The organism is Streptosporangium sp. NPDC049046 (genome assembly GCF_040649155.1).
Classification (GTDB): Bacteria; Actinomycetota; Actinomycetes; order Streptosporangiales; family Streptosporangiaceae; genus Streptosporangium.
This window is the reverse complement of sequence record NZ_JBEZEZ010000036.1, coordinates 1-81,660: the sequence shown is the minus strand read 5'-3', so window position 1 is coordinate 81,660 and position 81,660 is coordinate 1. Positions and strand designations below refer to the sequence as shown.

The 81,660-nt window shown below is 69.6% G+C and carries 73 protein-coding genes, 1 tRNA gene and 1 pseudogene; 45 read left to right on the top strand and 30 right to left on the bottom strand.

The genetic code is table 11. The annotated features are described in order from the left end of the window. Window positions 1-282: 282 nt before the first annotated feature. The 5 genes from AB0B96_RS35280 to AB0B96_RS35260 all read right to left on the bottom strand — a co-directional run bounded on the left by AB0B96_RS35280 (window position 283) and on the right by AB0B96_RS35260 (window position 4,727). Complete coding sequence (locus tag AB0B96_RS35280; RefSeq protein ID WP_362905849.1) at window positions 283-915, bottom strand: response regulator transcription factor; 633 nt, start codon at window positions 913-915, stop codon at window positions 283-285. Beyond that, window positions 900-2,162: a sensor domain-containing protein gene (locus AB0B96_RS35275; RefSeq protein ID WP_362905847.1), complete on the bottom strand. Its 1,263-nt coding sequence runs from the start codon at window positions 2,160-2,162 to the stop codon at window positions 900-902. The genes AB0B96_RS35280 and AB0B96_RS35275 overlap by 16 nt, the downstream gene beginning before the upstream one ends. A gap of 66 nt (window positions 2,163-2,228) precedes the next feature. Then, a complete protein-coding gene (locus AB0B96_RS35270) occupies window positions 2,229-3,614 on the bottom strand; it encodes an ABC transporter permease (protein WP_362905845.1) in 1,386 nt (461 codons plus the stop codon). A 1-nt stretch (window position 3,615) separates the two neighbouring features. Then, window positions 3,616-4,401, bottom strand: coding sequence for an ABC transporter ATP-binding protein (locus AB0B96_RS35265; protein WP_362905843.1), 786 nt, complete (start codon window positions 4,399-4,401; stop codon window positions 3,616-3,618). An 89-nt stretch (window positions 4,402-4,490) separates the two neighbouring features. After that, window positions 4,491-4,727 (bottom strand): hypothetical protein, encoded by a 237-nt coding sequence (locus tag AB0B96_RS35260; RefSeq protein ID WP_362905841.1) that lies wholly within the window; start codon window positions 4,725-4,727, stop codon window positions 4,491-4,493. Between the two features lie 159 nt (window positions 4,728-4,886). On the opposite strand from AB0B96_RS35260, the gene AB0B96_RS35255 reads away from it, so the two are divergent. The 5 genes from AB0B96_RS35255 to AB0B96_RS35235 all read left to right on the top strand — a co-directional run bounded on the left by AB0B96_RS35255 (window position 4,887) and on the right by AB0B96_RS35235 (window position 9,809). Then, window positions 4,887-5,330 (top strand): PASTA domain-containing protein, encoded by a 444-nt coding sequence (locus tag AB0B96_RS35255; protein ID WP_362905839.1) that lies wholly within the window; start codon window positions 4,887-4,889, stop codon window positions 5,328-5,330. A 235-nt stretch (window positions 5,331-5,565) separates the two neighbouring features. Beyond that, the gene (locus AB0B96_RS35250; protein ID WP_362905837.1) at window positions 5,566-5,931 is read left to right on the top strand and encodes a hypothetical protein; all 366 of its coding nucleotides are present in this window, start codon (window positions 5,566-5,568) and stop codon (window positions 5,929-5,931) included. 517 nt (window positions 5,932-6,448) lie between these two features. After that, complete coding sequence (locus AB0B96_RS35245) at window positions 6,449-6,790, top strand: TraR/DksA C4-type zinc finger protein (RefSeq protein ID WP_362905835.1); 342 nt, start codon at window positions 6,449-6,451, stop codon at window positions 6,788-6,790. A gap of 55 nt (window positions 6,791-6,845) precedes the next feature. Beyond that, window positions 6,846-8,414: a helix-turn-helix domain-containing protein gene (locus tag AB0B96_RS35240; RefSeq protein WP_362905833.1), complete on the top strand. Its 1,569-nt coding sequence runs from the start codon at window positions 6,846-6,848 to the stop codon at window positions 8,412-8,414. 150 nt (window positions 8,415-8,564) lie between these two features. Next, window positions 8,565-9,809, top strand: a complete 1,245-nt coding sequence (locus AB0B96_RS35235; RefSeq protein ID WP_362905831.1) for an FAD-dependent oxidoreductase — start codon at window positions 8,565-8,567, stop codon at window positions 9,807-9,809. 117 nt (window positions 9,810-9,926) lie between these two features. Here the strand turns inward: AB0B96_RS35235 and AB0B96_RS35230 are convergent, their stop codons facing one another. The 4 genes from AB0B96_RS35230 to AB0B96_RS35215 all read right to left on the bottom strand — a co-directional run bounded on the left by AB0B96_RS35230 (window position 9,927) and on the right by AB0B96_RS35215 (window position 13,836). Beyond that, window positions 9,927-11,093, bottom strand: coding sequence for an SGNH/GDSL hydrolase family protein (locus AB0B96_RS35230; protein ID WP_362905829.1), 1,167 nt, complete (start codon window positions 11,091-11,093; stop codon window positions 9,927-9,929). Between the two features lie 137 nt (window positions 11,094-11,230). After that, window positions 11,231-12,013: a MerR family transcriptional regulator gene (locus AB0B96_RS35225; RefSeq protein ID WP_362905827.1), complete on the bottom strand. Its 783-nt coding sequence runs from the start codon at window positions 12,011-12,013 to the stop codon at window positions 11,231-11,233. 72 nt (window positions 12,014-12,085) lie between these two features. Continuing rightward, window positions 12,086-12,913: a CPBP family intramembrane glutamic endopeptidase gene (locus tag AB0B96_RS35220; protein WP_362905825.1), complete on the bottom strand. Its 828-nt coding sequence runs from the start codon at window positions 12,911-12,913 to the stop codon at window positions 12,086-12,088. Window positions 12,914-13,563: 650 nt separating this feature from the next. Then, window positions 13,564-13,836 carry a hypothetical protein gene (locus AB0B96_RS35215; protein ID WP_362905823.1) on the bottom strand — a complete coding sequence of 91 codons (273 nt, stop codon included), beginning with the start codon at window positions 13,834-13,836 and terminating at the stop codon, window positions 13,564-13,566. Between the two features lie 720 nt (window positions 13,837-14,556). Here AB0B96_RS35215 and AB0B96_RS35210 point away from each other — a divergent pair. From AB0B96_RS35210 to AB0B96_RS35200, 3 genes are read left to right on the top strand one after another with little or no spacing between them, the layout of a single operon-like run. After that, complete coding sequence (locus tag AB0B96_RS35210; protein WP_362905821.1) at window positions 14,557-15,675, top strand: acyl-CoA dehydrogenase family protein; 1,119 nt, start codon at window positions 14,557-14,559, stop codon at window positions 15,673-15,675. A gap of 14 nt (window positions 15,676-15,689) precedes the next feature. After that, on the top strand, window positions 15,690-16,529 hold the full coding sequence (locus AB0B96_RS35205; protein ID WP_362905819.1) for a PhnD/SsuA/transferrin family substrate-binding protein: 840 nt from the start codon (window positions 15,690-15,692) through the stop codon (window positions 16,527-16,529). Next, window positions 16,526-17,728: a ferritin-like domain-containing protein gene (locus tag AB0B96_RS35200; RefSeq protein ID WP_362905817.1), complete on the top strand. Its 1,203-nt coding sequence runs from the start codon at window positions 16,526-16,528 to the stop codon at window positions 17,726-17,728. The genes AB0B96_RS35205 and AB0B96_RS35200 overlap by 4 nt, the downstream gene beginning before the upstream one ends. On the opposite strand, the gene AB0B96_RS35195 is transcribed toward AB0B96_RS35200, so the two are convergent. The 5 genes from AB0B96_RS35195 to AB0B96_RS35175 form a co-directional block, all read right to left on the bottom strand. Further along, window positions 17,721-18,176, bottom strand: a complete 456-nt coding sequence (locus AB0B96_RS35195; RefSeq protein WP_362905815.1) for a molecular chaperone TorD family protein — start codon at window positions 18,174-18,176, stop codon at window positions 17,721-17,723. The two genes, AB0B96_RS35200 and AB0B96_RS35195, sit on opposite strands and share 8 nt — an antisense overlap. Continuing rightward, window positions 18,173-20,668 (bottom strand): molybdopterin-dependent oxidoreductase, encoded by a 2,496-nt coding sequence (locus tag AB0B96_RS35190; RefSeq protein WP_362905813.1) that lies wholly within the window; start codon window positions 20,666-20,668, stop codon window positions 18,173-18,175. Before AB0B96_RS35190 ends, AB0B96_RS35195 begins: the two co-directional genes overlap by 4 nt. A 20-nt stretch (window positions 20,669-20,688) precedes the next feature. Next, window positions 20,689-21,492 carry an NrfD/PsrC family molybdoenzyme membrane anchor subunit gene (gene nrfD / locus AB0B96_RS35185; RefSeq protein ID WP_362905811.1) on the bottom strand — a complete coding sequence of 268 codons (804 nt, stop codon included), beginning with the start codon at window positions 21,490-21,492 and terminating at the stop codon, window positions 20,689-20,691. After that, the gene (locus AB0B96_RS35180; RefSeq protein WP_362905809.1) at window positions 21,489-22,106 is read right to left on the bottom strand and encodes a 4Fe-4S dicluster domain-containing protein; all 618 of its coding nucleotides are present in this window, start codon (window positions 22,104-22,106) and stop codon (window positions 21,489-21,491) included. The genes nrfD and AB0B96_RS35180 overlap by 4 nt, the downstream gene beginning before the upstream one ends. A 98-nt stretch (window positions 22,107-22,204) precedes the next feature. Continuing rightward, complete coding sequence (locus tag AB0B96_RS35175) at window positions 22,205-22,888, bottom strand: metalloregulator ArsR/SmtB family transcription factor (protein WP_362905807.1); 684 nt, start codon at window positions 22,886-22,888, stop codon at window positions 22,205-22,207. A gap of 156 nt (window positions 22,889-23,044) precedes the next feature. Here AB0B96_RS35175 and AB0B96_RS35170 point away from each other — a divergent pair, with 156 nt between their 5' ends. The 12 genes from AB0B96_RS35170 (at window position 23,045) to AB0B96_RS35115 (ending at window position 37,732) form a co-directional block, all read left to right on the top strand. Then, a complete protein-coding gene (locus AB0B96_RS35170; RefSeq protein WP_362905805.1) occupies window positions 23,045-24,184 on the top strand; it encodes an FAD/NAD(P)-binding oxidoreductase in 1,140 nt (379 codons plus the stop codon). Between the two features lie 42 nt (window positions 24,185-24,226). After that, window positions 24,227-24,958 (top strand): metalloregulator ArsR/SmtB family transcription factor, encoded by a 732-nt coding sequence (locus AB0B96_RS35165; protein WP_362905802.1) that lies wholly within the window; start codon window positions 24,227-24,229, stop codon window positions 24,956-24,958. A gap of 86 nt (window positions 24,959-25,044) precedes the next feature. Continuing rightward, window positions 25,045-25,380: a metalloregulator ArsR/SmtB family transcription factor gene (locus tag AB0B96_RS35160; RefSeq protein ID WP_362905800.1), complete on the top strand. Its 336-nt coding sequence runs from the start codon at window positions 25,045-25,047 to the stop codon at window positions 25,378-25,380. A gap of 51 nt (window positions 25,381-25,431) precedes the next feature. Continuing rightward, window positions 25,432-25,893 carry an SRPBCC domain-containing protein gene (locus tag AB0B96_RS35155; protein ID WP_362905798.1) on the top strand — a complete coding sequence of 154 codons (462 nt, stop codon included), beginning with the start codon at window positions 25,432-25,434 and terminating at the stop codon, window positions 25,891-25,893. Window positions 25,894-26,049: 156 nt separating this feature from the next. After that, a complete protein-coding gene (locus AB0B96_RS35150; RefSeq protein WP_362905796.1) occupies window positions 26,050-26,994 on the top strand; it encodes a DUF1702 family protein in 945 nt (314 codons plus the stop codon). Continuing rightward, a complete protein-coding gene (locus AB0B96_RS35145) occupies window positions 26,991-28,856 on the top strand; it encodes a VCBS repeat-containing protein (protein ID WP_362905794.1) in 1,866 nt (621 codons plus the stop codon). The genes AB0B96_RS35150 and AB0B96_RS35145 overlap by 4 nt, the downstream gene beginning before the upstream one ends. Continuing rightward, window positions 28,853-29,767: an enediyne biosynthesis protein UnbU gene (locus tag AB0B96_RS35140; RefSeq protein WP_362905792.1), complete on the top strand. Its 915-nt coding sequence runs from the start codon at window positions 28,853-28,855 to the stop codon at window positions 29,765-29,767. The genes AB0B96_RS35145 and AB0B96_RS35140 overlap by 4 nt, the downstream gene beginning before the upstream one ends. Window positions 29,768-29,771: 4 nt before the next feature. After that, entirely contained in the window at window positions 29,772-35,165 is a 5,394-nt protein-coding gene (locus AB0B96_RS35135; protein WP_362905790.1) for an SDR family NAD(P)-dependent oxidoreductase, read from the top strand. After that, a complete protein-coding gene (locus AB0B96_RS35130; RefSeq protein WP_362905788.1) occupies window positions 35,162-35,602 on the top strand; it encodes an acyl-CoA thioesterase in 441 nt (146 codons plus the stop codon). Before AB0B96_RS35135 ends, AB0B96_RS35130 begins: the two co-directional genes overlap by 4 nt. Then, window positions 35,599-36,246 carry an NAD(P)-binding domain-containing protein gene (locus AB0B96_RS35125; RefSeq protein WP_362905786.1) on the top strand — a complete coding sequence of 216 codons (648 nt, stop codon included), beginning with the start codon at window positions 35,599-35,601 and terminating at the stop codon, window positions 36,244-36,246. The genes AB0B96_RS35130 and AB0B96_RS35125 overlap by 4 nt, the downstream gene beginning before the upstream one ends. Continuing rightward, on the top strand, window positions 36,243-37,181 hold the full coding sequence (locus tag AB0B96_RS35120) for a hypothetical protein (protein WP_362905784.1): 939 nt from the start codon (window positions 36,243-36,245) through the stop codon (window positions 37,179-37,181). Before AB0B96_RS35125 ends, AB0B96_RS35120 begins: the two co-directional genes overlap by 4 nt. Before the next feature lie 11 nt (window positions 37,182-37,192). Beyond that, complete coding sequence (locus AB0B96_RS35115; RefSeq protein WP_362905782.1) at window positions 37,193-37,732, top strand: hypothetical protein; 540 nt, start codon at window positions 37,193-37,195, stop codon at window positions 37,730-37,732. Window positions 37,733-37,737: 5 nt separating this feature from the next. Here AB0B96_RS35115 and AB0B96_RS35110 read toward each other — a convergent pair whose 3' ends face one another. Beyond that, window positions 37,738-39,132, bottom strand: coding sequence for a hypothetical protein (locus tag AB0B96_RS35110; RefSeq protein WP_362905780.1), 1,395 nt, complete (start codon window positions 39,130-39,132; stop codon window positions 37,738-37,740). 280 nt (window positions 39,133-39,412) lie between these two features. Between AB0B96_RS35110 and AB0B96_RS35105 the strand changes: the two genes are divergently transcribed. The 4 genes and pseudogenes from AB0B96_RS35105 to AB0B96_RS35090 all read left to right on the top strand — a co-directional run bounded on the left by AB0B96_RS35105 (window position 39,413) and on the right by AB0B96_RS35090 (window position 43,840). Continuing rightward, window positions 39,413-40,840, top strand: a complete 1,428-nt coding sequence (locus AB0B96_RS35105; RefSeq protein ID WP_362905778.1) for a DHA2 family efflux MFS transporter permease subunit — start codon at window positions 39,413-39,415, stop codon at window positions 40,838-40,840. Window positions 40,841-40,858: 18 nt separating this feature from the next. Further along, the gene (locus tag AB0B96_RS35100; RefSeq protein ID WP_362905776.1) at window positions 40,859-41,206 is read left to right on the top strand and encodes a VOC family protein; all 348 of its coding nucleotides are present in this window, start codon (window positions 40,859-40,861) and stop codon (window positions 41,204-41,206) included. 7 nt (window positions 41,207-41,213) lie between these two features. Further along, window positions 41,214-41,468: pseudogene (locus AB0B96_RS35095) on the top strand (metalloregulator ArsR/SmtB family transcription factor); the annotation flags it as partial. Window positions 41,469-41,596: 128 nt separating this feature from the next. After that, complete coding sequence (locus tag AB0B96_RS35090) at window positions 41,597-43,840, top strand: ATP-dependent Clp protease ATP-binding subunit (protein WP_362905774.1); 2,244 nt, start codon at window positions 41,597-41,599, stop codon at window positions 43,838-43,840. Here the strand turns inward: AB0B96_RS35090 and AB0B96_RS35085 are convergent. Next, on the bottom strand, window positions 43,827-44,420 hold the full coding sequence (locus tag AB0B96_RS35085) for a peroxidase-related enzyme (RefSeq protein ID WP_362905772.1): 594 nt from the start codon (window positions 44,418-44,420) through the stop codon (window positions 43,827-43,829). The genes AB0B96_RS35090 and AB0B96_RS35085 overlap by 14 nt on opposite strands. A gap of 79 nt (window positions 44,421-44,499) precedes the next feature. Between AB0B96_RS35085 and AB0B96_RS35080 the strand changes: the two genes are divergently transcribed. The 4 genes from AB0B96_RS35080 (at window position 44,500) to selA (ending at window position 48,456) form a co-directional block, all read left to right on the top strand. Then, the gene (locus AB0B96_RS35080; protein WP_362905770.1) at window positions 44,500-45,156 is read left to right on the top strand and encodes a winged helix-turn-helix transcriptional regulator; all 657 of its coding nucleotides are present in this window, start codon (window positions 44,500-44,502) and stop codon (window positions 45,154-45,156) included. Window positions 45,157-45,320: 164 nt separating this feature from the next. Next, window positions 45,321-45,872, top strand: a complete 552-nt coding sequence (locus AB0B96_RS35075) for a peroxidase-related enzyme (protein WP_362905768.1) — start codon at window positions 45,321-45,323, stop codon at window positions 45,870-45,872. 92 nt (window positions 45,873-45,964) lie between these two features. Then, entirely contained in the window at window positions 45,965-47,032 is a 1,068-nt protein-coding gene (gene selD, locus AB0B96_RS35070) for a selenide, water dikinase SelD (RefSeq protein ID WP_362905766.1), read from the top strand. Between the two features lie 11 nt (window positions 47,033-47,043). Beyond that, window positions 47,044-48,456 (top strand): L-seryl-tRNA(Sec) selenium transferase, encoded by a 1,413-nt coding sequence (gene selA, locus AB0B96_RS35065; protein ID WP_362905764.1) that lies wholly within the window; start codon window positions 47,044-47,046, stop codon window positions 48,454-48,456. Window positions 48,457-48,564: 108 nt separating this feature from the next. On the opposite strand, the gene selB is transcribed toward selA, so the two are convergent. Continuing rightward, window positions 48,565-50,322, bottom strand: coding sequence for a selenocysteine-specific translation elongation factor (gene selB / locus AB0B96_RS35060; protein ID WP_362905762.1), 1,758 nt, complete (start codon window positions 50,320-50,322; stop codon window positions 48,565-48,567). Window positions 50,323-50,365: 43 nt separating this feature from the next. Further along, window positions 50,366-50,459: transfer RNA gene (locus tag AB0B96_RS35055), tRNA-OTHER, on the bottom strand. A 201-nt stretch (window positions 50,460-50,660) separates the two neighbouring features. Between AB0B96_RS35055 and AB0B96_RS35050 the strand changes: the two genes are divergently transcribed. The 10 genes from AB0B96_RS35050 to AB0B96_RS35005 all read left to right on the top strand — a co-directional run bounded on the left by AB0B96_RS35050 (window position 50,661) and on the right by AB0B96_RS35005 (window position 59,441). Beyond that, window positions 50,661-51,104, top strand: a complete 444-nt coding sequence (locus AB0B96_RS35050) for a hypothetical protein (RefSeq protein ID WP_362905760.1) — start codon at window positions 50,661-50,663, stop codon at window positions 51,102-51,104. Window positions 51,105-51,142: 38 nt separating this feature from the next. Then, window positions 51,143-51,874: a DUF6073 family protein gene (locus AB0B96_RS35045; protein WP_362905758.1), complete on the top strand. Its 732-nt coding sequence runs from the start codon at window positions 51,143-51,145 to the stop codon at window positions 51,872-51,874. Window positions 51,875-51,895: 21 nt separating this feature from the next. Continuing rightward, on the top strand, window positions 51,896-52,600 hold the full coding sequence (locus AB0B96_RS35040; protein WP_362905756.1) for a hypothetical protein: 705 nt from the start codon (window positions 51,896-51,898) through the stop codon (window positions 52,598-52,600). Further along, window positions 52,597-53,865, top strand: coding sequence for an AarF/ABC1/UbiB kinase family protein (locus AB0B96_RS35035; protein WP_362905754.1), 1,269 nt, complete (start codon window positions 52,597-52,599; stop codon window positions 53,863-53,865). Before AB0B96_RS35040 ends, AB0B96_RS35035 begins: the two co-directional genes overlap by 4 nt. A gap of 63 nt (window positions 53,866-53,928) precedes the next feature. Next, a complete protein-coding gene (locus tag AB0B96_RS35030) occupies window positions 53,929-55,278 on the top strand; it encodes an MFS transporter (RefSeq protein WP_362905753.1) in 1,350 nt (449 codons plus the stop codon). Window positions 55,279-55,341: 63 nt separating this feature from the next. Further along, window positions 55,342-56,553: an acyl-CoA dehydrogenase family protein gene (locus AB0B96_RS35025; RefSeq protein ID WP_362905751.1), complete on the top strand. Its 1,212-nt coding sequence runs from the start codon at window positions 55,342-55,344 to the stop codon at window positions 56,551-56,553. After that, a complete protein-coding gene (phnD, locus tag AB0B96_RS35020) occupies window positions 56,550-57,467 on the top strand; it encodes a phosphate/phosphite/phosphonate ABC transporter substrate-binding protein (protein WP_362905749.1) in 918 nt (305 codons plus the stop codon). The genes AB0B96_RS35025 and phnD overlap by 4 nt, the downstream gene beginning before the upstream one ends. Beyond that, window positions 57,464-58,216: an ATP-binding cassette domain-containing protein gene (locus AB0B96_RS35015; protein WP_362905748.1), complete on the top strand. Its 753-nt coding sequence runs from the start codon at window positions 57,464-57,466 to the stop codon at window positions 58,214-58,216. Before phnD ends, AB0B96_RS35015 begins: the two co-directional genes overlap by 4 nt. After that, window positions 58,213-59,094 (top strand): phosphonate ABC transporter, permease protein PhnE, encoded by an 882-nt coding sequence (gene phnE / locus AB0B96_RS35010; RefSeq protein WP_362905746.1) that lies wholly within the window; start codon window positions 58,213-58,215, stop codon window positions 59,092-59,094. Before AB0B96_RS35015 ends, phnE begins: the two co-directional genes overlap by 4 nt. After that, window positions 59,091-59,441: a DsrE family protein gene (locus tag AB0B96_RS35005; protein ID WP_362905744.1), complete on the top strand. Its 351-nt coding sequence runs from the start codon at window positions 59,091-59,093 to the stop codon at window positions 59,439-59,441. The genes phnE and AB0B96_RS35005 overlap by 4 nt, the downstream gene beginning before the upstream one ends. Window positions 59,442-59,519: 78 nt before the next feature. Here AB0B96_RS35005 and AB0B96_RS35000 read toward each other — a convergent pair whose 3' ends face one another. From AB0B96_RS35000 to AB0B96_RS34990, 3 genes are all read right to left on the bottom strand, one after another. Next, window positions 59,520-60,872, bottom strand: coding sequence for an aminotransferase class V-fold PLP-dependent enzyme (locus tag AB0B96_RS35000; RefSeq protein WP_362905742.1), 1,353 nt, complete (start codon window positions 60,870-60,872; stop codon window positions 59,520-59,522). A 77-nt stretch (window positions 60,873-60,949) separates the two neighbouring features. Then, entirely contained in the window at window positions 60,950-62,176 is a 1,227-nt protein-coding gene (locus tag AB0B96_RS34995) for an MFS transporter (protein ID WP_362905740.1), read from the bottom strand. Then, window positions 62,176-63,498, bottom strand: coding sequence for an MBL fold metallo-hydrolase (locus AB0B96_RS34990; protein ID WP_362905738.1), 1,323 nt, complete (start codon window positions 63,496-63,498; stop codon window positions 62,176-62,178). The genes AB0B96_RS34995 and AB0B96_RS34990 overlap by 1 nt, the downstream gene beginning before the upstream one ends. A 56-nt stretch (window positions 63,499-63,554) precedes the next feature. Between AB0B96_RS34990 and AB0B96_RS34985 the strand changes: the two genes are divergently transcribed. From AB0B96_RS34985 to AB0B96_RS34975, 3 genes are all read left to right on the top strand, one after another. Beyond that, window positions 63,555-64,217, top strand: coding sequence for a metalloregulator ArsR/SmtB family transcription factor (locus tag AB0B96_RS34985; RefSeq protein ID WP_362905736.1), 663 nt, complete (start codon window positions 63,555-63,557; stop codon window positions 64,215-64,217). Further along, window positions 64,214-65,377, top strand: coding sequence for a cysteine desulfurase family protein (locus AB0B96_RS34980; RefSeq protein WP_362905734.1), 1,164 nt, complete (start codon window positions 64,214-64,216; stop codon window positions 65,375-65,377). The genes AB0B96_RS34985 and AB0B96_RS34980 overlap by 4 nt, the downstream gene beginning before the upstream one ends. 188 nt (window positions 65,378-65,565) lie before the next feature. Then, a complete protein-coding gene (locus AB0B96_RS34975) occupies window positions 65,566-65,904 on the top strand; it encodes a hypothetical protein (RefSeq protein WP_362905732.1) in 339 nt (112 codons plus the stop codon). Window positions 65,905-66,069: 165 nt separating this feature from the next. Here the strand turns inward: AB0B96_RS34975 and AB0B96_RS34970 are convergent, their stop codons facing one another. From AB0B96_RS34970 to AB0B96_RS34960, 3 genes are read right to left on the bottom strand one after another with little or no spacing between them, the layout of a single operon-like run. Further along, a complete protein-coding gene (locus AB0B96_RS34970) occupies window positions 66,070-66,843 on the bottom strand; it encodes an ABC transporter permease (protein ID WP_362905730.1) in 774 nt (257 codons plus the stop codon). Beyond that, entirely contained in the window at window positions 66,840-67,601 is a 762-nt protein-coding gene (locus AB0B96_RS34965; protein ID WP_362905728.1) for an ABC transporter permease, read from the bottom strand. The genes AB0B96_RS34970 and AB0B96_RS34965 overlap by 4 nt, the downstream gene beginning before the upstream one ends. After that, on the bottom strand, window positions 67,601-68,326 hold the full coding sequence (locus AB0B96_RS34960; protein ID WP_350947084.1) for an ATP-binding cassette domain-containing protein: 726 nt from the start codon (window positions 68,324-68,326) through the stop codon (window positions 67,601-67,603). The genes AB0B96_RS34965 and AB0B96_RS34960 overlap by 1 nt, the downstream gene beginning before the upstream one ends. A 210-nt stretch (window positions 68,327-68,536) precedes the next feature. Here AB0B96_RS34960 and AB0B96_RS34955 point away from each other — a divergent pair, with 210 nt between their 5' ends. Next, on the top strand, window positions 68,537-69,424 hold the full coding sequence (locus tag AB0B96_RS34955) for a histidine kinase (RefSeq protein WP_362905725.1): 888 nt from the start codon (window positions 68,537-68,539) through the stop codon (window positions 69,422-69,424). Further along, window positions 69,421-70,113 (top strand): response regulator transcription factor, encoded by a 693-nt coding sequence (locus AB0B96_RS34950; protein ID WP_350947086.1) that lies wholly within the window; start codon window positions 69,421-69,423, stop codon window positions 70,111-70,113. Before AB0B96_RS34955 ends, AB0B96_RS34950 begins: the two co-directional genes overlap by 4 nt. Before the next feature lie 106 nt (window positions 70,114-70,219). Here AB0B96_RS34950 and AB0B96_RS34945 read toward each other — a convergent pair whose 3' ends face one another. From AB0B96_RS34945 to AB0B96_RS34920, 6 genes are all read right to left on the bottom strand, one after another. Beyond that, window positions 70,220-72,049, bottom strand: coding sequence for an RICIN domain-containing protein (locus AB0B96_RS34945; protein WP_362905723.1), 1,830 nt, complete (start codon window positions 72,047-72,049; stop codon window positions 70,220-70,222). Between the two features lie 45 nt (window positions 72,050-72,094). Next, entirely contained in the window at window positions 72,095-73,684 is a 1,590-nt protein-coding gene (locus AB0B96_RS34940; protein WP_362905721.1) for an arabinofuranosidase catalytic domain-containing protein, read from the bottom strand. A 120-nt stretch (window positions 73,685-73,804) separates the two neighbouring features. Then, a complete protein-coding gene (locus tag AB0B96_RS34935) occupies window positions 73,805-75,259 on the bottom strand; it encodes a hypothetical protein (RefSeq protein ID WP_362905719.1) in 1,455 nt (484 codons plus the stop codon). A 452-nt stretch (window positions 75,260-75,711) separates the two neighbouring features. Continuing rightward, window positions 75,712-77,400, bottom strand: coding sequence for a PQQ-dependent sugar dehydrogenase (locus AB0B96_RS34930; protein ID WP_362905717.1), 1,689 nt, complete (start codon window positions 77,398-77,400; stop codon window positions 75,712-75,714). A 146-nt stretch (window positions 77,401-77,546) separates the two neighbouring features. Then, on the bottom strand, window positions 77,547-79,376 hold the full coding sequence (locus AB0B96_RS34925; RefSeq protein WP_362905715.1) for an ABC transporter ATP-binding protein: 1,830 nt from the start codon (window positions 79,374-79,376) through the stop codon (window positions 77,547-77,549). Between the two features lie 259 nt (window positions 79,377-79,635). Then, window positions 79,636-80,280, bottom strand: a complete 645-nt coding sequence (locus AB0B96_RS34920; RefSeq protein WP_362905713.1) for a hypothetical protein — start codon at window positions 80,278-80,280, stop codon at window positions 79,636-79,638. 267 nt (window positions 80,281-80,547) lie between these two features. Between AB0B96_RS34920 and AB0B96_RS34915 the strand changes: the two genes are divergently transcribed. Further along, window positions 80,548-80,688, top strand: a complete 141-nt coding sequence (locus AB0B96_RS34915) for a hypothetical protein (protein ID WP_350947093.1) — start codon at window positions 80,548-80,550, stop codon at window positions 80,686-80,688. A 195-nt stretch (window positions 80,689-80,883) separates the two neighbouring features. Then, window positions 80,884-81,432 (top strand): Hsp20/alpha crystallin family protein, encoded by a 549-nt coding sequence (locus tag AB0B96_RS34910; RefSeq protein ID WP_350947094.1) that lies wholly within the window; start codon window positions 80,884-80,886, stop codon window positions 81,430-81,432. The last annotated feature ends 228 nt before the right edge of the window (window positions 81,433-81,660 follow it).

Below are 81,660 nucleotides of genomic sequence, written 5' to 3'. Positions count from 1 at the left end.
CGGCCAATCCCAGCAACGACCAGTAACAATCAAGTACACGACAGGGGTCAGCTTTCAGACGCCGATAAGGGGTCACGGTTCGAACGACGTCGACAGCGCGGAGAGCGGCGTAACGGTCAGCGATCCGGCGAGCGGCTGCCGCCGGGTTGTCCGCCGTGTGAGCGGCGTACTTCCTGCGGCCCGTCCGCGCGGAGTGCTCGCCGTTCCACCACATGAAGCGAAAGCCAAAGGTGTTGGTGCTGAGCAGGACGACATCGCCGACCTCGGGAGTCGGTGCCTCTGCTACTGCCGGAGGTAGGTGAGGACAGCCTGTACTCGCTTGTGGGCGCTGCCGTCGCCGAGGTCGAGCTTGGCGAAGATGCGATTGATGTGCTTGGCCACGGCCGCATCGGTTATGACGAGTTCGCTGGCGATGGCGGTGTTGGTCTTGCCTTCTGCCATGAGCGCAAGCACTTCCGACTCGCGTGGAGTGAGCTCATCCAGATTGGATCGGCGGCGGAGCAGCTTGCGGATGACTTCGGGGTCGATCACTTCGCCTCCGGCTGCGATGGTGTCGAGGGCTCGAAGGAGCTCGTCCAGATCGCCGACACGATCTTTGAGCAGGTACCCGATGCCGCCATCGCCGGTCGTAAGGAGGTCGGCGGCAGCACGTCCTGAGACGATCTGCGAGAGCACGAGGATGGGTTCCGCGGGGTTGAGCAGCCGGAGTGCTTGTGCGGCTTTGATGCCTTCGTCGGTATGGGTGGGCGGCATCCGCACGTCGATGATCGTGAGGTCCGGGTGATGCGCACGCACGGCTTCCAGGAGCGAGTCACCGTCGGAAACGGCACCGACGACCTCGTGACCAGCAGTGGTGAGCAGACGTGCGAGTCCTTCGCGCAGGAGTGCGGCGTCCTCGGCTATGACGATGCGCATGGGACCTCCAAGGTGATGCGGGTGGGGCCTCCGGCGGGGCTGCTGATCTTGACGCGCCCGCCAAGGGTTTCGATTCGGTCGATGACTCCGAGAAGGCCCGTGCCATCCGGCAGCGCGCCGCCCGATCCATCGTCCTCGACGGTCAGGAAAACAGTCCCGTCCGGCGTGTGATGCGCGAGCAGCGTGACCATCGTGGCGTTGGCGTGCTTGGTGACGTTGGTGAACAGTTCACTGGCGGCGAAGTAGAGACCCACCTCGACTTCGGTGAGCAGGTCTGCCGGCAGGTCGATGAACGCAGAGGCGGCGAGTCCATGGGTGTCGGTGCGAGCGACGAGCTCATCGAGGGCGTCGGCGAGGTCGTGGTCACGGAGCGCGGCGGGATAGATGCCGTGCACGATGTCGCGGAGCTCGGTGACGGCCTGCTGCGCGTCGACGCGCGCCTGCTCGATGAGCTGAGTGATGTCGCTTCCGCGGTCGTGCTGGTATCGCATCGCACCGAGTGTCATGACGAGTGCAGTGAGGCGTTGCTGGGCGCCGTCGTGCAGATCACGTTCGATGCGCCGCCGCTCGTCATCGAACGCTGTGGTGATCCGAGCACGGGATCGGGTCAGGTCGTGCACTTGCTCGGCAAGCTCGGCGCCATGCTCGCTGATGAGCGTCCGAGTGAGATACCTCTGTCCTTCGGCCGCGAGCGTCACGAGGTACATGCCGGCTGCGAGCAGAAGCAGACCGAGCAGGAAGACCCCGACCTGGGCGATGGGGTTCTCATGAATCGCTTCCGAGGTCGGATCGACAGTCCCGGGGTCGATCCCGAGTACGAGCAGGGTGATCAGGAGCCCACTGGCTCCGGCAAGCGCAGCAGGCAACAGCAGGGCAATGGTCATGACGGCGAAGCCCACTAGCGACAGTGGGATCAGGACGACCCCGTATAGCAGCTCGGTCCAGGTGATCCGCTCGCCGAGCCGATGCCGGGCCCAGAGCCGGAACCCGCTGGAAGGTGTGGACGTGTGCGGGTCGGGGATGGGATGGAGGTCGGTCCAGCGCAGCCGCCATCGTTCCACTCGCCCGAGCGGTAACCCGGCGAGTGGAAGCAACGGCCAGCAGGTGAGCAGCCAGGCGAGAGCGACCAACGGCGTGGTCAGCAGATAAGCCAGTGACCGCCAGGGCCAGGATGTGAACAGCAGCGAGAGCCGGTGTTGGCGCAGCGCGAGGCCAGGGGTGGCGGCCATCCGCTGTTCTTCTCCCATACGCCCCATTGTTCCGGGCGCTCCTGGGGCTTGTTCGTGTGTCATCTCAGCGCGCATACCAAGCCTTTACGCCGTCCGTAGACCCACGGCGATGTCGGCGCGCAGGGAAGGTCTGGCCGGGCACCACTGGACGAGGAAGAGCATGAGCCAGCTAAGGACGAAGCCGAGGGTCAGGGTTGCCCACGGTATGACGACGATCGGCTCTCCCACGTAGGCCGTGGAACTGATGGCCGTCGTCGCCACGGTGATAACGATTGGCATGAGCGCGAGGACGGTGCCAGTCAGAGCGAGCAGGAAGGCCTGCCATACATACCAAATAGAGATGCGCCGACTCGACATGCCCGCCACCCGCAGCAGCGAGTGCTCACGCTCAACGTCCCGAGCAGCCAGTGAGACCACGGCTGCGGAGGTGACCAGGAGGACGAAAGAGATCAGGGCGGTCATGACGAGAGTGTCGACGAGACTCGTCTCGGCCGAGTTGTCGAGGGTATGGACGACCACTGCGGTGGACTCGACGGAGGTGAGCATGACCCCGACTCCGCCGATGCCCGCGGCCAGGGGAGCGACGGTGTTCGCGCTCGTGCCTGCCCTTTCGATGGCGGCATTGGCGGCCAACCTCCCGGTGACGCTGCCAAATGCGCCAGCTAGGCGACCAGCCACGGCGAGGATTGCCGGGGTGATCAGTGGGCCGATGATGTAGACGAATATGACCGCAGCCATGCCTCCATTCAGGGCAAGGTTGAACATCACCGCCACACCGGCCTCATGGGCACCGAGAGCTGCTGAGGCGGCAAGGAGGCCGAGGGAGGACAGTAGCAGGAGCCCTGCCACCGGAGCCCGCCACCACCAGCCCTTGCGGCGGGTGCGGGAGATGGCGCGGAAAACCTCGATCGCCTGAGTCCGCGAGGCCGTGTAGGCAGGCCCAAAGGCCCCGAGCAGGCAGGTGATGACGCCGAGAACAAGGGAGAAGACCCAGGCGAGGATCGGCGGGGGCAAGACTGGTGCGTCAAAGCCCGGTGCTGCCATCTGATTGAAGGTCGGAACGACGAGGTAGCTCAGGCCGATAGCGGTGAGCGAACCGGGCACCGCACCAATGAGCGCGGCCGTGGCGACCAGAGACCAGATACTGCGACGGACGTCACTGGGACTCGCCCCGACGAGCCGCCACTGAGAGAAGGTGCGCCGTGTGGACTCGACCGTCGCGGTGCCGACAACGGTGAGCGAGAACAGCGCGAGGGCGGCGACGAGTATGTAGATCGTCTCGGAGACGATGGTGAACTCGGTGATCGAATGACCCTGCGATTCAGCAGCGGCAACGAAACGCTGGTCGTGGGTCCAGGCGAACTGTGTCGCGCATAGGCCGACCAATGCAGTCACAGCAGCGATCGTGGTAATCGCCGGCCACCAACTGCCAAGGTCGGCGAATAGGATACGGCGGGCGTACTTGCGCATTTCACCTGCCTCCGAGGCGGGCCATGGTGTGGAGGATTTCGTCGGCACTGAGCCTGCCGGCGACATGAACGATGAGCCCGTCGCGCATGAACACGATCCGGTCCGCCAGAGCCGCGGACTCGACATCATGGGTGACCATGACGACCGAGCAGTCCTGGGTGGCGAGGTCTCGCAGAACCTTCAGGACGATGCCGGTGTTGGCGGTGTCGAGTGCGCCGGTGGGTTCGTCGGCGAAGATCACCGATGGCCTCATGAGGATCGCCCGACACAGGGCCGCCCGCTGCTGCTCGCCGCCGGAGAGGGTGCTTACCTTCGCCGCTCTCTTCTCGAAGAGGCCGAACCGGGAGAGTATGTCCTTAACAGCGGCGGTATCGACCGGCTGCCGGGCCAGGGCGTGAGGAAGGCGGACATTCTCTTCAAGGGTGAGGTAGCCGATGAGGTTGTACTGCTGGAAGACAAAGCTCGCGGTCTGTCGGAGGAACAGGGTGCGCTTCTCGTCGCTGAGAGCGTAGAGGTCGGTCCCGTTGATCGAGACCTGTCCCTGATCGGGGCGATCGAGGCCACCAAGGCAGTAGAGCAAGGACGTCTTGCCGGCGCCGCTGGCGCCGACGACGGCGGTGAGACCGCCACCGCGCAGTTCGAGGGAGCAGCCTCGAAGGATCGGAACCTGCTGTCCGCCGCCACTGGGAAGTTTGACGATCTGATTGGCCTGGATCGTGGGCGCTGTATTCATATGCGCTTGTCCGATCGAGGCTCCGACATGCGGCTGAGAAGGACGTGCAGTCATACATCCATCTCACGCCGTGAACCGAGACCAGTCGATGATGCTGTCGCCCCAATCGGAGGTAACGCCAGCGTTACCTCCATCCGGCAGCCTCAGCTCCGCGGCAGACCGGTGTGCGTGATGATGTAAGGCCGGAGCCCTAGCCCGCATTTTGGTAGCGGCTGCATCGACTCCAGGCCGGAGACGCCGTAGACCTCCTCGACCGCGTTCGCGAGCAGGTGGCAGGTACGGAAGCGGTCGAGCGGGGTCAGGCCGAGCCTCGTCAGGTGCAGGTAGGTGTATTCCCTACGCCCGATCTTGAAGGCGAATTGGTGGTGCTCAGGGATCATCAGCACGTCACCGCTCAGGACGTGGCCTGTGCCCCTGCCCTTTCACGGTGAGTGGAGCATCGCATCCTGGCACCCCAACAGAACGGCGTTCACCGGTCAACCAGCAGGCCGCCCGAACCGTCCTCACCTATCCGTTCACTACAACGCAGGAGTGCCCGCATGAGAATCGCCGGCTCGATCGTGATCGCCGCAGTCGTCGCCGCTCTCGCTGGATGCGGGGCGGGTGCGGACACCGCGGCGCCTGTCGTGACCGTCACCGCGCCGGCGCCTGTCGTGACCGTCACCGCGCCGGCACCTGTGGAGAAGAGCCCTGAGCCGACCGAGCAGGACGACAAGGAGCCCCCTCCCGCCCCGACCGAGGAGAAGGAAGAGGCGGCTGAGAAGAAGGTCCTGCCGGATGTTGTCGGGATGAACCTGCAGGAGGGGCAGGACACCATGCAGGCCGCAGGCTTCTACATCCTGAACGACAAGGACGCCACCGGGCAAAACCGCTTCCAGGTGTATGACCGAAACTGGGTGGTGACCAGGCAGACGCCCGCCGCCGGCCGGAAGGTGACGGTCGACACGTTGATCACCTTGTATGCGAAGAAGATCGGCGAGTAAGACGAGTAGTGAAGGGGGCCCTTCCTTCGGGGGCGCCGCCGTGTTCGATCGCGGTCAGCTGCCCAAGGCATGCGGGGAATCGCCGGACGTCGTGCCACGCTTTGATGGCGGGGAGACGCGGGCCCCCGGCGGATGACCCCCGCCCCGGCTCACCAGGCATTGTCGGCCTGCTCGCGGATCTTGTGGCTGATGCCGTGAAATGTCTTTTCCGGTGGGGTGGGCTATGGTCGGCCATATGACGGGACCGTGGAGAACTCCACAGGGGTCCATCGCGCTCGTCGGCGTGATGGGCCTGGTTCTGTTGTCCCTGGTGCTGGCCGGCGCTTCGTGCAAGGCGAGCTGCGGCGCCTCGACGGTTACCCAGAGTTCGGCCTCCGGCCCGGTGTGGGAGCCCGGCGGATGGGACGTCGACCTGTCCAGCCTGCCGCCGCAGGCGGGTGACGCCCGCGCGCACCACGTGCTGTCCCTGCGGCCGCTCACGCGCGGCGAACTCGCACATCTGGTGCTGTTGCCGTCGCCGAGCTCGGACGCGGATACGCTGCGCGAGCCTCAGCAACTGGCTCACCGCATCACGGGATCGCGCAGCCCGCCGCTGATCTAGCCGATGTCTTCCCGTCGGGCTCCGCGGCCACGTGCTGCGGAGTCCGACAACAGCGCATCCGGTGCACCCTCTCTGCCCATACCGGGCTTTCCCTGTCGCGGGTCCTGGCGTGCCGCTGCGCGTCCTGAAGACATCTTGTGACGTCTCCTTGGCAGGAGAAGCGGTAGGCGATCTTCGTCTGAAGCGACCCCTTCGGATTCGGGGAGTTTTCGCCGTGCCGCCTTTTCTGCCGACGTCCGCCTCCGTCGGCGTCCGCCAGGAGCCGATCATCGCCATGGTCGTTGTCGCGTCGGTTCACGGAGCCTCCGCGCCGGCCACGCGCTCCTGAGGCTTCCGGTCGGCGCGGAGCAGGCTCAGCACGCGGCCGTTCGCGGCCTGATACGGCTGCGCCCGCGGCCGCCCCTGGCGGCCGACCTCGCCCTGTCCGCCCGCTGACGTGCCGCGACGCGAAAGAGATCTCGCCGAGGCTCCCTTCTCCAACACCTTCCCGACCCATCATGGAAAGGATCACATGATCATGACCGACAGCCACACGACATCGCATCTCAGCAGCGTGCAGCTCCAGTCACTGCGCCAGGACCTGCTGGAGCAGCTGGAACAGCGCAGAGGGCACCTGCACGGCCTGCGGGTCCAGGAGCAGGAGAGCAGCGGTGCCGACGGCACCTGGCAGGAACTGGTCGTCTCGATCACCGCTGCCGAGCGCGCCGTCGCGGAGCTGTCCCTTGCCTGTGAGCGGCTGGCGGCCGACGCCTACGGGCGCTGCACCCACTGCCAGGCCCCCATCCCGTTCGAACGGCTCAAGGTCCGGCCGCTGGCACGCACCTGCATCGACTGCCAACGGCGGCACGAGGCCGCCTGACATCACGAAAGAGGGTGGAGCGATCCGCCCTCTTTCCGATCACCCGGAGCTGAACATGATCACATTGGACCGTCTGGTGAACGTGCTCGGCGGGTACGGAGTGCGGCTGTACGGCCGTCCCGAGGCGCGCTCGGCGTGGCTGCGCAGCGTGGCGATACCGGACTCCACCGACCACCACGTCGCGGGCGACCTGCTCCTCGCCGTCGGAGCCTCCTCACTCGCCGAGGCGGTGCGGTGGGCGGCCGCGGACAGGGCCACGGCGGTCCTGGTACGCCCCCCTCGAACCGGCGACGAGAGCGAAAGCGGCGCGGACGTCGAGCGGGAGGCCGCCGCGATCGCCGACCAGTACGGAGTGGCCGTGTTGCTGGCCGACCCCGCCGTCTCCTGGAGTCAGCTGGCCGGCGTGGTGTACGGGTTGGTGCTGGAGAGCCGCGAGACCGCCTCGGGACGCGGCCCCACCGACCTGTTCGCCCTCGCCGACAACCTGGCCGACGTCATCGGCGGCGCGGTGACCATCGAGGACCGGCACTCGCAGGTCCTGGCCTACTCCCGCTCCCAGCAGGCGGGAGATCCGGCCCGGCTGGAGACCATCCTCGGGCGGCGGGTCCCGGAACGGCTGCGCGAGCTGTTCCGGCGACAGGAGGTGTTCACCCGCCTGGCGGCGACGAACGAGCCGGTGTTCGTCCCCGCCGACGCCGGGCACGGCCTGACCGGGCGGATGGCGGTGGCAGTGCGGGCCGGCCGCGAGTTGCTCGGTTCGGTGTGGGTGAGCTGCGCCGACCCGCTGACGGGCGACCGCCGCCGGGCTCTGGTCGACGGCGCGCGCACCGTCGCCCTGCATCTGCTGCGCTCCCGGGCCAGCGCCGACCTGGAGCGGCAGGTGGAGTCCGACCTGGTCATCCGACTGCTGGAGGGCAGCGCCGACGCCGCGACGGTGATCAGCCGGTTGGGCCTGGCCCCGCGGGCGATCCGCGTCATCGCGGTCCGCGCGTACACCCCTGACGATCGTCACGCCGCGCTGCTGCTCGCCCTTGAGCAGGCCACCACCGGCTTCGGCTGGTCCAGGCCCGGGCGCAGCGCGCTGCTCGGCGACACCCTCTACACCATCCTGCCGGCCGAGCGGGCCGAGGCGGCCAGGCAGTGGATCACGGCCCTGCGCTCCGAACTGCCCGCCCAGGTGCGCGTCATGGCCGGGATCGGCGCACCCGCCGAGGCGGCGGACCTGGCCGCGGGCCGCCAGGAGGCCGACGAGTGCCTGGCGCTGCACGAGAGCGCCGAGCCCGGGACCGTGCCGCCCGCCTACGACGAGTCCTGGGACGACATCCTGCTGCGGCGGCTGCGCGCGGCCGCGCGGACCGGCCGGGCACCGGCCCGCGGGCCACTGGGCGCGCTGCTGCGGCACGACACCCGGCACGGCACGTGCTTCGTCGCCACGCTGCGGGCCTGGCTGGAGAGCCAGGGCGACCTCACCCTGGCCGCCGAGCGGCTCGGGGTGCATCCCAACACCGTCCGCAACCGGCTCCGCAAAATGGACGAGCTGAGTCCGCTGGACCTGTACGACGCCCGTCGGCGCCTGGCCATGACCATCATGCTGGCCGCGTTGGAGGACGAACCTCGCCGATGACCTGATCAGGACCCGTCACCGTTCCCGGTGCCGGCGTTGTGCGGGATCCACAACGGCGGCGCCGCGATTGTCGCCCGCTCACAACGCCGCCGGTCACCGCCCGCGCCATCCTGGCCAGGACATCGACGTTCGTACCTGTTGGAGGTTGGCATGGTCGGCAACTGGCCGCGATCGGTGATCGTGGTTGGCGCGGGCATCGTGGGTCTGTCGACCGCGTGGTTCCTGCAGGAGCGTGGCGTCCAGGTCGACGTGGTCGACCGCGGCGGCGTGGCGGCCGGCGCGTCCTGGGGCAACGCCGGCTGGATCGCGCCTGGCCTGGCCATCCCGCTCAACGAACCCGCCGTCCTGCGCTACGGCCTGCGCTCGCTGCTCAACCCGGCCGCGCCGCTGCATGTGCCCGCGACTCTCGATCCGGGCCTGTGGAGTTTCCTGGCCCGCTTCGCCGCCAACAGCCACTGGCGGTCGTGGACCCGCGCCGCGCGCGCCAACCTGCCGCTCAACGACGAATGCGTCGAGGCCTACGAGGTGCTCGCCGCCAACGGTGTGTCCGCACCCGTCGTCGCGGCGCCGATCACCGCGGCGTTCCGTACGCCACGTCAGGCCGAGAGCCTCCTGCGCGAGCTGCGCAGGCTGGGGGCGGCCGGGCAGACGGTCGAGCACACCGTGCTGGACGGCGCTGGGCTGGCCGAGCGGGTCCCGCTCGCCGGTGAGGCGCTGAAGACGGGGGTGCGGATCGACGGTCAGCGCTACGTCGACCCGGGCGCCTTCGTGCACGCCCTGGGAAAGGCCGTCATGCGACGCGGCGCGACCGTGTACGCCGTCGAGGTCGACGAGGTGCGCACCGACGACAGGAAGGTGATCGTCCGCTCGGCCAAGGGCACCGTGCTGTCCGCCGATGCGGTGGTGCTGGCCACCGGCGCCTGGCTGCCCCGCCTGGCCCGGCAGTGGGGCGTGCGTGTCCCGGTGCGGGCCGGTCGCGGCTACTCCTTCACCGTGCCGGTCGACCATCCTGTCCCCGGCCCCATTTACCTGCCCGAGGAGCGGGTGGCGTGCACGCCGTACCGCGACGGGCTGCGGGTGGCGGGGACCATGGAGTTCCGCGACCCGGACGCCCCGCAGGTGCCCGCCCGGCTGGAGGCCCTCGTCGCCTCCGTCCGGCCGCTTCTGCGGGGTGTGCGCTGGGAGGAGCGCACCGACGTCTGGGTGGGGCCCCGCCCCGTCACCCCGGACGGACGGCCGCTCGTCGGCGCGACGGTGGCCCCCACCGTCTACGTGGCGGGTGGTCACGGCATGTGGGGCCTGGCCCACGGTCCGATCACGGGCAGGCTGCTGGCCGAGCAGATCACCACCGGCAAGCAGCCCGCCGCCCTGGCCGACCTCGACCCCCTCCGCTGACGCGGGCCGCGCGCCAACCGTCCGGCCCGCCGTGCCGGCACAACGAGCGGACGGGCAGCGCTGCCCCCCTGCGCAGCCAAGTCACTGTCCCGGTGACCGTGGCTTTGAGTGCCGCGGTCATGCGGGGAGGTCCGAGAGTACCCGCGCGAACCGCTCGCCGATCATCTGATGTGTCGCGGCATCGGGGTGAAGCGCATCGGGGAGAGGGTGGGTCGCCGCGTCGGCCTGGTCGTAGAGGCTGAGCCCGTCCAGGTAATGCAGGTGCGAGTCCGTGCGCCGCCGATCGCGGACGATACGTGCGAGTTCCCCGCGGATCGCCGTCAGGGTGAGCTTGCCGACCGACCGCTCGGCGGGGTCTCCGGTGGCCTGGAAGCGCACCGCGCCGTGAGCGAGGGCGTCCGGGTCGAAGGCGCCCGGCCCGGGAGTGTCTTCATGGATCCCGCAGTAGATGGGGGAGACGACCAGCAGCGGGGTCGTGGGGTGTCCGTCGCGGATCGTGTCGAGGAAGCCGTGCACAGCCGGTCCGAAGGCACGCATCCGCATCAGATCGGTGTTCACGAGGTTGATCCCGAGCTTCAGGCTGATCACGTCCGCGGCGGCGTCGCGGATCGTCCGGGCGACGAAGGGATCGAGCAGCGCGCTGCCGCCCAGTCCGAGATTGATCAACTCGACGGAGGCGCGGCGCGCCGCGACCACGGGCCACGTCCCGGTCGGCCGCACGGCGTTGGAGCCCTGGCTGATCGAACTGCCGTGATGGATCCACCTCTTCCGGCCCCGATCGGGCGCCGGTTCGACGGGAGCGTCCGCACGCAAGTCGATCAACTCGACCGCCTCGTTGTGAGGGAGCCAGATCTCGACATCCTTGGGGGCATCGGGCAGCCCTGTGAAGCGAGCGGTGCTTGAGGGGCCTTCCTCGACGAATCGGGCCCCCGTCGACATGTCGATCGTGACGGTGATCCCTCCCGACGTCGTCGCGCTCGCAACGGGAGCGTCGCCGACCACGATTTCGATCATGCCGTCCGGCCGGGGTGGGATCCCGGTGTACGTCGTCCGAGACCGGAGCACCTCAAGCTCGATCGTGGACGCCGCCGTCCGGAGCGCGAGGTGCACGCCGGATGGCTGGGCCTCGACCATCGCGAGCTGCGGATCGGTGCTCTGCGCGCGTGCCCGGCTCGGAAGCCGGTGAACGGTTACCCCGTGTCCGGTCGTCTCGATCTCGGCCGCGCCGCGGAACAGCGCCGCTGTGAGCGGCACCGAGATCAGATCGCGGGATGAGGTCGTCATGCGTCTCCTTGTGAGGGCCGTTGCCGCCGGTCGGCTTCCGACCGTACTTCCTTTGACGGTCGTGCTGCCCGACGCGAAGGAGCCAGGTGGCGCGAGTCCCCGTCAGGCCCGGAGCACCTCAAGGCTGGGCCGGATACCTACGCCGTGCTGCCGTCTCCGGGAGATTCCTTCGACTCGTCGCGCGACACCGAGCGTGCGTCGCCGTTGGCTGTGCTGATCATGTGTGCCCGACGCAGCACGTCGAGCTGAGCGTGGTTGTAGAGGGCTTCGAGGGCATGGCCGACGGCGCTTTGGGCCGCTCGCACCTGCCGCGGGGTGGAGGACCTGGGCTCCAACGTGACCGAGTGATCGGTGGTCGCGCCGTTGACGAACGGTGCGATCTTCTCGGCCAGGGCCTGTCGAGCGGCCTCGTCGGCGTCCTCGGGAAGGTCACGGAACTCCTCGTCGAGTGCGACGTTGGGGCGTGCCTCAAGGGTTCGCCGTACGGACTCCATCGACTCGTCGGAGAAGAGCTGGGCGTAGATCATGAGGAGCGCTCGATCGTTGTCGCGCAGCTGCTCCGCGACGCCGCTGAACCCGGTCGGCACGTCCGCCGAGGCGCCCGGCTCCGACAGTGTGGCCAGTTCCTGCCGGATGTTCTGGAGCCGTTCCACCGTCGCCTTGAGTTCGGCGTCGATGGTCCGGAAGACCGAGGCATGACCGTCGGTGTCCGTTCCCATCGCGGCCACCTGTGTGAGCGACACGCCCAGCCCGGTCAGTCGCCTGATCTGCAGAAGCCGGGTGAGGTGGTGGATCTCGTATCGCTTGTAGCCGTTGGGCTCGCGGTCAGGCTCATCGAGCAGGCCGATCTCGTGGTAGTAGCGCACCGTCTTCACCGTGGTTCCCGCGAGCTCGGCTATCTCGTGAGTGCTCCAGGGCATGGATCGCTCGCCTCCTCATGCGATATCGCGCGTCCGGCGATCTCTCTTCGTGGATGTGACATCGACGCAGGATCAATCGGGCTCGTCCGCTGCTCGCCGCTCGCGCAGCCGGACGAGGACGACCATGCCGATGTTGACGGCGACAAGGATCAGCAGGGATGCGTCGCCGGTATCGGTGGAGCGGTCGAGGGGGAACGCCTCGCCGTCCGCCATCAGTGTATTGACGGTCGTCGCCAGGACGTTGTTGGCGATGTGGAACGCGACCGGTGCCTCGATCCCCCTGCTGATGATCGCCATCAGCCCGGTGCAGATGCCGATCACGACGTAGTAGCCGAACAACCAGGGGTCGGTCGACCCGTGGAGCACCGCGAAGGCCAGGCTGGAGACCACGATTCCCAGGACCAGGGCCGGGCGAACCGCACGCACCCAGGATGCGGCGGCGGGCAGCACGACGCTTCGGAACATCAACTCCTCTCCGGCGGCCTGTATCGGAGTGGTCAGGAGGATGATCACCAGCATGATGATCGTCGTGGTGCTCACGCCGAAGGCCGTCCAGCCGGGAGCGTCGGGAGCGACCAGCGCCACGACGCCGATCCCGGCGCCCACCAGCAGCGCCGCGCCGAGAAGGTACTGCGTCAGGCGGCGCGCGTCGAACGCTCGTGGTGAGCTGATCAGGCTGCGCCACGGTACCTTCGCCGTCCACACCAGGAGCAGGATCGCCAGCGCACCCGTCGCGCCCACGCTCAGGTTGACGGCCAGGAACTTCAACGGCGTGAAGGTGGCTGACATGGGGTCGTCGCTGCCCTCGATGACGCCGACGATCTGGTAGAGCAGAATCTGCAGGACCACCAGCACCAGTGCCGGCACGATGATGACCACGAGCGACTTCCACCGGCTCATGCGGAGATGCGCGCCGAACGGCCGGGAGTCGTCGACGGCCGGCCCGAAGCGCCCTTGCGTCAAAGGACTCGGGGCCGCGGGGTTCGGGTGATTCGTCGTGTTTCGGGGATCGCCGGATCCTGGTCCATCCATCGGGGGTTCCTCTCGGGCTCGAACCGGTCGTTGCGCTCACGAGCGAACACCATGCCCTGGGGGCAGACTCAAGTCGCCCAGGTGAACGTGTCCGGGGTGGAGCACGACGATCTAGAGGACCTCGGCGGCGAGCGCGCGACGACGCGCCGCGAATCGGCACCCCCTGTTTTCCGGACCGGGTCAAGCGAGGGGCCGCCGTCCGGTTTTGGAAACCTCAGGCCACGGGCGGCGAACCGCACCTCGTGTCAGTGATCGTGGAGAGTCTCCCGCTGTCGGCCCGGATGGCCGTAAACCCGCTTCGTGAACGATGAATCGGTAGTCGCTCCCCTTCCCTGCGGATGCGGGAGAGCGGCTCTGAACACGACAATGCCCCGCCGAGTGTCTCGACGGGGCATCTCCCGAGATGCCGTCACCGCACAATCCTCCGGAGGGCCGCCTCGAACGCCTCGGCCTGCTGCGGAGTCACTCCTTCGAGACCCGCGCCTCGGGTATTTCAAGGGCTCGGGCTCGACTGAAGCTCAAGGGATGTAGACCTCGTAGTAGTAGCCCGACGGATAAGCGCTACCCCCGAGGAGCCAGCGACAGCCGACGAGCCCGCTGTACAGACCGCTCTGCGCGTCGATGTCGTAGTAGCTATCGCATTCGGCCAGGGTGGGGAAGGGGCCCACCTTGTACCAGTCTCGTGTCGGCCAGTCCCCGCTGGCCGCGCCGGTCTGGGTGGCGGTACCGACCAGGATGCCGGCGCCCAGCGCCACGGCGAGGACGGCGGAACGCAGTCGGCGGATCTTCATCGTGGGTGACTCCTCACGTCCGGGAAGGAGAACACCTTCAGATGAGCATCCGCTGTCGGGCCTGAGAAGATACCGGTTATCCATATTTCGGATTGATGGTGCGTTTGCCGAGGCGATTTCGCCTGACCTGAACACGTGAGCGCCACGGCGGACCGATCGGGCAAGAGCGGAGCGGTGAGCGCGCCGGTGGTCTGGCGTGTCGGTCACCCTGAGTGTGGCTGGAGACGTCGTTTTAGTCATCCAGCTCTTGAGACACCGACGTGGATCGGTGGGACCCGTGCGGCCGTCGTTCCGCAAAAGATCGGCAGGGGAGGGACGGTCCAGCAGTGGCCCGCCGGTCGCGGTCGGGTCGTCCGGATTCCGTGCGCCGTGTCCGCTTCGAGGGCTTCGCGAACGCCGCCCTAGACGAGGTTCTGGCCGGCGGTCACGGCGAATGAGCCGGACGTTCGCTCGGATGGGGAAGGGCTCGTCAGCCTTGGTGCGCTCAACCGTTCCCGCGCTCCGGATTCGAGCCGTTAAATCTAAAGAACGTTTGAATTGCAGCCGTTTTTCAGGCATCGAAACAAAGGTGAAGATTATTCATCCTGTCGCTCCTGCCTGGGAATACACTTCTGACAGTTGACGCTAACAGTTGCTTTGCGTAGGCTCGCAACGTCGATCTCGCTATTTGGTGCGAGAATAAACGACGCATTCCAATCTTGCTGAAAGTGGTGAATGGTCATGCCCGTCGATCACGCCGCCCTGGACTCCGCCATCGAGTCAACCATCGCCCCCCAAGCCGCGGAGACGGACCGTTCCGGAACCTTCCCCCGTGCCGGCATCGACGCTCTCGGGAAAGCCGGAATGCTGGGACTGATCAGCGCCGAGGACGTCGGCGGACGTGGCGCGGACATGGCCGCGGCTGCCCAGGTGATCGAACGTATCGCCGGCGTGTGCGGGTCGACGGCCATGGTGCTGCTGATGCACTACTCCGCCACCGCTCTCATCGAAGCCCACGGCGACCGGGCCACCCGCGAGGCGATCGCCGGAAACAGGCACCTGACCACCCTCGCCTTCTCCGAGGCCGGATCCCGCAGCCACTTCTGGGCACCCCTCGGCACGGCCGAGCCCGACGGTGACGACGTGCGACTCAACTCCGACAAGAGCTGGGTGACCGCCGCCGGGGAGGCCGACAGCTACGTCTGGTCGAGTCGGCCGCTGACCGGCGACGGGCCGATGACCATCTGGCTCGTGCCCAGCGACGCCGCCGGGCTCGACGTGGGAGGTCCGTTCGACGGGTTCGGGCTACGAGGCAACGCCTCCAACCCGATCAAGAGCAAGGGGGTCTCGGTCGCGGGTTCGGCGATGCTGGGCGCCGACGGCGCGGGACTCGACCTGGCGTTGGCCTCGGCGCTGCCGTACTTCCTGGTGCTGAACGCCTCGTTCTCGCTGGGGCTGATGGAGGCGCTGGTGACCAAGGCGCGCGACCATCTCGTCGATGTGCGGCTCGACCACCTCGGCCAGTCGCTCGCCGAGCAGCCGTTGCAGCGGGCCCGATTCGCTCGGCTCCGCACCCGCACCGACACGGTGCGGACCTTCCGCGACGACACCCTGGCAGCACTCGGGGCAGGGCGTGAGGACGCCACGTTACGGGTGCTCCAGGTCAAGGCCGTGGCGGGGGAGGCCGCGGCGGAGGTCGCCGATGGGGTGATGCGCCTGTGCGGCGGGTCGGCGTTCCGCAAGGCGACCGGAGTCGAGCGGCTGTTCCGCGACTCCCTGGCCGCCCGCGTGATGGCGCCCACCACCGAGGCCCTGCACGACTTCGTCGGACGGGCCACGCTCGGCCTGCCGCTGTTCTAGAGAGGATCGGGCGAATGGCTCTTCTCATGGGTGCGGTGGCCTACGACCCCAAGGTCGTCACCATCTGGGGCGGGTTTCGGTCATGGCTGACCGAGCACGGCCTGCCCTTCGACTTCGTCCTCTACTCTCACTACGAACGCCAGGCAGAAGACCTCGCCGACGGCCGGATCGACGCGGCCTGGAACTCGCCGCTTTCGTGGATCCGCAGCCACCGCCTGGCGCGGGCGCGCGGGCGCGCCCTCACCCCGCTCGTCATGCGGGACACCGACCGAGGGCTGACCTCGCTGATCGTCGTCCGGGCCGACTCGCCCTTCAAGGACGTGGCCGACCTCAAGGGGGAGACCGTCGCTGTCGGGGCGGTCGACTCACCGCAGGCGACCCTGCTGCCCCTGTCCTTCCTCGGCTCCCAGGGCGTGCGGGTGAACGTACGCCGCTTCGACGTCGGCGTCGGCCTGCACGGCGATCACATCGGCGGAGAACGTGACGCGGCCCGCGCGCTCGTCTCGGGTTCGGTCGCCGCCGCCTGCATGATCGACTCCAACCACCTGCTGTTCGGCAGGGAGGGCACGCTGCCTCCTGGCTCGACGCGGGTCATCGGTCAGACCATGCCCTACGACCACTGCAACCTGACGGTCGGGGAGACGGTCCCCGACGAGACCAAGGTTGCCTTCGCCGAACTGCTTCTGTCGATGTCGTACACCGATCCCCAGGTCAGGCCGCTGTTCGACCTGGAGGGCCTGACCTGCTGGGAACCGGGCCGCGTCAGCGGTTACCCCCTGCTGGAGAAGGCCGTCGACGAGACCGGTTTCTACGACGCGGCGGGTGCGGTCACCGCCGTGGAGTACCGGCCATGACGCTGGACCTGGGCGACCTGGGCTTCGAACAGGGCGCCCACATCCTGCTGCAACGGGCACTGGACCCGTTGCGGCCAGGCGACGAGATCGGGGTCGCGGGCCTCGACCCCGCGCTGGTCGTGCACGTGGAGGCGTGGTGCCGGTCCAAGGGCCACGCCACCCGCCGCGCCGAGGACGGTGTCGAGGGCGGTGACGAGGACATCCGGGTCTGGGTGACGCGCGGCCGGGCCGACCTCGACCGATGGTCGCACGCCGAACGTGCCGGAGGGCCGACTCCTGCGGGCATCGTGACCCGGCCCCCGGCCCACTGGGGCCTGGCCGCCAGAGGTGCGCTGATCGAGCCCGGCGGACCACCCATCGCCGTCGACCTGGCCTCCCGCGAACTCGTCTGGGCCGACCTGGCTCCCGCGCTGTACGCCAACGCCGCCGCCTCCCAATGGGATCCGAACACCGCCATCGCCTGGGACGCCGAGGTCGACCTCGCCCCCGAGATCGAGCGGGCGGTGGTGCAGGTGATGACTTTTCTCGTGGAGAACGAGCAGGCGGCATTGGTGGTCCCAGCCCGGTTGCTGGCCCGGATCCATCCGCATTTCCGTGAGGTCCTGCAGCTCCTGGCCGTGCAGGCCGCCGATGAGGCCCGCCACGTCGAGGTCTTCACCCGTCGCGCGTTGCTCACGGGTGGCGAGATGGGCACCTCGTCGGTGAGCGGCAGGGAGTCTTTGGCGACGCTGCTGCGGGAACCCGACTTCTCAATGGCCTCGTTCCTGCTGTCGGTCCTTGGGGAGGGCAGTTTCCTCAACCTGCTGACGTTCATCGACCGCAACGCGCCCGATCCGGTGACCCGTCAGGTGGCCAGGATGGCGCGTCAGGACGAGGCCCGTCACGTCGCCTTCGGCGTCGCGCATCTGCAGCACCAGGGCACGCTCGACCGCACACTGCTGGGGCGGTTGCGCGGCGCGGTCGAGCAACGCCACGAAACCCTGATCTCCAGTGCCGGGCTGAACCAGGACGTCTTCGACGCCCTGGTCGTGCTGGCGGCGGGGGAGTGGACCCCCGCGGGTATCAGGCGGGGCTACGCCGCCGTGCAGCGACTCCAGGCGGAGATGGACGAAGGCCGCCGGCACCGGCTGGTACGCCTGGGCTTCCCGCACGACGAGGCCGCCGAGTTGTCGGCCCTGCACACGAGGAACTTCATGTGAGCTCCTCCCTGCACCACCGCGCGACCGACACGTAGGGCTCCAGGCACGCCGACTCCTCCAGCAGCCGGAGGTAGCCGGGCGCCCAGGGCCGCAGATGATCCTCCAGCAACTCCTCGGCCACCGGCCCCTCCCCAAGGTGGTGGAGGAGGGCCAGTTCCACCCCGAGGTGGTCGAGTGAGAGCACGGCGTAACCCGGTGGGACCGTCACGTCGAGCCCGTGCCGGGCGACGAACTCCTTCAGTCGCCGCTCGGCACGTCCACCCATCATCGGCTCGCCACGCTGCACCGACGCGTACGGCGGGCACATCGGTCGCGGCCCCACGAACAGGCGGCAGAACTCGGCCGACAGCTCCTCCAGGGGTTCGGCGCAGCCGAGTGCCTCCCGCAGTGGGGCGTCGATCTCCGAGCTGATCAGGCGTGAGGCGAGCAGGATCACGTCTCCGTTCACGCGGAGCCCTCGATCCTGCGGACCGTGACGATCGTGTCGTGGTACGCCTGCTGCCCCGACACCGGGTCGGGATAGATCGGCAGGATGTCGTTCTGCGCCACGCTCAGCGTGCCCGCCCACCAGACCTTTCCATGGTCCGGCGGCTCATGGCCGGGCAGCACGGCCCGATCGCGGCCGTTGGAGGCGACCGGCCCGCCCGTGGTGCGCCCGGCGTTGTGTGCGATCGCGATGACCTGCGGATGCACACCCTCGGTGAGGTGAACACGGGTGCGCAGCGATCCCAATCGTGAGCCGTCGCCCCGGGGCACCTCCGGATCGAGGGGCCGGTAGCTCGTCACCTCGATCCAGTCGCCGTGGGCCAGGCCGAGCCCGGCGGCGGTGGCGGGGTTCAACCACGCCGGGTTGGTGTGTGAGATCTCCTGGAGCCATTTCGACTGCATCGTCCGGTGGGCGTTGTGCACGTTCCATTTGAAGCTGATCATGATGAGTCTGCCCTGGGCGAGTTGTTCGCGGTGCCCCGGGATGGGCTCGTACACCGGAAGGGGGGAGATGGCGCGGTCGGCCTCGCGGCCCCGGTCGGCGACGAACCGGCTGTGCACCTCGACCTTGCGTGACGGGGTGCCGAATCCACGTCGGGCGACTCCGTCGACCATGACCCCGATCGCGCCTTCGGCGTTGTAGACGACTCCGTCCTCGGTGCGGGTGCCCTTGAGTTCCTGCTCGGTCAGTTCCTTCTCATAGGGGAGGTAGTTGGGCTTCTTCGCGGGGTCGACGTAGACGCCGGTCGACCGCATGCGGCCGAAGCCGCCAGGCACCGGGGCGAAGTACTGCTCGAAGTACTCCTCTTGAGTGGACCATGGGAAGTACTCCTCCATGCCGCCACCGATCCGGCGGGCCAGTTCGGGGAAGATCTCTCGCAGGTCCTTCGACTCGCCCAGCGGCGCCACCACCGGCTGCCGCAGTCCGACGTAGTCGACCAGCCCCTGCGGCGGCCGGGAGTCGATGTCCCAGCGCTCCAGATACGTCGTCCACGGCAACACGATGTCGGCCAGGTTCGACGTCTCCGACGCCATCACGTCGAGGCAGACATGGAACGGCACGAGTTCTTCGTCGGCCAGCACCTCGCGCACCAGGTTCGCCTCCGGCCATGCCCACGCCTGGTCGCAGTTGTAGGTCATCAGCGCCGAGATCCGCTGCCGCCGCTCCTTGATCCACAGATAGACGATCTCGCCGACCCGCATCTTGTTGCCCTCCCAGGCGTTGGCCAGCGGCCAGTCCTTGGCTTCGGCGATGAGGCTGCGCGCGGTCGGCTTGGGAACGGTCGGACCCGGTTCCGGCAGTGCTTTCTTGTCCCAGGCGCTCATCGGATGCCAGCACCAGCCGCCCTCCTTGCCCATGTTGCCGACCAGGGCGTTGAGTACCGTGATGGCGCGGTCGTTGTGGAAGCCGTTACGGTGGGCGGCCGAACCCCGGTTGCAGATCGTGGTGCAGCGCGGGGCCGCCCCGGCGAACTCGCGGGCGATGCGCCGGATCGCCTCGGCGGGCACCCCGCTCTCCGCCTCCGCCATCTCCGGTGTGTACTCGCTGACGTGCTCGGCGTACTCCTCGGCGGTGGAGTTCGTCCAGCGGTCGAACCACTCCCGGTCCCACAGGCGTTCGGTGCAGATGACATTGGAGATCGCCAGGGCGATGAGGCCGTCGGTGCCGGGGCGGACGGCGTACCACTCGTCGGAGAGGGCGGCGGTGTTGGACAGGCGGGCGTCGAAGGTGACGATCTTGGCGCCGCGTTCGCGGGCCCGCATCATGCGGATCGCGACCGGGATGTGGCCCTGGTGGGCCTCGGCCCAGTTGCTGCCGAAGTTGAGAATGTAGCGGCTGTTCTCGAAGTCGCCGAGGTCCCAGTCGGAGTCACCGATGGTGCTCAGGATCGCGGCCCGCCGGTTGAGCGAGCAGAGCGCGCGGTGGTTGAAGGCCGAGGGGGTGCCGAAGGAGTTCAGGAAGCGGGCCACGATGTCGGTGGAGCGGTTGCGGCCCTGCTGGAAGGCGAACTCCTCGGGGCGTCCGCTCTCGCGGATCGCCCGCAGGCGGTCGGCGATCTCCGTGTACGCCTCCTCCCAGGTGATCCGCCTCCACTTGCCCTCGCCCCTGCGGCCGACCCGTTTGAGGGGGTAGAGCAGGCGGTTGGGGTCGTACAGGACCGAGGGGCCGGCCACGCCCTTCGCGCACACCGAGCCCTGGCTGTTCGGGTCGGCGGGGTTGCCCTCGATCGTGAGCAGCCGTCCGTCCTTGACGTTGGCGATGATGCCGCACGCCGTCGTGCACATCTGACACATCGACGCGACCCTGCGCAGCGCGCCCGCGGTCTTCCCGGCCACGCCGGGCGCGCTCGTCATCCGGTGCACGACCTCGATGCCTCCCAGCCCGGCCGCGCCCACTCCCGCCACCACGGCGGCCCTCAGCAGGTCACGCCGGGTCAGCGTCCACGTTGACATGGGCACTCCTTCTACGAGTTCTACGAGCCGACCGCGAACAGCAGGTAGCGGGTGGCCGCCGCACCCACGAGCACGGCGACCGCGCAGAGCCCCGTCACCAGGCGGGTGCGCGGCAGCGCCAGCAGTCCGGCGGCGGGCAGCACCAGTCCCGTGCCCACGGCCAGTCCCCAGAACAGGAGGGCGAAGTCACCGCTCACGAGTTCGGCCAGCAGAGCCCGGTCCGTCGGCCGCCCGGCCAGCGCGAGCGCCTCCATGGCCAGCGCCACCACCGAGGCGGCCAGCAGGCCGAGTAGCGCGGTCCGCCCGTCGGCCCCGGCGAGCACGATCACGGCCGCGCCCATGAGGAGCGCCGTGAGCAGGAACAGCACCCCGGAGCTTCCGGCGAGCGGAGACGCCCACGAGCGGGCCAGCAACGCGGCGGGATACAGCGCGAGCGCGAGGCTGACGGCCAGGAGCAGTCCCGCGACGACGCTGGTGACGCGCGGCAGCGGCCGGTGTTCGGGCAGCCGACGACGCTCGATGGCGTACAGGACGAGAAGAAGCAGGAGGATCTTCAGGGCGATCAGCTTGGCACCCCACGAGATGGGGGAGGCGAGGTTGTCGAACCGGACCAGCATGAGGTGGAAGCGCTCCGGCCGTCCGAGGTCGACCACGAGCAGAAGGCTGATGGCCACCAGCGCGAGCAGCGCGCCCCAGGTGCCCATCCGCTCCAACCGCGCCGTCTCGCCTGAGCGGCCGACCCACCAGGTCATCAGCGTCAGCCCGGTGGGCAGGCCCACCAGCACGACGTAGACCGCCAGAAGCGGTCCCCAGGCAACGGTCACGAGGGTTCGCCGGGCAGGCCGGCGGTGGTGTCCACCTGCACGCCCTCGTTCTCGATCAGCGGCAGCGCGTTCCGGGGATCGACGTAGAGCACGCGCGGCCGGGTGCCCTCGCCTTCCTTCCAGACGGTGACGTCGTTCGTGGCGGCCCGGCGTGAGATCTCGCTCGCGGGATCGTCGAGGTCCCCGAAGACGCGGCAGCCGGTGGGGCAGGCGTCGACGCAGGCGGGCTGCCGTCCCTCGGCCGTCCGGTGGTCGCAGAAGGTGCACTTGGCGGCGGCGCCCCGGTCCTCGTCGACGTAGATGGCGTCATAGGGACAGGCCGCCATGCACGCGCGGTTGAGGTTGCAGTCGCCCTCCTCGATCGTCACCTGCCCGTCGTCGAGCCGGACCACCGCGCCGGTCGGGCAGGCGTTGAGGCAGGGAGCGTCCTCGCACTGGTTGCACAGGACGGGGATGAAATGGCGGGTGACCTTGGGATAGGTGCCTTCTTCGACGTATTTCACGGTGTCGCGGAAGTTCCCCAGCGGGACGTCGAATTCCGCTTTGCAGGCGACGGAACAGGCGTGGCAACCGATACAGGTTCGCAGGTCGATGAGCATGCCGAGGCGAGCCATGAATCCCCTCCCGATAATCGGGCATCAGCGATTCGGAGGATAAATCGGGATTTTTCTCCAGTCAACCGGTGAAGGCGTCGGTGCAGCTGGGCGTCAATTCACGAATTCTTTTGAATATGTGAATCGCCGGTCTCGACCGGAAGTCCGGCGACCTGCCATTCGAGCATGCCCTCGCTCAGCCGTGCCGCCGGGATGCCGTGGGCGTTGAGGAGACGCACCGCCTCCGGTGCGAACACGCAGTAGGCCCCCCTGCAGTAGGCCACCACCTCCGTGTCGGCCGACAGTTCGCTGAGCCGTTCGGGCAGTTCGGTGATCGGGATGCACATGGCGCCGGGGATGTGGGCAGCCTCGTACTCGACCTGTGGGCGTACGTCGAGGATCGTCACGCGCCCGGCCTCGGCGCGGCGCAGCAACTCGTCGCGGGTGATCTCCTCGGTGTGCTCGCCGAGGTAGGCGACCACGGCGACCTGGACGTCGGCGAGCCGGGTGGCGGCCACGGCCCGCAGGCGGGCGTACAGCTCGACCACGTCGGCGCCGGCCAGGCGGTAGAGCACCCGCTGGCCGTCGCGCCGGGTGGCGACCAGCCCGCCGTGGCGGAGCGTCTGCAGATGTGCCGAGGTGTTCGTCACCCCTAGTCCCGCGGTCTGCGCGAGGGTTTCCACGCTCTGCTCCCGCTGGGCGAGCAGGTCGAGCAGTTCGAGGCGCTTCCCGTGACCGAGGGCTTTGCCGACCCGGGCGATCTGGTCGAAAAGGGAGGCTTTTCTCTCGCTGTCCCCGACCATATAATCCTCCAATGAGCAATGGATTAATGGATGTGTGGAGGAGTATAGCGTTCCGCGAGATGCCTGTCCCGTCATCCGACGCTTCGTGATCGTTTCCCTGAACAGACTGGTCAGGACCGTATTTCAAAGATCGATTCGAATCGATGGGAGCACACCGTGACCAACACCGTCGTCGTCCTGGGGGCCGGAGCGGGCGGTCTCACCGCCGCCGAAGCGCTCCGTGAACGGCTGCCCGCCACCGACCGGGTGCAACTGGTCGACCGATCCTTCGACGGAGTCCTGGGCCTGTCCCTGCTCTGGGTGATGCGCGGCTGGCGCACCCCCGAGCGGGTCCGGGTCCGGCCCACTCCCGAGTCCCTGCCCGGTGTCGAGATGATCAAAGCCACGGTCGGGCACGTCGACCTGGACAACCGCCGCGTGCACACCGACGCCGGTGTGCTCGACTGCGACGCGCTGGTGGTCGCCCTCGGGGCCGACCTCCATACGCGGGCCGTACCCGGGCTGACGGAAGTCCTGGCGAGCGGGCGGGCCGGAGAGTTCTACACACTCGGCGGCGCAGCCGCCATGCGGGACAAGCTGACGGCCCTACGGCGCGGGCGGCTGGCCGTGCTCATCGCCGGCGTGCCGTTCAAGTGCCCGGCTGCGCCGTTCGAGGCCGCCCTGCTCGCCGCCGACCTTCTGACCGAGACGGGGGCGCGCGACCAGGTGACCATCGACGTGTTCACCCCCGACCCGTTGCCCATGCCGGTCGCCGGTCCGGTCGTCGGCGAGGCACTGGTCGGCATGCTCACCCGGTCGGGGATCGGGTTCCACGGAAAACACGTGATCGAGTCCATCGGCGAAGAAGAGTTGGTGTTCGCCGACGGCGCCCGCGAGCCGTACGACCTCCTGGCGCTGGTGCCACCCCACCGGCCGCCGGCCGCGCTCGGCGGATGGCTTCCTGTCGCTCCGCGCACCTTCGCCACCACCTCCCCGGGCGTGTGGGCGATCGGTGACACGAGCGCGCTGGTCCTGCCGAACGGCAAACCGCTGCCCAAGGCCGCCGTCTTCGCGGAAGGCGCCGCCGACGTCGTGGCCGACGGCGTCGCCAGGCATCTCGGTTACGAGGGGCCGGAACCGTGGTTCGACGGACGTGGCTCCTGCTACATCGAGCTCGGCGATCGGGTCGCCGCCAAGGGGGAGGGCGACTTTCTCAAAGATCCGGCTCCCGAGGTGACCCTCTACGATCCATCCCCCCTATTCCACGAGGAGAAGGCCGATCAGGAAGGCAACTGGCTCAAGCGCTGGAACGCGTAGCGCGGCACCACCATTGAGAAAGACGGGAAAGGCTAGGTTGACATGACCACCGACAACGTGACCACGGTGCTCGCCGAGTTCGCCCGAGTCGCCAAGGCGCTGGCGAATCCCGTCCGGCTCCACCTGCTCGACCTGCTCTCCCAGGCCGAGCGCAACGTCGAGGACCTGGCGGCCGCGGCGGGTGTGCCGATCGGGAACACCTCCGCGCAACTGAAGGTCCTGCGAGACGCGGGGCTCGTGTGCAGCCGCCGCGACGGCACCCGCATCTACTATCGCCTCGCGGGCGACGACGTCGCCTCTCTCTATGCCAACCTGCGCCAGGTGACCCGCAGGCGGTCGCCGGAGCCGGAGGCACCCCGCGTGGTACCTCTCAGAGGCGTGGCCTCGGAGGCCACGATCACTCGGGAAGAACTGCTACGCCGCCGTGGGGACGGCCGGACCATGTTGATCGACGTACGTCCGGCCGTGGAGTATCTCGCCGCCCACATCCCGGGCGCGGTCTCCGTTCCCCTCGAGGAACTGCGCACCAGGGTGGAGGAACTGCCGCTCGGCGCCGAGATCGTCGTCTGCTGCCGCAGCTCCCACTGCCTGCTCGCGCGGGAGGCGTTGTGGCTGCTCAAGTCCCATGGACGCTGCGCGCGCCGACTTGAGGAGGGCATGCTCGAATGGCGCCTGCAGCGTTTCCCCCTCGCCTCGGGCCGCCCGTCGCCCCGCCGCCAGTTACCGGTGACCCCGGTGCGCGAGCGGCAGCACTCGGCCGTACGTGGCGCCTGACCTTCCTGTGAAAGTTGACGCTAACGAAAGGGGTACCTAGCCTCTTAGACATTGAGGGGTTCCACCACCTGGCTAGGATCGGCTTCATGAGCGGTGACGTGGACGAGGTGCTGCGAGCGATCGCCGAGCCTCGCAGGCGGGCGATCCTACGTCTGGTCGCCGCCGAGGAGCTGCCCGCCGGACGGATAGCCGAGCACTTCGAGGTGACCCGCTCCGCCGTCTCCCAGCACCTGCAGATCCTCAAGGACGCGGGTCTGGTTCTGGAACGGCGCGACGGGACGAAGCGGATCTACCGGGCCAGCGAGGATGCGCTGGCTCAACTCCGCGAGGTTGTCGAGTCGTTGTGGCGCGAGAGCATGGCCCGCGCCCGCGACTCGGCCGAAGGTCGTGACGGCCTGCGCGATGAGCAGGTGGCGGGCTGATCCGTCTGGCAGACTTGTGCCGACCGTCCGCCGTAAGCAGAGGTAGAGCCGATGACCAGCCTGGCCGGGATCAACGTCGAACCCATCCGCCACTCGGTCAACGTCGAGGCCGACCAGTCCCGCACCTTCGACACCTTCACCAGGAAACTGGCCACGTGGTGGCCCGTCGAGTCGATCGCCATCGAGCCCGGGCAGGTGCGCGACGTGTGTGTCGAGGAACACGTCGGCGGGCGCATCTATGAAATTCTCGCCGACGGTCAGGAACGTGACTGGGGGCACATTCTTCGGTGGGATCCGCCGAATTCGGTGACCTTCACGTGGGAAGTAATCAAAACCCCCACCCTCACCGAGGTCGAGTTGTTGTTCAAACCACTGGGTCCGGCCTTGACAAGGGTGGAAATGACCCACAGGGGCTGGGAGAATCTGACCCCCCTGCTGATGGAGTCCTACCTGTCCCACCAGTCGGGGTGGACGTTCATCCTTGGCCGTTTCGAGGCCTCGGTGAACGGCTGACCTACTGCGGCAGGTAATCGTCCGGCGACCGAGAATTATTCAATAGATTCTTATAGAATTTGTTTTCGCACGTCGCGGAGTTTCTGCTCGATCCTTGGTTGACACCCGTTTTGGCAATGTTATTTGTTGCTTTCTGTGGCAACGTCGCATTCTTTTGTGAGATCGGTACTCCGCCGTCCGCTGACCCTCCGGCCCGAAGATCTCGACCTCGGCGCCCGCGGCTTCCGGCTCGCGGACCCGGCCGTCGGGCCGGTGCTCGATTCGGTGGTCGCGGCCTTCGCCGCCGGATACAACGGGATGTTGGCTCGCGACCCGGCCGGACCGGACGTCGAGCGGCTCGCCGGGCGGGTGCGCGGCTTCGCCTACGAGGGCGCCGCGATGAGCGCGGTCATCCTCGATCTGGTCACCGTCAGCGGCGGTCGCCGTCTGCGTGAACTCGACGCGGCGACCGGCGGACGCTACGTCCACCTGCTGCTGGTCGGCGCCGGTTGGGCCTACGCCCGGTTGCGCCTGCGCCCCTGGGCCGGGGTTCGCTTCGGTCCGCCGGTTCTGCGCTGGCTGGCGTGGGACGGCTGGGGCTTCCACCAGGCGTTCTTCCACCCGGCGAAGGTGTTCGGCGACGGCTGGATCGAGGCCCGGGTGCCCGTGGCATGCCGTCCGATCAGGGAACAGGGCGCGGGCCGGGCGTTGTGGTTCTACGCCGGAGCAGAGCCGGCCCGCGTCGCCGAAGTGATCGGCGGCCTGCCCGAGAGCCGACGTGCCGACCTGTGGGCGGGCATCGGGCTCGCGGCGGCATACACCGGCGCACAGTCGCCTCCGGCGCTCGAACGCCTGCTCGTGGCCGGTGACGGCTACGCCGCCCAACTCGCGCAGGGGGCGGCCTTCGCGGCCAAGGCCCACCTGCTCTCGGGGATCGTCACCCCCGAGACATCCGCCGCGGTGGAGATCCTCACCGGCGCGGACGTGGCGGTCGCCGCGCGCTGGACCGACGACGCACTGGCCGCACTCGACGGCCGCGCGGACACCCCCGAGACCTACGAAGCCTGGCGGGCCGGAGTACGCGACGCCTGGGCGACCACCATGGGAGAGGTGACACGGTGACGTCCCCGATCAAGAGACGCCTGGTGCAGGTCGTGGCCGTCGTGCTGGTCGTGGCCGGCTGGCAGGCGGCCCGCCAGCCGGCCGCCGCACCCGCGACGGTCGACGCCCTCGCCGAGGCGTTCTCCTTCCAGCGGCTCCCGTTGAACGGAACGGAAACGGAACGATCCATCCGGGCCGTCGCGCCCGCGTACAAGAAGATCGACCACTGGATCTCCTCGCTGGGTGGCGCGGTCGCACTGGCCGACGTGGACGCCAACGGCCTTCCCGACGACGTCTGCCTCGTCGACGCCCGGGACGACTCGGTCCGGCTGCTGCCGGTTCCGGGGACGGGCGACAGGTACGCCTCGCGGACGCTGACGGCGGGCGCGTTGCCGTACGACGCGACGATGGCGCCGATGGGGTGCGTGCCCGGCGACTACAACGACGACGGCCGCACCGATCTGCTCGTCTACTTCTGGGGCCGCAGCCCCATCCTCCACCTGAACTCGGGGAGCGGATTCCTCCCCAGGGAGATGGTCACCCCTCACCAGGTCTGGAACACCAACGCGGTGTCGCTGGCGGACTTCGACGGCGACGGCCGGACCGACGTCGCCATCGGCAACTACTTCCCCGACAACGCGCGGGTGCTCGATCCCGTGGCGGTGCAGTCACAACTCCAGATGCAGGACTCGATGTCGGCCGGCTACAACGCCGGGCGCAACCGCATCCTGCTGGCGCGGGGGGAAGGCCGTTTCGCCGAGGCCGCCGGGGCCTTCGACGCCGAGATGGGTGACGGCTGGACTCTCGCCATGGGCGCCCAGGACCTCGACGCCGACGGTCGCCCCGACCTGTACGCCGCCAACGACTTCGGCCCCGATCGGCTGCTGCGCAACATCTCCACGCCGGGCGCCCCTCGGTTCGAGCTCGTCGAAGGCGTGCGCCACTTCACCACCCCGAAGTCCAAGGCACTCGGGTGGGACTCGTTCAAGGGCATGGGCGTCGCCTTCGGCGATCTCAACGCCGACGAGGTGCCCGACATGGTGGTGAGCAACATCACCCAGAACTACGGCCTGCATGAGAGCAACTTCGCCTGGCTCAGCTCCGACGGCGTCGCCTTCAAGGCCGGTGGTACCGCTTCCTACGACGACCACAGCGAACCGCTCGGCATCTCCCGCTCGGGTTGGGGCTGGGACGTGAAGATGGGCGACTTCGCCGGGACCGGCGATCTGCAGATCGTCCAGGCCACCGGCTTCATCAAGGGCGAGGTCAACCGCTGGCCCGAACTGCAGGAACTGGCCATGACCAACGACACCCTGCTGATCGACCCGGGCGCGTGGCCGCGGTTCGGCCCCACCGACGACCTGTCGGGAAGCGACCCCGACCGGTTCTTCGCCCGCGGTTCCGACGGCCGCTTCCACGACCTGGGAACACGGCTCGGCCTCGACGACGGCGGTCCCACGCGCGGCATCGCGCTGGGCGACGTGGACCATGACGGCCGCCTCGACTACGCCGTCGGCAACCAGTGGCACCAGTCGCACTTCTACCGCAACACCAGGACCACCGACCTGCCACACCTCGGCCTGACCCTGACCCGCCCGGCCACCTGCGAAGGCGCGGCCAATCCGACACCGGCCATCGGCGCGTCGGTACGGCTGCGCTCCGGTGCGGCCGGGGTCAAGACCGGACAGGTCTACCCGGCCGCCGGCCACGCCGGGGTCTCGTCCCCCGAGTTGCTGTTCGCCCTCGGCGGCGAGGCCGCCGAGGTTACCGTGACCTGGCGTGACGCCTGCGGTGTCCGGCACAGCGGCGACCTGCGGCTGACCGCCGGATGGCACACGGTCCTGCTCGGCAACGACGGATCCGTCAAGGAAGGCGTCCGATGAAAGACCCCCGCGTCATCGCCCTGCGCCGGTTCGCGCTCTCGATCACGGTGTTCAACATCCTGGGGCACGCCGTACTCGGCTTCGAACAGGCCTATGTCACGCCGCTGGCAGCGTTGGCCGCGGCGTACATCCTGGAGATCGGTCTGGAGTGGTTCGACGCCACGATGACCGGGCGGACGCCCAAGTATCGGGGTGAAGGCCTCACGGGACTGGTGACCTTCCTGCTGCCGGCGCACATCACCGCCCTGGCCTGCGCGATGCTCCTCTACGCCAACGACCGCATCGCCCCGGTCGTCTTCGCGGTGATCGTGGCGATCACGTCGAAGTACCTGATCCGGGTACGCGTCCGGGGCAAGCTCCGCCACGTGCTCAACCCGTCGAACTTCGGCATCGTCGTGGTACTGATCCTCTTCCCGTGGGTGGGCATCGCGCCGCCGTACCACTTCACCGAGTGGATCAGCGGACCGCTGGACTGGGTGCTGCCCGCGATCATCCTGATCTCCGGCACGGTCATCAACGCCATGCTGACCAAGAAGATCCCGCTCATCCTCGGCTGGGTCATCGGTTTCGCCGCGCAGGCGGTCATCCGGACCGGGATCGACGGCACCGCCACGGTGACCGCACTGACCGTGATGACCGGCACGGCGTTCGTGCTGTTCACCAACTACATGATCACCGACCCGGGCACCACGCCGGTCAAACCGGCCAACCAGGCCGCCTTCGGCGTCGCGACGGCCGCCGTGTACGGGCTGCTGGTCCATGTGCACATCGCCTTCGGTCTGTTCTTCGCACTGGTCATCGTGTGCGCCCTGCGCGGAACGGCCCTCGGCCTGATCTCGCTGCGCGCCCGGGCCGCCCGCCCCGCCGAGGAACCCGCGCCGCAACTCCTCGTCACCGCCAACAGGACGTGATCCCGTGTACGACCGCGCTGCCATCGCCATCGTCGGCGCCGCCTGCCGCTACCCGGGCGCCGACGACCCGGCCCAGCTCTGGGAGTCGGTACTTTCCCGCAGGAGGGCTTTCCGGCCGATCCCACCCGGTCGGCTGAACCTGGCCGACTACTCCGGCGACCGCGACGGCACCTACGCCAGGTTCGCGGCCGTGCTGGAGGGCTGGAGCTTCGACCGGGCCAGGTTCCGCGTCCCCGGGCCGGTGCATCGGGTCACCGACACCGCCCACTGGCTGGCGCTGGAGGTGGCGGCCGACGCCCTCGCCTCGGCCGGCTACCCCGAGGGCGCCGGACTCGACCGGGACCGGGTCGGCGTGGTCGTCGGAAACACCATGAACGGCGAGTTCAGCCGGGCCAACGGGTTACGACTGCGCTGGCCCTACGTCCGCCGGGTGATGCGGCAGGCACTCGCCGAGGAGGGCTGGGAGGGGCCAGACCTGGCCCGGTTCCTCGCTTCCGTGGAGCAGAGGTTCAAGCAGCCGTTTCCCGAACCCAACGACGAGAGCCTGGCGGGCGGGCTGGCCAACACGATCGCCGGGCGCATCTGCAACCACTTCGGCTTCCACGGGGGTGGTTACACCGTCGACGGAGCCTGCGCCTCGTCGCTGCTGTCGATCGTCACGGCGGGGAACACGCTGCGCGCCGGAGCCGCGGACGTCGTGATCGCCGGTGGCGTCGACCTCAGCCTCGACCCCTTCGAACTGGTCGGCTTCGCCCGGACCGGTGCGATCGCGACAGACGCCATGCGCGTGTACGACGAGCGGCCCACCGGGTTCTGGCCCGGTGAGGGGTGCGGCATGGTCATGCTGATGCGGGCCGAGGACGCGCTCGCCGAAGGCCGGGCGCCGCTCGCCCTGATCCGCGACTGGGGAGTGTCGTCCGACGGCCGTGGCGGTATCACCCGTCCGGAGCGGACGGGACAACTGCTGGCAGTGCGTCGTGCCTACGAGCACCTGGAGTACGGCCCGGAAGACGTCGCCCTGTTCGAGGGCCACGGCACCGGCACCGCCGTCGGCGACGCCGTGGAGATCGCCACCCTGGTCGAGGCGCAGAGAGGCAGGAGGACGGGCCGGCCCGCCGCGCTCGGCTCGATCAAGGCCAACATCGGGCACACGAAGGCCGCCGCGGGGTTGGCCGGACTGCTCAAGGCCGCGATGGCGCTGCACAGGCAGGTGCTCCCGCCGACGACCGGCTGCGAAACCCCTCACCCGGGCCTGCGCGCCCACGACGCCCCACTGCGGGTGCTCGCCGAAGCGGAACCGTGGCCGCAGGACGCGCCGTTGCGGGCCGGTGTCGGCGCGATGGGCTTCGGCGGCATCAACACACACGTGGTTCTGGAGTCGGCCGCCGCCGTCCGGAGGGCAGGGCTGACCGCACGCGAACGACTGCTGGCAGCCCCTCCACCCGGCCACGAGGTGTTCGCCTTCGGCGCCGGTAGCCGCGCGGAACTCCGCGACCTCCTCGGCCGCACCGTGGCCGCCGCGGAAACCATGGCGATGGCCGAGCTGGCCGACCTGGCCGCGGACCTCGTCCCCGACGGGCAGTTCATGTTCCGGGCGGCACTGGTCGCCGCCGACCCGGCGCAACTCGCCGAACGGGCCACGAGGGCTCTCGCCGTGCTCGGCGACGGTTTCGCGGTGTTTCCCGGAGGAGCGGTGGGCGAAGGTCCGGCAGGACGGGCCGGTTTCCTGTTCACCGGCCAGGGCGCGGGTGCCCCCGCCGGCCCCGGAGCGCTCGGCCTGTTCGATCCCGAACTGGGCGCCTACTTCCCCGGGGGGAGCGGCGACACGGCCGACACCGCCGTGGTGCAGCCCGCCGTGCTGTGCGCGTCGATCGCCGGCCTGCGCTGGCTGGCCTCGCTCGGCGTCACCGGGCACGGAGCCGTCGGGCACAGTCTGGGGGAGATCACCGCGCTCCACTGGGCGGGCGCGTTCACCGAGGCCCAGGCGATCGATCTGGCCGCGGCCCGAGGCAAGATCATGAAGGCGCACGGGGCGCGGGGAACCGGCATGGTGTCGGTGATGGCCGGGCGTGACGTCGCCGACGACCTGATCGCGGGGACGCCCCTGGTCGTGGCCGCCGAACACGGCACATCCCATGTGATCGCGGGCGCGGACGACGAACTGGCCGAGTTGGTCGCACGCTGCCGGGAACAAGGGGTGACGGCCCGGCCGCTGAGGGTCAGCCACGCCTTCCATTCCCCCGCCTTCGCCGAGGCGGAGCCGGTGCTCGCCGAACACCTGCGCGGCCTCGAGTTCGGCAGCGTGGGGCGGCCGGTCCACTCCACCGTGCTCGGCACCCGCCTGAACACCGACACCGACCTGGTAAAGCTGCTGACCACACAGCTCACGGCCCCCGTACGGTTCGCCGAGGCCGTCAGTGGCCTGGCGCGCGACTGCGACCTGCTGGTCGAGGTCGGCCCCGGCCGGTCGCTGACCTCGTCGGCCGCCACGCTGACGCCCCTGCCGGTGGTAGCGATGGACACCGGAGGGACGTCCGCCGCCGCACCGCTCCACGCGGTGGCGGCGCTTTACGCGCTCGGGCTCGCCACCGACCTGCGACCGCTGTTCGCCAACCGGTCGCACCGCCCGTTCGACCTGTGGCGAGAACCGGTGTTCCTGGAGAACCCCTGCGAGCAGGCACCGCAGGCAGAGGAAGACGACCACGTCCCGTCCGTCGTGGAGGCTCCGCCGGAGATCCGGTCCGCCTCGGGCGGCGTGCCGGAAACGGTGCGGGAACTGGTCGCGCGGCTGCTGGAACTGCCGGTGGAGGCCATCGGCCAGGACGACCGGCTGCTCAGCGATCTGCACCTGAACTCGCTGCGGGTGGTGCAACTCGCGGGAGAGGCGGCCACGGCCTGCGGGAAGGCGGTGTCCACCGAGCCGCCGATGTTCGCCGACATCTCGGTCGCCGAACTCGCCGCGCTCATCGCCGGCCTCCCCGCCGCCGACGAGGCGGAACCGCCGCTGGCCGGGGTGGCGGGCTGGCACCGGTTGCTCACCGAACACACCGAACCCGTCGAACTGGGCCGTGCGGAACATTCGCACGCCTGGCGCGTCAGCGGCCGGGGTCCGCTCCGGCGTTCCCTCGAACCCACGCTTCTTCGGGGTACCGACGCCGAGCTGGTGTTCCTGCCGGAAGACCCCTCCGACGAGGACATCGCGGAACTGCTCGCGGCGGTGCGCACCGGCTCACCGGTCACCGTCGTCGAGCAGGGCGACACGGCCTCGGGATTCCTCGCCTCCGTACGCGCCGAACACCCGGACCACTGGACGCGGTGGGTCTCCGCCGGAGACGCGGAGACGGTCGCGCGGGTGCTCGCGGCACCGTTCGAGGGCCCTTCCGAGGTACGGGCGCACGGGTACGTCGGTGTCCCGGTCTTCCGCCCCGCCGAGGCGGGACCCACGGACGCGCCGCTGACCGCGGACGACGTCGTCCTGGTGACCGGTGGGGGTAGGGGCATCGGCTACCGGTGCGCGTTCGGCATCGGCGCCCGCTACGGCTGCCGCCTGCTGCTGCTCGGCCGCGCCGACCCGTCGTCCGACGACGAACTGCGCGCCAACCTCGCCGCCCTGGACGGGCAGGGCATCCGGTACGGCTACCTCCGGGCCGATCTGGCCGACCCCGCGGCCGTGCGCGCGGCGATCAGGGAACCGGTCACCGCGATCATCCACAGCGGCGGAGTCAACGAGCCCAAGCGGTTCGCCGACCTGACCGACGACGACTTCGCCCGGCACGCCGCCGCCAAATACCACGGACTGAAGGCCGTCCTGGCGGCCGTCGATGTGCCCAGGCTCCGTCACCTGGTCACCTTCGGCTCCGTCATCGGCCGGTTCGGTCTCCAAGGCGAGGCTCACTACGCCCTGGCCAACGGGCGTATGCGCGAGCTCGCGCGGGTCATGGCCGCGGAGGCGCCGCGATGCCGGGTCCGCAACGTCGACTGGACGGCCTGGTCGGGGGCCGGCATGGGCGAGCGCCTCGACGTGCTCGACGGCCTGCGGCGGTCGGGAGTCGACCCGGTCCCGGCCGACAGGGGGGTCGAGTTGCTGCACGAGGTGCTGACGACCGAGAGCCCGAGCGTCCTGGCGACCGGCCGGCTGCCCCAGCTCGACCGGCCGGGCGTCCCCGAAGGTCCACTGCTCACCCGCGTCCGCCTCCATGTGCCCGGGGTCGAACTCGTGGCCGAAGCCGACCTCGGCCTCGACACCCATCCCTGGCTGCGCGACCACCTCATCGACGGGCTGGCCGTGCTGCCCGCGGTCGTCGCGCTGGAACTCATGGCCCAGACAGCCGCCACCCTGACCGGGCAGCCGGTCACCTCACTCGGTGAGGCACGTTTCGGCCGTCCGGTCATCGTGCCCGCCGACGGCCTGCGGACCGTCCGCGTCTGCGCTCTCGTCGTACCCGGGGGTGTGCGGGTCGTGCTGCGCAGCGAGGAGAGCGGCTACGCCACCGACCACTTCACCGCCGTGGCCGGGATGAGCGCCGATCCCGTGAAGCCGCTGCGCCGGCGATCGTCCCTTCCGGCCCATGACGGCCGGGACCTCTACGGGCCGACCTTCTTCCACGGGCCCGCCTTCCAGCGGGTCCTTCGTTACGAGCATCTGGAGGCGACGTCATGCGTGGCCGTGGTGAACGCGGCCGACCGCCGGCGGCCCGGCGGCATGCAACTCGGCGACCCCACATTCACCGACGCCACCATCCACGCCCTTCAGGTCTGCGTGCCCGGACGACGGCTGCTGCCGGTGGGATGCGAGGCGGTCGTGGTGCACGACGCCGGGCCGTATCCGGAGGAACTGCGGTTGTCGGCGGTGGAACGTCACCGCGACGGAGCCGACCACGTCTACGACGTGTCCGTCCACGACACGGCCGGTCGCCCGGTCATGAGCTGGCACCGGCTGGGACTACGCGACATCGGCCCGCTCGAACCCGAGGACGGATGGCCGGTCGTGGTGCTGGGGCCATACCTCGAACGTGGGCTGGAAAGCCTGCTTCCGGACGCCGACCTCCAGGTCGAGGTGGGGCCCGGCCTCGCGGTGGAGGTCACCGGCGCGGCTTCGCCGGCCTGGGCGCTGGAACACGTGGCACCGGACACGGAGGAGCCGCCGGGGAAACCCCATCCGATCACCCGGCTCATCGGTGAGCCGCCCGCGTACACCGGCGCGCGGCTGCGCACGGCCCGTTCCTGCCTGGCCGCGGCGGGCGACACCGGCGAGGTGCCGCTCACCGTGGCCGGGGTCTACGAGCAGGGATGGGTGCTGCTGCGAGGCGGCCCGCACCGGGTCGCCTCGGCGATCGTGCGCGTCGGCGGTGAACCGAGGCCGGTGGCAGTCGCCGTCCTCGTGAAGGGAACGCCGTGAATCCCCATTTCGCCTACGAACACCTCGTGACCTTCGCCGACACGAATCTCGTCGGCAACGTGTACTTCGCCAACTACGTGGCCTGGCAGGGCGCGTGCAGGGAACGCTTCCTCGCCGACCACGCGCCGGGGGTGCTGAGCAGCCTCTACACGGACCTCGCCCTGGTCACCGTGTCCTGCTCGTGCGAGTACTTCGCCGAGTTGCAGGCATTCGACCTGGTGTCCGTCCGGATGACGCTGCACAGCATCGATCTCAACCGCATCGTCATGGGCTTCGACTACTTCCGGGTCGGCAACGGCCCAGGCCGGCTGGTGGCCAGAGGCTCGCAGACGGTGGCCTGCATGAAACGCGTCGACGGCGAACTCGTCGCGATCGACGTGCCCCAGGAGTTGTACGAGGCGCTCGACGCGTACGCCGTGCCGGGAAGACGGCGGTGACCGGCGACCCCGTCGGGATCGTCGGGTGCGGCGCGATGGGCGCCGCGATCGCCGGCCTGCTGCACCCGCGGGGGCATCGGCTCATCCTCGCCGGCGGCCCGCGCCGGACCGCCGCACTGCTGGCCGAGGCACTGCCCGGTGCGGTCGCGGCCGATCTGCCCGCGCTCGCGGCGAAGGCTTCGATCGTCTTCCTCGCCACCCGGCTGCGGGTGACCTGTCACGTCGTCGCCCCGCTGGTCGCGCGTGAGCTGGCCGGGCACGTCGTCGTGGACGTCTCCAACCCCGGCCCGGGCGACCTGCCGGCCGGCGGGCCCCGCTCGTCGGGCGAGGTCGTCGCCGAGGTCTTCCACAAGAGCTCGGTCGTCAAAGCGCTGAACTGCGTCTCCGCCCGGCGGCTGGCCGCCGTCCGTCCGGGCGACGGCCTCACCGTTCCCGTCGCGGGCGACGACCCCGGTGCGAAGGACGCGGTGAGGCGTCTGCTCGGCGACGCCGGCCTCGACGTCGTGGACGCCGGGCCTCTCTCGGCCAGCACGTGGATCGAGTCGCTGGCCGCCTTCCTGCGTCACCTCGGCACCGAGCAGGGCTTCGGCGACTCCGTCGGATTCCGGCTCATCACTCCCCACGAGAAAGGACGGCCGACATGACGGCCACCCAGCCCCATCCCGCCATGACCCCGCCCACCGACGTCCCGGCTCACCGGGGCCGGATCGTCCTGCTGAGCTTCCTCGGTGGCTTCGCCCTCACCGTGTTGTGGTCGGCGCCCTTCGTCGACCGGGTCATCGGTGAGAACGTCACCAGCGCGATCATCGGTCACGAGGCCACCGGCGCGCCGATCGCCGGAGTGCTGTCGGGCGTGCTGTTCGCGTTCGCCAGCGGCCTCGGCGGGACCTTCACCGCGTGCAACATCGCCGCGCTCGGAGCCGTCGCCCCGATGCTCGGCGAACGACGCACCGTGAAGGGCCGCATCACCCAGGCGATCGTGCCGCTCGCCTGGTTGGTCGCCGGGATGACCGTCGTCTCCGCCCTGTACGGCGTCGTCGTCGCCTTCTTCGGCACGAACATGCCCCAGTACTCCACCGCCACCGTGACCACGGGCCTGGCGCCGCGCCTGGTCCAGTCGCTGGTCGTGTTCGGCGTACTCGGACTCATCATGATCTACCTCGGGCTGGCCGCGCTGCGTCTGGTCCCCGACCCGCTGGCGAGGGTGTCGGCCCGTTTCCCGCATGCCCGGTCGCTGTTCATGGGCGTGCTGATCGGCCTGTTCCTCATCGGCCGGCCGTTCGGCCTCTACCGGCAGCTGTTCCGCGACGTCGCCGACAGCGGCAACCCCCTCTACGGCGCGCTGTCGTTCGTCACCCAGTCGCTGGGCAACATCGTCGTGCTCGCGCTGCTGTTCCTGCTGCTCGCGGTGGCCACCGGCGGACGGGTCCAGCGCTGGCTCACCTCCAAGCCCGGCAGGGTCGCCCTGGTCGCGGGATCGGCGCTGCTCGTCGCGGGGATCTTCACCTTCCTCTACTGGGACGTCCGGCTGCTCGCCAGGACCGGCGTCATCTGGTTCCCCACCATCACCTGGTACTGACGGAGGTCGTCATGCGCTCCTGGGCCGTCAACAACCGCTACCACCACCTCGCGCTCCGGGTCTATCTCGTGATCGTCGTGGCCCACTGGGCCGAGCACATCACCCAGGCGATCCAGATCTACGCTCTGGGCTGGCCGCTGCACGAGGCCCGCGGCGTCCTCGGCGTGCCCTTTCCGTGGCTGGTCCACTCCGAGTGGATGCACTACGGGTACGCGCTGCTCATGCTCGTCGGCCTGATCCTGTTGCGGCCCGGCTTCACGGGCCGGGCCAGGACGTGGTGGACCGTCTCGCTCGGCATCCAGGCCTGGCACCACCTGGAGCACCTGCTGCTCCTCATCCAGGCGCTCACCGGTTCGTACATCGCGGGCAAGGCGGTGCCGACCAGTCTGATCCAGCTCCTCATCCCGAGGGTCGAGCTGCACCTGTTCTACAACACCATCGTGTTCGTCCCGATGGTCGTGGCGATGGTGTTGCACCTGCGGCCCCGGCCGGAGGAGCGGGCGGCGATGAACTGCAGGTGCGCCACCCGCTCCCTCGTCACGACCGGCTGACAGGCTCATGGCTTCCTGGCGTACTGGGTCTGCGCGTTGAACTCCCCAAGCTTCACGTTCTTGGCCGAACGCAGGCCGGGGTCACGCAGATCCAGCACGTCCAGGCCCTTCTGGGTGTCGGTCACGTAGACGAAGCCGTTGTAGTAGTACGCCGACCACGCGCCGCCGAGCATGAGCTGCTTCTCCGACAGCGGCGGCCGGTCGAAGTAGGCGATCTCCTTCGGCCGGCGCGGGTCGGTGAACTCCCAGACCGACACGCCGCCCTGGTACCACGCCTGCACCATGACGTCCCGCCCGGCGACGGGCACGAGGGAGCCGTAGTGCGCCACACAGTTCTCCGTCGGCCCCTGCTCGCGGGGAATCTTGAAATAGCTCTGCTTGACCAGCCGACGCCGGTCACCGCGTCCTTCGATGGTGTAGACGGCATTGGCCCCGGCCTGCGCGCCGACCGCCTTGTTGCAGGTGGCGACCATGCCGCCGCCGAGCTCGTCGGTGAACACGACCTTGTCGCCCGCGTCGTTGAACAGGGCCGAGTGCCAGAAGGCGAAGTTCTCCACGTCGCGTTCGGTGGTGATGACGCGGGGCTTGAGCCGGTCGGAGATGTCGATGAGCACGCCGTCGCCCATGCACGCTCCGGCCATCAGGTCCTTGGCCGGGTAGGCCGTGAGGTCGTGGCAACCGCTCGTCGGGAACCACGTCGCGCCCGCGTTCCCCGGGTTGCCGCCCTTGGGGAACAGCATCGGCCGCGCCGCGATCTTCGCCTTCTCCGGCGACTTCACCGGCACCTTCACGATCGAGACGCTGTTGTGAGGTGGCTGACAGGTGGGATTCGTCGGGGCGGGACCGTAGGAGGAGACGTACACGAAGACCGAGTTCCTGTCCCGGCCCTCGCCGGGCACCACCGTGTTCGTGTGCGAGCCGCAGGGAGTGCTGACCGCGGCCACATAGCGCGGGTCGGACTTGTTCGCGATGTCGAAGATCTTGATGCCCTCCCACGCCTCCGGGTCGGTCGGCGAGGCGGGCGTGCTCTTGCACGTGTCGTCGCTGCGCGGGTCATCGGTCGACAGGAACAGCAGGTCACCATGGATCGAGACGTCGTTCTGCGCTCCGGGGCAGAGCACCTGGCTGACGATGCGCGGAGCGGCGGGATCGCGGATGTCGTACACGACGAAGCCCTCGAAATTCCCGGCGATCGCGTGGTCGCCGGTGAAGGCCATGTCGGTCATCGGTGCCATCGGCGCGGCGAACGGGCCGGGCTTCGGCACGTTCGCCGCGAGCTTGACATTCGGACTGTTGACGACGGCACCCGAGGGAGCGGGGGTGGCCTCTCGCGCACCGGGCGCGACGGCACCGGTGGCGCAGCCGAAGGTGAGAGCGAGGGCGGCAAGCGCGGCACCCACGCCCAAGAGGGTTCTCCGGTTCATGACTTCCAGTGGAGTACTTTATAAATATATAGTCAATACCGTTCGGTGGCGGAATCCGAAGAAGTCGACATGAAGTCTGGAAGCTCTCATTTCGCGACAGGCTCGGCCCCTCGGCTCTCTTGGAGCGACAGTTGACGCTTTCGAAAGCATTGGCTAACGTTTAAAACCATACAGTGATCTCTGGATCTTCTCCGGGTCAGGGGCGCGCGAGGCGCTGCCCTGCTCGGCCCGCCCCATCTGTCTGGTTGGAGTGACCATGACCGACGTCTCCTCGCAGTTCCCCCGGGACCGCCAACGGTGGACGCTCATCCTGGCCTCGTTCGCGTCCTTCATGGTCGGTCTCGACGTCCTCGTCGTGACCACCGCCCTGCCGACTCTCCACGAGGAGCTCGGCGCCGGCGTCGCCGGTCTGGGCTGGACCGTCAACGCCTACGAGCTGGGTTTCGCGGCGTTCATCCTGACCGGCGCCGCGCTCGGCGACCGGTTCGGGCGACGCAAACTGTTCGTGACGGGCATCGCCGTTTTCACGCTGGCCTCGGCCGTCTGCGCGCTCAGCACCACCATCGAGACCCTGATCGCGGCCCGCGCCGTGCAGGGCATCGGCGGTGGCATCGCCATTGCCCTGGCGCTGGCGGTCATCGCCGACGCCACACCGCCGCAGGAGCGCGGTGCCGCCTTCGGTGTCTGGGGTGCCATCTCCGGTGTGGCCGTCGCGGCGGGACCGCTGGTCGGCGGCCTGATCATCCAGGGGTTCGCGTGGCAGTGGATCTTCTGGCTGAACGTTCCCGTCGGCATCGCGCTCGTCGCGCTCAGCCTTGTGAAGATCGGTGAGACCCACGGCACCGTACGAGGCATCGACGTCGTCGGTCTCGTCCTGTCGACGCTCGGCGTGTTCGGTATCGCGCAGTCCCTCATCCGGGGTGGCGACGCGGGCTGGACCGAGCCCACCATTCTCGTCGGTTTCATCGGCGGCCTGATCGCACTGGCGGCGTTCGTCTTCTGGCAGACCAGGGTGCCCAGCCCGATGATGCCGGTCGGGATGTTCCGCAACCTCAGCTTCACCGGCGGGGTCATCGCGGGCTTCGCGCTGGCCGCCGCGCTCTACGGCAACGGCTTCGTGTTCGCGCAGTACCTCCAGCTCGCCGAGGGCAACTCGCCGCTGGGCGTGGGCCTGCGCATGCTGCCCTGGGTCGGTCTGGCCCTCTTCGTCTCGCCGATCGCAGGAAAACTCGCCGACAAGATGGGGGAGCGCCCGCTCGTCATCGTCGGACTGCTGCTGCACGCCGTCGGGTTCGGCGCCATCGCCCTCATGGCCGCCGCCGGCACCGGTTACGGTCCGATGATCTTCCCGCTGCTGTTGGCCGGCATCGGGGTCTCCATCGCCTTCCCCACCGTCGCCTCCGCGGTGATGCGCTCGGTCAGCCAGATGGAGGCGGGCATCGCCGCCGGTGTCAGCAACACCGTCCGCCAGGTCGGCGCCGTCTTCGGCGTCGCGGCGGCGGCGGCCACCTTCACCGCGACCGGCGGTTACGGCAGCCCCGAGAGCTTCGTCGACGGGTTCACCCCGGCCACGATCGTGCTCACCGCCATCACCCTCGTCGGTGTGCTGGGGGCCTTCGTCATCAAGCGGCCCCAGTACGACCCGGCGCCCGCCACCGAGCCTTCCTCCGTCCACGAAAAGTAATCGAGAAGGGAAACAATCATGGGCAACCCCATCGCCTGGTTCGATCTGACGTCCAAGAACGCCGCGACGTCCCGCGCCTTCTACTCCGAGATCTTCGGCTGGAATATCGATGTCGACCCGCAGATGGGTTACGGCATGGTCGACACCGGCGCGTCCGAGGGCATCCCCGGCGGCATCGGCGAGAACCCCGACGCCGACCCCGCCCTGGTCGCCTACATCGTGGTCGAGGACGCCGAGGCGACCCTCAAGCAGATCGAGGCTCAGGGCGGCAGGCGTGAAGTGCCGCCCTACGAGATCCCGGGCATCGGCACCATGGCCACGTTCAAGGACCCCGACGGCATCACCGTCGGTCTGTGGCAGCGCTGAGCTGACCATGGCCGCAGGTGAGACGGGTGCCGGAACCGGGGACGAGGAACTCGACGTGGTCCTGCGGGCCATCGCCGACCCCACCCGCCGGTCGATCCTTCATCTCATCGCGGCCGCGGAGCTTCCGGCCGGGCAGATCGCGGAGCACTTCGCGGTCACCCGGTCGGCGGTCTCCCAGCACCTGAAGGTCCTGCGGGAGGCCGGCCTCGTGGTCGAACGCCGCCAGGGCACCCGACGCCTCTACCGGGCCAGCCAGGACACCCTGGCCAGGTTGCGAGCCTTCCTTGAGGACATCTGGTGGGCGGGCTTCGCGCAGGCCCGGCTGGAGGCGGAGGAGCGAGATCCAAAAAAAAATGACCCCATGACGGGGTGGCCACGCGAGGAGCGGAGATGGTGGACCGGCTCAGCGCACGCGCGCGCAAGGCGGTCGTCCTGGCCCAGGAAGAGGCCAGGATGTTCAACCACAACACCATTGGCACCGATCATCTGCTGCTCGGCCTGGTCCAGGCCGGAGGCGTCGCCGGGGCGTTGTTCCGGGAGATGCGGGTCGATCTCGACCTCGTGCACCAGCAGGTCGAGATCGTCGTCGGCCCCGGACTCGTGCACACATCCGGCCCGATCCCGCTGGGGGAGCCCGCCAAAGGGCTGATGGCCCGTGCCGCCGAGGAGGCCCGCCGCCTCGGCGAGGACACGGTCGACACCGAACACATGCTGCTCGGCCTGCTCGCAGACGAGGACGATCCGGCCGTCGCCGTGCTGCGCGGTCTGTCGATCGATCCCGGCAGGGTCCGCGAGCGGGTCTTCGAACTGCTCGACCAGGTGCCCGAGCCGATCAGGGCGGCGACCGGCCCGGTCCGCTCCGTCGACCTGCTGCTGTCCCGGTTCGGCCGCAGTCTCACCGACGCCGCCCGTGCGGGTGAACTCGATCCCGTCATCGGGCGGGAACACGAGCTCGACCGGCTGGTGCAGGTGCTGCTGCGGCGTACCAAGAACAGCCCGCTGCTGATCGGCGAGCCGGGTGTGGGGAAGACCGTCCTGGTCGAGGCGCTCGCGCAGCGGGTGGTGGACGGGACAGTGCCGGAGGAACTGCGCGACAAACGCCTGTACGCGCTGGATCTCGGCTCACTGATCGCGGGCGCCCGGGAGCGCGGTGTCTTCGAGGAACGCCTGCGCACCATCCTCAACGAGGCCGGGGGTGACGGCGGTGTGGTGCTGTTCGTCGACGAGATCCACGCCCTGGTCGGGGCCGGCGACCGGGCCGGGGCGCTCGACGCCGCCGCGATCGTGAAGCCCCTGCTGGCCAGGGGCGAACTGCGTCTCATCGGAGCGACCACGCCCGAGGAGTACCGCAAGTACTTCGCCGGTGACGTCACCATGGACCGCCGCTTCCAGCCGATCACGCTGGAGGCGCCCAGCGTCGCGGCCACCATCGGCATCCTCAAGGGTCTGCGCCCTCGCTACGAGGCCCATCACCGGGTCGTCGTGACCGACGACGCGCTGGTCGCCGCCGCCCGAATGACCGACCGCCACATCACCGGCCGCGCGCTGCCCGACAAGGCCGTCGACGTCATCGACGAGGCGGGGGCGCTGGCCCGGGTTCGCTCCCTCGCGGGCGGCCAGGCCCTCGACAAGGTGGACGAGGACCTGGTCGCCGAGGTGCTGGCCGAGATGACCGGTATCCCGCTCGAACGCCTGACCTCTGAGGACGTGGCGCGGCTGCGCGGCCTGGAGGACGAGCTTCGCGCCCGCGTCGTCGGCCAGGACGCCGCCGTCGCCTCGCTCGGCGCGGCCATCAGGCGGGCCAGGGCCGGGGTCTCCGACCCCGACCGCCCGGTCGGCTCCTTCCTGTTCGCCGGTCCATCCGGAGTGGGCAAGACCGAACTGGCCAGGGCGCTGGCCGGGGTGTTGTTCGGTACCGACGACGCCCTCATCCAGCTCGACATGAGCGAGTACGTCGAACGCCACTCCGTCTCCCGTCTCATCGGTGCCCCGCCCGGTTACGCCGGTTTCGAGGACGGTGGGCAGCTCACCGACAGGGTCCGCCGCAAACCGTTCAGCGTGGTGTTGTTCGACGAGATCGAGAAGGCCCACCCGGACGTGCTGGACGTGCTGCTCCAGCTCGTGGAGGAGGGGCGGCTGACCTCCGGTGACGGCCGCACGGTCACGTTCACCAGTACGGTCGTCATCCTCACCACCAACCTGGGAGCCCGCAGGACGGGCCATCCGGCCGCGGGTTTCGCCGGGGAGGGGACGAGTGGCTCCCCGGTGCACGCGGAACTGCGGCGGCACCTGCGGCCCGAGTTGCTCAATCGGCTCGACGAGGTCCTCGTCTTCGCCCGGCTCGGGCACGCCGAGCTGCTCCGCATCGTCGACATGGCCGTCGCCGACCTGGGGCGCCGCCTCTACGAGAGTGCCGGGGTACGCCTGGAGGTGACCACCCCGGCGCGGGAGTTCCTGGCCAGACTCGGGCACGACCCGGCGATGGGTGCGCGCCCGCTGCGCGGCACCGTCCGGCGCGAGCTCGACGACACGCTGTCGGCCCAGGTGCTGAGCGGCAGGCTGACAGCCGGCCGGACGGTGCTGTTCGGGGTGGCCGACGAGGACCACCCGTCGCTCACCTTCACCGTTCTCTGATCGGTTCCGGCTCCGCGAGCTGGCCCAGGGAGACGAGCCCGGCCGCACTGACCATGCGGGTCACCCAGTTGAACTGGCAGGCCGTCCAGAGGGCCTCCAGGATCTGCGCGTCGCTCCAGCCGCAGGCTCGCGCCTTGGCGAAGTCGGCTTCCGTGATGCGGTCCGGCTCCTTCGTGACGCGCCGGGACAGGCGTAGCAGCTCACGCGTCGGCTCGGGCAGGTCCATCTGATCGACCTCCGCCACCGCCAGGCTCGCCTTCATCGTGGCGTCGGCGTTCAGCAGGTCGAGGAACAGGACGTGCGCGTCGACGCAGTACCGGCAGGACACCTCCCGGGCGACGAACGCCGAGATGAGCTCCTTGACGTCGCGGGACAGTGCGCCGTCCTCGTCGAAGACCGAACGGTACCCGTCCCAGAAGACCTTGAGAAACGGTGTGCGAGTGCTGACGAGCTTGAAGACGTCGGGCACCAGTCCGAGACCGAAGTGATCACGGATCTCGGTGTAGAGGGCTGCGACGTCCCCGGTGGCGGCACTTTCCGCAACGACGGGGACGCGGACACCAGGATGACGGGGGGTCATATGCGCTCCTGAGGGTCGCCGGGACAACTTCTCAATTCTATGTATAATTAAAGTAGCCAGGTGAAGCAAGGAGGCTGCCATGGGTCACGTTCGCCGAAACTACGGTCAGTACTGCGGGCTGGCGGCGGCTCTCGACGTCGTCGGCGAGCGCTGGACCCTGCTCATCGTCCGGGAAATGCTGCTCGGCCCCCGTCGTTACGGCGAGCTCCTGGAGGCGCTTCCCGGCATCGGCACCAACCTGCTCGCCGAACGGCTCAAGGTGCTCCACGAGCTCGGCGTCATCACGCGCCCGCAGACCCGTGACCATGGATACGTGCTGACCGAGCTGGGCCAGGAGCTGCGGGAGCCGGTTCTGCAACTGGCCCGGTGGGGGATGCACTTCCTCGGCGTGCCCGCTCACGATGTCGAGACCCGGGCGCACTGGGGCTTCCTCGCGGTGCAGGCGATGATCGACCCCGAGCGCGCCACCGACATCGACGAGTCCTACGAGTTCCGGGTCGACGACGTGGTCTTCCACATCGCGGTCGCGGGACGGGTGCCCGTCGCGCTGGACGGGCCCGCCGAGAGTGAGCCCGCCGTCGTGGCGCGCACCGACGCCCGCACCTTCGTCGAGATCGGGGCCAAGCGGTTGACGCCGTTCGAGGCCCTGGCCTCGGGGAGGCTGCAGCTCACCGGCGACACCGACGCCATCGTGCGTTCCAGCGTCCTGCTCGGACTGATGGCTCCCGTAGGCTGAGCTTCACATTGATGTAGAAGCATGAAGCGAATCCCATCGCAGAGGATCAAGCGGCTCATATTGACTATATAAACTTAAAGCCCTCTACTGGAAGTGTCGGTTCGTGTCCGACGCTCGTCCGGCGGCTCCCGCGGGCCTGCTCACCACTTCCAGAGGAGAGATCAATGCCGCACATCGCCATGTCCCCCGAGCTTGCCCCCGGCACGCCCGGTCTGTTCCAGTACCGCCCGGAGACGGGGCGCCCCCTCGGTGAACTGGCCGAGACGCTGCTACGCAGCCCCCACTCGCTGGGACGGGGGGAGCGGGAACTCATCGCGACCTATGTGTCCGTGCTCAACCACTGCAAGTTCTGCACCTCCACCCACTCCGAGGTCAGCGCCGCCCAGATCGAGGGCGGGCGATCCCTGGTCGACAAGGTCATCGCCGACGTCGACAGCGCCCCGGCCTCGCCCAAGCTGCGCGCCCTCATCAAGATCGCGGCTGCGACGGTCGAGGGAGGCCACGCCGTCACGGCAGAACTGGTCGAGGCGGCCCGGCAGGCGGGAGCCACCGACACCGAGATCCACGACTCGGTGCTCATCTCGGCGGCTTTCTGCATGTTCAACCGCTACTGCGACGGGCTGGCGGCCATCGTGCCCGACGACCCGGCGGCCTACGCCGGCATGGCTCAGATGATCATCAACGACGGTTATCGGATGTGCGCCACCGGCCACTGATCGCCGTCCGTGGCTGTCCCGGCGGTGTCGAGCCTCACGCCGGGACGGCCGCCCCTGTTCTGCCGCAAGACGCTCGTCCGGGAAGGGCAGCCATGAGGGAAAAGACCCCGAACACCATCCGACTGACCACGTTGTCTCCCGGCGCCGGGTGCGCCTGCAAACTGCCGCAGGCGTCGCTGGAGACGCTCATGACCAACCTGAACGGGTTTGGGGCCGGAGCCGACGACGACCTGCTGGTGGGCCTGAGCGAGGGCGACGACGCCGCGGTCCTGCGCCTGGGCGACGGCCAGGCGCTCATCCTGACCACCGACTTCTTCACCCCCGTCCTCGACGACCCCTACGACTGGGGTCAGGTCGCCGCCGCCAACGCCATGTCCGACGTCTACGCCATGGGCGGCCGCCCCGTCGCCGCGCTCAACCTGGCCGCCTGGCCGGGCGAGGGACTGCCGCTGGAGATGCTGGCCGACGTCATGCGCGGCGCGTCCGTCAAGGCCGCCGAGGGCGGCTGCGCCGTGGTGGGCGGCCACACGATCGCCGACCCCGTCCCCAAGTACGGCATGGCCGTCATCGGTTTGGCCGACCCCGCGCATCTGATGACCATCGACAAGGCGCGTCCCGGCGACCTGCTCGTGCTGACCAAACCCCTCGGCACCGGCGTCATCGTGACGGCCTTCAAACAGGACGCGGCCGACCCCGCCACCCTTACCGAGGCCGTCGCCTCGATGACCGCCCTGAACGCCGGCGCCGCCCGCGCGGCCACGGCCGCCGGGGTGCGCGCCGCGACCGACGTCACCGGGTTCGGCCTGCTCGGCCACCTGCGCCGCATGCTCAGCGCGAGCGGCCTGGCCGCGCGCATCGACGCTGATCGCGTGCCGCTGCTGCCCGACGCGCGGGAACTGGCCGCCAAGGGCTTCGTGTCCGGGGGCACCAAGGCCAACATGAGCTTCCTGACCGACTGGGTCGACATCGCGGTCTCGGTGGACGAGGAGGTCGCCGTCCTGTTGCACGACGCGCAGACCTCCGGCGGGCTGCTCCTCGCCGTCCCGCCGCCGGCCGCCGACCTGGTCGGCCACCTCCGGCGACACGACCTGTCGACAGCCGTCATCGGCGAGGTGGTCCCTGGCCGCCCGGGACGTATATCCGTACACGCCGGCGCCTGAGAAGGAGAACGATGACCATGGACTCCGGGCCGCGACCGGCCGCGACCGGCACGCTTTCCCTCGGAAGGCACGACAGCACGGCCATCGACCCCCGCCGAGCCCTGCCGAAGACCGATGTCCTGCTCGCCCTGCCCGTGATGTGCGAGCTGGCCGCCGCGTGGGGGCGCCCCCTCGTGGCGGAGACGACCCGGCGAGTGCTGGACGAGGTGCGCCGTTCGGTCGCCGGCGGGGGAGCCGTGCCATCCCCCGAAGAGATCGCCGCCACGGTGGCGGGTTCGCTGGCGGCGCTGAACGCCGGCCGGGTCCGGTCGGTGATCAACGCGACCGGGGTCGTCCTGCACACCAACCTCGGGCGGGCACCGCTGTCGGAGGCGGCGCGGGCGGCCGTCAACGCCGCCGCCGGGTACTCCACGGTCGAGTTCGACCTGGCCACCGGTGGCCGCGGCAAACGCGGTGCGACCGTGAACACGATGCTGCGCGAACTGAGCGGCGCTCCCGGCGCGCTGGCCGTCAACAACGCCGCCGCGGCGCTGTTCCTCGCCCTGGGCACCCTGGCGCGAGACCGCGAGGTGATCGTCTCGCGCGGGGAACTGGTGGAGATCGGCGGCGAGTTCCGCATCCCCGCCATCATGGAGGCCGCCGGAGCCCGTCTTGTCGAGGTCGGTTCGACCAACCGCACCCACGTCGCCGACTACGTGAACGCCGTCACCGACCGCACCGCGATGCTGATGGTGGTGCACCCGTCGAACTACCGCATCGAGGGCTTCACCGCCGCTCCGCCGCTGCCGGCGCTCGTGTCGGTCGCGCGCGAGGCGGGCCTGCCCCTGCTGCACGACCTCGGCTCGGGCCTGCTCACCGGCCGCATGGGCGACGAGCCGACCCTGCGCGACAGCCTGGCGGCGGGTACGGACCTGGCGGTCTTCTCCGGCGACAAGCTCTTCGGCGGCCCCCAGGCCGGCATCGTCGTCGGCGACGACACTCTCGTTCGGCGATTGTCCCGGCACCCGATCGCCCGTGCCGTGCGCATCGACAAGCTCACGCTGGCCGCTCTCGAAGCGACGCTCCTCTCCCATTTGGGGGGCCGCCGGAGTGAGCTGCCCGTGTGGCGCATGCTGGATGCCTCCCTCGACGACCTCACCCGTCGCGCCACCAGGCTGGCCGGCTCGATCGGGCGACGTGCACGGGTGCGCGAGGGCACGGGCATGGTCGGCGGCGGCAGCCTGCCCGCCGAACGACTGCCCTCGGTGCTGGTCGAACTCGACTGCGGCCCGTCGGGGGAGTCGGCCGTCACCTCGGCGCTGCGCGCCGGTGAGACACCGGTGATCGTGCGCACCGAGCGTGGCCGGGTGCTGGTCGACCTGCGCACGGTCGCTCCCGAGGAGGACGAAGTACTGGAGAAGGCACTGCTGGCAGTGCTGGCCTGACGCTCCCTTCGCGCGGATGCCCGTAGCCGGGAGGCTGCGCGAACCGCCACCTTGCGGAGGAAGACGAACAGCGAGGAGCGACGGGCCGTGATCGAGGATCCGGCCTCTCTACCGGGAGCGCACGCGCCGGCTCGCGTTGTCCACCCGTACGGTGTGCCCGCGCTCATCCAGATACTCGAGCAGGGGGATCACAACCCGGCGGCTCGTGCCCAGCGCGCTCCGGGCCTCACTCGCGGTGAACGGCTGAGGCAGCTCCTCAAGGATCTCCACCGCGCGCGGCTCGGCGATCAGGGGCAGTACCACTCCCTCGGCCAGCCGCAACACCGCGCCTACCTTGGCGGCGGCGATCGCCGCCCGCGAGTCCAGGCCGAGCTGCGCGAGCCGGACCGCCTCCGGAGCCTGGAAGGGCGTCGTCTCCAGTTCCCGCTCCAGGCGACGTACGGCGGCCGTGATCGCCTCGGGGAGCCTGGGCCGGTCGGCGGGCCGGTGGATGCGCCCGGCCTCTATTCTCAGCGGTGGCCTGACCAGCGCCTCCACGAGCCGCCGGTGGGGCAGGCCGAGCAGTTGCCTGGCCACCTCGACGGGAAGGGTCGGGACGAGCGGGTTGCGCAACGCGTAGTCCTTGGTCAGGGCGCCGAGTCCCTGGCTCTGACTCACCCACCACGCGGGATCGACCCGCCAGTCGCCGTCGACCTTCCGGCCCACCGCGGTGAGACCCAGCGGGTCGAACTCGTCCTCCCTGAGGTAGCGGTGACGGGCGAGGAGGTGGTGGGCGGTCGGAGGGTCCGGCCAGTCGGCGATTTCGTCCGCGACCCGGGCCGCCGCTCCTCGCCGTCGCAGCGAGGGCGGGCGTACGTCGAGCACGGTCAGGCCGGTGACCCGCCGGGAGCCGGGGTCGCGCAGGATCACGCGGTCGCCGACGTGCAGCGGCAGCGGGTGGTCGAGGACGAGCCTGGCGGTGGTCTCGCCGAGGCGGCGCACCCGCACGCTCACCGACGCCGAGCCCACATGCAACAGGGACTCACGCGGCAGCAGGTCGGAGGTGCCCGCGCGTAACCGGACGTCGAGCGTGTCGGTGACCGTCCAGCGGCCGGGGGAGACCAGGGCCATGCCGCGCCCGCAGTCGGCGAGGTCGACGCCCTTGAGGTTGAGCGCGACCCGGGCCACGCCGGTCACCCTCTCGGTCTTGCGTTTCAGCGACTCCATGCCGCGGACCTTCACGACCCGGCCAGAGGGGCTGAGCTGAAGTTCGTCGCCGACGTTCACGGTGCCCGAGGGCAGCGTGCCGGTGACGACGGTGCCCATGCCCTTGACGGTGAACACACGGTCGATCCACAACCGGACCGGCGCCGCGTCGTCGGGCGCGGGCAGCGCGCCCACGAGATCGTCGAGCGCGGTGACCAGGTCGTCGACGCCGTCACCGGTGATGCTGCTGACGGCCACCGCGGGTACGCCGTCGAGGGAGGTGCCGACCAGTTCCAGCCGGGCCTCCTCGATGGCCAGTTCGGCGTCCCCGCGGTCGGACCGGGTCACCACCAGAAGCCCGTGGCGTACCCCCAGCGCGTCGATGACGGCCAGGTGCTCGGCCGACTGGGGCATCCATCCCTCGTCGGCGGCCACCACCATGAGCACGGCGGGCACCGGCCCGATCCCGGCCATCATGTTCGTCACGAACCGCTCGTGGCCGGGAACGTCGACGAAGGCGAGCGAACGTCCCGAGGGCATGGTGCGCCATGCGAATCCCAGGTCGATCGTGAGCCCTCGCCGACGTTCCTCGGCCCAGCGGTCGGGCTCCATCCCGGTCAGGGCGCGGACGAGGGTCGACTTTCCGTGATCGACGTGACCGGCGGTCGCCACTACGTGCATACGCGCCACTCCTCACCCTGAAGAATCCCGCGACGGAGCGAAAGCGGAGGCGAACGGGAATCGAACCCGCCGGCGACGTCAAACGCCGCCCCATCGGTTTTGTAGACCGGGAGGGCCACCAGGCACCCAACGCCTCCACGAAGTAACTAACGATATTTGTAGCCGTGGCGTCAACAGCGGGATGGCGGGTTTTTCCCGCCGAGGGCGCTGTTCAGGCTATTCAAAGGGTGCTTTGTTCATTGGAACTCTTCGGTTCGCCATCCGCTTGACTATATTAATTTAAAGTACTCAACTGAGTATCGACGCTCAGACCTACCGAGCCCTGGTTGGGAGACGACATGACCATCGCTGACAGCCCACTGTCGACGGCGTCGCCGGACGTCGGTCCCCTGCTCAAGGAGTACCGCGAGGTGTTCGTCCCCGCCGCGGTGGACTACCTCGAACGGCGCATCAGCGCCAACGAGCTCCGCGAGCGCTGGAAGCCGCACTACTACGGGACGTTCCACCGGTACGACGTGACGGTGGAGCAGGCTTGGCGGCGGCAGAGCGGATCGACGGGCCTGCTGGAGTCCGGCGGCCCTCCCGCAGACCCCAAACACGAGGCTCCGCTCGCCCACTTCCCGGTGAGCGTCGCCTACAACAACCTCGACCGGCTGATCGAGGTGCTCGCGGTCGAGCTTGGCGACCAGACGGTCGACAAGACCCGCATCCGCGAGCGGACCGTGGACTTCGCGCACGTCATCGATTCGCTCGACGTCCTGATGTCGTCACTCGACGGCTGACGGACACTCACCATCGCTCTCACTTGAAAGGTTGAACTGTGAGCGAACCACAGGGAATCCTCAGACAACTCCTGGAGAGGGGGGTCGCGGCGGACATCGACCCCACGACCCTCTCTCCGGCGGAGGTCGTCCGGGGCCACGACTCCGCGTGGGGAGGGCCGGGGAACCTCTACCCCATCCGCCCTTACACGCTGACGCCGTCGGCCTTGGAGACGTTCATCGTCCGCGAGCGCATCCACGTGCGCATCGACGGTCTCGGTGAGGACATCGTCGACCTCCATGGCATGGCGATCTACCGTCGCCACGACCCGCACGCCGCCGGCGAGCTGAACTGGGCCAGCGCCACGATCACGGCCCAGTTCCTGTCGCTTCAGGTGACCGGGCACAGCGAGATCTTCGGTCAGGTCAAGGTGTCGAACACACCGGGCAAGTCGGAGGGAGCGCGGGTCAAGCCGAGTCCCACCCCAGACGATGGGTCACCGATGCCCATCAAGGACTGTATCACCATGATCTATCCTCGGTTCGAGGTAGAGCAGCTCGGCACGACCGTCGACACGGGCGACCAGGTGGTCCGTCTGGAGTCGCGGGTCGCGATGGTCCCCCCGATCGGGGACGTGTCGCGGACGTCCAAGCACTACGCGCTGTACGACGGTGAGAGCCGTCAGGTCGGTGAGCTGATCGCCGCCGACATCGAGATCGGGAACCTCCTGCACCACATCCCGATCACCAGCGCCGTGGTGCCCGCCGAGCTGGCGCGAATGCTGGCGTAGGCACCCCAGGCGATGGATGACGTGCGCGTTGCCGGGCCGGCTCGGGCGAATTTCCGCGCGGGCCGGCTCGCGTCCTATGCCTTCGGTGTCGAGGCCGCCATCGGGCACAACCCGATGCGGTACCTGTTCGCTCGCCGCTTCTCCGCTGCGCCGGAGCGGGCGGTGACCGCGATCTTCGTGATCAAACCCGATGTGCTGTTCGGCACCTATGTCTGGATGGAGGAGGACCGCGACGCCGGCGACTGCCGCATCAGCACCTTTCTGCCGACCATGCGTCGCCCCATCCAGGTCGTCGACCGTCTGGTCTTCGACTGCCTTCCGCTCACCGACATCGGCTACGTCGACCTGATGGCGTGGTCGCATCCCGTTCTCCAGCTCACCGACGACGAGCAGGAGGCCGGAAGGCGCACGTACCGGGGGCCGGCGTCCATGGACGGTCTCATGGTGGACGAGTGCTATGTGCCCGGGACCGGCGTGGTGGTCGAGCGGGTCGTGCGGCAGCGAGGTGAACCGGTCCGCAGGTGGGAGGCCCTGGAACTCGCGGGCTCCGCCGCCGACTGGTTGCCCCGCAGGGTGCGCGTCTCCCGGCTCGACAGCGGGCACCGGACCGACTTCACCAGAAGCGGCCCTGCCGTCCCGCTGGCCGCCGACGACTTCGACGGCGGTCCCGAGTCGCTGCGCGACGCGGTGGCACGCGCCTTGGCCGAGGCGGGGCCGAGGTCATGACCGTGGCCGTCCGACTGCTCCAGGTGGCCGTCCACGTGACGACCGCGATCGCTCGGATGGCGGTGGTCGCGGTCGCGGTCCGGCGCCGGGCCGCGCTCGCGAGAGAGGTCGCCCGCCTGCTCGAACGGCTCGGCGGCGCCTTCCTGAAGACCGGCCAGTTGCTGGCGACCCGGGTCGACGTGGTGGGGGAGGTCCTGGCGGCGGAGCTGGGACGCCTGCACGACCACGTCGCCCCGATGCCGGCCAGGCAGGCGTTGTCGGCGGCCCGCCGGGCCTTCGCCGAACCCCCCGCCGAGATGCTGACGGCGCTGGCCGGTCCACCGATCGCGAGCGGCTCCATCGCCTGCGTCTACCGCATGACCTGGAAGGGGCGCGACCTCGCGGTCAAGGTCAGGCGACCGGAGGTGGTACGCAGCTTCGCGGCCGACACCGCGATCGTGAGTGGCCTCGCCCGTCTCGCCTCCCGGGTGCCACGGTTTGCCCGGTTGCCGCTGACCGACATCGTCGGGCAGATGGGCGACGCGCTCCGCGGGCAGCTCGACTTCGCGCAGGAGGCGCGATATCTGCGCCGACTGCGCGAAGACCTCGCCGACGTGGACGGGGTCGTCGTCCCCGAACCCGTGGACGAGCTCACCGCCGGTGGCGTCATCACGATGACCTTCGCCGAGGACCTGGCCGGGCAACCCGGCGATCGCGCGTCGGTGGAGCGGGGTGTCACCACGTTGGTGCGCGCGGTCTACCACATGCTCTTCGTCCGCGGGTTCATCCACGTCGACCTGCACCAGGGCAACGCCTACATCCGCCCCGGAGGCGAGGTGGTGGTGCTCGACGCCGGATTCATGTTCCCGCTGAGTGAAATGGCGCGGACCCGGTTCACACAATTCTTCGCCGGAATGATCAAAGGCGACGGTGAGTTATGCGCGCGCATTCTTCTGGCCAGTGCGCGCGGTGTTGCGAATGGGGCGGATGTTACTGGATTTCAACGCGAGGTGGCCGAACTGGTCAATCGCAGTTCGGGCGCCGTCGCCAAGGACTTCGAGTTGGGTCCCTTCGCTGTCAGGCTGTTCGACCTGCAACGCGAATACGCCGTCTTCGCCGAGCCGGAATTCGTGTTCCCGCTTCTCTGCCTACTGGCCCTGGAGGGGACCGTGCGGCGTCTCCATCCCTTGATGGATTTCCAGATCGAGGCGGCTCCCTATGTGATGCACGGTCTCCTGATGGCGCCCTTGACAGCCTCGGGAACTCCAGAGAATATAGCTATATAATTCTAAAGTAATCAATTTTAATCACGTTATTGTACTGACCGATCCTGTGTTCCGGGAGTGCGTATGTCAACCCGAGAGGAACTCGTACAATCGCCCGGAGCGGCCGGTTCGGTCGTCGTGCTGTGTCTCGCCGCGTTCGTCGTGATGATCGATTCGACCGTCGTCCAGGTGATGGTCCCCGCCCTGACCGTGTCGTTCGACGCCGGGCTCGACGACGTCCTGTGGGTCTTCAACGGATTCGTCATCGCCTACGCCGCCCTGCTGATCACCGCCGGGCGGCTCGGCGGCATGTACGGCCCGCGTCGCCTCCTGCTCGCCGGGGTCGTCGTGTTCGCCCTCGCCTCCCTCGCCGGAGGGCTGGCGCCCGCGCTGCCGCAGCTGGTAGCCGCGCGGGTGGCCCAGGGGGTCGGCGGAGCGATGATCGTGCCGCAGACCCTCACCCTGATCGCCGCCGTCTTCCCCGCCGAACGGCGCGGTGCCGCGCTCGGCCTGGTCAGCGCGACGATGGCGCTGGCCGCCGTCCTCGGTCCCGTCGGCGGCGGCCTGGTCGTCGCGACCTGGGGGTGGCGGTGGGTCTTCCTGGTCAACGTCCCCGTATGTCTCGCCGTCGTGGTGCTGGCCCGCCGCTGGGTGCCGTCCGGTGGCACGGCCGTACGGACCCGGCTCGACGGGGGAGGGGTCGTGCTGATCGGCACGGGGTTGGCCGTGGTCGCCTACGCGCTGGTCGGCGAAGGCCGGCTGCTCTGGCTGGTGCCCGCCGCCGGGCTGATCGCCGTATTCGTGGCGTGGCAGCGGCGGCACCCCGCGCCTCTCATGCCGCCGGACGTGTTCCGGGAGCGCGGCTTCCTGGTCGCCGGGTCGATCGGTGCCGTCCAGTTCGGCGTGCTCGCCGGGCTGATGCTCCTGGTCTCGGTACGGATCCAGGGTGAACTCGGAGGCGACGCGATCGACACGGGACTGGCGCTGCTGCCGATGGCCGTGGCGGCCGGGGTCGTCTCACCGGTCGCCGGATGGCTCAGCGACCGGATCGGCGGTGGCCCGATCATGGCGGCGGGAATGGCCTGCCTCGGTGCCGGTGTCATCGGGTTCGCGTTGCCGGCCCTCGGCACGACGGTGGCGGCGCTGGCGCTGGCCGGCGTCGGAGTGGGACTCGTCATGGCTCCGGCCAGCACCGAGGCGATCCGCGGGCTCGCCCCCCATCTGGTGCCCGCGGCCTCCGGCATGCTCAACACCGCGCGCCAGGCCGCCTCGCTGCTCGGCGTCGCCGTGATCGGCGGGATCGCTCAGCACGGACCCGGCGCCCATCCGACCGCCGCGGCCGTGCTCACCGCGGTCGCCCTGCTCTCCGCCATCTGCGGGCTGTTCCTACTGCCCCGGCACGTCAGCGACGACGCGCTCACCAACCGTCCATGACCCGGACGGCGGCACCCCCGCCGCGCGTCCGCCATCTCATCGAGCCCCGAGGAGATATCAGCCATGCGTCAGCTCCTGACGGAACGCGAACAGTCGTTCCTCGCCCTAGCCGACAAGGTCCTCCCGGCCCTGGGCGAGCGTGCGGCACGGCACGACCGGGACAACACCTTCCCCGCCGACAACTACGACGACCTGCGCTCTCACGGGCTCCTGCGGCTCACCGTGCCCGAGGAACTGGGCGGCCTCGGCGCGGACCAGGGCGAACTGCTGCGGGTGCTGGAGCGTCTGGCCACCGCCGACGGCGCCACCGCGTTGTCGTACGCCATGCACGCCGCGCCGCTCGGATCGTGGGCGGCGACCTGGCGGCGCACCGGGGCGCCGCCGCTGGAGCAGGTGCTGCGCGTCGCGGGGCAGGACGGCCTCGTGCTGGCCGCCATCGCGAGTGAGCCCGGCATCCCGGCCCTCTTCATGGACGCCAGGACCAAGGCCACCAAGGTCCCCGGCGGCTTCCGGTTGCACGGACGCAAGACCTTCGGCACCAACAGTGCGATCGCCACGATGTGGGCCGCCACCGCCCGCTGGGACGACGGCCCCGAAGGACCGCGCGTGCTCATCGTGATGGTCGACCCGAGCGCGCCGGGAGTGACGATCGAGCCGACCTGGGACACCCTCGGCATGCGGGCCACCCGGAGCGACGACATCGTGTTCGACGGCATGTTCGTGCCCGACATGGCCGTCTTGCAGGCGATCCCGGTCGGTCACTTCGACGTCCAGGTGCTCGACATGATCCTTTCGTGGACCACGCCGAGTTTCGGCGCCGTCTACACGGGCCTGGCCGTCGCGGCCCTCGACTACGCCGTCGACCTCGCCCGCCGTAACGGCCTCCAGCGGGACGCCCGCGTCCAGGACGCGATCGCCGACGCAGAGATCGCCATCGAGACCAGCAGGGCGATGCTCCAGCGGCACGCCGCCGACGTCGCCGGCGGGGCTCTGGTGAGCCGGCTCGGCGTGCAGGAAGGACTGGCCCGCTGCGCGCTGGTCAAGAACGTCTGCACCAACAACGCCGCCGCGGTGATGACGCGTCTGATCGACGTCGTGGGCGGCGCGGCCTATCGGCGCGGTTCCGCCTACGAGCGGATCTGGCGTGACGTGCAGGCGGGGTTGTTCATGCCGATCAACAACCGCACCGGCCGCGAGCTGATCGGCGCCAGTGCCCTTGGCGTCGAACTCGCCCCGGTCGCGCCGTTCACGATGCCCGGCGGGGAGGGACGATGACCAGGAGACTGCTCGCCGTCGTCGTCGCCCTGTTGCTGGCCGCCGTCGGCTGCGGATCCGGCGGTCACGCGGCCCACACGGCAGCCGGGATCCCGGCGAAACTGCGGGTGGGCGTGGTGCCCAACATCTCCCCGGAGAAGCAGCGCGCCCAGTATGAACCCTTCCGTGCCTATCTGGCGGGCAAGCTCGGTACCGAGGTGGAGCTGTTCGTGGCCACCAACTACGCCGGCGTGGTCGCCGCCCTTTCCGCGGGCAAACTCGACGTCGCCTACCTCGGCGGGCTGACCTACGTCCAGGCGGAGGCGCAGACGAAGGTGGTGCCGCTGGTCACCGAGGTCGACCAGGAGACCGGGACGCCCGAATACCTGTCCGCCGTGGTGGTGAAGACCGGGTCGCCGTACAAGACCACCGGGGACGTCGTCGCGGGCGGCGGCACCTTCGCCTTCGGCGACATCAGCTCCACCTCCGGCAGCCTCTATCCCCGCATCATGATCACTCAGGCGGGGGCCCGATGCGAGACCGGCGACATGATGGCCTGCCCACCGCTGAAGGCGGTCACCTTCACCGGCGGTCACGACGCCACCGCGCAGGCGGTCGCGAAGGGCGACGTCGACGCGGGCGGCATCGAGCTGCGCATCCTGCACCGCCTCGAGAAGCAGGGAAGTGTGCCCAAGGGCGCCCTGCGGGCGATCGAGACCCGTGACGTCATGGGGTATCCGTGGGTGGCGCGCCTTGAGTTGCCCGAGGCGGCGCGCACGGCCGTCACTGACGCCTTCCTCGCGATCGACCAGCCGGAACTGCTCGACCTGATGCGGGCCAAGAAGTACGCCGCCGTCACCGCCGCGGATTACGACGAGGTGCGTGAGCAGGCCGCCGCCCTCGGGCTGCTGACTCCGAGACAAGAACAGCCATGACGGATGAGGCGATGGAGGTGCACGTCGGCGGGGTCACGGTGGCCTTCGGGGGGCGCACCGTCCTGTCGGGAGTACATCTCAAGGTCGGGCCGGGGGAGCGGGTCGCGCTGCTCGGTCCATCGGGAGCGGGCAAGACCACGCTGCTCCGCGTCATCATCGGCGCCGTTCGCCCCTCCGGCGGGGAGGTCTCGATCGACGGCGCCGACCCGTTCGGCCGCCGTGCCGAGATCACCGCGCTGCGCCGCCGGATCGGGTGTGTACGGCAACGCGACGACCTGATCGTCGGGCTCACCGCGCGCACCAACATCCTGGCGGGGGTCGCCCACGCGTGGCGGCCGGTCGACTGGGCCGTCGTGCTGGCCGGAGGAGTGCCGTCGAGGTTCGCCGCGCGGCTCGCCGAACTGGCCGCCATCCACGACATCACCCGCCTGCTGCGGACCCGCGTCGAACGCCTCTCCGGCGGGGAGAGGCAGCGTGTCGCGCTCGCCCGAGCCCTGTTCACCGCGCCGCGCCTGCTGCTGGCCGACGAGTGCACCTCGGGGCTGGACCCGGTACGCGCGGCGGTCGCCCTGGAGCATCTGAGCAACAGCGGCGCCACCTTGATCGCCACCACCCACGACCTCGACGTGGCTCGCCGGTTCGACCGCGTCGCCGCGCTGCGCGACGGCCACGTCGTCTATGACGGCGATCCGCCCGACGCCGGGCGGCTGGAACAGATCTACGGGCCACCGGCGGAGATGATGTCATGACCCTTCAAGAGGAACGGACGCGCACCGTCTCGCCGCCGCCTCCCGAGCCCCGGCGTGGTCCCCGGGTGGTGGTCACGGTCGCGGCCCTCGGTCTCGTGGCGTGGTCGGTGGCGGGTACCGGGATCGGTCTCGGCTCCCTCATCGAGGGCAGGGAGGGCGCCGCCCAGATCATCGGTGGGTTGTTCCCGCCCGATCTGGACGCCGACCTGCTCGGCCGGGTCTTCACCGCGGCCGTCGAGACCGTGCAGATCTCGGTCGCCGCGCTGCTGCTCGGCACGCTCATCGGGCTGCCGCTCGCCGTGCTGATGGCCGGGAACGTGCAGGCCCCGCGCTGGCCGGCGGCCGGCGCGCGCGCGATCGCCACCACTCTGCGCAGCGTGCACGAGCTGCTCTGGGCGTTGTTGTTCGTCGCCACGGTCGGGCTCGGTCCCGCGGCGGGTGTCTACGCCATCGCTCTGCACTCGGCGGGAGTGCTGGCGAAACTCTGCTCGGAGCAACTCGAGGCCGTCGACCCCGGGCCGGTCGAGGCGATGCGACTGACCGGCGGCTCCCGGCTGACGACGGCCCTCCTCGGCATCGTGCCGCAGGCCCGTGCGGTGATCGCCTCCCAGATCCTCTACCAGTGGGAGTGCAACATCCGCAGTTCCGTGGTCATCGGATTCGTCGGGGCGGGCGGCATCGGCCAGGCCCTCGGTATCGCCCTGAACCTGTTTCGCTACCAGGAACTGGCCACGCTCATGGCCTCGGTGGTGATCCTCGTCATCGCCGTGGACCGCATCTCGAAGATCTTCCGGGGGCGCCTTGGGGCGGCCTCCGAGCGTACGGGCGGCGGGGTGCCGTCCGCGATCCGATCTCTGCTCTGGAGGAGCCGACGATGAAGATCCTTTTTGTCCTGCACGACCCGCCCTACGGCACCGAGCGCACCTACAACGGCATCCGCTGGGCCCGGCAGATGCTGGAGGACGACGTCAACGAGGTCCGGGTCTTCCTGTTCGGCGATGCCGTGGCCGCGGCGGCTGCCGGTCAGAAGACCCCGGACGGCTACTACAACCTGGGAAACATGATCCGGGGGCTGGTGTCCCGCAACGCCGATGTGGGTTGTTGCGGCGCGTGCCTGGACGCGCGCGGCATCAACGAGGAGAACGTGGTCACCGGCGCCCACCGCTCCTCGATGAAGGAACTGGCCACCTGGACGATGTGGGCCGATCGCACCATCAACGTCTGATCTCGGTCTCCGATCGAGTCTGACCGCGGGAAAGACGAAACCGGCCGGGCCTGTCAGGGCCCGGCCGGTTCCTTCGTCTCAGACGAGTGAGGCCATGCCCTTCAGGGCCTTGTCCACCTCCTGCGATGTGGTCACCATGCTCGGCCCGAACCGCACGTACGTCTCCCGGTAGGGCGTGGCCGCCGCCGCGACCCGGTGTTCCTTGGCCAGTCGCTCCACCACGGCATCGGGGTGCATGCCCTCGACCGCGCAGCAGACGACACCCGCCGACACCTCGGCCGACCGTGGCGTCACCAGACGGACGTGCCGGAGCGCGGCGAGCCCGGCCTTGAGTTGCTCGGCCTGCGTCCTGATCTGCTCGGCGACCCGCGCGGGGCCGATGGCCTGGTGGAACTCCACCGCCGCGGGAAGCGCCCAGCGGTGCTCGAAGGTGTGGTAGCCGCCGGGCGTCGCGAGGTCTCCTGGCGCCCCGGCGGGTGGCTGGCCGGTGAACCAGCCCTGGAAGGCCGGCATCGAGAAGCTCGGGATGATCTGACGATGCCGCCGCCAGGCGGCGGGAGTGCCCCACACGAAGCCTGTGCCGCGCGGACCGAACAACCACTTGTGAGTGGATGTGATGAAGAAGTCGGCTCCGAGGTCCTTCATGGTGACGGCCTCGGCGGCGAAGCCGTGCACGCCGTCCACGCACAGCAGCACCCGGTCGGGCTCCGAACGCTCGGCGTTCACCTTCACGAGCATGTCCGCGACCTGCTTCACCGGCAGTTTGACGCCGGTGATCGAGTGCACCCAGGTCATCGCCAGCACCCGCGTCCGTGACGTGATCGCGGCCTTGAGGCGGGCGACCATCTGGTCGGCCCGCGCCCGGGCCGGGTCGTCGTAGAGACGGATGGTGCGCACCTTGGCGCCGGTCGCGGTGGCTCGTAGCCTGACCGCCTCGTAGGTGGAGTAGAACTCGTGCGCGCTGGTGAGGATCTCGTCGTTCTCGCGTAACTCCAGGCCGCCGTACAGCAGGCCGATGCCCATGGTGGCGCTGTCGGTGAGGGCGATCTCGCCGGGTTGGGCTCCGATGTACTTGGCCAGTGCCTGCCGGGCCCGCGAGCTGAACTCGAAGTCGGCCATGCCCATGCCGAACTCGACAGGGTTGGTGTCCAGCCCTTGCCGGAACCCGGTGATGGCGGCGGTCACCGGCGCCGGATGGGAGGACAGCATGAAGGCCGAGAAGTGCGCCAGGTTGGGCGTGAGCGGGAACTGCGCCCGCACCGATGTCCAGTCACGCGGGTTGAACATGGGGGGTGTGGTGGGGGCCGGGGCGCCGCTCGTGCCGGCGCCGGCGGTCGCGGACGAGCACGCGCCGGCGAGCAGACCGCCGCCGGCGAGGGCGGCGCCCAGGAAAAGCGAGCGACGAGGGATGGTCTTGGCGGGGTCGGTCATGACGCCTCCTGCACAGGGCAGAGCGAGCTATAGATTTCTCAAGCCTAACATTGAGCTATATGAATCTAAAGTAACGCTCAGGCGGCAGGATGACCGGGCCGGGTCTCCTTCATCCGCAGCGCGACGACCAGGCCGGACAGCGCCGTCACCGCCGCCGTGGCGACCACCGCGGTGCGGATGCCGAACGAGTCGGCGAGCAGACCGGCCATGAGCGCTCCCACCGCGAATCCGAAATCACGCCACAGCCGATAGACCCCCACCGCCCTCGCCCGCCACGACGGATGCGCGACGTCCCCCACGGCCGCCAGCAACGTCGGGTAGACCATGGCGGTGCCCGCGCCGATCAGCGCGGTCGCCGCCGTCCACGGCAGGAATCCGTCGGCGGCGGCGATCCAGGCCAGCGCCCCACCCTGGAGGAACATGCCGCCCATGATCAGGCGTTTGCGGCCCCACCGATCCGAGAGGGCACCCGCGGCGATCTGGCCCACGCCCCAGACGGCGGGCAACACCGCCGTCAGCACCCCGATCTCGACCAGATTCAGCCCTTCCGCCGCGAACAACACGGGGAACAACCCCCACGCCACACCGTCGTTGAGGTTGTTCACCAGCCCGGCCTGGCTGGCCGCCGACAGGGAGGGGTCACGGACGCTGGTGGTGACGAAGACGTCCCTGGTCGACCGGCGCTCGTCATCACTCGCCTCCAGCGACACGAACTCCCGTGTCTCCCTGACCCGCAGGACGGAGAGCCCGAGCCCGATGACCACGTAGGCGAGGCCGAGCAGGAAGGGGGCGGGCCGTAGCCCGTACAGCTCGGCCAGATACCCGGTCACCAGGGCGGTCACCGCGACTGCCAGATATCCGGCCGACTCGTTGAAGCCCATGGCCAGGCCTCGGCGTTCCGGCCCGACCAGATCGATCTTCATGATGACGGTCGTCGACCAGGTGAGCCCCTGGTTGACGCCGAGGAGCACGTTGGCCGCGATCACCCACCCCCACTCGGGCGCCCAGATGATCAGTAGCGGCACCGGCAGTCCGACCAGCCATCCCGCCGCCAGCACCGGCTTGCGGCCGTACCGATCCGACAGGGTGCCCGCGAAGAAGTTGGCGGCGGCCTTCGACAACCCGAACACCAGGATGTAGGTGAGCAGCGCCGTGTACGCGCTCAGTGCGAACTCCTGCTCGGCCAGCAGCGGCAGCACCGCCCGCTCCTGGCCGAGGGTGCCGCCCACCAGGGCGTTGACGAGGACGAGCAGGAGAAACTGGGGGAGATTCGCGCGCAGCCCCAGGCGGGGCGCACGCGTCATCAGCCGCGCTCCAGCGGAATTCCGGTCAGGCGCGACCAGTCGGCCGGGCCGCCCGACAGGATGCGCACCGCCTGGTGCCCCCGTCGTCGCAGCAGGCTGGCCGCCGTCGCGGCGCGTTCGCCGTGGCCGCACATCACCACCACAGGCCCGTCCGTCGGTGTGAACGCGCCGATTCTGCCGAGTTCCACGTTGTCGGCGTCCGGCAGGTGACCGGTCTGGAACTCCGACTCCTGGCGCACATCGATCACCCGGGCCGCGCCGACCTCGGCGGGACCGATCACGTCGGCGGTGTCGGCGATCATCTTCCAGCCCTCGTCCAGCTCGCCGAGGATGGCGTCGTACCCGACCTTGAGCGCCTGCCAGACGATCTCGGCCGGATCCTGCGCGGGATTGCGCACGAACGCCAGCGTGCTGCCGGCGGTCACGATCCAGCCCAGCCAGGTGGCGAACTGGCCGCGCAGCGGAATCGACACGGACCCGGGCACGTGTTCCCGCGCGAAGTCCAGCACCGGCCGCACGTCCACCACGACCGCGCCCGCCCGCGCCACGGTGGCGAGATCGACGGGCTTCAACAAGGGCCGCTCGCCGACGACGGCGGGTCCCCTCCGGTTCACCTCGGGCAGGTCCGCGAAATAGGAGGGGTGCGAGCCCAACCCCGCCAGCAGGCGTTCCGCGAAGCTCTGCGGGCTGTCAGCCTGAAACAGCAGGTTGGTGCGTTTCTCGACGCCGATCGACGAGGTGCGTTCGGCGCCCGGAGGCGCCGAGCAGAACGAACCGGCGCCGTGGGTGGGCCACACGTGCGTCGCGTCGGGCAGCGTGGCCAGACGCCGCAGCGAGGCGTACTGGGCGTGCGCGAGTTCGACCGTGCGGGCCGGATCGACGAGGTCGGTGCGGGCCGCCGAGCCGACGATCAGGGAGCCTCCGGTGAAGACTCCGAGTGGCCGGTCGCCGTCGAGCAGCACGTAGCAGAGGTGCTCGACCGTGTGACCTGGGGTGGCCAGAGCCCGGAGTGTCAGTCCGCCCAGGTCGAACTCGTCCTCGTCGCGCAGGCTGACATGGGGGAACTCCCGGCCGCCGGAGGCGGAGGCGAGAATCGCCGCCCCGTCGTCGGCGGCGAGTTGACGGGCGCCGGACAGGAAGTCCGCGTGCAGGTGGGTCTCCGCCGCGAAGGCGATCTTCAACCCGTGTCGTTCCGCGGCCGCCCTGAGCTGTCGCAGGTCGCGCGATGCGTCCACGGCCAGTGCCCGTCCGTCTCCCAGGTCGGCGAGGTATGCCGTGTTTCCGAGCCCTTCGTCGACGAGCGGGATGACGTGCGCGTCCACTGTGCCACCTCCCGGGTTGCTGATACGATATTCCATAAGTATTTGGAGGATGGTATATGAGTGACCGCGAGCGCAAGTCTCTGCTCTACGAACAGTTCGCACGCATGGGCAAGGCGCTGGCCAACCCGTTGCGACTGGAGCTGATCGACGTGCTGGCCCAGGGCGAACGCAGTGTCGAGGACCTGGCCACCTCGTGCGGATGGAAGCTCAGCAACACATCCGCCCAGCTCAAAGTGCTGCAGTATGCCGGCCTGCTGAAGGCCCGCCGATCCGGCGTCAAGATCTTCTACCGGTTGGCCGACCCGTCCGTCCACGCCTTCGTCGAATCCCTCAAGTCGATGGCCGCGGACGCGTTGCCCGACGCGGAGAAGGCGGCCCGTGACTACCTGGGTGACGTGGAGGCATTGCACCCCCTCCTCCAACGCCGGGAGCTGGCCGAGCTGATGGGACGGGGTGAGGTCGTCGTGCTCGACGTGCGGCCCGCCGAGGAGTTCGCCGCAGGCCATATCGACGGAGCCGTGTCGATGCCTCACGACGAGGTGGCCACCCGTCTGGCCGAACTGCCCCGTGACAGTTTGATCGTGGCCTACTGCCGTGGCCGGTTCTGCGTGATGGCGCCGGAGGCCGTGCGGATGCTGAGGGAGGCGGGGTTCGACGCGCGGCTTCTGGTCGACGGATGGCCGCAGTGGCACGCGGAGGGACTGCCGGTCGCCTCATGAGACCGCCGGGCCTCCGCGACGACGTCGTCTACCTGGACCACAACGCCACCACACCGGTGGACCCCCGGGTGGCCGAGGCGGCGCGGCCGTACATCGAGACCCACTTCGGCAACCCCTCGACCGCGGGCACCTACGCGGACGAGCCCCGGCGAGCCCTCATCGAAGCCCGTGCCCAGGTGGCCGCGCTGATCGGCGCCCGGCCGGGGGAGATCGTGTTCACCTCCGGGGGGTCGGAGTCCGACGTCCTCGCCCTGCGCGGCCCGGCCCTGACGCCGGGTGACCACCTGATCAGCCAGGTCACCGAACATCCGGCGGTGCTACGCACATGCGCCGCCCTCGAACGCTCCGGTGTCCGGATCACCCTCCTGCCGGTCGACGGATCCGGCCGGGTGGATCCCGAGGACGTCCGCCGCGCCCTGACCCCGCGAACCCGGCTGGTGTCGGTCATGCTCGCCAACGGCGAGACCGGCACCCTGCAGCCCGTCGTCGAACTGGCCGCGGTCGCCCGTGAGCACGGTGCCCTGTTCCACACCGATGCCGCCCAGGCGGTCGGCAAGATCCCTCTCTCGGTAGCCGACCTGGGCGTGGACCTGCTGACCGTCGCAGGTCACAAGTTCTACGCCCCCAAGGGGGTCGGAGCCCTGTACGTCCGCCAGGGCGTCGTCGTCGAGCCGCTCATCCCGGGCGGCGGGCAGGAGGGCGGTCGGCGGTCCGGCACCGAGAACGTGGCCTTCGCGGTGGCGCTCGGCGAGGCCGCTCGGCTGGCGAGGGAGGGGATGGTGGCGGAGAAGTCCCGGATCAGGCGCCTCCGTGATCGCCTGCACGAGCGGCTCGACGCGGACCGGCCCGGAGGCGTACGGCTGAACGGTCATCCCGAGCAGCGGCTGCCCGGCACCCTCAATGTGAGCCTGCCGGGCGTGCTCACCCGAGATCTGCTGTCGAACCTGCCCGGTCTGGCCGCCGCGACAGGCTCGGCCTGCCACACCGGCGACCCGGAGCCCTCCACCGTGCTGACGGCGATGGGCCTGGACCGCGAACGCGCGCTGTCGGCGATCCGGCTGTCGCTCGGCCGCTGGACGACGGAGGCCGACGTCGACCGGGCCGCGGCCTTGCTCGTCGCCGCCTCCGATGACGTGATATCTCGCCGAGCGTCCATTTGACGCGTGCGGTGTCCAAGGCTCCGCCCAGACACGCTAGGCGAATCTCACGGCCGTCGATTCGGATCGCCTTCTGGTGGATCGTCTTCCTGGAACCGAAGGGCTGGAGCTCCGGGCAAAGGCGCAGATCACGCTCCCGTCTTCGTCCGGAACACCCATTGTGGTGAGGAGCCTGAGAGAAGGGAGACGCTGTGAAATACGTGCTCATGTTCATCGAGACCGAATCGCATGCCAAGGAACTGGAGGCGATGAGCGCCGAAGAACGCGAGACCGCCTACGGGGCCGTGGGACGCTGGTTCGCCGACCACGCCGACAAGATCACACACCAGGCCTATCTGGCGCCCGCCCACACCGCCACCACCGTGCGTCTCGACCTCGGCGAGCCGGTGGTCATTGACGGACGCTTCGCCGACGGCGGGGAAGTGGTCAGCGGATACGCGGAAGTCGACGTCGCCGACATGGAGGAGGCCCTGCTCATGGCCAAGTCCTGGCCGGCCTGTCCGATCGTGGAGATCCGTCCCGTTTCCTGAGCCGCTCGTCCGGGGCGCCGCCTCACCGTGGTCGCGAGGACGGCCGAGTCGCCGGGCATACGCGCCTACCCCGGAGAACTCCAGCAACGGGAGACACCCTGCGAAAGAGTCTCTTCGTCCTGAGGTGCCGTTCCCGCGACGAGGATCCGTTGTCGTCCGGCCGGGTCAGGCGTCTCGGCGTTCGAAGACGAGGGCCGCGGCGGCGAGCGCGACGAGCGTCCAGGCAAGGACGAGGAGCGAGCCCTCCCACTGACCGAGCGACGTGCCGGTCTCCGCGCCGGCCGAGAGCCACATGCCGCGACCCGCCGCGTCGGGCAGGTAGGTGGCGTAATCCGTGTGATCCCGGACGTACGGGCCGACGACGAAGTAGTGGCCGAGCAGGACCGCGACGGCCGGGAGACTCCTCCTCACGACGGTCGCGAGGGAGAAGGCGATCAACGTGGTGAGGACGAGGTAGGCGATCGCCCCGGCCGCGGCCTGCGCCGCTCGGTGACCGTCCACGGGGGCCGCCACGTCCACCGGAGCGAACCGGGCGATCACCACGCCGGCGGCGACGGTCACGGCGGCGACCGGGACGGCCGCGAGGGCGAGGGCGAGTGCCTTGACGAGCTGCAACTCGATCCTTCGGGGCATGCTCGTCAGGCTCGTCCGGATCTGGCCGCCACCGTACTCCGAGGTGGCGGCCAGGACGCCGAGGACGATGAAGCCGGCCTGCAGGTATCCGACGGCGGCCAGGCCGACGTCGAGTGTGGAGGTCGCGTCGCCTCGCCCCTGTTTCGCCGCGGCGACGAACGCGGCATCGAGGACGAGTGCCGCGCCCCAGGTCCCGAACGTCGTCAGCCACAGGGCGGGCAGGGTGAGCAGTTTGACGAACTCGGCGCGGAACGCGTCCCTGACGATCTCACGACGGGACCGTGCCTGCCCCGAGGTGACGGTCATGCGTCTCTCCGCCGGAACACGGCGACACCGAGGGCGAGTACCGCGATCACCCAGGACGTCATCACCAGGCCGCCGGTCACCGGAGCGATGTGCACGGAGGATCTGACGTCGCGGAGGAACATCCGTGCCCCGACCAGGTCCGGCAGATAGTTCGCGGCGTCGATCACGCGGGACAGGAGGTAGGTGACCGACACGAGAGAGGTGTTCAGGATCAGCACCGTCAGCGGTATGACGCCGTTGCGGGTGAGCAGCGTGATGCCGTAGGCCAGCAGCGAGGTGAGCACCCAGTACAGGACGACCCCGAGCACGCGCGGAGCGGTGTCGGCGGTGAGCGATGCGGCGTGGTCGCCGAGGACGACCCGGGTGACGGTGAGGGTCACCGCGGTCGTGACCGTCGCCAGCGCGGCCACCGTCAGGACCAGCGCCGTGGTCTTCGCGGCGAGGAACCGGGGGCGGGAGGGTACGGCGGTCAGACTCGTGGTGACCTGGCGTGCGCCGGCCGACTCCTCTCCCTCGGTCAGGTATTCGCTGCTGATGGCGACCACGCCGAGGACGATCGCGCCGAGGACGCCGAACGCGAGCTCCTGGTATCCGGCGTCGCCGCCGGGAACGGTCAGGGTGCCGTTCTCGATCGCCCGCACGATCGTGGACGCGTTGAGGAAGGCGATCGCCGGTGACACGACGAGGCCGATCACGACGGCGATCCAGGCCGACGGTAACCCGAGGAGCTTGAGCGACTCCGCGCGGACGATTCGCACTACCGGCCTCCCGGCGTCGCGTCGCCGGATCCCGCCGAGGTCAGCGCGAAGAAGGCGTCCTCGAGGGTTCGGTGGTCGCCGGTGACCTCGGCCAGGGTGCCCCGGCTCACGATTCGCCCCCTGTCGATGACGACGACGTCGTCGACGGTCTCGGCGAGTTCGCCCATGAGATGGCTCGACAGCAGGACGGTCCGGCCCGCGGCGGCGCGATCACGCAGGAACCGCCGCATCCATCGGATGCCCCCGGGGTCGAGCCCGTTGATCGGCTCGTCCAGTACCAGCACCTCCGGGTCGCCCAGCAGAGCCGCCGCGAGGCCCAGACGTCGCCCCATGCCGAGCGAGTATCCGCTCACGCGCTTTCCCGCGGCCTCCGTCAGGCCGACGACGGCGAGGACCTCGTCGACCCGCTCACGGGGCAGGCCGTTACTCGCGGCGACCCAGCGCAGGTGAGCCCGCCCTGTCCGGGAGCGGTGTGCTCCGCTCCCGTCGAGCAGCGCGCCCACGGTGGTCAAAGGGCGGTTCAGCCGGGCGAAAGGCCGGCCGCACACGAGCGCGACACCCTCCTGCGCCCGGTCCAGGCCCAGGATGATCCGGAGTGTCGAGGACTTTCCCGCCCCGTTCGGGCCGAGGAAGCCCGTCACGCGGCCCGGTCGGGCCTCGAAACCGACGTCGGACAGGATCTGGGTGCTTCCCCGCCGTTTGCTGACGTGTTCGACAGTGATCATTCAACCCTCGTGTGAGTCGTGGTGAGGCGATCAGTCAACCGGGGGACGGCCGCCCCCGCATCGGACGTCGGATCGAAACCCGGCGGCGCGTCTCGGACCGGAGGCCGTCGGACCCAGGGCTGAGATCGAGCGGGGGAGACCGGCGTGATGTGCCCTGGCCCTTGTTCCGAACCTGACGAGGGCTTCGGCTCGGCGCCTAGGATGACGGTGATGAACACGCTTCAGCGGCCTGTATGGCGCTCGCATGCCGGGCTGGTCAGCGGCGTGGTGTTCGTCGTGCTGCTCGCGGTCCTTCTCGCGACAGGAGCCGATGGACCACTCGCCGATGTCGTTCCCTCGCTGATCGCGGCGATCGCGATCGGCGTCGCGGTCTGGGCGGTCCGGCGGACGCGCGCCACCCGTGCCGACTACGAGGCGCGGCTCACCAGCTGGGCCGCCACGGAGGCGGTGCTGGCGGAGCGGATGCGGATCGCGCGGGACCTGCACGACATCGTCTCCCACGGCCTCGGGCTGATCACCGTTCGCGCCGCCGCGGTCCGCCAGGTCACGAACGCCGACGGGCGTGACGTCGCCGAGCTGCGGGAGGCCCTCGCGGACATCGAGGCGGCGGGCAGGAACGCGACGGCCGAGTTGCGTCGCATGCTGACCGTGCTCCGCACGTCCGGAGGCTCCCGCGACGAGGAGGTTCCGCGGCTGCCCGTGGAGAGTCTCGAGCAGCTTCCCGCGATCGTCCGCGGCACCGAGATCACCGGCCTTCGTACCCGGCTGGACCTCGAACCGCTGGGCGAGGTCTCCCAGGGGGTCCAGATCGCGATCTGCAAAATCGTGCGGGAGGCCCTGAACAACTCGGCGCGTCACGCCGGTCCCACCACCGTCTCGGTGCACGTCTACCGGGACGGGGGCACGGTGGTGGTCACGGTCGCCGACAGCGGTCCCGACGGTGGCCCCGAAGGCCCCTGGTCGGCGAGGCCCGGCGCGGGCCACGGGCTGGCGGGCCTTCGGGAACGCGTCTCGGGTCTCGGCGGCAGCCTCCACGCCGCGGCCGTCGAAGGAGGCTTCCGGGTCGTCGCCCGGATCCCGGACGAGGTCGGCACGTGAACGACGGCGACCGCCCCGTCCGGGTGGTGCTCGCCGATGACCAGCCCTTACTCCGCAGGAGTCTCGCGATGGTCATCGACAACGCGGCCGGCCTGGCCGTCGTCGGTGAGGCCGGCGACGGCGTGGAGGCGCTGGCCGTGGCGCGAGCGACCCGACCCGACGTGATCCTGATGGATGTGCGCATGCCCCGGCTCGACGGGCTCAGGGCCACCCGGGAGATCGGCGCCGACCCGGCACTGGCGACGAGCAGAATTCTCGTGCTGAGCATGTTCGAGCTGGACGAGTACGTCTACGAAGCCCTGCACGCCGGTGCTTCGGGGTTTCTCCTCAAGGACACCGTGCCCGAGCAGCTCATCGACGCGATCTGGCGCACCCATCGCGGGGAGTCCCTCTTCGCCCCGTCGATCCTCACCCGGCTCGTCGAGCATTACGTGATGACGCCGCGCTCGCACCCGCGTCCGCCGGTGGGGCGGCTGACCGGCAGGGAGGTCGAGGTGCTCACCCTCGTCGGGCGGGGCCTGTCGAACGACGAGATCGCCGCCCGGCTCACGATATCCGTCAAAACCGTCAAGACGCATATCTCTCACCTGCTCGCCAAAGCCGGCGCGCGTGACAGAGCGCAGCTCGTCATCGCCGCGTTCGACGCGGGACTGGTGCGACCGCGCGGACACACCGGAAACATCCGCTGAACTCCGCACCTGTCCGTCCCCCCTTACTCGGAGGTCACTGCGGCTTCGGGGGCGGGACGACGACCGTCGTCCCGCCCCCGAGGCATGATGGCTCACTCGCCCACGGTCACACCTGGGTGCGGAGCCACTGCTGGTTGGTGCCGGTGCCGCAGGTCCACTGCACGACCTGGACTCCGTCGGCGGTGCCGGCGTTCAGCACGTCGAGGCACTTGTCGCTGTGGCGGGCGACGAGCCGCACGTAGCCGTTGCCGGCGTCCTGGAGACGCCACTGCTGGTTGGTGCCTCCGTTGCAGGCCCACTGGACCACCCGGGCACCGTTCGCGGTCGCGGTGGCGCCGCCGTACACGTCGAGGCACTTGCCGCTGCTGACGCTCGTCACCGTGTAGTAGCCGCCACCGGCGTCCTGGAAGCGCCAGCGCTGGTTCGCCTGCCCGTTCGCCGTCCACTGCACGATGTTCGCGCCGTCGGTCGTCGCGGCGTTGTTGACGTCCAGCGACTTCCCGCTGTGCCGCGCGGTCATCGTGTAGGTGGCCGGTGGCGGGACGGTGGTCTGGGGAGCCAGCCGGTAGAGCCCGGAGCCGTGCGGGGGCAGCGAACGGCTGAACGTCCCGGTCGAGGTGCCGAGGTTCGCACCGGACCACAGGTCGGTCACGACGGCCGAGCCGATGCCGAGGTCGGCGAGGTTCACCGACACGTTGGCCGTCGCGCTCTCTCGGTTGAACAGGGCGACGTAGCGGTGGTCGCTGTCCGGCACGTTGGCGGTCCACACCTGCCGGGTCCCTCCGTAGAGCCGGCGGTTGTCGGTGCTGTGCTGGTCGACCGCGAGCACCGCGGAGTTGGTCATCAACGCCAGCTCCGCCGGCCGGTTCTCGACGAGGTTGCCGCCCCACATCAGCGGCGCCCGGTTGATCGCCCACAGGGTCATGAGCGTGCGTTGCTCGTCGGCGGTGAGGTTGGAGTATCGCGGCGAGCCGACCGGGCCGTACTTCGACAGCCGCCCGATCGGGATCATGTCCGGATCGGGCCACGCTCCCTTCGTCCGGTGCGGCGTCCAGTTGTGCAACTGGTCGAACAACGCGTCGAGAGCCGACCAGTTGTCCCACAGGTCGTTCACGATCCGCCACATGTGCGCGTTCGCCCGCACGTGCGATCCGCCGGCCAGCGGGGTCGCGCCGGGGGAGAGGCTCAGCACCATCGGGCGACCGCTGCGCTGGATCGCCACCCGGTACCCCTCGACCTCCGCCTGCCGGTACGTCGGCGCGGAGATGTCGTCCACCTTCACGAAGTCGACCCCCCAGGAGGCCAGCAGCTGGAACACCGAGTCGAGGTACGCCTGCGCGCAGGGGTTGGTCATGTCCAGCCCCCACATGAGGTTGAGCCAGGCCGCGGTGGTGCCGTTGGCGATCTGGTTGGCGCGGCAGTCGGTGCCGAGGATCGGCACGTTGTCCGCGACCGCCTGCCGGGGAATGCCTCGCATCAGGTGCACGCCGAACTTCAGCCCCTGGGCGTGCACGTAGTCGGCGAGCGGTTTGAATCCGTTGGTGCCGGCCGCCGAGGGGAACCGGGTGGTGTCGGGCAGCAACCGCCCGTTGGCGTCCATCCGGAGCCGGGGTTGCAGGTTGGCGTCCTGGTTGGGGCTACCGGTGTGCTGGCCAGGGTAGTACCACGCCCAGTCGATGACGACGTACTGCCAGCCGTGCTGCCGCAGGTTCGCACCCATGTAGTCGGCATTGGCCCGGACATCGGCCTCGGTGACCCTCCAGTTGAACGAGTCGTAGCTGTTCCACCCCATCGGCGGGGTGTCGGCCACGCCGTTGTCCCACATCTGCATCCTTTCCGCCGAACCGCTGCCGACCAGATTCACCACGAGCAGGAGCGTCGCGGCCATCAGGACGGCCGTCCTACGGAGTACCGGATGGACCGTGCGGTTGCTCATCAGACCTCCACAAAGACCTGGGAACCCTTACCGCTCTGTGCCCGCTCAGCGATAGCCGGCGGACACCACGCTTGCCTGTACCGCGTTCTCGGTCGCGTCGGACGGGTAGCCGGCGACCATGGCCCCTTCGTAGAAGGTGCCCGCACTCAGGTTCGCACCGCCGTCGGGCTTGCAACAGTCTCCGCCGCTGCCCAGGATGATCGCGCCCTGCTTCTTCATCGGGCTGTATCCGGGCGGGAGCGCGCCGTCCCACAGCGTGTAGAGGCTGCCGGACTGGGCGTTGCTGCCCTTGATCGCGAAGCGCGTGGTGCCGTTGTTCTTCAGGGTCGCGGTGACGAACTTGCTGTTGAAGGCGCGCTGGTTCGGGTTCCAGCTCTGGCTGCCGCCGGGGAAGAGGCCCCATTCGAGGTCGGCCTGCACCCAGGGACCCGTGCCGGAACAGCCGCCGAACCAGCACTGGGTGCTGAAGTTGATGGCGTCCATCGCCCCGGCGGCGTCGGCCTTCCGCGTCGTCTCGCTGTTGCCGTAGTCGAAGCAGCAGCCGTTGTTGACGTGGGTGCCGCTGGTCACCATGTACATGCCCTCGGGGGCGGCGCCGGTCGGCACCCCGGTGAGGTGCCCGTCCCGCCAGTAGCTGTTGCCGGGGTTGATGTAGAGCGAGTACGCCTTCGCGCCGCCCACGGTGAGGGACTCCGAAGTGGCGATCGCCGGCCTGCTCTGCGGCGAGCCGGGAACCACGCTCGATCCCTGGTACCAGAGGTCGTTGCCCCGTCCCGACTGGTCGAAGACGACCGTCACCACGCAGGTCGTGCCGGCGCAGAACGAGTCCTGCGTCGCGGCGTTGGCGGTGCCGCCCGCGGCCAGCAGGCCGATGTTGCGGGTCGTGTTGTCCGACGAGCGGCGGACCTGGTACAGGTTGCCGGCGTACGCTTCATAGAGCGCCCGCGTCGTGCTGTGGGCCGCCACGCAGGGGGTGCCGCCGGAGGCGTAGATGTCACACGGACGCGCGCCGGGCGGCGGTGGCGTCGGAGTCACAGTCGGCGTCGGGGTCGGAGTGGTGGGCGAGGTCCACTGCTGGTTGGTGCCGCCGTGGCACGCCCACAGGAGGATCTTGGTGCCGTTCGCGGTGCCGGCGCCGTTGGCGTCGAGGCACAGGCCGGACTGCACGCCGGTGATGGTGCCGTTGGCGTTGACGTTCCACTGCTGGTTGGTCTGGCCGTTGCAGTCCCAGATCACCGCCGCGGTGCCGTTCGAGGTGCCCCGGCCGTAGGCGTCCAGGCACTTGTTGCCGTAGACCATGAGCTGCTTGCTCGACGTCCAGGTCCAGATCTGGCCGGCGCCGCCGTGGCAGTCCCACAGTTGTGTCTGGGCGCCGTTGGCGGTGCCGGCGTTGGGGACTTCGAGACAGCGGCCGGACGCGGTACCCACGATTCTGGTGCTCTGCCCCGGCTCGATGGCGGCCGCCGCCGACGCCGAGGCGGCCGCCTCGGCCGGAGCCTGGGTGCCTGGTGTGACGCCGCCGACGATGAGGACGCCGGCGAGCGCGCCGGCCAGGGCGCTCAGCAGCCGGAGGCGACGGCGTCGGGGCATGGGGTCGCGGACCTGCCCTGACCTGCTGCGTAACGGGATTCGCACGGTGTGACTCCTGTTCTGTTGTGAGAAAGCGAGGGTCTGCGGACGTTCCACGGTGACGGTGCTGTCGAACCGATTCGACAGCACTTCCACCGTGTTGACGGCGACTCTGGCCCGCCAGGGTCACCGACGGTGGGCGGGTGGGGCCTGCGGTGTCGCGTCCGGGCGGGAGTGCTGGGCCACCACCACCGACTGGAAGCCGCCGTCCGAGGGCGGCAGCAGGGTGATGGTGTAGGTGTCGGTCTGGTTGCCGTACGGCAGGGTCACCGTGACGTTGTTGTTCGACAGGTTCACCACGTTGTTCGAGACCGTGATCGGGCCCTGCACCGCGCCGCCGCCGTTGTACGGGATGCGCTGGGTGAGGACACGCACCTGGTTGTTCTGCACGATGCCGCTGGTGGTGTCCAGGCGCCGCAGGTTCACGGTCAGGTTTCCGGTGGTGCGACCGCCGCCGACCAGCACCTTCGCGACCCCGCTCGTCTTGGTGGCGTGCGCGTCGTACGACGGCCCGGCGGTCACCGAGACGACCTGTCCGGTCTGCGAGGCGTAGTAGCGGTAGACCCACCACTCGCCCTTGGGCTGGTGCCGGCCGGCCGAGTCGCGGACCAGCAGGTTGGCGAGGTCGTTGTGCAGGTCGCCGCCACCGGCCCAGTTCGCCCGCAGGCCGTCCGCGCGGGCCCGCTCCAGCCGCGCGATGTACCAGGCGCCGTCGGCGGGGTTCTGCTCCTCGGGCGCGCCGTACTCGTTGATCTGGTACGGGCGGGGGTGCGGGATGCCGCGCGGGTCGAGGGTGGCGTTGGCGGCGGCGACGTTGGCGACCGGGTCGCCGGGCAGCGAGTGCCAGCTGATGATGTCCGGCACCGTGTCGGTCGAGCGGACGAAGTCCAGGTACTGGTTCCAGAAGGTGTGCGTGGTGGACGGGACGCAGGCACAGCTCGGGCCGACGATGAGCCGGCTGGGGAACTCCGCCCGGATGCGCCGGTAGGTGCGGCGCCACAGTTCGAGGTACTGGGAGATCGGGCGGTTCCAGAACAGGGTGATGTTGGGCTCGTTCCAGATGTCCCACTGCATGCTCAGCCCGGAGGCCCGGACGTCGTTGACGAGGCGGTTCAGGAAGTCGTCGTAGTCGGTCCAGTCGCCGTTGTCGCCGGGGAAGCGGGAGATCCCGGCGCCGTCCGCACCCCACAGGTCGTGCGGCAGGAGGATGAACCGACCGCCGAGGGCGACGGTCCTGCGCGCATGGGCGAGGGTGGAGTTCCACCGGCGGTCGTAGGTCCCGCCGACCCAGCCACTCCCGGGGAGCTGCGCGCCGCCGGCGCGCATGAAACGGAAGTTGACGTCGCGGAAGAAGTGGTCGGCCGGTCCCACGGCGTTCTCCGGCATGCCGTAGATCCAGCCGGAGGCGCGGTAGGTCGGCGCACCGCCGGTGGTGGAGAAGTCGACGGTGATCGACTCGTCGGCGGCCTGGGCCGGGGAGCCGGTGACGGTCACGGAGGCGCCGGTGACGAGCAGGCCGACCACGAGACGGGCGACGAGCGCACGGGATCGTCGCGGCCTGCCGCGGGAGGGGGCTTTCACGGGCGGCTCCTTGCAGGGCGTTGGGGGGGACGCTCTTCGGAGGGCTGCACTTGCGAACCGATTCGAAAGGATCGTAGAACCGGTCACCGAAGCGTGTCAATGAAGTGACGGTTCGATGACATCGATGTTTCGTAAAACACGGCTTTTAGCGTGATGGATGCCTTGACTGTTCCGGGTGGACAGGCCATGTTCACCCTGCTTGATTCATCGAATCGGTTCGCTTCACGCCGAGAATCGGCGTCGACCTGCGCATCCCCGCCCGACGATCCGCGCGAAGCGCGGCGGATGACGGGGCTCGGCCGTCGGTGGCCGAGGCCCCGGTCGAACACGAACCGAACCGCACCCGCCTCGCACGGCGATGCGAGGCGGGTGCGCGTGCCCACCGGGATCGGCGCGCCATCGGGGGACCGATTCCCCGGTGGCGTGCCGCTTCTCTCAGGCGTGGGCAGGACTCAGGGGCTCGTGCACTGGTAGCCGGACGGCGTCTGGGTGTTGCCGTTGGGGCGGCTCGCCTGGAAACCGAAGGTGGTGCTCTGGCCCGGGCCGAGCGCGCCGTTGTGCCCGGCGCTCCTCGCCGTGACGGTCTGCCCGCTCACGGTCAGCGTGGCGTTCCACGAACCGGTGACGGCGTGGCCGCTCGGCAGCGTGAAGGTCACCGTCCAGCCACTGGTAGCGGACGTGCCGGTGTTGGTGACCGTGACCGGCTGGATCACGTATCCGTTCGACCACTGCGTCTGGACGGTCCCCGTCGCCGAGCACCCACCGGGGCCGCCGCCACCCGGGGTGGTGGTGACCGTCACCGTGTTCGACACCGGCGAGAGGTTGCCCGCCGCGTCGCGGGCCCGGACCTGGTAGCGGTAGGTGGTGTTCGCGGTGAGCCCGGTCTCGGCGTACGAGGTGGTGGCCGAGGTCCCCACCTGGGTGAAGGTGCCGCCGGACGCGCCCGGCGCGCGCAGGACGTCGTATCCGGTCACGCCCACGTTGTCGGTGGAGGCGGTCCAGGCCAGGGTGGTGCCGGTGGAGGTCGTCCCCGACGCGGTGAGGCCGGTCGGCGCGGTCGGCGCGGTGGTGTCGCCCCCGGTGGTGGCCGGTGGGACGCGGACGATGCGGTCGTCCTGCGCCGCCGGGGTGCCGCGGCCGTCCCGGTTGCTGGTCGCCACCCAGAGCCAGCCGTCCGGACCGACCGCGACCGTGCGGAGCCGCCCGTAGGTGGACTGGAACTCGGCCAGCGGCGTGCCGGGGGTGCCGGCGCCGCTCAGTGGCACCGTCCAGAGGCGCTGGCCGCGCAGCGCGGCGACGAAGAGCGTGTTGTTGGCCCAGGCCAGCCCGCTCGGCGACGCCTCGGCGGTCGTCCACGTGACGATCGGGTCGCGGAAGGAGGGGTTGTTGCAGGTGCCCTCGCACGTCGGCCAGCCGTAGTTGGAGCCCGCGACGATCTGGTTGATCTCGTCCCGGGTGTTCTGCCCGAGTTCGGCGGCGTACATCCTGCCCTGGGAGTCCCAGGTCAGGCCCTGGACGTTGCGGTGGCCGTAGGTCCAGACGCGGGAGCCGGCGATCGGATTGCCCGAGGGCACGCCTCCGGTGGGTGTCATCCGCAGGATCTTCCCGGCGAGGCTGTTGACGTTCTGCGCGTTGGCGGTGGTGCCGGCGTCGCCGGTCGCCACGTAGAGCATGCCGTCGGGCCCGAAGGCGATGCGGCCGCCGTCGTGGATGGTGGCGCTCGGCACCCCCGAGAGGATCACCGTCTGTGTCTGTGGCGCGGTCAGTTGCAGCCTGACCAGGCGGTTGTCCCCGGCGGTGCTGGTGAAGTACGCGTACACCCAGCCGTCCTGGGCGTAGGTGGGCGACACGGCGATGCCGAGCAGGCCGCTCTCACCCGAGGCGCTCACCCCGCTGATGGTGGCGACCGCCGTGGGTGTCTGGTCCGGCCGCACCCGCAGGATGCGTCCGGTGTTGCGTTCTGACACCAGCGCGCTGCCGTCCGGCAGGAACGCCAGACCCCAGGGAACCTGGAGGCCCGTGACGGAGACCTGCGCCCGGGAGAAGTCGAAGCCGCCCACCACCTGGGCGCGGGCCTCGGGGGCGGTGACGACCAGCGCGAGCAGAGCCAGAATCAGGGCCGGTATGACGCGGGCGCGCATGATGGCCTCCTTGACCGAATCACTTTACGTATGTCAGCACCGTAGGCACGCGGGCCGCGGAACCTCAAACACCGTGATCGATCCACCCTGACACTCTGGGAGTACGGCGTCACACCGGTGAAAATTTCACGCGAACGGTGAGACTCTCAGCGGGGGACGGCGTCCGAGCTGTCCTCTTCGAGGAGGAAACCGCCGGACTGGTGGTGCCACAGGCGGGAGTACGGTCCCTGGGCACGAAGGAGCTCGTGGTGGTCGCCCTGTTCCACGATGCGGCCCTGGTCGAGGACGACGAGGCGGTCCATGCGCACGACGGTGCTCAGCCGGTGCGCGACCACGAGGGCGGTGCGGTCACGCATCAGGCCCCACAGGGCCTCCTGGATGAGAGTCTCGCTCTCGGAGTCCAGCGCGCTCGTGGCCTCGTCCAGCAGCAGGATCGGCGCGTCGCGCAGGATGGCGCGGGCGAGGGCGACGCGCTGCCGCTGGCCGCCGGAGAGTTTGACGCCGCGTTCCCCGACCAGCGTGTCGAAGCCGTTCGGCAGGGTCTCGGCGAACTCCGTGACGTGCGCCGCCCGCGCCACCCGGTGGATCTCGGCATCGGTGGCGCCCGGCCGGGCGAAGGCGATGTTGTCGCGCAACGACCGGTGGAACAGGGCGGGCTCCTGCGGGACGTAGGAGATCAGGCTGCGCAGGTCGGCCTGGCGGAGCCGGGTGACGTCCTGGCCGCCGATGAGGATCCGGCCGCCCTCGATGTCCATGAGGCGTAGCAGCAGCCGGGTGAGGGTGGTCTTGCCGCCGCCCGACCGGCCCACCAGGCCGACCTTGGTGCCGGTGGGAATGTGCAGGTCCAGGCCGTCGAACAGCGGCGGATTGCCGGAGTGCGCGAACGTCACCCGCTCGAACCGGACGCCGGCGTCGGCGGGGCGCAGCGGCTGCGGGTCCTTGGGGTCGACGACTGCCGGCGGGGTGAGGAGGAGCTCGGTGAACTGGGCGGACTCGGTGAGCACGCTCTCCATGCGACGGTAGATCTGGTTGAACTCGAACATGATGTTGATCGAGGTCGTGTAGTAGCTGAACGTCACCACGATCGCCTCCACGCCCAGGCCGCCGCGGAGGGTGATGGCGAGGAGCAGGCCGAGGGTGCTGGTGAGGATCGAGAGCGGGGCGATGACGGTGTCCACCCGGAGGTTGGCGTAGTCCCAGGAGCGGAGCGTCAGCCCGCGCTGCTCGGCGACCCGCGCCCGGTGCTTCGCGGCCTCGCGCTCCTCGGCGGCGAACGCGCGGACCGTCTCCATGTTGGCCAGCACGTCGGCGATGTGCCCGGACACCCGCACCTTCGCGGCCTCACGCTGGTCCACCAGTCTCTGGCGACGGCGAATGAGCGGGGCGATGACGAGGCCCGTGACGACGATGAGGCCGAGGAGGACGAAGACCAGCAGCGGGTGATACCGCCACAGCACCACCGAGGCGAAGGCCAGCGGCACCACCTTGGCGATGATCGAGAAGGTGAGCGTGTCCACGAAGTTCTCGAACCCGCCGGAGAAGCTCAGTACCCGCTTGGTCAGCGAGCCGGCGAAGTTGTCGTGGAAGAACGCGGCGTCCTTGGCCAGCAGCCTGTCCATGGCCATCACCCCGAGCCACTCGACACCCCGGGCGTCCGTACGGTTCAGGAAGTGAATGCCCACCCGCCACAGCACCTCCCCGGCGAGCAGCGTCGCGCCGAAGCCGAGCACGTACGGCATGAGGGCGGCGACGTCGTCGTCCCCGCCATCGGACAGGCGCCCCACGATCGCGCCCACCGCGAGCGGGGCGAGATAGAACAGGCAGGTGTTGCCCAACGCGGGCAGGGTGAGCGCGGGCACGGCGACCCGCCACTGTCTCAGCAGCTCCCGGTTGTAGTACCGCAGCGCCAGCAGGACGGCCGACCTCCGGGGAGACGGTCTGTCTTCTGGAGAATCGAGTGATTCCAGCACGGCCATCCGCCCCTCCGAACACCCTCGGTCATGGCAATGGTGACGCAGGGTGTCAGGAGGATGCGAACGATTTTTCGCCGGCCGGGTCATCGGGGCTCCGTCGCCCCGGCTGGGCGGCGGGTCCGAGGTTCTCGGGGCGGTTAGGCCCTCTCGGTCAAGTGCGTGCCGTGGCCGGGAGGGCGGCGAGCGGGACTCGTGGGGGTCCGCGCAGGTCAGGGTCCGTTGAAATCGTCCGCCGTGCTCCGGCCTTCAAGCCGGGAGCGCGTCAGTCGCCCAGTGGGGGATCGGGCCAGTACGGGACCGATCGCTCGGCGGCGGACACGATGGCCGCGCCGTCCAGGGTGGTGATGCTCAGCTCGATCCCGCCATCGGGCCACTCCACGCCGAGTTCGAAGGTCTCCGGGGGCGCTGAGGGCCAGAGCCACAGTCCTATGTTGAAGAGACTCCCTTCGTCATTGTCGCCGCTACGCAGGGACGTGCCTCCGAGCAGCCAGGAGAGCTGTGGGCTCACGGGCGGATCCTGCGGGAGCCCTGCCAGGTCGAACCTCTGCCCGACGGTGGTGGCCTTGGTGCCGTCGGCGAAGCGGACGCCGAACCGCAGCAGGTTGTCCGGTAACCCGCGGGCGCTCACGCTGGAGATCATGTGGGGGAACACGGACATCTGGAGGGCCTGGAAGTCGTCGGGAGGCAGGGAACGCCGCCTCATGACGATCTCCACGTCCAACAGGCATCCGGTGGTGAACGCCCGGATCGTCGGCAGGGCGATGGCGACGTTCGGGGTGCGGGCGAGCAGTAGATCGCTGGTCACTGCCGCGCCCATCTCCTCCGCGGGCGGGGCGTACCAGGCGGGCGGCCCGAGTTTGGGCGGGCGGAGTGCTTCTTCCTGCGCCGATGGGGGCTCGAAGAACATGCTTTTACCATATGGAAAAAATTTCGCGAGCGCGGGGCGGGGGAATCGCCGCGCTCGTCGGCGTTCGGCCCCCTTCCTGGAGGACGCGAGCCCATGGGCTAAATATGGAAAATCATCACTTTTGTCATAAAATCGCATACTTTGGGGATGTGGTGAGGAAAGACATCACCTCCCCGGGCCGGGCGGCGTGACCGCGGCCCCGACGGCGCCGGGGCTTCGCGGCCGAGGACCGGCCGGAACCAATGATCAAATGGAGGTCCACCCGTCATGAGCACGCATGTTCACGTCCGCCTCAATCGCGACATGACCGTGACCGAGGGGGGCGAGCTGCTCGTGCTGTCCCACTGCCGGTGCGGTGCCACCTGGACCACGTCCTACCGGGCCGAGGAGGGGGAGCCCGAGAGGTGACCCGCTGGAGGTCGCCGGGGACACCGCCCGGCGGGGCGGGTGGGGTCGGCGGCGAGTGTAGTCGCGACCTTTGTCGGGTATCTGTCACTACGCGGTAGCGCTGTGCTACTGGCCGCGCGGGCCGTTGCCCTGCTGCGGCCGAGGTTCCCTCGTGGGGGACGAGGAGCCTGATTCAAGCGTAAGCAGGGGGATGTCATGACATTGCCGATGAGGCGCACCAGGGGCGGCCACATGCACGGGGTCGAGCCGTTCGCGATACTGCGAAGGGACCCCTTCGGGGAGATGCAGGACCTGTTCAGCCAGCTCGGACTGCTGACCCGGCCGACGGTCGAGGGCGAGGCGGAACGCCCGTGGATGCCGATCGCCGAGATCGACGAGATCGACGACGCCTACCTCGCCAGGCTGGAGATGCCCGGCATTTCACCCGAGGACGTCGAGATCTCCATCAACGGCCGCGAACTGTGCGTCAACGGCGAGGTCCACAAGGAAGAGGGAAGTTCCAACGCGCTGCGGGTTCGGACGGGACGATTCCACTTCCACACCTCGCTCCCCTCCGACGTGGACCAGGAGGGCGTGGAGGCGTCGATGGAGGAGGGGATCCTGACCCTGCGGATCCCCAAGGCCACCCAGGGACAGGGGCGACGCATCCAGGTCAAGGCCGGGCATTCCAAGGGGCGCCCGGAGAGTGGACGTTCGGAGAGCGGCCGCTCCGGAGGGCGATCCGAAGGCGGAAAGCGGTCCTGACCGGGCCTTCCCCCTCACGTCCGCAGGTCGAGGTTCTCGCCGCCTCCCGACGCCTCGCTGTCCGTGCGCGGCCCGCATGACCGACTGAGCCGTCCACCCCCGCACCGCACGCGCCGGCCGGGGGGGGGGGGGGGGGGCCCCCCCCCCCCCCCCCCCCCCCCCCCCCCCCCCCCCCCCCCCCCCCCCGCGCGGGCGCCCGCCCGGACACCCCTCAACCCCCGGGTCTTA

Excerpts from the sequence above, each read along its gene's own strand:
- AB0B96_RS35280 (WP_362905849.1), bottom strand. The coding sequence starts at position 915 with ATGCGCATCGTCATAGCCGAGGACGCCGCACTCCTGCGCGAAGGACTC.
- AB0B96_RS35275 (WP_362905847.1), bottom strand. The coding sequence starts at position 2,162 with ATGGGAGAAGAACAGCGGATGGCCGCCACCCCTGGCCTCGCGCTGCGC.
- AB0B96_RS35270 (WP_362905845.1), bottom strand. The coding sequence starts at position 3,614 with ATGCGCAAGTACGCCCGCCGTATCCTATTCGCCGACCTTGGCAGTTGG.
- AB0B96_RS35265 (WP_362905843.1), bottom strand. The coding sequence starts at position 4,401 with ATGACTGCACGTCCTTCTCAGCCGCATGTCGGAGCCTCGATCGGACAA.
- AB0B96_RS35260 (WP_362905841.1), bottom strand. The coding sequence starts at position 4,727 with ATGATCCCTGAGCACCACCAATTCGCCTTCAAGATCGGGCGTAGGGAA.
- AB0B96_RS35255 (WP_362905839.1), top strand. The coding sequence starts at position 4,887 with ATGAGAATCGCCGGCTCGATCGTGATCGCCGCAGTCGTCGCCGCTCTC.
- AB0B96_RS35250 (WP_362905837.1), top strand. The coding sequence starts at position 5,566 with ATGACGGGACCGTGGAGAACTCCACAGGGGTCCATCGCGCTCGTCGGC.
- AB0B96_RS35245 (WP_362905835.1), top strand. The coding sequence starts at position 6,449 with ATGACCGACAGCCACACGACATCGCATCTCAGCAGCGTGCAGCTCCAG.
- AB0B96_RS35240 (WP_362905833.1), top strand. The coding sequence starts at position 6,846 with ATGATCACATTGGACCGTCTGGTGAACGTGCTCGGCGGGTACGGAGTG.
- AB0B96_RS35235 (WP_362905831.1), top strand. The coding sequence starts at position 8,565 with ATGGTCGGCAACTGGCCGCGATCGGTGATCGTGGTTGGCGCGGGCATC.
- AB0B96_RS35230 (WP_362905829.1), bottom strand. The coding sequence starts at position 11,093 with ATGACGACCTCATCCCGCGATCTGATCTCGGTGCCGCTCACAGCGGCG.
- AB0B96_RS35225 (WP_362905827.1), bottom strand. The coding sequence starts at position 12,013 with ATGCCCTGGAGCACTCACGAGATAGCCGAGCTCGCGGGAACCACGGTG.
- AB0B96_RS35220 (WP_362905825.1), bottom strand. The coding sequence starts at position 12,913 with ATGAGCCGGTGGAAGTCGCTCGTGGTCATCATCGTGCCGGCACTGGTG.
- AB0B96_RS35215 (WP_362905823.1), bottom strand. The coding sequence starts at position 13,836 with ATGAAGATCCGCCGACTGCGTTCCGCCGTCCTCGCCGTGGCGCTGGGC.
- AB0B96_RS35210 (WP_362905821.1), top strand. The coding sequence starts at position 14,557 with ATGCCCGTCGATCACGCCGCCCTGGACTCCGCCATCGAGTCAACCATC.
- AB0B96_RS35205 (WP_362905819.1), top strand. The coding sequence starts at position 15,690 with ATGGCTCTTCTCATGGGTGCGGTGGCCTACGACCCCAAGGTCGTCACC.
- AB0B96_RS35200 (WP_362905817.1), top strand. The coding sequence starts at position 16,526 with ATGACGCTGGACCTGGGCGACCTGGGCTTCGAACAGGGCGCCCACATC.
- AB0B96_RS35190 (WP_362905813.1), bottom strand. The coding sequence starts at position 20,668 with ATGTCAACGTGGACGCTGACCCGGCGTGACCTGCTGAGGGCCGCCGTG.
- AB0B96_RS35180 (WP_362905809.1), bottom strand. The coding sequence starts at position 22,106 with ATGGCTCGCCTCGGCATGCTCATCGACCTGCGAACCTGTATCGGTTGC.
- AB0B96_RS35175 (WP_362905807.1), bottom strand. The coding sequence starts at position 22,888 with ATGGTCGGGGACAGCGAGAGAAAAGCCTCCCTTTTCGACCAGATCGCC.
- AB0B96_RS35165 (WP_362905802.1), top strand. The coding sequence starts at position 24,227 with ATGACCACCGACAACGTGACCACGGTGCTCGCCGAGTTCGCCCGAGTC.
- AB0B96_RS35160 (WP_362905800.1), top strand. The coding sequence starts at position 25,045 with ATGAGCGGTGACGTGGACGAGGTGCTGCGAGCGATCGCCGAGCCTCGC.
- AB0B96_RS35155 (WP_362905798.1), top strand. The coding sequence starts at position 25,432 with ATGACCAGCCTGGCCGGGATCAACGTCGAACCCATCCGCCACTCGGTC.
- AB0B96_RS35140 (WP_362905792.1), top strand. The coding sequence starts at position 28,853 with ATGAAAGACCCCCGCGTCATCGCCCTGCGCCGGTTCGCGCTCTCGATC.
- AB0B96_RS35120 (WP_362905784.1), top strand. The coding sequence starts at position 36,243 with ATGACGGCCACCCAGCCCCATCCCGCCATGACCCCGCCCACCGACGTC.
- AB0B96_RS35115 (WP_362905782.1), top strand. The coding sequence starts at position 37,193 with ATGCGCTCCTGGGCCGTCAACAACCGCTACCACCACCTCGCGCTCCGG.
- AB0B96_RS35105 (WP_362905778.1), top strand. The coding sequence starts at position 39,413 with ATGACCGACGTCTCCTCGCAGTTCCCCCGGGACCGCCAACGGTGGACG.
- AB0B96_RS35100 (WP_362905776.1), top strand. The coding sequence starts at position 40,859 with ATGGGCAACCCCATCGCCTGGTTCGATCTGACGTCCAAGAACGCCGCG.
- AB0B96_RS35090 (WP_362905774.1), top strand. The coding sequence starts at position 41,597 with ATGGTGGACCGGCTCAGCGCACGCGCGCGCAAGGCGGTCGTCCTGGCC.
- AB0B96_RS35085 (WP_362905772.1), bottom strand. The coding sequence starts at position 44,420 with ATGACCCCCCGTCATCCTGGTGTCCGCGTCCCCGTCGTTGCGGAAAGT.
- AB0B96_RS35080 (WP_362905770.1), top strand. The coding sequence starts at position 44,500 with ATGGGTCACGTTCGCCGAAACTACGGTCAGTACTGCGGGCTGGCGGCG.
- AB0B96_RS35075 (WP_362905768.1), top strand. The coding sequence starts at position 45,321 with ATGCCGCACATCGCCATGTCCCCCGAGCTTGCCCCCGGCACGCCCGGT.
- selD (WP_362905766.1), top strand. The coding sequence starts at position 45,965 with ATGAGGGAAAAGACCCCGAACACCATCCGACTGACCACGTTGTCTCCC.
- selA (WP_362905764.1), top strand. The coding sequence starts at position 47,044 with ATGACCATGGACTCCGGGCCGCGACCGGCCGCGACCGGCACGCTTTCC.
- selB (WP_362905762.1), bottom strand. The coding sequence starts at position 50,322 with ATGCACGTAGTGGCGACCGCCGGTCACGTCGATCACGGAAAGTCGACC.
- AB0B96_RS35050 (WP_362905760.1), top strand. The coding sequence starts at position 50,661 with ATGACCATCGCTGACAGCCCACTGTCGACGGCGTCGCCGGACGTCGGT.
- AB0B96_RS35035 (WP_362905754.1), top strand. The coding sequence starts at position 52,597 with ATGACCGTGGCCGTCCGACTGCTCCAGGTGGCCGTCCACGTGACGACC.
- AB0B96_RS35030 (WP_362905753.1), top strand. The coding sequence starts at position 53,929 with ATGTCAACCCGAGAGGAACTCGTACAATCGCCCGGAGCGGCCGGTTCG.
- AB0B96_RS35025 (WP_362905751.1), top strand. The coding sequence starts at position 55,342 with ATGCGTCAGCTCCTGACGGAACGCGAACAGTCGTTCCTCGCCCTAGCC.
- phnD (WP_362905749.1), top strand. The coding sequence starts at position 56,550 with ATGACCAGGAGACTGCTCGCCGTCGTCGTCGCCCTGTTGCTGGCCGCC.
- AB0B96_RS35015 (WP_362905748.1), top strand. The coding sequence starts at position 57,464 with ATGACGGATGAGGCGATGGAGGTGCACGTCGGCGGGGTCACGGTGGCC.
- phnE (WP_362905746.1), top strand. The coding sequence starts at position 58,213 with ATGACCCTTCAAGAGGAACGGACGCGCACCGTCTCGCCGCCGCCTCCC.
- AB0B96_RS35005 (WP_362905744.1), top strand. The coding sequence starts at position 59,091 with ATGAAGATCCTTTTTGTCCTGCACGACCCGCCCTACGGCACCGAGCGC.
- AB0B96_RS35000 (WP_362905742.1), bottom strand. The coding sequence starts at position 60,872 with ATGACCGACCCCGCCAAGACCATCCCTCGTCGCTCGCTTTTCCTGGGC.
- AB0B96_RS34995 (WP_362905740.1), bottom strand. The coding sequence starts at position 62,176 with ATGACGCGTGCGCCCCGCCTGGGGCTGCGCGCGAATCTCCCCCAGTTT.
- AB0B96_RS34985 (WP_362905736.1), top strand. The coding sequence starts at position 63,555 with ATGAGTGACCGCGAGCGCAAGTCTCTGCTCTACGAACAGTTCGCACGC.
- AB0B96_RS34980 (WP_362905734.1), top strand. The coding sequence starts at position 64,214 with ATGAGACCGCCGGGCCTCCGCGACGACGTCGTCTACCTGGACCACAAC.
- AB0B96_RS34970 (WP_362905730.1), bottom strand. The coding sequence starts at position 66,843 with ATGACCGTCACCTCGGGGCAGGCACGGTCCCGTCGTGAGATCGTCAGG.
- AB0B96_RS34960 (WP_350947084.1), bottom strand. The coding sequence starts at position 68,326 with ATGATCACTGTCGAACACGTCAGCAAACGGCGGGGAAGCACCCAGATC.
- AB0B96_RS34955 (WP_362905725.1), top strand. The coding sequence starts at position 68,537 with ATGAACACGCTTCAGCGGCCTGTATGGCGCTCGCATGCCGGGCTGGTC.
- AB0B96_RS34945 (WP_362905723.1), bottom strand. The coding sequence starts at position 72,049 with ATGAGCAACCGCACGGTCCATCCGGTACTCCGTAGGACGGCCGTCCTG.
- AB0B96_RS34930 (WP_362905717.1), bottom strand. The coding sequence starts at position 77,400 with ATGCGCGCCCGCGTCATACCGGCCCTGATTCTGGCTCTGCTCGCGCTG.
- AB0B96_RS34925 (WP_362905715.1), bottom strand. The coding sequence starts at position 79,376 with ATGGCCGTGCTGGAATCACTCGATTCTCCAGAAGACAGACCGTCTCCC.
- AB0B96_RS34920 (WP_362905713.1), bottom strand. The coding sequence starts at position 80,280 with ATGTTCTTCGAGCCCCCATCGGCGCAGGAAGAAGCACTCCGCCCGCCC.
- AB0B96_RS34915 (WP_350947093.1), top strand. The coding sequence starts at position 80,548 with ATGAGCACGCATGTTCACGTCCGCCTCAATCGCGACATGACCGTGACC.
- AB0B96_RS34910 (WP_350947094.1), top strand. The coding sequence starts at position 80,884 with ATGACATTGCCGATGAGGCGCACCAGGGGCGGCCACATGCACGGGGTC.